This is a genomic window from Oryzifoliimicrobium ureilyticum, from assembly GCF_037199735.1.
GTDB classification, from domain to species: Bacteria; Pseudomonadota; Alphaproteobacteria; order Rhizobiales; family Rhizobiaceae; genus Rhizobium; species Rhizobium ureilyticus.
In genome coordinates, this window is record NZ_JBBBVQ010000002.1 from 346030 (window position 1) to 461372 (window position 115343).

At 55.7% G+C, this 115343-nt stretch carries 99 protein-coding genes, 1 tRNA gene, 2 other RNA genes and 3 pseudogenes (2 of these 105 only partly in view); 40 read left to right on the top strand and 65 right to left on the bottom strand.

The window, feature by feature from the left end; translation table 11 throughout:
• The 3 genes from VQ830_RS04700 to VQ830_RS04710 form a co-directional block, all read right to left on the bottom strand.
• A protein-coding gene (locus tag VQ830_RS04700) for a replication-associated recombination protein A (protein ID WP_337266912.1) crosses the window boundary here: on the bottom strand, positions 1-510 show its beginning. Its footprint begins 807 nt before the window's first position; 510 of the gene's 1317 nt are visible here — the first part of the coding sequence; the start codon lies at positions 508-510; the stop codon falls past the left edge of the window.
• Positions 507-1907 carry a DegQ family serine endoprotease gene (locus VQ830_RS04705; RefSeq protein WP_337266913.1) on the bottom strand — a complete coding sequence of 467 codons (1401 nt, stop codon included), beginning with the start codon at positions 1905-1907 and terminating at the stop codon, positions 507-509. The genes VQ830_RS04700 and VQ830_RS04705 overlap by 4 nt, the downstream gene beginning before the upstream one ends.
• A gap of 278 nt (positions 1908-2185) precedes the next feature.
• Positions 2186-3415, bottom strand: a complete 1230-nt coding sequence (locus VQ830_RS04710) for an extensin-like domain-containing protein (RefSeq protein WP_337266914.1) — start codon at positions 3413-3415, stop codon at positions 2186-2188.
• A 227-nt stretch (positions 3416-3642) separates the two neighbouring features.
• Here VQ830_RS04710 and VQ830_RS04715 point away from each other — a divergent pair, with 227 nt between their 5' ends.
• From VQ830_RS04715 to VQ830_RS04745, 7 genes are all read left to right on the top strand, one after another.
• The gene (locus VQ830_RS04715) at positions 3643-4032 is read left to right on the top strand and encodes an acyl-CoA thioesterase (protein WP_337266915.1); all 390 of its coding nucleotides are present in this window, start codon (positions 3643-3645) and stop codon (positions 4030-4032) included.
• 559 nt (positions 4033-4591) lie between these two features.
• On the top strand, positions 4592-7516 hold the full coding sequence (uvrB, locus tag VQ830_RS04720; RefSeq protein WP_337266916.1) for an excinuclease ABC subunit UvrB: 2925 nt from the start codon (positions 4592-4594) through the stop codon (positions 7514-7516).
• Positions 7517-8001: 485 nt separating this feature from the next.
• Positions 8002-8214 (top strand): cold-shock protein, encoded by a 213-nt coding sequence (locus tag VQ830_RS04725; RefSeq protein ID WP_337266917.1) that lies wholly within the window; start codon positions 8002-8004, stop codon positions 8212-8214.
• A gap of 606 nt (positions 8215-8820) precedes the next feature.
• Positions 8821-9069, top strand: a complete 249-nt coding sequence (locus VQ830_RS04730) for a hypothetical protein (protein WP_337266918.1) — start codon at positions 8821-8823, stop codon at positions 9067-9069.
• A 160-nt stretch (positions 9070-9229) separates the two neighbouring features.
• Positions 9230-10228 (top strand): tRNA dihydrouridine(20/20a) synthase DusA, encoded by a 999-nt coding sequence (dusA, locus tag VQ830_RS04735; protein ID WP_337266919.1) that lies wholly within the window; start codon positions 9230-9232, stop codon positions 10226-10228.
• 120 nt (positions 10229-10348) lie between these two features.
• Positions 10349-11044 (top strand): fumarylacetoacetate hydrolase family protein, encoded by a 696-nt coding sequence (locus tag VQ830_RS04740; RefSeq protein WP_337266920.1) that lies wholly within the window; start codon positions 10349-10351, stop codon positions 11042-11044.
• Positions 11045-11064: 20 nt separating this feature from the next.
• Complete coding sequence (locus VQ830_RS04745; RefSeq protein ID WP_337266921.1) at positions 11065-11598, top strand: gamma carbonic anhydrase family protein; 534 nt, start codon at positions 11065-11067, stop codon at positions 11596-11598.
• A gap of 48 nt (positions 11599-11646) precedes the next feature.
• Here the strand turns inward: VQ830_RS04745 and VQ830_RS04750 are convergent, their stop codons facing one another.
• Genes VQ830_RS04750 through VQ830_RS04760 form a run of 3 tightly spaced genes read right to left on the bottom strand, consistent with a single transcriptional unit; the run spans position 11647 to position 13731 of the window.
• Positions 11647-12045, bottom strand: a complete 399-nt coding sequence (locus VQ830_RS04750) for a Fur family transcriptional regulator (RefSeq protein ID WP_337266922.1) — start codon at positions 12043-12045, stop codon at positions 11647-11649.
• Complete coding sequence (znuB, locus tag VQ830_RS04755) at positions 12042-12863, bottom strand: zinc ABC transporter permease subunit ZnuB (protein WP_337266923.1); 822 nt, start codon at positions 12861-12863, stop codon at positions 12042-12044. The genes VQ830_RS04750 and znuB overlap by 4 nt, the downstream gene beginning before the upstream one ends.
• A complete protein-coding gene (locus VQ830_RS04760; RefSeq protein ID WP_438617253.1) occupies positions 12856-13731 on the bottom strand; it encodes an ATP-binding cassette domain-containing protein in 876 nt (291 codons plus the stop codon). Before VQ830_RS04760 ends, znuB begins: the two co-directional genes overlap by 8 nt.
• Before the next feature lie 98 nt (positions 13732-13829).
• On the opposite strand from VQ830_RS04760, the gene VQ830_RS04765 reads away from it, so the two are divergent.
• Positions 13830-14777, top strand: coding sequence for a zinc ABC transporter substrate-binding protein (locus tag VQ830_RS04765; RefSeq protein ID WP_337266924.1), 948 nt, complete (start codon positions 13830-13832; stop codon positions 14775-14777).
• Positions 14778-14971: 194 nt separating this feature from the next.
• Here VQ830_RS04765 and VQ830_RS04770 read toward each other — a convergent pair whose 3' ends face one another.
• The 6 genes from VQ830_RS04770 to VQ830_RS04795 form a co-directional block, all read right to left on the bottom strand.
• Complete coding sequence (locus VQ830_RS04770) at positions 14972-15286, bottom strand: RcnB family protein (RefSeq protein WP_337266925.1); 315 nt, start codon at positions 15284-15286, stop codon at positions 14972-14974.
• Between the two features lie 146 nt (positions 15287-15432).
• Positions 15433-16464, bottom strand: a complete 1032-nt coding sequence (gene mgrA / locus VQ830_RS04775; RefSeq protein ID WP_337266926.1) for an L-glyceraldehyde 3-phosphate reductase — start codon at positions 16462-16464, stop codon at positions 15433-15435.
• Positions 16465-16907: 443 nt separating this feature from the next.
• On the bottom strand, positions 16908-18383 hold the full coding sequence (tig, locus tag VQ830_RS04780) for a trigger factor (protein WP_337266927.1): 1476 nt from the start codon (positions 18381-18383) through the stop codon (positions 16908-16910).
• Positions 18384-18561: 178 nt separating this feature from the next.
• Positions 18562-18646, bottom strand: a tRNA-Leu gene (locus VQ830_RS04785).
• A 138-nt stretch (positions 18647-18784) separates the two neighbouring features.
• Positions 18785-19363, bottom strand: coding sequence for a GDYXXLXY domain-containing protein (locus VQ830_RS04790; protein WP_337266928.1), 579 nt, complete (start codon positions 19361-19363; stop codon positions 18785-18787).
• A complete protein-coding gene (locus VQ830_RS04795; RefSeq protein WP_337266929.1) occupies positions 19360-20463 on the bottom strand; it encodes a DUF2157 domain-containing protein in 1104 nt (367 codons plus the stop codon). Before VQ830_RS04795 ends, VQ830_RS04790 begins: the two co-directional genes overlap by 4 nt.
• 836 nt (positions 20464-21299) lie before the next feature.
• On the opposite strand from VQ830_RS04795, the gene VQ830_RS04800 reads away from it, so the two are divergent.
• Entirely contained in the window at positions 21300-21446 is a 147-nt protein-coding gene (locus VQ830_RS04800; RefSeq protein WP_337266930.1) for a DUF1127 domain-containing protein, read from the top strand.
• A 463-nt stretch (positions 21447-21909) separates the two neighbouring features.
• Here VQ830_RS04800 and ilvC read toward each other — a convergent pair whose 3' ends face one another.
• From ilvC to VQ830_RS04815, 3 genes are all read right to left on the bottom strand, one after another.
• Positions 21910-22929, bottom strand: coding sequence for a ketol-acid reductoisomerase (gene ilvC / locus VQ830_RS04805; protein ID WP_337266931.1), 1020 nt, complete (start codon positions 22927-22929; stop codon positions 21910-21912).
• A gap of 42 nt (positions 22930-22971) precedes the next feature.
• The gene (locus tag VQ830_RS04810; protein ID WP_337266932.1) at positions 22972-23622 is read right to left on the bottom strand and encodes a TetR/AcrR family transcriptional regulator; all 651 of its coding nucleotides are present in this window, start codon (positions 23620-23622) and stop codon (positions 22972-22974) included.
• A 129-nt stretch (positions 23623-23751) separates the two neighbouring features.
• Positions 23752-24660 carry an AraC family transcriptional regulator gene (locus VQ830_RS04815; protein WP_337266933.1) on the bottom strand — a complete coding sequence of 303 codons (909 nt, stop codon included), beginning with the start codon at positions 24658-24660 and terminating at the stop codon, positions 23752-23754.
• Positions 24661-24857: 197 nt separating this feature from the next.
• Between VQ830_RS04815 and VQ830_RS04820 the strand changes: the two genes are divergently transcribed.
• Positions 24858-25901 (top strand): NAD(P)-dependent alcohol dehydrogenase, encoded by a 1044-nt coding sequence (locus VQ830_RS04820; RefSeq protein ID WP_337266934.1) that lies wholly within the window; start codon positions 24858-24860, stop codon positions 25899-25901.
• A gap of 81 nt (positions 25902-25982) precedes the next feature.
• On the opposite strand, the pseudogene VQ830_RS04825 reads toward VQ830_RS04820, so the two are convergent.
• Both VQ830_RS04825 and VQ830_RS04830 read right to left on the bottom strand, forming a co-directional pair.
• Positions 25983-27230, bottom strand: a pseudogene (locus tag VQ830_RS04825) (NAD(P)/FAD-dependent oxidoreductase); the annotation flags it as partial.
• A gap of 153 nt (positions 27231-27383) precedes the next feature.
• Positions 27384-27848: an Lrp/AsnC family transcriptional regulator gene (locus tag VQ830_RS04830; protein ID WP_337266935.1), complete on the bottom strand. Its 465-nt coding sequence runs from the start codon at positions 27846-27848 to the stop codon at positions 27384-27386.
• Between the two features lie 153 nt (positions 27849-28001).
• Here VQ830_RS04830 and VQ830_RS04835 point away from each other — a divergent pair, with 153 nt between their 5' ends.
• On the top strand, positions 28002-28718 hold the full coding sequence (locus VQ830_RS04835; protein WP_337266936.1) for an aspartate/glutamate racemase family protein: 717 nt from the start codon (positions 28002-28004) through the stop codon (positions 28716-28718).
• A gap of 118 nt (positions 28719-28836) precedes the next feature.
• Here the strand turns inward: VQ830_RS04835 and VQ830_RS04840 are convergent, their stop codons facing one another.
• Positions 28837-29265: a DUF1801 domain-containing protein gene (locus tag VQ830_RS04840; RefSeq protein WP_337266937.1), complete on the bottom strand. Its 429-nt coding sequence runs from the start codon at positions 29263-29265 to the stop codon at positions 28837-28839.
• 167 nt (positions 29266-29432) lie between these two features.
• Here VQ830_RS04840 and VQ830_RS04845 point away from each other — a divergent pair, with 167 nt between their 5' ends.
• Together VQ830_RS04845 and VQ830_RS04850 are read left to right on the top strand one after the other, a co-directional pair.
• Positions 29433-30047 carry a TetR/AcrR family transcriptional regulator gene (locus tag VQ830_RS04845; RefSeq protein ID WP_337266938.1) on the top strand — a complete coding sequence of 205 codons (615 nt, stop codon included), beginning with the start codon at positions 29433-29435 and terminating at the stop codon, positions 30045-30047.
• A 53-nt stretch (positions 30048-30100) separates the two neighbouring features.
• Complete coding sequence (locus tag VQ830_RS04850; protein WP_337266939.1) at positions 30101-31303, top strand: MFS transporter; 1203 nt, start codon at positions 30101-30103, stop codon at positions 31301-31303.
• A 27-nt stretch (positions 31304-31330) separates the two neighbouring features.
• Here the strand turns inward: VQ830_RS04850 and VQ830_RS04855 are convergent, their stop codons facing one another.
• Positions 31331-31747 carry a winged helix-turn-helix transcriptional regulator gene (locus VQ830_RS04855; RefSeq protein WP_337266940.1) on the bottom strand — a complete coding sequence of 139 codons (417 nt, stop codon included), beginning with the start codon at positions 31745-31747 and terminating at the stop codon, positions 31331-31333.
• Positions 31748-31871: 124 nt separating this feature from the next.
• Between VQ830_RS04855 and VQ830_RS04860 the strand changes: the two genes are divergently transcribed.
• Positions 31872-32762, top strand: coding sequence for an SDR family oxidoreductase (locus VQ830_RS04860; protein ID WP_337266941.1), 891 nt, complete (start codon positions 31872-31874; stop codon positions 32760-32762).
• Positions 32763-32863: 101 nt separating this feature from the next.
• Here the strand turns inward: VQ830_RS04860 and VQ830_RS04865 are convergent, their stop codons facing one another.
• Both VQ830_RS04865 and VQ830_RS04870 read right to left on the bottom strand, forming a co-directional pair.
• Positions 32864-33616, bottom strand: a complete 753-nt coding sequence (locus tag VQ830_RS04865) for a pyridoxine 5'-phosphate synthase (protein WP_337266942.1) — start codon at positions 33614-33616, stop codon at positions 32864-32866.
• 140 nt (positions 33617-33756) lie between these two features.
• On the bottom strand, positions 33757-34884 hold the full coding sequence (locus VQ830_RS04870; protein WP_337266943.1) for an ATP-dependent DNA helicase: 1128 nt from the start codon (positions 34882-34884) through the stop codon (positions 33757-33759).
• Between the two features lie 138 nt (positions 34885-35022).
• Here VQ830_RS04870 and VQ830_RS04875 point away from each other — a divergent pair, with 138 nt between their 5' ends.
• Positions 35023-35619 carry a DUF922 domain-containing Zn-dependent protease gene (locus VQ830_RS04875; RefSeq protein ID WP_337266944.1) on the top strand — a complete coding sequence of 199 codons (597 nt, stop codon included), beginning with the start codon at positions 35023-35025 and terminating at the stop codon, positions 35617-35619.
• A 9-nt stretch (positions 35620-35628) separates the two neighbouring features.
• Here VQ830_RS04875 and VQ830_RS04880 read toward each other — a convergent pair.
• Positions 35629-36221, bottom strand: a pseudogene (locus tag VQ830_RS04880) (LysE family translocator).
• A gap of 185 nt (positions 36222-36406) precedes the next feature.
• Here VQ830_RS04880 and VQ830_RS04885 point away from each other — a divergent pair.
• Positions 36407-37255 carry an aldo/keto reductase gene (locus VQ830_RS04885; RefSeq protein ID WP_337266945.1) on the top strand — a complete coding sequence of 283 codons (849 nt, stop codon included), beginning with the start codon at positions 36407-36409 and terminating at the stop codon, positions 37253-37255.
• Between the two features lie 32 nt (positions 37256-37287).
• Here the strand turns inward: VQ830_RS04885 and ilvN are convergent, their stop codons facing one another.
• On the bottom strand, positions 37288-37860 hold the full coding sequence (gene ilvN / locus VQ830_RS04890) for an acetolactate synthase small subunit (RefSeq protein WP_337267131.1): 573 nt from the start codon (positions 37858-37860) through the stop codon (positions 37288-37290).
• A gap of 78 nt (positions 37861-37938) precedes the next feature.
• Complete coding sequence (locus VQ830_RS04895; protein ID WP_337266946.1) at positions 37939-39735, bottom strand: acetolactate synthase 3 large subunit; 1797 nt, start codon at positions 39733-39735, stop codon at positions 37939-37941.
• A gap of 340 nt (positions 39736-40075) precedes the next feature.
• Between VQ830_RS04895 and VQ830_RS04900 the strand changes: the two genes are divergently transcribed.
• Positions 40076-42049, top strand: coding sequence for an ATP-binding protein (locus VQ830_RS04900; RefSeq protein WP_337266947.1), 1974 nt, complete (start codon positions 40076-40078; stop codon positions 42047-42049).
• A gap of 1 nt (position 42050) precedes the next feature.
• Here the strand turns inward: VQ830_RS04900 and miaA are convergent, their stop codons facing one another.
• Positions 42051-42959, bottom strand: a complete 909-nt coding sequence (gene miaA, locus VQ830_RS04905; RefSeq protein WP_337266948.1) for a tRNA (adenosine(37)-N6)-dimethylallyltransferase MiaA — start codon at positions 42957-42959, stop codon at positions 42051-42053.
• Here miaA and serB point away from each other — a divergent pair.
• Positions 42958-43848 (top strand): phosphoserine phosphatase SerB, encoded by an 891-nt coding sequence (gene serB, locus VQ830_RS04910; RefSeq protein ID WP_337266949.1) that lies wholly within the window; start codon positions 42958-42960, stop codon positions 43846-43848. The two genes, miaA and serB, sit on opposite strands and share 2 nt — an antisense overlap.
• Positions 43845-44426, top strand: coding sequence for a GNAT family N-acetyltransferase (locus tag VQ830_RS04915; protein WP_337266950.1), 582 nt, complete (start codon positions 43845-43847; stop codon positions 44424-44426). The genes serB and VQ830_RS04915 overlap by 4 nt, the downstream gene beginning before the upstream one ends.
• A gap of 149 nt (positions 44427-44575) precedes the next feature.
• Here the strand turns inward: VQ830_RS04915 and VQ830_RS04920 are convergent, their stop codons facing one another.
• From VQ830_RS04920 to pepT, 6 genes are all read right to left on the bottom strand, one after another.
• Entirely contained in the window at positions 44576-46225 is a 1650-nt protein-coding gene (locus VQ830_RS04920; RefSeq protein WP_337266951.1) for a DegQ family serine endoprotease, read from the bottom strand.
• A gap of 238 nt (positions 46226-46463) precedes the next feature.
• Positions 46464-47423: a protease modulator HflC gene (hflC, locus tag VQ830_RS04925; protein ID WP_337266952.1), complete on the bottom strand. Its 960-nt coding sequence runs from the start codon at positions 47421-47423 to the stop codon at positions 46464-46466.
• Between the two features lie 2 nt (positions 47424-47425).
• Positions 47426-48520: an FtsH protease activity modulator HflK gene (gene hflK / locus VQ830_RS04930; protein WP_337266953.1), complete on the bottom strand. Its 1095-nt coding sequence runs from the start codon at positions 48518-48520 to the stop codon at positions 47426-47428.
• A 232-nt stretch (positions 48521-48752) separates the two neighbouring features.
• Positions 48753-49265 carry a dihydrofolate reductase gene (locus VQ830_RS04935; protein ID WP_337266954.1) on the bottom strand — a complete coding sequence of 171 codons (513 nt, stop codon included), beginning with the start codon at positions 49263-49265 and terminating at the stop codon, positions 48753-48755.
• 61 nt (positions 49266-49326) lie between these two features.
• On the bottom strand, positions 49327-50256 hold the full coding sequence (gene thyA / locus VQ830_RS04940) for a thymidylate synthase (protein ID WP_337266955.1): 930 nt from the start codon (positions 50254-50256) through the stop codon (positions 49327-49329).
• Between the two features lie 92 nt (positions 50257-50348).
• On the bottom strand, positions 50349-51581 hold the full coding sequence (gene pepT, locus VQ830_RS04945) for a peptidase T (RefSeq protein ID WP_337266956.1): 1233 nt from the start codon (positions 51579-51581) through the stop codon (positions 50349-50351).
• A gap of 130 nt (positions 51582-51711) precedes the next feature.
• On the opposite strand from pepT, the gene ssrA reads away from it, so the two are divergent.
• The 4 genes from ssrA (at position 51712) to VQ830_RS04965 (ending at position 53338) form a co-directional block, all read left to right on the top strand.
• Positions 51712-52070: a transfer-messenger RNA gene (gene ssrA / locus VQ830_RS04950) on the top strand.
• 131 nt (positions 52071-52201) lie between these two features.
• Positions 52202-52711: an SspB family protein gene (locus tag VQ830_RS04955; RefSeq protein WP_337266957.1), complete on the top strand. Its 510-nt coding sequence runs from the start codon at positions 52202-52204 to the stop codon at positions 52709-52711.
• A 62-nt stretch (positions 52712-52773) separates the two neighbouring features.
• Entirely contained in the window at positions 52774-52968 is a 195-nt protein-coding gene (locus VQ830_RS04960) for a DUF4169 family protein (protein ID WP_337266958.1), read from the top strand.
• Positions 52969-53113: 145 nt separating this feature from the next.
• Positions 53114-53338 carry a ribbon-helix-helix domain-containing protein gene (locus VQ830_RS04965; protein WP_337266959.1) on the top strand — a complete coding sequence of 75 codons (225 nt, stop codon included), beginning with the start codon at positions 53114-53116 and terminating at the stop codon, positions 53336-53338.
• 96 nt (positions 53339-53434) lie between these two features.
• On the opposite strand, the gene VQ830_RS04970 is transcribed toward VQ830_RS04965, so the two are convergent.
• Together VQ830_RS04970 and VQ830_RS04975 are read right to left on the bottom strand one after the other, a co-directional pair.
• The gene (locus tag VQ830_RS04970; RefSeq protein WP_337266960.1) at positions 53435-57139 is read right to left on the bottom strand and encodes an AsmA family protein; all 3705 of its coding nucleotides are present in this window, start codon (positions 57137-57139) and stop codon (positions 53435-53437) included.
• Positions 57140-57308: 169 nt separating this feature from the next.
• A complete protein-coding gene (locus VQ830_RS04975; protein ID WP_337266961.1) occupies positions 57309-58718 on the bottom strand; it encodes an FAD-binding oxidoreductase in 1410 nt (469 codons plus the stop codon).
• A gap of 288 nt (positions 58719-59006) precedes the next feature.
• Here VQ830_RS04975 and VQ830_RS04980 point away from each other — a divergent pair, with 288 nt between their 5' ends.
• Positions 59007-60104 (top strand): AbrB family transcriptional regulator, encoded by a 1098-nt coding sequence (locus VQ830_RS04980; protein WP_438617320.1) that lies wholly within the window; start codon positions 59007-59009, stop codon positions 60102-60104.
• Positions 60105-60151: 47 nt separating this feature from the next.
• On the opposite strand, the gene VQ830_RS04985 is transcribed toward VQ830_RS04980, so the two are convergent.
• On the bottom strand, positions 60152-60817 hold the full coding sequence (locus tag VQ830_RS04985; RefSeq protein WP_337266963.1) for a YiaD family glycine zipper/OmpA-like lipoprotein: 666 nt from the start codon (positions 60815-60817) through the stop codon (positions 60152-60154).
• 160 nt (positions 60818-60977) lie between these two features.
• Entirely contained in the window at positions 60978-61973 is a 996-nt protein-coding gene (locus VQ830_RS04990; protein ID WP_337266964.1) for a flagellin N-terminal helical domain-containing protein, read from the bottom strand.
• A gap of 316 nt (positions 61974-62289) precedes the next feature.
• Here VQ830_RS04990 and VQ830_RS04995 point away from each other — a divergent pair, with 316 nt between their 5' ends.
• The 5 genes from VQ830_RS04995 to VQ830_RS05015 all read left to right on the top strand — a co-directional run bounded on the left by VQ830_RS04995 (position 62290) and on the right by VQ830_RS05015 (position 68340).
• On the top strand, positions 62290-64746 hold the full coding sequence (locus VQ830_RS04995) for an ATP-dependent helicase (protein WP_337266965.1): 2457 nt from the start codon (positions 62290-62292) through the stop codon (positions 64744-64746).
• A gap of 336 nt (positions 64747-65082) precedes the next feature.
• Entirely contained in the window at positions 65083-66357 is a 1275-nt protein-coding gene (locus tag VQ830_RS05000) for a sugar MFS transporter (protein ID WP_337267132.1), read from the top strand.
• A gap of 105 nt (positions 66358-66462) precedes the next feature.
• A complete protein-coding gene (gene pncA, locus VQ830_RS05005) occupies positions 66463-67089 on the top strand; it encodes a bifunctional nicotinamidase/pyrazinamidase (protein WP_337266966.1) in 627 nt (208 codons plus the stop codon).
• Positions 67090-67324: 235 nt separating this feature from the next.
• Positions 67325-68029 (top strand): AzlC family ABC transporter permease, encoded by a 705-nt coding sequence (locus VQ830_RS05010; protein WP_337266967.1) that lies wholly within the window; start codon positions 67325-67327, stop codon positions 68027-68029.
• A 2-nt stretch (positions 68030-68031) separates the two neighbouring features.
• The gene (locus VQ830_RS05015) at positions 68032-68340 is read left to right on the top strand and encodes an AzlD family protein (protein WP_337266968.1); all 309 of its coding nucleotides are present in this window, start codon (positions 68032-68034) and stop codon (positions 68338-68340) included.
• Between the two features lie 104 nt (positions 68341-68444).
• Here the strand turns inward: VQ830_RS05015 and VQ830_RS05020 are convergent, their stop codons facing one another.
• A complete protein-coding gene (locus VQ830_RS05020) occupies positions 68445-70274 on the bottom strand; it encodes an aminopeptidase P family protein (protein WP_337266969.1) in 1830 nt (609 codons plus the stop codon).
• Between the two features lie 369 nt (positions 70275-70643).
• On the opposite strand from VQ830_RS05020, the gene VQ830_RS05025 reads away from it, so the two are divergent.
• Positions 70644-70790, top strand: coding sequence for a hypothetical protein (locus VQ830_RS05025; RefSeq protein ID WP_337266970.1), 147 nt, complete (start codon positions 70644-70646; stop codon positions 70788-70790).
• A 258-nt stretch (positions 70791-71048) separates the two neighbouring features.
• On the opposite strand, the gene VQ830_RS05030 is transcribed toward VQ830_RS05025, so the two are convergent.
• Positions 71049-71927 carry a 50S ribosomal protein L11 methyltransferase gene (locus VQ830_RS05030; RefSeq protein ID WP_337266971.1) on the bottom strand — a complete coding sequence of 293 codons (879 nt, stop codon included), beginning with the start codon at positions 71925-71927 and terminating at the stop codon, positions 71049-71051.
• A gap of 37 nt (positions 71928-71964) precedes the next feature.
• Positions 71965-72567, bottom strand: a complete 603-nt coding sequence (locus tag VQ830_RS05035) for an SCO family protein (protein ID WP_337266972.1) — start codon at positions 72565-72567, stop codon at positions 71965-71967.
• A 331-nt stretch (positions 72568-72898) separates the two neighbouring features.
• On the opposite strand from VQ830_RS05035, the gene VQ830_RS05040 reads away from it, so the two are divergent.
• The gene (locus VQ830_RS05040; protein ID WP_337266973.1) at positions 72899-73360 is read left to right on the top strand and encodes a chemotaxis protein CheW; all 462 of its coding nucleotides are present in this window, start codon (positions 72899-72901) and stop codon (positions 73358-73360) included.
• Between the two features lie 72 nt (positions 73361-73432).
• On the opposite strand, the gene VQ830_RS05045 is transcribed toward VQ830_RS05040, so the two are convergent.
• The gene (locus VQ830_RS05045) at positions 73433-73912 is read right to left on the bottom strand and encodes a CreA family protein (protein ID WP_337267133.1); all 480 of its coding nucleotides are present in this window, start codon (positions 73910-73912) and stop codon (positions 73433-73435) included.
• 353 nt (positions 73913-74265) lie between these two features.
• Here VQ830_RS05045 and VQ830_RS05050 point away from each other — a divergent pair.
• Positions 74266-74806 (top strand): annotated as a pseudogene (locus VQ830_RS05050) (GNAT family N-acetyltransferase).
• 143 nt (positions 74807-74949) lie between these two features.
• On the opposite strand, the gene ligA reads toward VQ830_RS05050, so the two are convergent.
• The 9 genes from ligA to VQ830_RS05095 all read right to left on the bottom strand — a co-directional run bounded on the left by ligA (position 74950) and on the right by VQ830_RS05095 (position 86918).
• The gene (gene ligA / locus VQ830_RS05055; RefSeq protein ID WP_337266974.1) at positions 74950-77106 is read right to left on the bottom strand and encodes an NAD-dependent DNA ligase LigA; all 2157 of its coding nucleotides are present in this window, start codon (positions 77104-77106) and stop codon (positions 74950-74952) included.
• Positions 77107-77210: 104 nt separating this feature from the next.
• Complete coding sequence (locus tag VQ830_RS05060) at positions 77211-77768, bottom strand: DUF6886 family protein (protein ID WP_337266975.1); 558 nt, start codon at positions 77766-77768, stop codon at positions 77211-77213.
• A gap of 86 nt (positions 77769-77854) precedes the next feature.
• Positions 77855-79525 (bottom strand): DNA repair protein RecN, encoded by a 1671-nt coding sequence (recN, locus tag VQ830_RS05065; protein ID WP_337266976.1) that lies wholly within the window; start codon positions 79523-79525, stop codon positions 77855-77857.
• Between the two features lie 5 nt (positions 79526-79530).
• The gene (locus VQ830_RS05070; protein WP_337266977.1) at positions 79531-80400 is read right to left on the bottom strand and encodes an outer membrane protein assembly factor BamD; all 870 of its coding nucleotides are present in this window, start codon (positions 80398-80400) and stop codon (positions 79531-79533) included.
• Between the two features lie 277 nt (positions 80401-80677).
• The gene (gene lpxC / locus VQ830_RS05075) at positions 80678-81634 is read right to left on the bottom strand and encodes a UDP-3-O-acyl-N-acetylglucosamine deacetylase (RefSeq protein ID WP_337266978.1); all 957 of its coding nucleotides are present in this window, start codon (positions 81632-81634) and stop codon (positions 80678-80680) included.
• Positions 81635-81913: 279 nt separating this feature from the next.
• Positions 81914-83689 carry a cell division protein FtsZ gene (ftsZ, locus tag VQ830_RS05080; protein ID WP_337266979.1) on the bottom strand — a complete coding sequence of 592 codons (1776 nt, stop codon included), beginning with the start codon at positions 83687-83689 and terminating at the stop codon, positions 81914-81916.
• A gap of 54 nt (positions 83690-83743) precedes the next feature.
• Positions 83744-85075: a cell division protein FtsA gene (gene ftsA / locus VQ830_RS05085; protein WP_337266980.1), complete on the bottom strand. Its 1332-nt coding sequence runs from the start codon at positions 85073-85075 to the stop codon at positions 83744-83746.
• Positions 85072-86004 carry a cell division protein FtsQ/DivIB gene (locus tag VQ830_RS05090; RefSeq protein WP_337266981.1) on the bottom strand — a complete coding sequence of 311 codons (933 nt, stop codon included), beginning with the start codon at positions 86002-86004 and terminating at the stop codon, positions 85072-85074. Before VQ830_RS05090 ends, ftsA begins: the two co-directional genes overlap by 4 nt.
• Positions 85992-86918 (bottom strand): D-alanine--D-alanine ligase, encoded by a 927-nt coding sequence (locus tag VQ830_RS05095; RefSeq protein WP_337266982.1) that lies wholly within the window; start codon positions 86916-86918, stop codon positions 85992-85994. The genes VQ830_RS05090 and VQ830_RS05095 overlap by 13 nt, the downstream gene beginning before the upstream one ends.
• A gap of 447 nt (positions 86919-87365) precedes the next feature.
• On the opposite strand from VQ830_RS05095, the gene VQ830_RS05100 reads away from it, so the two are divergent.
• A complete protein-coding gene (locus VQ830_RS05100; RefSeq protein WP_337266983.1) occupies positions 87366-88670 on the top strand; it encodes an MFS transporter in 1305 nt (434 codons plus the stop codon).
• A 123-nt stretch (positions 88671-88793) separates the two neighbouring features.
• Here VQ830_RS05100 and murB read toward each other — a convergent pair whose 3' ends face one another.
• The 16 genes from murB to VQ830_RS05180 form a co-directional block, all read right to left on the bottom strand.
• Entirely contained in the window at positions 88794-89768 is a 975-nt protein-coding gene (murB, locus tag VQ830_RS05105) for a UDP-N-acetylmuramate dehydrogenase (protein WP_337266984.1), read from the bottom strand.
• Positions 89765-91180, bottom strand: coding sequence for a UDP-N-acetylmuramate--L-alanine ligase (gene murC / locus VQ830_RS05110; RefSeq protein ID WP_337266985.1), 1416 nt, complete (start codon positions 91178-91180; stop codon positions 89765-89767). Before murC ends, murB begins: the two co-directional genes overlap by 4 nt.
• Positions 91177-92301 carry an undecaprenyldiphospho-muramoylpentapeptide beta-N-acetylglucosaminyltransferase gene (gene murG, locus VQ830_RS05115; protein WP_337266986.1) on the bottom strand — a complete coding sequence of 375 codons (1125 nt, stop codon included), beginning with the start codon at positions 92299-92301 and terminating at the stop codon, positions 91177-91179. Before murG ends, murC begins: the two co-directional genes overlap by 4 nt.
• Positions 92302-92305: 4 nt before the next feature.
• A complete protein-coding gene (gene ftsW, locus VQ830_RS05120; protein WP_337266987.1) occupies positions 92306-93460 on the bottom strand; it encodes a putative lipid II flippase FtsW in 1155 nt (384 codons plus the stop codon).
• 4 nt (positions 93461-93464) lie between these two features.
• Positions 93465-94874, bottom strand: coding sequence for a UDP-N-acetylmuramoyl-L-alanine--D-glutamate ligase (gene murD, locus VQ830_RS05125; protein ID WP_337266988.1), 1410 nt, complete (start codon positions 94872-94874; stop codon positions 93465-93467).
• A gap of 6 nt (positions 94875-94880) precedes the next feature.
• Positions 94881-95981, bottom strand: a complete 1101-nt coding sequence (gene mraY / locus VQ830_RS05130; RefSeq protein WP_337266989.1) for a phospho-N-acetylmuramoyl-pentapeptide-transferase — start codon at positions 95979-95981, stop codon at positions 94881-94883.
• Positions 95982-96003: 22 nt separating this feature from the next.
• The gene (locus tag VQ830_RS05135) at positions 96004-97437 is read right to left on the bottom strand and encodes a UDP-N-acetylmuramoylalanyl-D-glutamyl-2,6-diaminopimelate--D-alanyl-D-alanine ligase (RefSeq protein WP_337266990.1); all 1434 of its coding nucleotides are present in this window, start codon (positions 97435-97437) and stop codon (positions 96004-96006) included.
• Positions 97434-98894 carry a UDP-N-acetylmuramoyl-L-alanyl-D-glutamate--2,6-diaminopimelate ligase gene (locus tag VQ830_RS05140; RefSeq protein WP_337266991.1) on the bottom strand — a complete coding sequence of 487 codons (1461 nt, stop codon included), beginning with the start codon at positions 98892-98894 and terminating at the stop codon, positions 97434-97436. The genes VQ830_RS05135 and VQ830_RS05140 overlap by 4 nt, the downstream gene beginning before the upstream one ends.
• Positions 98895-98955: 61 nt before the next feature.
• Complete coding sequence (locus VQ830_RS05145) at positions 98956-100707, bottom strand: peptidoglycan D,D-transpeptidase FtsI family protein (protein WP_337266992.1); 1752 nt, start codon at positions 100705-100707, stop codon at positions 98956-98958.
• Position 100708: 1 nt separating this feature from the next.
• Positions 100709-101104, bottom strand: a complete 396-nt coding sequence (gene ftsL / locus VQ830_RS05150) for a cell division protein FtsL (protein ID WP_337266993.1) — start codon at positions 101102-101104, stop codon at positions 100709-100711.
• A gap of 3 nt (positions 101105-101107) precedes the next feature.
• The gene (gene rsmH, locus VQ830_RS05155) at positions 101108-102133 is read right to left on the bottom strand and encodes a 16S rRNA (cytosine(1402)-N(4))-methyltransferase RsmH (protein WP_337266994.1); all 1026 of its coding nucleotides are present in this window, start codon (positions 102131-102133) and stop codon (positions 101108-101110) included.
• A gap of 14 nt (positions 102134-102147) precedes the next feature.
• On the bottom strand, positions 102148-102588 hold the full coding sequence (mraZ, locus tag VQ830_RS05160; RefSeq protein ID WP_337266995.1) for a division/cell wall cluster transcriptional repressor MraZ: 441 nt from the start codon (positions 102586-102588) through the stop codon (positions 102148-102150).
• 709 nt (positions 102589-103297) lie between these two features.
• Positions 103298-103688, bottom strand: an RNA gene (gene rnpB, locus VQ830_RS05165) — RNase P RNA component class A.
• Between the two features lie 51 nt (positions 103689-103739).
• On the bottom strand, positions 103740-104912 hold the full coding sequence (locus VQ830_RS05170) for an NAD(P)/FAD-dependent oxidoreductase (protein WP_337266996.1): 1173 nt from the start codon (positions 104910-104912) through the stop codon (positions 103740-103742).
• Between the two features lie 105 nt (positions 104913-105017).
• The gene (locus VQ830_RS05175; protein ID WP_337266997.1) at positions 105018-105791 is read right to left on the bottom strand and encodes an N-acetylmuramoyl-L-alanine amidase; all 774 of its coding nucleotides are present in this window, start codon (positions 105789-105791) and stop codon (positions 105018-105020) included.
• The gene (locus tag VQ830_RS05180; RefSeq protein ID WP_337266998.1) at positions 105788-106495 is read right to left on the bottom strand and encodes a TerB family tellurite resistance protein; all 708 of its coding nucleotides are present in this window, start codon (positions 106493-106495) and stop codon (positions 105788-105790) included. The genes VQ830_RS05175 and VQ830_RS05180 overlap by 4 nt, the downstream gene beginning before the upstream one ends.
• A gap of 339 nt (positions 106496-106834) precedes the next feature.
• Here VQ830_RS05180 and VQ830_RS05185 point away from each other — a divergent pair, with 339 nt between their 5' ends.
• The 3 genes from VQ830_RS05185 to VQ830_RS05195 all read left to right on the top strand — a co-directional run bounded on the left by VQ830_RS05185 (position 106835) and on the right by VQ830_RS05195 (position 109829).
• On the top strand, positions 106835-108046 hold the full coding sequence (locus VQ830_RS05185; protein ID WP_337266999.1) for a pyrophosphate--fructose-6-phosphate 1-phosphotransferase: 1212 nt from the start codon (positions 106835-106837) through the stop codon (positions 108044-108046).
• A 58-nt stretch (positions 108047-108104) separates the two neighbouring features.
• Complete coding sequence (locus VQ830_RS05190; protein ID WP_337267000.1) at positions 108105-108740, top strand: LysE family translocator; 636 nt, start codon at positions 108105-108107, stop codon at positions 108738-108740.
• A gap of 189 nt (positions 108741-108929) precedes the next feature.
• Positions 108930-109829 (top strand): transglycosylase SLT domain-containing protein, encoded by a 900-nt coding sequence (locus VQ830_RS05195; protein WP_337267001.1) that lies wholly within the window; start codon positions 108930-108932, stop codon positions 109827-109829.
• A gap of 180 nt (positions 109830-110009) precedes the next feature.
• On the opposite strand, the gene VQ830_RS05200 is transcribed toward VQ830_RS05195, so the two are convergent.
• A complete protein-coding gene (locus VQ830_RS05200) occupies positions 110010-111380 on the bottom strand; it encodes a serine hydrolase domain-containing protein (RefSeq protein WP_337267002.1) in 1371 nt (456 codons plus the stop codon).
• Between the two features lie 175 nt (positions 111381-111555).
• Between VQ830_RS05200 and VQ830_RS05205 the strand changes: the two genes are divergently transcribed.
• The 4 genes from VQ830_RS05205 to VQ830_RS05220 all read left to right on the top strand — a co-directional run.
• Positions 111556-112800 (top strand): BtaA family protein, encoded by a 1245-nt coding sequence (locus VQ830_RS05205; protein ID WP_337267003.1) that lies wholly within the window; start codon positions 111556-111558, stop codon positions 112798-112800.
• A complete protein-coding gene (locus VQ830_RS05210) occupies positions 112797-113462 on the top strand; it encodes a class I SAM-dependent methyltransferase (RefSeq protein ID WP_337267004.1) in 666 nt (221 codons plus the stop codon). Before VQ830_RS05205 ends, VQ830_RS05210 begins: the two co-directional genes overlap by 4 nt.
• A 171-nt stretch (positions 113463-113633) precedes the next feature.
• Positions 113634-114428 (top strand): glycoside hydrolase family 25 protein, encoded by a 795-nt coding sequence (locus VQ830_RS05215; protein WP_337267005.1) that lies wholly within the window; start codon positions 113634-113636, stop codon positions 114426-114428.
• Between the two features lie 79 nt (positions 114429-114507).
• A protein-coding gene (locus tag VQ830_RS05220; protein ID WP_337267006.1) for a lytic murein transglycosylase crosses the window boundary here: on the top strand, positions 114508-115343 show its 5' portion. The gene runs 415 nt beyond the window's last position; the window shows 836 of its 1251 coding nt (coding positions 1-836); it begins with the start codon at positions 114508-114510; its stop codon lies off the right edge, out of view.

Consider the following 115343-nt stretch of genomic DNA (forward strand, 5'->3'; position numbering starts at 1 on the left):
GTCGTGAGGCTTGAACGTCAGAACGCGGGCGCGCGAAAGCAAAGCGGCATTGAGCTCGAAGCTTGGATTTTCGGTGGTCGCGCCGACCAGAATGACCGTCCCGTCCTCCATCACGGGCAGAAAGCCGTCCTGCTGGGCACGGTTGAACCGGTGAATTTCATCCACGAAGAGAAGAGTCTGCCGTCCGTCGATACGTCGCAAGCGCGCAGCCTCAAAAACCTTCTTGAGGTCGGCGACGCCGGAAAAAATCGCAGAGATCTGTTCGAAGGCGAGGCCGGCCTCGCCCGACAGAAGACGCGCCACCGTCGTCTTGCCGGTGCCTGGAGGTCCCCAGAATATCATGGAGCCCAGAGAACCGGAGGCAATCATCCGGCGAAGGACGCCGTCTTCACCGGTTAGATGCGCTTGTCCTGTGACCTCACCTAAAGTTTTCGGACGAAGCCGATCGGCAAGGGGTCGCCGGTTGGCGACCTCTTCGGGAATGCGAGGTGCGAAAAGATCATCGCTCATCGGAAGAACTGACGAAGACGCTGACCATCGCGATCGACCTCGACACGCCACAGACCCGCGCCCTGCCCCGCAAGCGTTTCAAGCTGCCGCGTATCTTTGATTTCGCTGCCATTGACGGAAATAATGATGTCACGCGGTTGGAAACCGAGCCGAGCCGCCGGTGAGCCATCTGCCAGATCAGCAACGACAACACCTGTTGAATCGCTCGACATCCGCAACTCATCAGCAACACGTGGCGAAAGGTTCTCTACAACGGCGCCGGTGAAGGGCGATGCGCCGCCGATGGTGCGCCGATCGCGAGGCTGCGTTTCGGGAGCGCGGTCCAGCTGCATCGGCACCTCGCGGGGCTTGCCGCCCTCAAGCACATTAAGCTTGACCGTCTTGCCAAGGCCCGCCGTCGTCAATCGGTAGAGCAGCGCATCGGGATGTTCAACCTCCACACCATCGACCGCCGTAATGACCTGCCCGGCCTTCAATCCGGCTTTCGCTGCCGGGCTGTCTGGCGTGACCTTGACGATCAAGGCGCCACGAACTTTGTTAAGTCCCAGCGCCTCCGCCACATCGGACGTCACAGCATCGAAGGTGGCACCAACATAGGGACGTTCAAAGCTTTTTGCGCCTGAATCGGCCGAGGCCAGGAAGACTTTGACGAGATTCGCCGGAATGGCGAAGCCAATCCCGTTGGAACCGCCGCCACGCGAAAAGATCGCCGTATTGATGCCGATCAGTTCGCCCTTCATGTTCATGAGGGCGCCCCCAGAATTGCCGGGATTGATCGAAGCATCGGTCTGAATGAAGAAGCCAAACTCGTTCTTGACGACCTGATTGCGTGCAAGGGCTGAGACGATACCGCTCGTGACCGTTTGGCCAACACCGAATGGATTACCGATTGCAAGAACGAGATCACCGACCTCGACATTGTCTGAATTTCCGATCGGCAGTGTCGGGAAATCGCCCTTGCCATTGATTTTCAGCACGGCGAGATCGAGCCGATCGTCTTTGAGCACGACCTTACAGGGAAATTCGCGGCCGTCGGCCAGCGCGATCTTGATGTCGTCGGCACCTTCGATCACGTGATTATTGGTGACGACCGTGCCATTGGCTTCGATGATAACGCCTGATCCCAGCGAGGATTGCTTCTCCGTGCGGTTCGGCATTTGCTGACCGAAGAATTGCTCGAAGAATGGATCACCCGCAAAGGGAGATTGGCGGCGAATTGTCTTTTCCGCATAGACATTGACCACCGCACCTGCAGTGCGTTTGACGAGAGGTGCGAAGGAAAGCTGCATCTCCGTCTGGCTTTGAGGCACGCTCTTTTCCTGTGCGGATGCGGCAAGAGGCGTCAGCGGAACTGACAGGGCCAATAGCAGTGCGGTGTGCTTCAGAAATGCATGCATGAGAAAACCTTCTAAATTCGCATATGCCTTCGTTTTAGCGCCGGATTTTGGAAAGGAAAGAGGCGAAACAATGGGCAACGGTGAACCAAAAGGCTGGAAGGGAGATCCTAGCCCGCGATGATGCTGTGGGAAAACTAAACACGCGCCGATCGGTACGATGCCTTCACCCGTTGATGTGAAGGTCGCCGTAACGCATCGTTCTGATATCTATGCACTGAAATGGAACGGAGAGCGACCGGCAGCACTCTTACTGCCAGTCAATGCCCCTAGGCAGCGTGTCAGTCGCAGTAAATCTTGCCACTGGCGCGATCGCGCAGATCAAAGTGGAAATGGTTCCAGTGTTCCGGGTTGCTGCCTGGGCCAAGCACTGTGTTGAAGTATTGGCAACTATCGCTACGAACGGCTTTCAGCAGCCCGCGCTCGCGAAACGCGAAAAAGCCCTTCTTGCGAATATCAATCTCATGGCCGTTCTTCAAAACAATCGCACCGACATCGATTGCGTTGCCCTTCGCGTGTTCTGACATCGGGTTATAGCGCTGGCGACTATTGTTCATCCGTCTGCATGAATAGCCGCCCATTGGCTCGATCCGGCCAATGCCCGACCAGTAACGGGTGCGGGCGGCCGGGGCGAGATCATTCTTGACCCATTTCGCGAAAGCTAGCGTGACTTGGCAGTTCAGTGTGACCGAGGGCTTCACGTCGATATTGCCGGAAAGCCCGCGCAGTGAAATTGGATAGGGGACCTGGCAGGCCGGGCCTTGGCTGATTGGCGGCTTATCAACAAAATCGACCCCCAGCCGCTTGAGCTCGCGGCGGCAGGCGATTTCAGAAGACGGCATGGCCTGAGGAATCAGAGGTGTCTGGGGAGCATCGATCAGTGGATTGGAAGGGCGCAACATCGCGACTTCCCGACTCGTGCCTTGCGGCGGCATACTGCTGATCTCGTCACCAGCTTGCGGCTCAGGCAGCCTTGATCGCTTCACAGCCACAGGTGTTTGGCTACCGATGCCGTCAACGACAGGCTCTTCCGTCCCGCTTTCGGCAATTTGCTGCTGCTCTTCCTCGGCAAGGCCCTTTACAGGCGCGACGCCCAGCTCGGCGTCCATATTGACGCCGCCAGAAGGAGCCGCCAGAGGTTGCGCCCCTCCCCATGTTGTCGATTGCCGGGCAAGACCCGTCGCCGCTCCCTGCGCACCAGCCATTGCTTCGTCGCTATCGATCTTTGGCAGACTGCGAGACGGCTGTTGGGAAGCGGTTGGATCAGTTCCCGCCAGATTGGGTGTATTCAGATAATCGTCGCTGGTCGTGACCACCGGCGTTGCAGGCGCAGCATAGCCGCGCTGCGTTTGCGTCTCAACCGCACGAGCGCGCGCTCTGGGAATGGAACTGACTTTTACACCATTGTCGATCCGCTCAGGCGGAACAAAACCGTCATAAGAACATGCGGTCAAAGCAAGCGAGAATAGAGCTGCCGACAAGCTCTTTCGCGTGAAGGATATAAACGCCATACTTTCATCGCTTCCGCTAAACGAGCCCCGTGACCGGAAAAACGCAGCTTCAAATTAATTAGAAAGGGTGAATGAAAGCTTACCGCCCCACGCATCCAGCATGAATTGTCACCTGTAAGGGACAAAACTGGCAATAGATGAGGTATGAAGCTGGTGATCGCGCTTTGTTCGCCTTGCTCGTCAGCAAAGAGCGAATTACCCAGAAGAGACGAAACTGGGGAACCACAATGAGCGAAGACAACATAAAACCGAATGGCGAATTGACGCTGCGCACGCTCGCGATGCCTGCAGATGCAAATCCAGCGGGAGACATCTTCGGTGGCTGGGTAATGGCGCAGATGGATTTGGCAGCAGGTATCCGCGCCGCCGAAAGAGCCCATGCCAGGGTCGTAACAGCTGCTGTGAAGGAAATGGCGTTCGAATTGCCAGTTAAAATCGGAGATACGCTGTCGATTTATACGGAGATTACGCGCGTCGGCCGTACGTCAATCACGCTGTCCGTCGATGTGTGGGCACATCGGTCGCGATATGCAAAGCTGGAAAAGGTGACGGCTGGCACGTTCATTATGGTTGCACTGGATGAAGACGGCAAACCTAAGCCAATCGACAATCACTGACATCGGCACCGGGTGCGCGCATCAGCGATAGGACGTGAAAACTCGGCCTGAACATGAAAGCAGCGGGACGCAATACCTGACCCGCGCAGGGCTTACTTAACGGTAGAGTGATTAACAAAAAGCTATCGCGAGACTTTTTCTGGAGGCAGCAAGAAAAATAAAAGGACGCGCCAAGCGTGCATCATCTTGATGACCTAAAACGGAGTCCGTTCCCGCGTCGAGTATGTCGCAGTTTGGAAACAATGCGAACGTCGCCAGATGAAACCGATCGCTGTTTCGTAAAATGACAGTATCGACGCGATGACTGGAGCAGGGGTTGGCAATTGCGGCAGGTGAAGAGAAATGAACCAACGTCGCTGCCGACCCGTTCAGAGCCTCTGATGGCGTAAGATCATAATGGGAAGCGGGCTGCTTGTCACCCTAGGCCACCTGACCGGCAACATGGGCATGCAGAGACTCTTCTTGAGGAGCGAGATCGCGAAGATAAGAACGCGATTTGTTTCCGCTTTGTACTCCCATGCCTCTTTCCTTCGTCCACAAGAATGCCCATATTGACGGCATGGCAAAATCTCCCAAGAAATCCGCCCCCTCGACCGGTTTCGAGGAAGCCCCGCAATCGAGTTTTGAAGGCGCGCCTCTACATGGCAGCGTCGCCGACTGGGTAAAGCAGCTTGAAGCGGAGGCAGAAGCTTCCTCCATTGAGAGCCAGCGGGATATAGCGTCGAAAGCGGGCAAGCATCGGCGCAAGGTCGAGAATGAAGCGCGGCGGCAGGCAGAGCAACCGGCCGCTAAGGGCGATAGCCGCACCGCAAAGAACACCACGGCATCCAAGACATCTAGAGGCGTTTCGATCGGCGGATCGTCAGATCCGAAGACGCGTGCCGCCGCTGGGCTCAACCCCGTCTCTGGCCTCGATGTCTCCCTGGAGGATGCGGGCACTCTAGCAGCAGGCAGCGTGACCGCAACGGTCGAAGCCCTGGGCAAGCTGATTGAGAGCGGCAACCCGCTGCATAAGAACGGCAAGATCTGGACACCGCACCGCCCTGCCCGTCCCGCGAAGTCGGAAGGCGGCATCCGCATTGAGATGGTAACCGATTACAGCCCCTCAGGCGACCAGCCAACTGCCATTCGGGATTTGGCCGAGGGATTGGAAAGCGGCGAACGCAGCCAGGTCCTGCTCGGCGTCACTGGTTCGGGTAAGACCTTTACCATGGCCAAGGTCATCGAGGAGACTCAGCGCCCTGCCCTCATCTTGGCACCCAACAAGACGCTCGCGGCCCAACTCTATTCGGAGTTTAAAAACTTTTTCCCGAACAACGCAGTCGAATATTTTGTGTCCTACTACGATTACTATCAGCCGGAGGCTTATGTCCCGCGCTCGGACACCTACATCGAGAAGGAATCGTCGATCAACGAGCAGATCGACCGTATGCGGCACTCCGCGACCCGATCCTTGCTCGAACGAGACGACTGCATCATTGTCGCATCCGTATCCTGCATTTACGGTATCGGCTCCGTCGAAACCTATACGGCGATGACCTTCCAAATGCAGGTCGGCGACCGGCTCGACCAACGTCAGCTTCTCGCCGATCTTGTGGCGCAGCAGTACAAGCGGCAGGACATCAATTTTGTGCGTGGCTCATTCCGCGTTCGCGGTGATACGATTGAGATCTTTCCCGCCCACTTGGAAGACGCGGCTTGGCGGATTTCAATGTTTGGCGACGAGATCGACGCAATCACCGAGTTTGACCCTCTGACGGGTCAAAAGACGGGCGACCTGAAATCCGTTAAGATCTATGCGAACTCGCACTATGTAACGCCCCGACCAACATTGAACGGCGCGATCAAGGCGATCAAGGAAGAGCTGAAACATCGGCTGGTCGAACTGGAGAAGGCGGGCCGGCTTCTTGAAGCGCAGCGTCTGGAACAGCGCACGCGGTATGACATCGAGATGCTGGAGGCAACCGGCTCATGCGCGGGGATTGAAAACTATTCCCGCTATTTGACCGGTCGCGCGCCAGGCGAACCGCCACCGACACTTTTCGAATATGTGCCCGACAATGCCATCATTTTTATAGACGAAAGTCACGTCACCATTCCGCAAATTGGTGCCATGTACCGCGGCGACTTCCGTCGCAAGGCAACGCTAGCCGAATATGGATTCAGACTGCCCTCCTGCATGGATAACCGTCCGCTTCGATTTGAGGAATGGGATGCGATGCGGCCTCTCACAGTCGCCGTTTCGGCAACGCCTGGCGGATGGGAGTTGGACCAGTCCGGCGGTGTCTTTGCCGAACAGGTCATTCGTCCCACCGGCCTGATCGATCCCCCGGTCGAAGTGAGACCGGCGAAGAGCCAGGTCGACGACGTTTTGGGAGAAATTCGCGAGACCGCTGCCAAGGGCTATCGTACGCTCTGCACCGTCCTCACGAAGCGCATGGCGGAGGATCTGACCGAATATCTGCATGAACAGGGCGTGCGCGTGCGCTATATGCACTCGGATATCGACACGCTCGAACGCATTGAGATCATTCGCGACTTACGACTCGGCGCCTTTGACGTGCTCGTCGGCATCAACCTGCTGCGCGAGGGTCTCGACATTCCTGAATGTGGCTTCGTCGCTATTCTGGATGCTGATAAGGAAGGCTTCCTCCGCTCAGAAACATCGCTTATCCAGACCATCGGACGCGCTGCGCGTAACGTCGATGGGAAGGTCATTCTTTATGCAGACACCATCACTGGATCGATGCAAAGAGCAATGGACGAGACCAGCCGTCGCCGCGAAAAGCAGATGGCATACAACGCCGAACACGGAATTACACCGGAATCCGTGAAGGCGCGTATCTCGGATATTCTCGACTCCGTGTACGAGCGCGATCACGTCCGTGCCGACATCTCCGGCGCATCCGGAAAGGGCTTCGCCGAAGGCGGACATCTCGTCGGCAACAATCTGCAGTCTCACCTCAACGCGCTCGAAAAACAGATGCGCGATGCTGCCGCGGATCTCGATTTCGAGAAGGCAGCGCGCTTGCGAGACGAGATCAAGCGACTGAAGGCGGCAGAGCTTGCAACAATGGACGACCCGATCGCCAAGGAAGAAGCTCGAAGCGTCGAAGGAAAAGGCGCATCTTCAAAGGCTCCAAAATTCGTTGAAACGGCGCAGGCAAGTTATTTTGCGAAACCTGGCCTCGACGACATGGGGTCTGGCACTGATACGGCAACTCCGCTGTTTCGCAAGAATTCGCTTGACGAAATGACGGTCGGACGGACGGAGAAGCCGGTAACTGGGAAAATGCCAGATAGGCCGGATGAATCACGATCGAGCAAGAAGCGTTTTTCTCCGTTGTTGGAGGGCATGCCGGAACAGGGTAAGGACGTGCGGCCGCTCGTACGCGGCAAGACAGGCGTAGGTTCCTATGAGGATCCAGGCGAAAGCCGCCGTAAAGGTCGAACAAAGGGAAAAACGGGACGACCTGGACGTTGAGGTAACCTCAACGTCAAGCCCTGTGTTGGAAAGCAAAAGTCTGGCGCCCCCAGACTGTGCGATTGTTGGCAAAAAATATGAGCCTGAAGACAATCGCCGGCGTCGCTTTTTACGGCAAATTGACGGCCAGGAAATAAGTCAATCGGTAGCCCATCAACGTATGCAGCGCAGAGGCCTCATTCGGACCTAACACCCCTTACCTGAAGAGCTTTTTCATTCCGCGCCACAGAATGACGCTTGCCTTTTTCGTTGTTTACTGGCACCACTCACGTCGCTCGGGCATTTACATGCCGGTGACTGGACTGATGTGGTAGTGCCTCCTTCGGGTTTCCAAAAGAGGCGGTTGGTGCTTGCGCCTTCCTAGACGTTCTTTCTCCGACCGTGCTTAACGACTGAGCTCGTCGTGCCAATGCACGAAAGCAAAGCCGTCCGTTCCCTTGGAGGGGCGCGGATAACACTTGAACAAGGGAAAAGGACTTCTCCCCATGGCCATGAAGGGCACCGTAAAATTCTTCAACCAGGATAAGGGCTTCGGCTTTATCACGCCAGATGGCGGCGCGAAGGACGTTTTCGTTCACGTTTCCGCGTTGCAGGCTTCCGGGCTTCAGTCTCTGCGTGAAGGTCAGCAAGTTACTTTTGACACCGAGCCGGATCGCATGGGCAAGGGTCCGAAGGCTGTCAACATTTCGGAAGCTTAAGTCGTCGCTTTGCAGCGCGCTTCGCGATCTGTAGAGCCTGACGAACAGCTACTGGCGAGTTGCGCCGCATAAAGGCGCTTATGCCAAAGATTGCTGGACTGATCTTTCCTACAGCCTGCAATATCAGGCTTAAAGAAGATCATCAAAGACGGTGTATCGCGCAATCGACCGCGCTACGCCACAGGAGCAACGGATGACGAACCCGTTGCTTCGATGATTGGCTTCTCAGACCACGCTGAACTGGTCGTGAGCTTAGTGACATGGCGAGGTTTGAACATCATGCCTCGAAAAATACAGTAGTATGTATTTTAGCGATTTCAATCAGTCGATATTTTCAGCTGCGCAATGGTGGCTCTCGAGGCTGAGCGCCAGCTTCCTCTGCATGACGTGGAGAGACGCTAATCCATGACAAGATGGTTGCCATGTCCGGTCAGATTCCCGCGCCGCTTTGCATTATAGAGGAAGCCGCGATGAAAATGAGAGAGTTCAGATCGGTCCTGAAAAACGTTGCAAAAATCATCATCGACGACCGAGAGTTTTTCGGCAAGAGCGTAACAAATCTCAAATAGCAAAGTCACGATAGATGGCGTCGAGCAGTCGGACAGCTTGACGGGACCGGTGAGTGTGAGCGTCTATGGCGATGTGGATCGTATTGATGGTACCGTCGCCGAAATCAACGTAAGCGGTTCATGCGGCAGCGTTATAACAATGAGCGGGGACGTCCATTGCAGGGATGTCCTTGGTGACGTGGGAACGATGTCCGGCGACGTGACGTGCGAGAAGATTGGCGGCTCCGTCACAAGCGTGTCTGGCGACATCCAAGTCGGGGAGACAGCAAGGCGGGATCGCTCTTAACAAGCTAGGTGACCACTTCCCGCTGCTTTCCTGGACACCTCTTCTATGTTTTGCTATACGATCGCCCAAATCTCGCCACTCCGCTCACGATGAGAATTTGCGGCATAGCTGCCGTCAACTGGCGTCGGCGCAACTATCATCAATATGAAATGGCGCTTGAGTGACCAATTCTGCAAAAGTTTTCGCCGTAGCGCCCATGATCGACTGGACCGATCGGCACTGTCGCTATTTTCACCGTCGCCTGAGCCGGAATGCGCTGCTCTACACGGAAATGGTGGTCGCCGACGCTATCATCCATGGCCCACGGGAGCGCCTCCTATCCTTTGACAGCAGCGAGCATCCGGTCGCGCTTCAACTCGGTGGGTCAGATCCCGCCAAACTGGCAAAGGCTATCGCCTTCGCCGAACCCTATGGCTACGACGAAATCAACCTCAATGTGGGATGCCCATCCGATAGGGTTCAATCCGGCACGTTCGGTGCATGCCTGATGCTGACGCCTGATGTGGTCGCTCTTTGCGTGGAGGCTATGAAGAAGGTAGCCACCGTCCCTGTCACCGTTAAATGTCGTATTGGTGTCGATGAGCAGGATCCCGAGCGCGCCCTGCCTGCCTTGATCAATCAAGTCGTCGACGCAGGAGCAGATGCGATCTGGATCCATGCCCGCAAGGCTTGGCTCAAGGGTCTGTCACCAAAAGAAAATCGCGAGATCCCGCCGCTCGATTACGACATCGTTTACCGTATGAAAGCCCAGCGTCCCGATCTCTTCATTGGCATTAATGGCGGTGTCGCCACACTCGATGAAGCGGAACATCATCTCAAACATGTCGATGGGGTCATGCTTGGCCGGGCTGCCTATCAGACACCAGCACTCCTGTCTGACGTCGATCACCGCTTTTATGGCGCTTCACCTTTTCAAGGCGATTGGATGGTCCTGCGTGACGCGATGATGGACTATGCACGGCGCCATATTGAAAGCGGGGGGCGTTTGCAGCATGTGGCCCGCCATATGGTCGGCTTGTTTTCGGGCCTTCCTGGGGCGCGGCGCTATCGGCAAATTCTATCAACGGATGCCGCTCGCGACGGGGCCGGCCCAGAGGTCTTGGCAGCCGCGTTCGCCGCTGTGGACCTGACCGAAGCCGAGAGAGCGGAGATCGCCTGAGGTTCTGAGCTCGAAACAGCAAGAACAGAAAAAGACGGTAGGGTGCTCATTGAGGCTTCATCCGACCCGACTTTGCCCTTAAGTTTGCTTAGCTAACACCAATCATGGAAGTGCAGTCGCATGTCGAACTCTCCCGAGACAGTCATCCCTCTTCCCCAGCCTGTGCTTTTGCCCGTTGACGGCAATGCCGCATTGTTTCCCGTCCGGCGGGTCTACTGTGTCGGACGCAACTATGCGGATCACGCGATTGAAATGGGGCATGATCCAAATCGCGAACCACCATTCTTTTTTCAAAAGAACCCACAGAACCTTCTTGTTAACGAGGACTTTCCATATCCGCCGCATTCCAACGACGTGCATTTTGAGGTCGAATGTATTGTCGCACTGAAAGGCGGGGGCAAGGACATCTCTCTCGATGCCGCGCAAGCACTCATCTATGGCTATGGAGTCGGAATTGACTTCACCCGTCGTGATCTCCAGGCACAATTGAAGAAACAGGGCCGCTCATGGGAGGCAGCCAAGGCCTTCGAACATTCCGCGCCTGTGTCTGCCATCGTTCCTGCGGAGCGGATTGGTCATCCATCCAGTGGGCGGATCTATCTCGACCGCAACGGCACGCGCGCGCAGGATGGGGACCTTTCTCAGATGATCTGGAACGTCCCGGAAATCATCGCAGAATTATCAAAGCTTTTCGAACTTGCCGCCGGTGACATCATCATGACGGGAACGCCTGCAGGGGTCGGCGCCGTTGTATCTGGCGATCGGATCGATTGCGGTATTGAAGGGATCGCCACTCTTTCGTTAAAAGTCGCATAAGGCATGGCAAGGAGGATCGCATGGCGATCTATGCGCTTGATGGCGTCATGCCAATGCTCCCCTCACCCGAGCGCTTCTGGATCGCGCCGGACGCTCATGTCATTGGCAGCGTAATCGTTGCGGAAGATGTTGGTATCTGGTTCGGCGCGGTCGCACGCGGTGACAATGAGGCGATCGCGATCGGAGCGGGAACAAATATTCAGGAAGGTGTGATGCTTCACACCGACCCCGGATTTCCTCTCACGATTGGAGCCGGCTGCACCGTCGGCCACCACGCCATTCTTCACGGCTGCACGATCGGTGAAGGCTCTTTGATCGGCATGGGCGCGACGGTTTTGAATGGAGCCCGAATCGGCCGAAGCTGCTTGGTCGGCGCGAATGCCCTGATCACCGAAGGCAAGGAGTACCCCGATCGGAGCCTCATCGTCGGTGCGCCTGCGAGGGCGATCCGGCAGTTGGACGACAACGCAATTGCCTTATTAAAGCTCTCAGCAGAAAAATACGTCGCAAACTGGAAGCGTTTTTCCAAAAACCTTGAGCGGCTGGACGGATAGCATATCTCCGCAGAAAACGCGGTCACCAGACATGTTCTGGCGCTAACGTCACGATTGGCAGTTCTCACAAAGACCGCGAATTTCGATAGTCGTTTTTTCGGCCTTGAAGCCGCGCGACTTTGCCCAGTCAGCCAGCTTGTGGTCTACATCGTGATTATGAAATTCGATCACGTTCCCGCAGCTTTCGCATATAGCGAAGGCAACGGTACCGTGTCCGTGGCAATTCTCCTGGGGATGAGCGCAGGCAACGAACGAATTGATGCTCTCAAGCCTATGGACCACTCCATATTCGATCAGCTTATCCAGCGCTCGGTACACCTGCAGAGGCGCGCGGAAGCCCTGATCTCGAAGCCGATCTAGGATCGTGTAAGCGCTGAGGGGGCCTTCCGCTTTTTCGAGAACGTCAAAGACCATTGACTGGTTGCGGGTCAAGGATTGCAAGCTCATGATCGATTTCCTCCGATCACACCGCCACGTCGGCTATGCGGCTTCGGCAAAAGACTGATGATAAAAAAGACGAGAGACGCAACAACGATCGAAGGTCCCGAAGGGGTATCGTAGGTCAGCGATCCAAAAAGACCTGCGATGACGGCGACCGCTCCAATAAGAGAAGCCACCACCGCCATCGTCTCGGGTGTCGAGGCAAATCGACGGGCCGTCGCAGCCGGAATGATCAAGAGCGACGTAATTAGCATGATGCCGACGACCTTCATGGCGATCGCGATCACCAGCGCCATCAACAGCATGAAGAAGAAGCGCGCACGCTCTGGAGCCAGTCCCTCAGCCTCGGCAATCTCCGAGCTCACCGTACCGGCAAGAAGTGGCCGCCATAGCCAAGCTATACAGCCCACGACGACAACTCCGCCCCCCCAGATAAGCGCTATATCCGCTTTTGATACGGCAAGGATGTCGCCGAAGAGGAAACCGATCAAATCGACACGAACCCAGGTCATGAAGGCAACCATGACGAGGCCAATGGCGAGTGTCGAATGCGACAGGATGCCGAGAAGCGCATCGGCGGACAGACCTTGCCGACGCTGAAGCAAAAGCAGCAGAACCGATACAATGGCGGCAACGACGAAGACCGTGACCGTCAGGTTCAGCTCAAAGAGCAGTGAAAGCGCAACGCCCAACAAAGCCGAGTGGGAAATCGTATCGCCAAAATAAGCCATCCTTCGCCAGACGATGAAACATCCCAGCGGGCCGGTCGTCAAAGCAACACCAACCCCCGCGATGATGGCACGCAAGAAAAAGTCGTCAAACATGGCGTGACCTTTCGCCAGGCTCTACGTTCTCTTCATGGCCATGTCCATGATGATGATGATCATGGTGATTGCCGTCGGATGGATGGCAATTTGCTGTCAACGAGCCATCCGCATGCCGCACGCGCCCATCCGGCAGATGCGTATGATCATGCTCGTGACTGTAAACGGCAAGCGCACCGGCAGCGCGGCTGCCGAACAGCCGCACATATTCCTCACTGCGGCTGACAACTTGCGGCGTACCGCGGCAGCAAACATGGCCATTAAGGCAGATCACCGTATCCGTCTCCGCCATCACCACATGGAGATCGTGGGAAATCAACAGGATACCGCAGCCACTTTCATTGCGAATCTTACGGATGAGCTCGTAAAGCGCGATCTCTCCTGAAAAATCGACGCCTTGAGCAGGCTCGTCGAGGACAAGCAGATCCGGTTTTTGTGCTATCGCACGGGCCATCAAGACCCGCTGAAACTCCCCGCCTGACAGATGCCGCACCTCAGCCTCGATCATGTGCGCCACACCGACAGCTTCAAGCGCCGCCTCGATTTGAGCAGTCTTAAGCGGGCGTGTTAGCGTCATCAAGCGACGGACGGAAAGCGGTAATGTCCAATCGATGGCCAGCTTTTGTGGAACGTAACTCACAACGGATCGCTCAGCTCGCGAAACCCTGCCTTCGTCGGGGCGCAAGATACCCAACGCAACTTTTGCGCTTGTTGACTTCCCCGATCCGTTCGGACCGATCAAGGTAACGATCTCGCCGCGGGACACGCTAATGTCAACATGGCGGATCAGCCAGCGACCATCCCTCCACACGCCAACCCCGGAAAGGTTGACCAACAGATCCGCTTTCGATTGCCTAGGAGAATTCATTATTTATCCGAAGGTGATGTTGCTCACCGCTATCGCACACGTTATAGCATAACTCAATCTATGTAATAACATAACGCTATACTTTAAAGGACTTCCAGATGAAATCGGTCTTAATCCCGATGGCTTTCTCGGCATCCATGCTTGCCGGACATGCAACGGCCGCTGACACACCGGTTGTCGTGACGTCGATAAAGCCATTACATTCCTTGGTTGCATCCGTTATGCAGGGTGTCGGGACACCTGAACTCATCGTCGATGGCTCTGCCTCGCCACACACCTATGCCATGAAGCCTTCGAATGCGCGCGCGTTGCAAAACGCCAAAGTCGTCTTCTGGATGGGGCCTGGTCTCGAAACCTTCCTGACGAAGCCGCTTTCAGATCTTGGACCGGAGACAATTGTCGCTGAGCTTGATGAGGCGCCGAACCTTGTAAAGCTAAAATATCGCGCGGGTGGCCCCTTCGAAGCCGATAGTGATGAGGACCATGACAGCCATGGTTCCGAAGATCAGGATCACGCCCACGACCAGTTTGATACCCACCTTTGGCTTGATCCCATGAATGCAAAGGCGATGGTCGCTGAAATCACCACAGCCCTCTCAGCTGCAGATCCCAGGAACGCACTTGCATATCAAAACAATGCTGCCGCCTTGTCAGATCGCATCGACACGCTGGATCAGCAAATCAAGACGACCGTAGCTCCCGTGGCCAATAAACCCTTCATTGTTTTCCACGATGCCTATCAATATTTTGAGCATCGCTATGGCGTGAAGGTGGCAGGCTCAATCACCGTGAGCCCCGAAACCCTGCCAGGCGCTGAACGTCTTTCACAGATCCATACAAAAATCACCTCACTCGGCGCAACCTGCGTTTTCGCCGAACCGCAGTTCCAATCGCGGCTTATCGATACCGCCCTCGAAGGGACAGATGCAAAGGCAGGCGTTCTTGACCCAGAGGGGACATCTTTGCCCGCAGGCCCAGATCTTTACTTCACACTGATGCAAAATATAGCGCAGAACTTGAAAAGCTGCCTTTCGCAAGAGGGCTGAACGCCTGGACGCTCACAGGGTCGTGTGGTTACTCGAAGCGATCCTCCACAAATTGGGATTGGATCCCTTATCCAAAGCGATGAGAGGACGGCCGCCAATCTGACCGTCCTCTCTATACCTTTAACTCATTTCATCGATATCTCACCCGGAAAGACCCGATGCGCTCTTTGAAAATGGGATCTCAGATGTGCCCCTCAACGGGCGATAATGACCTGACTGATAAGACCGGACGTAATGCCGACAAGCAGGAAGCGGTTGTCGACGCGCACCCAGTGGTAGCCACGTGGCGGCGCCGCGAGACGATAACGACGATAGTCGTTCACGCTGCGGAAATACCGGCGTTCTTCGCGTGTCACGCGGTGACCGCGCTTCCACGAGTGCTTCTTGATGATAACCTTCTTTTCAACGACAGGGCCGCGCCGATGATCATAGGCTGCAGCTTGTCCGGCTGAAAGCAGCGGAGCCGCTAGGACGGTAGCCGAAAGAAGAAGAGCTGCGATTTTTTTCATGGATGTAACCTCCTGTTGATACGGTTAGCACCCTAACTTTCAGAACATGAATGAAAACTGAAATAAAAATTACTTTACTGTAACAATGGCATAGCCTTGAGACCTTAGCGGAGGCAGGCATGCCCTGCCCCTGTTAAGGTAAAGCGCTATTCCAACTCGGCCGACTTCGCCCATAGATTGACGTCAGCTTCGCGGGCGTAGCGATCAATCTCGGCCAATTCTTCGGAGGTGAAATTTGGAGCCTTGAGCGCATTGACGCAGTCGATGATCTGCTCGGCACGGCTGGCGCCAATCAACGCGGAGGTTACTCTGCCACCTCTCAAGACCCAAGCAATCGCCATCTGGGCCAAAGTCTGACCGCGACGCTCTGCGATGGCGTTAAGCTCGCGAATGTTATCGATGATTGAAGGACGGATGAAATCCTTCTTGAGAAAATGATCTTTTGCTGCGCGACTATCGTCTGGAATGCCGCCAAGATACTTGGTCGTCAGCATGCCTTGCGCGAGCGGGGAAAACACGATCGATCCCATGCCGACCTCATCAAGCGTATCGAGCAATCCATCCGTCTCGACCCAGCGGTTCAGCATCGAATAGCTTGGCTGATGAATGAGGCATGGGGTCCCAAGAGACTTCAGGATCGCGGCGGCTTCGCGTGTGCGCTGGGAATTGTAGGAAGAGATCCCGACATAAAGCGCCCTGCCCGATCGAACGATGTAATCGAGCGCTCCACATGTCTCTTCAAGCGGTGTGTCTGGATCGAATCGATGCGAATAAAAGATATCGACATAGTCCAGGCCCATCCGCTTCAGGCTCTGATCGCATGATGCAACGAGATACTTGCGACTGCCCCATTCGCCATAGGGGCCTTGCCACATGTTGTATCCAGCCTTCGACGAAATAATCAGTTCATCGCGCAAACCGGAGAATTCGGTCTTCAATATCTCGCCAAAAGCAATTTCGGCGGTACCAGGAGGCGGGCCATAATTGTTGGCGAGATCGAAATGTGTAATCCCGAGATCAAAGGCGGTGCGACACATCTCCACCTTGCGCATATGCGGCGTGTCGTCCCCGAAGTTATGCCATAAACCAAACGAAACGGCAGGCAATTTGAGGCCAGATCGGCCGACGCGGTTATAGGTCATCGTGTCGTAACGATTTTCAGCAGGTTTCCAAGACATATCGGGGTCTCCTCCGGAAAGCAGTTCGGCATCATTCGGAATCGCGACGATTCGTAAGAATGACAAAATGGAAAGCGTTGAAGAGGCGGGCCATATCAGTGAGATTGGCGCAAGGCTCTTTGGGGCTGGTCAGCGCATTCGAGAATAAGGATTTGCTCGGATACTGCAAGGCGCAAGAGACCCGGTCGGCGCAGCATCGGGACCAATTCTCGGAAGATCTTTCGATAAACGCAGCGACTTACGTATCCGGCCGCGCAATTTCTCTAACGCATGAAGCACAGGAGGCGTTCTGTTTTGATGCATGCCGGACTGCCTAACATTGCCGCTGAAGCACGGCATCCATTATTCAAATCATACTATAGCCTTACCAAGCTCCAGCTAAATGCAAAAAGGGCTCCGCAAGCGGAGCCCTTCGAAAGCAATTTCCGTCAGAAACGGAGAAATTATTCGGCGCTCTCGTCAGCAGCCTTCTTCTTGGACGCAGCCTTCTTTTTTGGAGCGTCAGATGCCTCGCCCTCGGAATTTTCTGCCTTTGCAGCTTTCTTCTTGGGAGCAGACTTCTTGGTTTCTTCGGAGCCGGCTTCTTCGTCTTCTGCCATCAGCTCTTCCTTCGAAACCTTCTTGTCGGTTACGTCGATCTGGCTAAGCAGATGATCGATGACCTTTTCCTCAAAGATCGGTGCGCGGATCGAAGCAGCTGCGCCCGGCTGGCTGCGGAAGAACTCGAGAATCTGCTTTTCCTGGCCAGGATAACGACGGAGCTGGTCGTAGATGGCGCGCTGCATTTCCTCTTCGCTGACTTCGACGCCTGCCTTTTCACCGATCTCAGAGAGAACGAGACCAAGACGAACGCGGCGCTCTGCAAGCTTCTTATACTCTTCCTGCGCCTTTTCTTCCGTGGTGTCTTCGTCTTCGAAGCTGCGGCCGGACTGAGCAAGATCGTTGTTCACCTGCGACCAGATGCCGTTATATTCGGCGTCAACCAGCGAAGCAGGCGTTTCAAACTTGTACATCTCATCGAGCTGGTCGAGGATCTGTCGCTTGATCTTCTGGCGCGTCACCGAACCGTACTGCGACTCGATCTGGCCGCGGACGATCTCGCGCAGGCGTTCAGCCGACTCGATGCCGAGCTTGGAAGCGAGTTCATCATTGATCTCGAGGTCGCCAGCAGATGCCACTTCCTTGACGGTGATGTCGAAAGTCGCTTCCTTGCCGGCAAGGTTCTTTGCGGGATAATCAGAAGGGAACGTGACAGTGATCGTCTTCTGGTCGCCGGCCTTCACGCCTACAAGCTGTTCTTCGAAGCCCGGGATGAAGCGGTTTGAGCCAATAACAAGCTCAGCGCCGTTGTCAGTGCCACCTTCGAAGGCTTCGCCGTCGACTTTCCCGACGTAATCCATCGTAACGCGATCGTCGTTCGCGGCGGCGCCGTCCTTGGTTTCGTATGTGCGGGCGCTTTCAGCGATTTTTTTGACCTGCTCGTCAACTTCCTCGTCGGTAACGTCAACGACTTCGCGGGTTACCTTAAGACCTTCGAACGATTTCAGCTCGATCGGCGGCAGCACTTCGTAGGAGAGCGTGAATTCAAGATCCTGCTCAGCAGCGAGGATCTTTTCGGCTTCATCCTTGTCTTCCGTCATCGAAACTTCAGGTTGTGTCGCAGACTTTTCGCCACGCTCGGAAAGAATAGCAGTCGGCTGCTCGCGAACGATCTCATTGACGAGATCAGCCATGATCGACTTGCCATAGAGCTTCTTGATGTGCGCAACCGGAACCTTGCCAGGACGGAAGCCGTTGATGCGAACCTTGTCCTTCACGTCGGCAAGACGCTCGTTCATCTTGCTTTCCATGTCCTTGGCCGGAATTACGACCTTGATTTCGCGCTTCAGCCCTTCAGCGAGCGTTTCGGTAACCTGCATGTCTTCCTACCTTTATTCATGGCGGCCGTGCCCAGACGCCGTTCGTTTCAATGAGCACGACGCCGGAAATTGCCGGGCGTGGCTTTTATAACCTTCATCGTTCCACCCGAAGGGAACTGCGCTACCGCAGCGTCATCGCGAAGAGCTGATCACAAAACTTGCGTCTGCGATCCAAGCTTGGTGCGGGTAGAGAGACTTGAACTCCCACGCCTTGCGGCACCAGAACCTAAATCTGGCGTGTCTACCAATTTCACCATACCCGCTTCTGCGACAACCGCATGCATTTGCCTGCGCTTGGGCCCTCATGAGCGGCGTCTCTATATCACCCGTTTCAGATGAGGCAAAGGAAAAATGAAGCTCACGTGACGGAGTTATGCCTTCCCCACAAACCTTTGCATATTTTAGTACAGCGGCTCCTGGTAAACCGGCTTGCCATCGACACGAAGATCGCGGATTTGCGCTTCGCCAGAATTGGAAACGCGCGCAACGATCGACACCGCCCCAGCCTGGCGTGCCTCTTCGAGCAAATGCCCTTCTCCTTCGGGAACGAAGTAGCGCTCGATACCGTAGGTTACATGAAACGCACCATCGGGTGACAGCATTATGGCCTTGAAGGGCTGGCTTCGCATAACTACGCTTCCCGCCATCTCAGGAAGTTCTGAGAACGACGATTCTGCTACGGCCCAATACCCATCGGCCTCAGGTTTTAGACGAACCCAAAGACGAGCGTCATTCTTGTAGCCTGGCTGCTGCCCCACAAGTGAGGCAACCGGAACAGTGGAAATATCGTAACTTAAGACGACGTAGTCACCGCGCAGCAAATCGCGCGGGTCGACGGGTGCAGCCTTGAGAACGACCTCGGCTCCGTTGCGTAGAATGGCAGCGCGGCTTTGCACCATGTAGCCGATCACGCCAGTCTGCAGCGCAGCAACGATCACAGCGGCCCACAGCGGTCGAACGATGCAACGATTGGAGATCATGACGACACCCTCCGTTTTCCCGCCAGAAGTTTTTCCGCTCGAACGACGGCATAGGCAAGCGCGGCAACGAAGAGACCCATCGCAAGAAACAGCCCCGATGTTCCTAACATGCTCCCGACGGTCCTTTCTGCGAGATAAAGTGTTTCGCCGGCGAAGGCGGCGTAAGCAAGCCACCTGACCGCACCGTTATCTCGCCCCTGGAGGACGATGGCCAAAATGGCTGCAGCGAGAACGAGAACCGCCAGGACCACACTGGATATCGTACCGCTCGAGAAGCTGTCATGCAGGAACAGGAAACCCAGCAGAGCGAACAGAAAAGCATAAAAGGCGGGAGCAATTCCGGCCGGCCTGAGCAAAGATGAATGCCGTATGGGCGTCAGGCTGATCGCCACCAGCATGGCAATGCCAACCACACAGTAAACGATAGCGACGGTTTCGCTGTCGAAAACCGTATACAGCCATGCAAACCAAGCGACGAAAAGAAGATAGGCCAGATGCCGCACCGGTCCGGCGTCGCTCCAGCGGATCAGGACAATCAACGCTGTGGCCAAAGCGGGCGTCGCCCAGGAATCCAACCCGGACCATTCTGCGCCGATCAAATCGAGATAAGTCGCGAAAGAGCCCCAGGCAACAACTGCGGCAACACCCGTCACCGCAGCCGAGCGGAACAGGACGGCCGAGATGGCGCAAAGCGAGAACCAGACATACATCACGGTCTGCTGATCGCCGGACAAGTGATACATTTGCCCCACAAGCGAGATCGCACCCCCGAAGCTGATGGCTCCGAACACCAGCATTGCATTGCCGGTGATTGCCGCACCGCGCGCTAAAAATAGAGCCGCACCAAGGTGAGCAGCCCACAAAACGGCAACGATACCGATGAGGCGCATTGGCCGGGGAATAGCTTCCCAATTTGCGGCAATCAGAATGATCACCGCAACGCCGATCAAAACCGCAGCCAGGATCGCGAGAACCTTGCCGAGACTGAAACTCGATTGGCGCGCATCGTACTCCGAAAGGAGAGCTTTGGCAGTTGCGTCAGGCAACAGCCCTTGTTCGACCCAGAGCGACAAATCTTTCTGCAAGCGACTGCGATACATGGAGCTCCTGCTTCAACGACAAATGTGCGACGCGAAACGCATCAGGGAAGAAAAAGTGCAATAATGTCTATATTTTTTCTTTGACGCGACTTTTGGTTGTTATAAATCCAGGTATCGTTGACGCTATAACTTTGTCATAAGAATTCCGAGGCTTACATCTATCCTTTTAACTCGAATTTAACATAGGCGCGACATAATCACCGTTCGGCCGTTCGGAAATGCAAGAGACGCATAGCTTTCATTCGGGCAAAGCACTGCTTGATACCCGAAAAATGGGCATCGTTCACAGCCTCCAAGCAAAATGTCGTGATTCGCAGCAAGCCATGCGGTCCACAGTCGTTGCCGTGCGCCCGATTTTCAAAACTAATCATTTCGCACCTCGGCTTATCGTTCCTTCTAACAACTAGTGTTAAATTGATTAGCTGCATGTGAAACAAATTTAGCAAAATAAATTCAGTTATTTAGCCACCATGGCGCGCCGAACGGATGCTGGGGATGGCGCGGTGAATTGATAGGTTGGAGGGGCAAAGGCTTACGCCACACATGGAAGACGAACCGCGCAAGATCACCGCCCGCCGACAAACAAGAACATTTCATGACCCAGCCATAGTTCGATATATCGATGAGCACGCGCGCCGAAATATGTTTGCTCAATCCTTAATCAGATTACTTGCCGTGAAATCGGTTCAATCGGTTAGATTTGCATTATATGCATAGGTGACTTGTATTCTTGTTTCTGTTCGTGGGAGCCCGCAATCACTATATTCAAACCATCAGATGAGGGACCGGTCAGGATGTTAAAGAGCCGGTCAAAACGCTAGAAAAGGGCAAAGACCATGAACATCACCCGTTCTTTCGCAAATTGGCGCAAGTATCGTCAGACCGTTAGCGAACTCGGCCGCATGAGCAACCGCGAACTTCACGACCTTGGCATCGACCGTGGCGATATTCAGCGCGTCGCTCGCCAGGCTGTTGGCCGCTAATACACGAAAATCACCTAAGCGAACGCTTCCTCCCAAGACGATCGCTCAAAACGCCTGCTGCTCGCGCAGCGGGCGTTTTCTATTATATCCGCTGCCCATCTTAAGTCATTTTGTATAGCTGACACAGTTGGCGCTTCTATAGGCTTCTTGGAGCAAAATGATTGCCAATCACATCAACGGTCAGCCGCCAGTTTGAGCCATTAATGGAATGCTTGGGCCTAGTGCCCGGCAAGTTTATCGGGAGCGACAAAACCTCGCGCTTCCCTAATCAATCCGCCTGATTTTCGGAGATGACTTCCTTATCGATGTTGCAGTACAAGAAGCGGTCTTGAATCGTTGCTCGCTTTTATCTCCGCTTCTTTCGACAACGAAAATGAGCCGGCACGAAGCTCGCACCGGCTCTCTGCAATCATGTTACATCTTTAGTTGACGCGCTCAAACAATCGTTCAAACGGGGCATGCATTAGTTGACTGACTTGTCGACTAGCTTGTTCTTGCCAATCCAAGGCATCATGCCGCGCAACTTGGCACCGACTTCCTCGATCTGGTGAGCGTCGTTGACGCGGCGGATACCCTTGAAGCGCGCAGCACCCGAGCGGTATTCCTGCATCCATTCAGACGTGAAGCGACCCGTCTGAATGTCGGTCAGGACGCGCTTCATTTCAGCTTTCGTTTCGGCCGTGATGATACGCGGTCCGGTGACATATTCGCCCCACTCGGCAGTGTTGGAGATCGAATAGTTCATGTTGGCGATGCCGCCTTCATAAATAAGGTCGACGATCAACTTCACTTCATGCAAGCACTCGAAATAAGCCATTTCCGGCGCATATCCGGCTTCGACAAGCGTTTCAAAGCCTGCACGGATCAGCTCCACCAGGCCGCCGCAAAGAACAACCTGTTCGCCGAACAAGTCGGTTTCGCACTCTTCCTTGAAGCTGGTTTCGATGATGCCCGAACGACCACCGCCAACGCCGCAAGCGTATGACAGCGCAAGCTCCAGCGCATTTCCCGAAGCGTTCTGATGAACAGCAACGAGGCAGGGGACGCCGCCGCCCTTCTGATATTCACCGCGAACTGTGTGACCCGGACCCTTCGGCGCGATCATGACAACGTCGACTGAAGCCTTTGGCTCGATCAGGCCGAAATGCACGTTGAGGCCGTGGGCAAAAGCGATGGCCGCGCCATCGCGAATGTTAGGAGCAATGTCGGCCTTATAGATATCGGCCTGCAATTCGTCTGGCGTCGCCATCATCATCAGGTCTGCCCAGGCAGCGGCTTCGGCAACCGTCATGACCTTAAAGCCATCCGCTTCAGCCTTCTTGACGGTCGGAGAACCCGCCTTCAATGCGATGGCGACATTTTGCGCACCGCTGTCCTTGAGGTTCAGCGCATGTGCACGCCCTTGGCTTCCATAACCAATCACGGCGACCTTCTTGGACTTGATCAGATTGATATCTGCATCACGATCGTAATAGACGCGCATGGACATTTTCCCTTTAAGTTTAGTGAGTGAAAGATTGATGGATCAGGTCAGAGCCGGAATATCCGCTTTTGCCTTTTCCGTACCGTAAAGCTGCAGAAAAGCATCAACCGCCCTTTCCGCCTTTTTGCCGCTGTCCTTGATGGAAGGCTCGCCGAGAAGCATGCGCACATGCAAATCCGAGACAATGAGCCCGTACAACGTATGATAGGCTTCGTCGCCGTCGTTAAATCGCAGGACACCGCCACGCTTTCCGGCATCGATCAGAGCCATGGCGCGACGATCGATCTGACGCCGCCCCCGCTCGATCAAAAGACGCCCAAGCTTGGAACCCGAACGATGCGATTGCCCGATCGCAAGCCTGTTGAGTGCTAGTGAGACATCGCCCGCAAGGACCTCGAGAAGATCTTTTGCGAAGACTGTCAAATGCTCGCGCAAGGCAGCAGGCGTCATCCGCTCCCCATGCAATTCGACAGTGCGAACCTTGCTCGCCTGGTAGGCGATCATCGCCGAGAGCAAGCCGTCGCGATCGCCAAACCACTTGTAAAGGCTTTCCTTGGAACAACTGGCGGCGCGCGCAAGACCTGACGTCGTCAACGCCTTCTCCCCACCTTCGACAAGCAGCTGCAGCGCTTGCTCGAGAACGGCGTTTTGGCGGGACGAAAACTCGCTGGGCTCCAGATTTTCGGCGGACACGACATATTCCTCAAAAGTACCGTACGGTACGGTTCGCATGCTTTCTATGACGAAGTTGGAATCGCGTCAAGCAACTTTCGTCGCTGCACCGCACTAAAAATACTGCTGTCTTGAGGATATTCGGTTTGGCTAGACAGCAGCCTGCGCCGAGCGCCACGCATCAATATCGCGTGCCGGCGGCAGTCCATGAAGCCGGCTATAGTCGCGGCTGAACTGAGATTGACTTTGGTAACCGACGCGATGGCCTGCATTGCCTGCGTCGAGCCCTTCGGTGATCATCAAGCGCCGCGCTTCATGGAGACGTAGTTGCTTTTGATATTGCACAGGCGTCATCGCCGTCACCGCTTTGAAATGGTGATGAAATGAGGAAACGCTCATTCCAACATGTTCGGCCAGCATTTCGACGCGTAAAGGTCGCGTGTGATTTTCGCGAAGCCAGGCAACGGCTCTGGCGATCTTGTTGCTCTGGCTATCGGCCATCGCAATCGCGAGAAGACGCGTACCGTCCGGCCCCGAAAGAATCCGGTAGAGAAGCTCCTGCTCGATGAGTGGAGCGAGAACCGGAATGTCCTGCGGGCGGTCCAGCAAGCGAACGAGACGCAAAGCCGCATCGAGAATATCTGGCACCGCAGGCTTGATGACCAGACCGCGCTGGCCTTCGATGGATGACGCTGACGGAGGCGCGCCAATGCGGGTCAAAAGATCGCTGACAACAGCGGGGTCGATGAATAAGGAAAAGCAAAGATAGGGAGTTTCGGCACTCGCCTCGGCAACTCTCCAGGTGACCGGGAGATCCAGAGAATTCAGCAAATAGTGACCTGTCGGAAAGTGTAGATCCTCCGAACCGAAAGAAATTGCCTTCTTGCCTTGCGCCATGAAGCCAAAGCACGGCCGGTAGCTCGTGCAGCATGGCTCGGTGGAGGAACCTCTTCTGCTCAAAATCAGGTTTTCAATCGGCGTCTTATGCTCGCCGTCATGCGGGGCATGGCGAAGAAGAGTGGAGGCAATCTCCTGAAATGGGCTGAACGAAACCGTCATAAATATCCGCTTTTTCTTAAGAACGCCGAGTAGCGCAACGAAAATGTGCGCCCAATATAGATCTTTTCGCGCGGCCTTCCATGACAAATGAAATTTGGAGGATCAGGCAAAAAACTTGCAGAATTGCCGTAACGCCTCAGACAAGTTTTAAGGCATCAATGAGCGTCGCTCTCACAATGAACAGAAGGACATTCTAGATGCCCATTGCAAAAGGCTATGCAGCGACCGATGCGTCGCAACCCCTAGCTCCCTTTACTTTCGAGCGTCGCGATCCCAATGACGACGACGTTGTGATCTCAATCAAATATTGCGGAATCTGCCACTCGGATATCCATCAGGCCCGTAACGAATGGGGCAATTCGCGCTTCCCGATGGTTCCCGGCCATGAGGTTGCCGGCGTTGTCACCGCGGTTGGCAGCAAGGTTACAAAGTTCAAAGTTGGCGATCATGTCGGCGTCGGCTGCTTTGTCGATTCCTGTACGACTTGCGCTTCGCGTGACCTCGATGTCGAACAATACATGCCTGGCCTCGTTCAGACCTATAACGATGTCGAAGCCGATGGAAAGACGCCAACCTTTGGCGGGTATTCTGACTCGATCGTTGTGAAGGAAGGCTATGTTCTGTCCTTCCCGGAGAACATTCCCTTAGATGCCGGCGCTCCCCTGCTCTGCGCAGGCATTACGCTCTACTCGCCGCTGGCTCATTGGAAGGCCGGCCCGGGTAAGAAGGTCGCGATTGTCGGCATGGGTGGTCTCGGCCATATGGGCGTTCAGATCGGCGCAGCCATGGGCGCGGAAGTTACCGTCCTGTCGCAAACTCTTTCGAAGCAGGAAGACGGTCTGAAGTTCGGCGCGAAGCACTATTATGCGACGAGCGATCAATCGACGTTCGAAAAGCTTGCCGGCACCTTCGATCTGATTATCTGCACCGTAGCGACGGCGATCGATTGGAACGCCTATCTCAGCCTGTTGAAAGTCGATGGCACGATGGTCCTGGTCGGCGCACCGGAACATCCGGTTCCCGTCCACGCCTTCTCGCTCATTCCCGGACGTCGCACACTCGCAGGCTCCATGATCGGCTCGATCAAGGAAACCCAGGAGATGCTCGACTTCTGCGGCAAGCACAATATCGTTGCGCAGGTTGAAACCATTCCTGTCTCGCAGATCAACGAAGCCTATGAACGCGTGCTGAAGAGCGACGTGCGCTACCGCTTCGTCATCGACATGGCTTCACTCGCTTGATGTCGCGTCCGGTGGGGGCGAGGAAGCTCCCACCGGGCCGTTTATAGGTTTGGAGGCTTTCTCCGCGACATTCCGCTGATGCGATTCCCGCTGCGTGATAAGGCGAGAGCTATGGAGGCCGCTGAGATATATCCACAGCCAACTCCAGGCGACCGCAAAGCGCGAACGCGCTCCAATCAAAAAGTAGATATGGGCCAGTCCCCAAATCCACCATGCCAGCGGTCCCTTCAACTTGACACTTCCGAAGTCGCAAATAGCGGAGCGATGGCCAATCGTCGCCAAGCTTCCCTGGTGGCGATAGCGAAATGCAGGCGGCGGCGTTTTGCCGGCCAGCCGGGCGCTGATCACCCGCGCGACATAACTACCCTGCTGCTTGGCAGCCGGCGCAATGCCGGGGACAGGCTTATCCTCCTCCCACCGTACCGAAGCGGTATCGCCGATGACGAAAACATCTGGAAAGCCAGGAACGGTGAGGTCAGGCTCAACAATCACGCGACCGGCGCGGTCACTTGGCGCGTCCAGCCATTTCGCCGCAGGCGAAGCTTGCACGCCCGCTGCCCACACGATCGTCTGGCAAGGCACATGCTCATCGCCGATGGTCACGCCATCAGCGTCGCAACGCGTAACGGCTTTCCCCAGCCGAACCTCGACGCCAAGCCGCTCCAGTGCATGGCGCGCATAGTCTGAAAGTTCTTCGACAAAGCTTGCCAGAACACGTGGTCCAGCCTCAACCAGTAGGATCCGCGCCTGCCGTGTATCGATATTGCGAAACTCCTGCGGCAGAGATTTCCTCGCCAATTCTGCAATGATGCCGGCAAGTTCGACGCCAGTCGGTCCTGCCCCGATAACCGTGAAGGTCAAAAGGGCTTGACGCCTGGCCGGATCGGTTTCTAGCTCGGCTCTTTCAAAGGCAAGAAGAATACGTCGACGAATGGTCGTTGCATCTTCGAGTGTCTTTAGCCCGGGCGCAAACGGTTCCCATTCGTCATGACCGAAATAGGCGTGGGTCGCGCCGGTTGCCAGAACGAGCGTGTCGTATATGACGGCCTTGCCGTCATTCAGTAAAACCTGTTTTAGGGCAGGGTCTACACCGATAACCTCGCTGAGGAGCGTCGTGACCTCTTTACGATCAGCATAAAGATGGCGGATGGGCCAAGCGATCTCAGATGTCGCCAAAATGGTAGTCGCTACCTGATAAAGAAGCGGCTGAAAGAGATGATGATTTTTGCGGTCGATTAAGGTGATGCTGGTGTTCTTGCCCCGCAAGTCGTTGACGAGCTGTATTCCTCCGAACCCCCCGCCCACGACAACAATGTGATGTTCGGTCATCGGTGTCCTTTCCATTATCCATATGGGAAATGGTGCAATACACTTCTGCAGCAAGGCAAAAGCCGAGTTCGGATAATAACGAACGCTCGGTTAGAGCACGCTATCAATCAGTATTCCGGCTTAAACTTTTTCATGGACAGTTCAAAAAAACGGCTAACGCGCATAACCGAGCGGTATGGACGTCCCGCCCTTCATCAATTCCATGGAAATGGCGGCCGACATGTCAAAGAGCTCGACCTTACGAACGATCTGTTTGTAGATGACATCGTAATGCTCGACGCGTGGAAGCACGATTTTCAGGATATAATCATAATGTCCCGTGAGCCGATGCGCCTCAACAATTTCAGGCAAATCGCCGATCGCCTTGCGAAACTGGTCCAGCCATTCGTCGGAGTGGTGCGCCGTTTTAACGAGCGCATACACGGTAGTAGGCACGCCCATCTTTTCGCGATCAAGTACAGCGACATGCCGCGAGATATAACCAGCCTCCTCCAATTTCTGAATGCGCCGCGAACAGGCTGAGATCGACAGGGAGACGCGGTTAGCCAGCTCGCTGACCGAGATTCGCGCATCAATTTGCATAAGCTCAAGAATTTTTCGGTCTCGATCGTCGATCATCATGCATATCACGCTGTTTTTTTGCAGGTCATAGTCAAGATACGCAGATTTTGCAGCGTCGTCTTGGAAAATTCGCAAAAAATTCGCGGTTTATTTTCGTCTTTTTGACGCGATGATAGCGGCAATCGACACGCATCTTGGGAGCACATCGACATGCAGGCTATCGGGTTGATCGGCGGAATGAGCTTTGAAAGTTCAGCGGTCTATTATCGCCGGATCAACGAAATGGTCCGATCGAAACTGGGAGGGCTCGCTTCGGCAGAGCTTTTAATGCATTCGGTCAACTTCGCTGAGATCGTTGCTTTGCAAAAGGCAGGTGATTGGAATGGTGCTGCACATCGGCTAGCCAAAGCGGCAAAAGGGTTGGAGGCAGCCGGTGCAAGCTGTATCTTAATATGCACAAACACCATGCATCTTGTCGCCGATGCGGTCGCTCGCGAAATTTCTATTCCTCTTGTTCATATAGTCGATGAAACAGCGACTGCCTTGAAAGCGGCCGGTCGGCGCCGTCCATTACTGCTTGCAACGCGTTATACGATGGAACACGGCTTTTATGCCGAGCGGATGAAGCAGCAAGGGCTTGACGTGATGGTTCCCGACGAAGGCGACCGGACGATCGTCCATAACGTGATCTTTGACGAACTCTGCGCCGGCAAAGTGCTGGACCACTCGCGTGCTGCCCTCATGTCGATGATCGAAAAGGAAAAGACGAAAGGGGCTGATAGCGTGATCCTGGGATGCACGGAGATTTGCTTGATCCTCGATCCCAAAAAGCTTCCTTTGCCAGGCTTCGACTCGACAGAAATCCACGCAGAGGCTGCCGTTTCCTTCTCCTTGCGCAAAGTGGCCCCCGCTTCACGCGCAGCGTAAAGTCTGCTGCTTCGCACTGCGAACCTTACCTTAAAGCGCGGTGATACGGGCCTTGAGCGTAAACCTGCCCAACCTCATCGTGCGCTCGATGCCTGTGCGTTCAACGCAATGTCAATCATTATGCCTTGGTGTTGCGCGTGATCGCAGAGCGGATCAACGCTTTAAATGCGGTCGCGTCAATCGCCTCGTCTTCCCGAAGATCAATAGCTCTGCGCATTTTACCATCGAGGCTGGAATTGAAAAGGCGCGCCGGATCCTCTAGCAGCGCGCCATAGGCAAAGGTAAGTTTGACTTTGTCCCGATAGAACTCACCGGTGCATATAATCCCATCATGCGACCAAACGGGAACGCCCGCCGGGTTGGATGGCTTGCGCCATTTGATCTCCTCGACAACATCGGGATCGGCCTCATGAATCAGCCTGCGCAACTGCGCCAGGATTGCTCCCCGCCAGTCGCCTGCGGAGGAAATGATCAGATCGACTTCATGGCTTACGGCCGAGGCATCGGAGACCTCACTCGCGCCGACATCTTGATCGCTGTTTTCCATAAGGCCTCCCTGGAATAAACCTCACTCTATCATCCGATCTGCGAAAAGCATCAGCTTTACGAGCTCGTAATTTAATCGATGCTGCTGCCCGTCCAACACATAACTCCCCTGCGGAAATGGAGATTGATTAGGAAACGATCATTTCCTAATCATGCGAGATGTTGAACTTGCATCCCGAAAAACGAATCGCGGAACGGCCGCCGGGCCGGCCGCGCGAATTTGAAGCCGATCAGGCGCTCGACAGCGCATTGGTTGTTTTCTCTGAGCGAGGCTACCAGGCCGCTTCGATACACGAGTTGGGCCTTGCAATGAAATTAACGTCTGGAAGCCTTTATAAAGCCTTTGGCGATAAGCGCGGGGTCTACCTTGCAGCCATTGATCGCTATCTTTCAGTCAGAAGGCGGCAACGGTCGGATGAAATTGCAAAGGGTGCGACGGGACGTGATAAGTTAGAGCGCCTGCTCGCCTTTTTCGCGTCATCCGCTTGGGGCGAAACCGGTCGCCTCGGATGCATCGTGGTCGGCGCGGCAACTGAAATCGCGCTCTTCGATCAAGATCTTGCAGACAGGATCCGCTCTTCTTTTGAGCGAGATGAGGCGGAACTGGAAGAACTTATTCGGATTGGGCAAAGTGACGGTTCGATTGCGCCTGACTCGGAGCCGGAAGCGCTCGCTTGTTCCCTTTTGTGCCTGACCAAAGGGATGCGCGTTGTGGGAAAAACCGGGCGCACACACACTGAGATGAACGCTGTCGTCACGATGGCAATGAAACTGTTGAGTTGAGCGATCTGACTGGCAAATCAGATGTGCTCTCGCTTTCTATGATCGGAGTTCCGATGTCCCTTCCCATAACGGCAGATAGTGCTGAGAAGGCAATCTCGCCTGCGATGACGTTTCTTTTTGCGGCGGCTTGTGGCCTTGTGGTTGCGAACATCTATTACGGTCAGCCGCTGGCGGGTCCGATCGCGCGTAGCCTTGGCTTTCCGTCCGCCATGACCGGATTGATCGTCACATCTACACAGATCGGCTACGGGTTGGGCCTCTTCTTCATCGTGCCACTCGGAGACTTGATCGAGAATCGCCGGCTCGTGTTGGGGTTGGTGATCTTGGCAGCATTGGCATTGTTAGCGGCTGGCTTTTCCGCCACGCCAGCCCTCTTCCTGCTGGCCTCCCTTCTCATTGGCGGAGCCTCAGTTGCCGTGCAGGTGCTCGTTCCATTCGCTGCGCATATGGCCTCTCACGAAACTCGGGGACGCGTTGTGGGTAACGTGATGAGCGGTCTGTTGACAGGCATCATGTTGGCGCGTCCTGCCGCGAGCTTTCTTGCCGAAGCAACCTCGTGGCATGTCGTCTACTTCACGTCCGCGGCTCTCATGCTGACGCTTTCGATCGTCTTGCGTCTTACGCTGCCAGACAGAACGCCTCATACACGGCTTGGATATGGAGCACTGCTCGCCTCGATGGTAAAACTTGCTCTCACTGAGCCTGTCCTGCAGCGTCGAGCGCTTTACCAGTGCGGCATGTTCGGCGCTTTCAGTCTGTTCTGGACGACCACGCCGCTTCTCCTGGCAGGCCAGCCTTTCGGACTAACGCAAAATGGAATTGCTCTGTTTGCTCTTGCCGGAGCAGCAGGTGCCGTCGCGTCGCCGATCGTCGGGCGTCTTGCGGACAAGGGACTTTCGAAAGCAGCCACGGCAATGGGAATGCTGTTTGCCATTCTCGCTTTTCTGATGGCACATTTTCTGCCGGATGGTTCAGCCTTCAGCCTTGCGATCCTAACGCTCGCTGCCATCCTGCTGGACTTCGGCGTTACCTCGACGATGGTAAGCGGGCAACGCGCAGTCTACGCGATAAGCGCCGAACATCGAAGCCGCCTGAATGGTCTTTACATGACGGCCTTTTTCATCTTCGGAGCTCTTGGCTCGGCCGTCGGAGGATGGGCCTTTGCAACGGGCGGATGGTGGTTGACCAGCCTTGTCGGCCTCGCGCTGCCAAGCTGCGCGTTTCTCTTCTTCCTCACGGAGCGCAAAAGCAGCTAACAAAGAAGACTGCGAGAGGTCAGGACCTTACGCCTGCGCGTCAAAGCGATAACGCGCAGCACGCACGGCGCTCTGATTGGCTTCCGCCCAGTTCAAAAGAAGCGCCAAAGTCGCGTAAAGCGAACGGCCAAGTTCGGTCAGCCGATACTCGACACTCGGTGGATTGGTGGGAAATACCTGCCTGTCGATATAGCCTTCGCGCTGGAGATCTCGCAGGGTCTGCGTCAGCATACGCTGTGAGATATCTGGAATCGCACGACGCAACTCGCCGAAACGGTAGGGCTTTTGCGCCAGCGCATCGAGCATCAAAGGAGCCCACTTTCCACCGATCTGCTGGAGGACGTCACGCACAGGGCAATTTGCGGGATCGAGTGTCGAGAGATCTACGACGCGCGGCAGATTATTATCCTCAATCTTCTTCAGGCTGATGACGGCGCTGCTCATCCCGGTTCCCTTTCGGTAACTATGGTTCAAAAACCTGCCTTCTTTACAGCAGGTTCAACAATCCTATCGTAGTGCTAGTCTCTTTTTGAGACCTCAGAATTACGGGCACAATGGAGTTTTGACAATGGCCGAAAATATTCTGGTTACCGGCGCAGCCGGCCAGCTCGGGCAAGCTGTGATCCATCATCTTTTGGAGAGCAACGGCGTAGAGCCGTCGCGGCTTATTGCCGTTTCTCGAGATCCGGCCAAGCTTGCGCATCTCGCGGCAAAAGGAATTCAGACGAAGAAAGGCGACTTTGATGATGCGGCGAGCCTCATCGAGGCATTTAAAGGCGCAGACCGCGTCCTGATTATCAGCACCGACGCCTTGGCAGTTCCTGGCCAGCGCTTGCAGCAACACAAGACTGCCGTCGAAGCTGCCGTCGCTGCTGGCATCGGTCACATCGCTTACACATCCATGCCAAAGCCAGACAAGTCCGTGGTGACTTTTGCACCGGATCATCTCGGAACAGAACACCTCATCCAAAAAAGCGGTCTGCCTTACACGATTATCCGCAACGCTTGGTACCACGACAACTATCTGATGAGCATGCCGCATAATCTGCAGGCAGGCAAATGGTACACAAGCTCAGGCGAAGGTCGTGTTGCGACCATTGCTCGCGATGATTGTGCAAGAGCCATTGCTGCTGCACTTGCATCCGGAAGAACGGAAAGCACAACGTTTACACTGACCGGAAGCCAGGCACTCACAGCGCCACAGATTGCAGCGACAATCAGCGAATCTGCCGGAAAACCTTTGGAAGCGATAAATGTCAGCGACGACCAACTCGCTGCGGGCATCGCATCGGCCGGCCTGCCGGACTTCGTGGTGAAAATGCTGGTGTCGGCCGACGCCAATATCCGCGCTGGAAACTTTGATTTCGTCACCAACGACTTCGAAATCCTGACCGGCCAGCAGCCACAATCGCTGAAGGACTTCATGATTAGCCGCCGCGCGGCTCTCAGGGGCGAGTGAATCTCAAGGGGCCACAGCGCGCCAATGCCTGGGGCCTTTGTTTTCCTATTCCAACTCAGACGAAAAGCACGGCATTTCGGTTATCGTGCTGGACGACAGCTTCAAGCCTTCTGGCCGCAGGCCCGCAGGAAGCGCTTCACCGTTTCCGCCATCCCATGTTCAAGGGCATCGGCTGTTAATGCGTGACCGATGGAAACTTCGGCGAGCGCCGGAATGCGGCGTATCAAAGCTGGCAGATTGGCAACGGTAAGATCATGGCCGGCGTTGACCTGAAGGCCGTGTTCCATGGCTGCATCGGCGGTTCTGCCAAGCATCTCAACAATCTCAGCCGCTTTCTCAGGCTGATCGAAACAACCGCCATAAGGTCCCGTGTAAAGCTCGATGCGGTCCGCCCCAACCTGTCTAGCGATAGCCACCGCTTCGGCATCGCCGTCGCCATCGGCAAAAAGCGAAACGCGCATCCCTTTCTTCTTTAGACGCTCCACCACCTTTTCCAGAAGGGCCCTGTCACGCCTGAAGTTCCAGCCGTGGTCGGACGTCGCTTGGGAAGGATCGTCCGGAACGAGCGTCACCTGCTCCGGCTCGGTCTTTTCGCACAGGACGAGAAAGTCCTCCGAAGGATAACCTTCGATATTGAATTCGGCTTGTGGGAATTCGTCATCGATCAAAGCCCGCAATATGGGAAGATCGGTGAAACGAACATGCCTTTGATCAGGCCGCGGATGCACGGTCAGCCCATGTGCGCCTGCCTCTAAGGCGATGCGCCCAAAATGCTCAACATTCGGCCACGGCAAGTCACGGCGATTTCGAAGACCGGCAATTGCATTGACGTTGACAGACAGCGTTGTGGGCATCGCGTGCTCCTTCCAGATTGACCAATGCTCCTACAGCATCATTCCAAAATTCAAAATCGATTTCGGAAAGCTTGATGCCCCAAAACCAGAGGACCAAAAAATGAGTAAAGATTCTCTTCAATCTTGAAAGAGCAAGCTCTTCAACGAACGATGGTCAAAGTCTCGGCGGCGCGTGTGATCGCCGTGTAAAGCCACCGTTCACGTGTATCGCGAAAGGCAAAGCTTTCGTCGAACAAGACCACGTCATTCCACTGAGAACCCTGCGCCTTATGAACCGTCAGCGCATATCCGTAATCGAACTCGTCATAGCGTTTTCGCGTCGCCCACGGGATGTCGCCTTCGACGTCTTCAAACGCCTGTTTTAGCAATTTGATCTTTGCCGCACCGCGATTCATGTCATCATCTTCGGGCCGGATAAGAAGATTGATACCGGGCTTTGTCGTCTCTTTCGACGATGTCATCACCTGCCAGAGAGAACCGTTGAGCAGACCCTTGGCTGGATCATTACGCAGACAAACGAGCTTGTCGCCTGTTTGGGGATAGTCTGTCTTAAACCCCTTCAACTCGCGAAGCCGCTGATTGTAGCGACGCCGCGTTCGATTGGTTCCAACGAGAACCTGGTCGGCCTGCATAACGAGGTCCTGGTTCACCTCTGATCGCGGAATGACCTTAGCGGTCCCGTAATCTCCATAAATGATCTCCTTGCCTTCGCGAACTTGCATGGCGACCTGAATGATCGGATTATCGCGTGCCTGGCGATGAATCTCCGTTAAAAGGTAATCGGGCTCCTGATTGGTGAAAAAGCCACCGCCCGATACCGGCGGCAGCTGCCCTGGATCGCCCAGCACCAGGATGGGCGTCCCAAAGCTCATGAGATCACGCCCAAGCTGCTCATCCACCATTGAACATTCGTCTATGACGATCAGAGCAGCCTTTGCGACGGGGCTTTGACGATTGATCGAAAACATCGGAGACATGGAAGTCTTACCGGTCTCCTCGTCTTCGACCTGCTCTTCGCCGCGGGGACGGTAAATCAGCGAATGTATTGTCTTGGCATTGCTTGCACCGCGCGAGCGCAGGACCTGGGCTGCCTTACCGGTAAAGGCGGCAAACAAAACCTCTCCGTCAACATGTTCGGCGAAATAGCGCGCAAGCGTGGTTTTTCCTGTCCCGGCATAGCCGAACAGGCGAAAAACCGGCGAGCGTCCCTCCTTCAACCATGCCGACACGGCCTTGAGGGCTTCATCCTGCTGCGGAGCAAATTGCATGTCTAGGCAATGGCAGGATTCGTGCGGTGCTGACAAGGCAAATTTCAATGACGAAACCCTTTGCGGTAGCTAGGGTCTATTCACGCGACCATCGTGATCTGCCAAGAGCATGGCCGAGGTAAAGCAGCGGAGTATTTTATGAATTTGGTTTGGAAAGGTTTCTGGACAGCGATCTTTGGCATCTGCCTTGTTAAGGTCGCTTACGCTGAATGGCAGCCGATAGAGGAAGTTCGCTCCTATGCTGTTTCGGGCCGCAGCGGTGCTCAGCTTTATGAATCGATAGGGCAGAGAGGGCCTATGACCGGCCAAACCAGAGCGATTGCCCACACGACCTTCAAGCTCACCTGGACCCGCAAATACGAGCCTCGCGGAAATACATGTGTTCTGTCGGTTCAAAAGCCCAAACTTATCATCACTTACACGCTGCCAAAGGCTGAAGACCCGCTGCCCGCATCGGTGCGTAGCAGCTGGCAAAGCTTTATCGAGGGCATCCGTACCCACGAGAAAAGTCATGGGCAAAGCATTATCCGAATGGTCCGCGCGATCGAAACGCAAACACTGGGCCTCACAGAACAGGACGACCCGACATGCCGGAAGCTGCGTGTGACACTGCAGGCACGTCTCAAGGCACTATCAGATCGGCAGCGCGAAGAAGGCCGCGCTTTCGATCAGGCGGAAATGAGCGAAGGAGGCAATGTTCAGCAACTTGTGCTGAAACTGGTCAACGGCCCATGACTATTCGCATTATTTCAGCATTGGCCAAAGGCTGACTACAAGCAAAATGGCCATGGTGATATTGAACCATTTGAGCCTGATAGGATCGGAGAGCCAATCGCGAAGAACCGAACCAAAGCCGACCCATGTGAAGATCGCCGGGAAGTTCACAAGCGCAAATGCGGAGCAGACGATAATGACGCTAACGGCGTAGAGCGTCTCACTCGTATACGTGGCAATAGCCGTGATGGTCATGACCCAAGCTTTTGGGTTGACCCACTGAAAGGCTGCGGCAGACAAAAACGTCATTGGCTGCGCGCCGCTTTGGCCTTCCGAGAGACCACGAGAAGTACCGATTTTCCAGGCGATCCAGATGATATACGCGCCGCCCGCAAGTTTCAGAACGAGATACAAAAATGGCGCTGCGTGGAGAATAGCGCCGAGCCCGAAGCCGACGGCCAAAAGTAGCGCGAAGAATCCCGCGGTAATGCCAAGCATATGGGGCACGGTCCGCCAAAGCCGAAATTCACGCCAGACGCAAATAGCATCATATTGTTGGGGCCAGGTGTAATGGACGTGGTGAACGCAAAAAGTATAAGCGCCAGAAAAGTATCGAGGGACATAGGTTGCTTCCTGCGGAGATGGCGCGCTCGAAGTCGTGAGCATCGCCAGCGACCAAATGAATAGCTGACAAAATGCGCGTCCTGTATTCCTTTCTTGTCACGGTGACAGGAATGGTTGACAGTCGAGCGTTCAAGCCAATTTTAGGGTCCACGCAACCCAACGTGCTAATACCGGAGCCAAAACAGTGGACGAAGACAACATACCGACCGTTACTTTTCCCAATGGCACTGCGGTCCCTGCTCTCGGTCAAGGAACCTGGAATATGGGCGAGGATGCCTCACGATCGTCCCAGGAAATCGAGAGTCTCCAACGCGGTCTGGAGATTGGCTTGACCTTGATCGATACTGCCGAGATGTATGCCGAAGGCGGCGCGGAGCGCATCACCGCCAAGGCGATCAAAGGCCGGCGTCACGACGTGTTTCTCGTCAGCAAAGTCTATCCCTGGAATGCAAGCCTTAAAGGCACAATGGAAGCCTGCGAACGAAGCCTGGAACGCCTGCAGGTCGACCAACTCGATCTTTATCTTCTGCACTGGCGGGGAAACCACCCGCTGTCGGAAACAATAGAAGCCTTCGAGCAATTGAGAGCGGATGGAAAAATAGGCGCTTGGGGCGTTTCGAATTTCGACATCGACGACATGGAAGAATTGCTGAGACTTCCTGGCGGCGAGAACGTTGCCGCCAATCAAGTCCTCTACAACCTGTCGCGTCGCGGCATCGAATTCGATCTCCTACCCTTCTGCCAAGCAAAGAAGATCCCGGTGATGGCTTACTCCCCGATTGAGCAAGGCCGCATTCTTCATCACCCGGAGCTCATTCGTATTGCCAAAGCCTATCAGGCGACGCCTGCACAGATCGCCTTGGCATTCGTGCTGGAGCGAGATGGCGTCATCGCAATCCCGAAAACCGCGAACCGGCATCGGGTCGAAGAAAACCGCGAAGCGGTTTCGCTCGAAATCACCGATGAGGACTGGGCGGCGCTCGACGCCGCCTTTCCGCCGCCCGAAAGGAAGGTTTCACTTCAGATGTTATAAAGCCGAAACGGATTAAACGCGCCGGCTTGCCTTCACATTCCCTGAGCGCCGCGGTTCATGGCAGCAATACCGGTTCGGCAGATTTCAATGATGCCGAGCGGCTTCAAGATCGCGACAAACTGGTCGATCTTGGAAGACTTTCCCGTGAGCTCGAAGATGAAGTGTTCGGTGGTGGCGTCAACGACCTTTGCCTGGAAAGCATCGGCAAGTCGCAGCATCTCGGCGCGCGTTTCACCCTCGCCGCCAACCTTGATCAGCGCCACCTCACGCTCGATAGGTCGCTCTTGACCAAGCTGACGGGCGCGCACGGTCAGGTCAACGACACGATGCACGGGCACGATCCGATCGAGCTGAGCCTTGATCTGCTCAAGAACCTGGGGCGTTCCGCGCGTCACAATCGTTATGCGTGATAGATGCGCAAGATGCTCCGTCTCCGAGACGGTTAGGCTTTCGATGTTATACCCACGACCGGAAAAAAGTCCGATCACGCGGGCAAGAACGCCCGGTTCGTTATCGACCAAAACAGAGAGCGTATGGCTTTCGGGCGGTGTCGTTTCCGGAGAAATGAAATAGGCCGATCCGGTGGCATGCTGGTGTGCGTTCATCGATTTGTGTGTCCCTAGCGCGTAAATGATGGCGAAGCGTCGGTTTGTCGGAAAGACGGGGGTATTCACCCCCTCTCCTCAAACCAGCTGGCGGCCCTTGGCATCAATGGCATTAGCAACTGCTTCATCGGTTGCTTCGTCTGGCAAAAGCATCTCGTTATGAGCCTTGCCCGATGGGATCATAGGGAAGCAGTTGGCAAGATTGGCGACACGGCAGTCGAAGATGACGGGCTTCTTGACCTCGATCATCTCCTGGATAGCTCCGTCGAGATCGCCAGGTTTTTCACAACGCAGGCCGACCGCGCCATAAGCTTCGGCAAGCTTGACGAAATCGGGCATTGCTTCGGTATAGGAGTTCGACAGGCGGTTGCCATGCAACAACTGCTGCCATTGACGAACCATGCCCATGTACTGGTTATTTAGAATGAAGATCTTGATCGGCGCGCTGTACTGAATTGCAGCCGACATTTCCTGAATGCACATCTGGATCGATGCATCACCGGCAATGTCGATGACAAGTGCATCCGGATGGGCGATCTGAACGCCAAGCGCCGCTGGCAAGCCGTATCCCATGGTGCCGAGACCACCTGATGTCATCCAGCGATTGGGCTGTTCAAAACCGTAGAACTGGGCAGCCCACATCTGGTGTTGGCCAACTTCCGTCGTAATATAGGTGTCGCGATCCTTGGTGTGCTCGTAGAGGCGCTCCAGAGCATATTGCGGCATGATGACGTCATTGGATTTTGTGTAGGCGAAGGAATTACGCGCGCGCCAGCGATTGATATCGGCCCACCAATCGGCGAGTTGCGCCTTCTCCGGCTTCTTGGGCAGAGCCCGCCATAACCGAACCATATCTTCCAGAACATGCCCAACATCACCGCGGATGCCGATGTCGACATGCACGTTCTTGTTGATCGAGGAAGGATCGATATCGATATGGATCTTTTTTGAATTCGGCGAAAAGGCGTTCAACCGCCCGGTGATGCGGTCGTCGAAACGCGCACCGATGCAGACCATGACATCGCAATCATGCATCGCCATATTGGCCTCGTAAGAACCATGCATACCCAGCATCTTCAGCCAGTTTTTGCCGGAGGCAGGATAAGCACCAAGCCCCATCAGCGTCGAGGTGATCGGAAAATCAGTCAGCGAAACAAGCTCACGCAAGAGACGCGAAGCTTCCGGACCAGAATTGACGACACCGCCGCCTGAATAGATCACGGGACGGCGCGCCGAGGCCATCAATTCGATGGCAGCCTGGATCTGACGAATATCGCCTCCAACCGGTGGCTGGTAGCTTTTTTGAATGCGGTGAGCATCTGGTGGGACATATGTGCCGGTCGCGAACTGAATGTCCTTCGGAATATCGACGACAACAGGCCCTGGCCTGCCGGATTGGGCGATCCGGAAGGCTTCATGGATCGTTTCTGCCAGCTTGTTGACGTCTTTGACCAGCCAATTGTGCTTGGTGCAGGGCCGGGTAATACCAACCGTGTCGCATTCCTGGAAAGCATCAGAACCGATCAATGTGGTCGGAACCTGGCCAGACAGGCAAACGAGGGGAATGGAATCCATCAGCGCGTCTTGCAAAGGCGTAACTGCATTGGTTGCGCCGGGTCCTGAGGTAACCAGCATAACGCCGACCTTGCCTGTCGAACGCGCATAACCTTCTGCTGCGTGACCAGCGCCCTGTTCATGTCGCACCAGGATATGCTGGACATCGTCCTGCTGGAAGATCTCGTCGTAGATCGGAAGCACTGCGCCGCCTGGATAACCGAAAATATGCTCAACGCCGTTATCCTTGAGCGCGCGCAGAACGATTTCGGCGCCGGTCATCAAATTATCTTGGGCTTCTTGCGTTTGCGTGCCTGTCATATCTCTAATCCGTTTCGACTGCTGTTCCGTGCTGGCTGAAGAAGGGCCTGGTCACTTGGTAAGGGCTGAGTTGCGGGCATAAAAAAAGGCTCCCGGGGAGCCTGTTATCTCGCGCATGGGTGGCTAACGCCGGATGGTTACACCATCCTGCCCATGCGCGTTCCCACCACAATAAGAATTGCTGCGATCTTCATGGGAAGCACTGATAGACATAAAATTTCTTCAGGTCAACGCATCGGGCAAGAAAAAACCCTGCGAGCGCTTTTGATGCCTGAATATCACCGCTTGAGAATAGTTTTTTAAGGGCTGGCATCCTAATTTCGCGACAATGGAGGCCCGTGTGTCCAATCCCGATAATGACCTATCAAGTGATTTCAAAGATCGTGATCGTAGAGACGGATCGGTTGTCGGCAATCGATCTCTCGGCAGGGTAGTTGCATGCGACGGTGCGCGTGCAATTATTTCGGCAACGGCTGAAGCGGGGACCACGACTCTGACGGAGCTTTGGGCGGTCGGCCGGCTGATCTCGATCAGCACCGGACAAAGCCGTGTCGTTGCCCTCGTCAATTCCATGAAGACCGAGCAAGAGACCTGGCGCGAAGCCAGCGACAATACCATCCGCATCGAGGTGGAACTGCTCGGCGAGGTGCGGCGAGGTCCGAGTGGCCATGACGAATTCACCACTGGTATTGCTCGCTACCCTCACCTTGGCGCTGTGGCCCACCACATCCGTACCGCCGATCTGCGATGCATCTATAATACACAGCACACAGCGACAGCCATCATAGGAACGCTCAGCCAGGACGAAAGTATCGAAGCGACCATCGACATTCCTTCGATGCTCTCGAAGCATTTCGCCGTACTTGGATCAACTGGCGTCGGCAAATCGACCGCCGTCACATTGTTGCTTCGCAAAGCTATCGAAGCCGATCCAAAACTTCGCATTCTGATCTTGGACCCCCATAACGAATTTGCGGCAGCCTTCCCTTCGCATGGCGCCGTCATCAATGTCGATAATCTCGACCTGCCCTTCTGGTTGATGCGGCTGGAGGAGTTTGCCGAAGTCGTGTTCAGGGGGCGCCCTCCGATCCCGGATGAACTGGATGTTCTGCGCGATCTTATTCCCGAAGCAAAGCGGATCTTTCGCACAAGCAGTGATGCCCTGCGCAGACCTGGCGACAAAAATGGAACGGTGACCGTAGACTCACCCGTTCCCTACCGGATGGCTGACCTTCTAGCGTTGCTCGATGAAAGGATTGGCCGTCTGGAGGGCCGGTCGGAAAAGCCGATGCTTCGTTCTCTGAAAATGCGGCTTCTATCCGTCATGAACGATCCGCAACATCGCTTCATGTTCTCGAGCAACACGATCAACGATACGATCATGGAAACCCTCGCGACCATTTTCCGTATTCCGGGCGATGGGCGACCAATTTCGGTGTTTCAACTTGCCGGCATCCCTTCCGACATCGTCAACTCTGTGGCGTCCGTTCTATGCAGAATGGCGTTCGAGATTGCGCTTTGGAGCAATGGCGGCATCCACCTTCTGGTGCTTTGCGAGGAAGCACATCGCTATATTCCTTCGAATCCTCACCTGGGCTTTCTCCCAACACGCCATGCCATCGCCCGAATTGCGAAAGAGGGCCGCAAATATGGCGTTTCGCTCGGTATCGTGACGCAGAGGCCAGAAGAACTCGACCAGACGATCCTGTCGCAATGCTCGACACTGTTTGCAATGCGCCTCGCCAATGTGAGGGACCAGGACATTATCCGCTCTGCAATTCCGCAAGCATCCAGTTCCACGATGAACTTCATTTCCTCGATGGACAATGGCGAAGCAATCGCATTCGGCGAAGCCCTTCGCGTCCCGATGAGAATGCGCTTTCAGCATGTGTCAACACAACTTCTCCCAAGGACCCAAGCGGGCGCTCCCGAAATACAGGAGACGGCCGACACCGTCGATCTCAGCCGCGTTGTCACAAGAATGCGATCTGTAGGGAACTCGGACCTCGCGCAGAACCGGCTTAGTCAACAGGTTGCACAAACCTACGAGAGCCGCGAAAACATGTTCCACGAGCCCAAATACGCCGACGAGGCCATGGAACCATACCGAGCTGAAATGCTGCCGAATAGCGACGGGGAAAGACTGGAAGGCCCAGTCCTTCGCCCGGACATGTCGGTCCAGGAAAAGCTCGATGCGCTTCGCCGTGAAATGCAGCGTATGGACCCCAGCCGGCCGTTGGATGCCACTTCATCCACGAACTCTCCACGCAATACAAGCTTTGCGTTTCGCAGCCGCTTTTCCCGAGACGGATGAGTTAGGTGCCGCTAGACGGGTCCAAGCGCTCCCATCTTTCATCCATCTGATTTCGAAACCACGTCATCTGACGCTTCGCATATTGGCGGGTGGCAGCCGATGCTTTTTCAATGACCTCGCGTTCAGTCAACGAACCATCCAGCAGAGCCGTAATCTCGCTTACGCCGATCGCCTTCATCACCGGCATGTCGGAAGTCAAGTTCAAGGCAAGGAGCTGTTGAACCTCTTCAATCGCGCCTATAGCCATCATCTCGGCAAAACGATTGTTGATCCGCCTTTTCAACGCGTCCCGATCGGGCAGAACAATGATCTTGCGGGACCCATCCGGATCAACGAGGGGCGTTCCCTTGCGGGACTGCAACATTCGGATCGATAGCCCGGTCGCCTTCAATACTTCGAGCGCACGCGCTATCCTTTGGCCATCCTGCGCATCAAGTTCAGTGGCGCTTTGAGGATCGAGGTCTAAAAGCTCGCGGTGCAGAGCGACCGGACCCTCCTGTCGCAGGCGCTCACGAATTTCCTCGCGAAGCTCTGTCGGTATCTGTGGCATCTCTGACAGGCCACCCAGAAGTGCCTTGAAGTAAAGCCCGGTACCGCCGACAAAGATCGGCAATCGCGCCTCGGCCTTCAAAGTAGCCAGAAGGTCGGCAACATCTCGCAACCATGACCCGGTCGAGTAAGGCGCACTGGCAGGCACATGCCCGTAAAGAAAATGCGCAACGCCATCCATATCCGCGCGCGAAGGCCTTGCCGTAAGGATGCGCAGCGTATCGTAAACCTGCATGCTGTCGGCATTGATCACCACACCTTCGTGACGGCGGGCCAGGTCGAGCGCAAGGGCGGACTTGCCGCTGGCTGTCGGCCCGGTTATCAGGATTGCGTTCATCGCAGTTGGAAGGTTTTTCGTCATGGCTCTCGTTGCCACGCTTATCGCTAATCCGTCAAACCCTGTTCTCACTCAAGTTCTGGCGGAAAAGGCGGCGGCGGCAGCCGATGCGGCCGGTCTTTATTGGCTCGCTGACGGTATCGCCTGCGATATGGTCTTTCGTGACGGCACCGAGGCGGATACGGCAAAGGCGAAGATAGAGGCTGTAATTGCCGACGCACCGATCGATCTCGTGGTGCAGGATGCTGAGACGCGGCGCAAAAGAGTGCTGATCGCAGATATGGATTCGACCATGATCGGCCAGGAATGTATCGACGAGCTGGCAGCCGAGGTCGGACTGAAAGAAAAGGTCGCCAGCATAACCGCCCGCGCTATGAATGGCGAGATCGCCTTCGAGCCGGCCCTGCGCGAGCGCGTCGCGCTATTGAAGGGTCTACCGCTCTCCGCCGTCGATGACGTCATTGCAAAACGCATCACGTTGACGCCAGGCGGCCATGAACTGGTTTCGACGATGAAAGCAAAGGGAGGATATGCCGCCTTGGTCTCGGGCGGATTTACTGTCTTCACCAACCGTATCGCTAACGTGCTGGGTTTCAACGAAAACCGAGCCAATCTTTTGCTGGAAGAAGGTGGCAAGCTCACCGGCGTCGTGGCCGAGCCGATCTTGGGCCGTGAGGCGAAAGTAGAAGCCTTGCGCCAGATTTGTGCCGCGCTCGAGATCACGCCCGACGATGCCATCGCCGTTGGCGACGGGGCGAACGATCTTGGCATGCTGAACCTGGCTGGTTCAGGCGTCGCATTGCATGCAAAGCCTGCAGTCGCGGCCGAGGCAAAAATGCGGATCGACCATGGAGATCTCACAGCACTTCTTTACATCCAGGGTTATCGAAAAACGGACTTTGTAAGCCCATGACAGCGATCGTGATGACAGAACGGCTGGTGCTGAGAAACTGGCGCGATGCCGATCGCGATCTCTTTCATGAGATCAATTGGGATCCGGAGGTGATGGAATTTTTCCCAAAGCGCCGCAGCAGGGTCGAAGCCGATACGCTGCTGGACGAGGTCATCCTCGGGATCGAGAAAACTGGCTTGGGTTTTTATGCGCTCGCACTTGGTGACACCGACGAAACGCTCGGTTTTTGTGGTCTGGCACGAACCAATCTCGAACCATATCTGCCCGATGGAACCGTCGAGATCGGTTGGCGCTTAGCGCGTCGCCATTGGGGCAAGGGTTACGTGACCGAATCCGCCCGCGCTTTGCTGTGCTATGGCTTTGAAACGCTCGACCTCCCGGAAATCGTTTCCTTCGCGGTCGTCACCAATCATCGATCGACCGCGGTCATGAAACGGATTGGAATGCACCATGACCCGGCGCGTGACTTCAAGCACCCACGGGTTCCCAATAGCTTGCCGCATCTACAGCCCTGCGTTCTCTACGCGCTAGATAGATTAGGGTGGCGCGCAACGTGCGAACAGGCGACAACCACCTAAAATTTCCCACACCTCACTGAAACCGCTCGATCAATAACGACTGGCGAAGCCCTTTAAACTGGTTGAGCAATGAACTGCTTAGCCCTGACGCGTCATGCACTTAAATCGAAGCAATGACGCGTCAGGGCTGAAAGAGCACAATTCTCAGACTACTCCATCGGCACGGCAATGAAGCGAAGATCGCCATTCGGTGATGCGATCATCATCTGCGCGTTACGACGGCCCTGCTGCTTCAGCGACTTCACCTTGGCAACGATCGTCGCGGGAGACTTCATGTATTCCTGCGCAACCTCTACAATCACGTCACCGGGCTTCAGACCTTTTTCCGCACCGGCAGAATCAGGCGCGACCTTGGTCACCACAACACCATCGACGCTGTCGGCAATCTTGAAGCTTTTGCGTGTTTCGGCATCCAGCATGGATAGCGAAAGACCGAGAATGTCTTTTGGAGCGGTATCGTCCGGATTGGCCTGCTCGGTATCGGGCGAGACTGCCGGCGGATTGGCTTGGGGCGTTGCATCGTCGGGGTTGTCCATATCCTCGTTTTCCTGAGGATCCGGATTGATGACGCCGCCATCTTTCTCGCCGCTGGTGTTTTGCGCAGTCTGTTCATTATCCTCAAGGCGTCCGAGCGTGACTTTAACGGTCTGCTCTTTTCCATCGCGCAAGACCACGACATCGACAGCTTTGCCGACAGGGCTTTCTGCAACAACGCGTGTCAAATCGCGCATTTCGTTGACGACCTTGCCATCGAACTTCAGAATTATATCGCCAGCCTTGATCTCTCCGTGATCAACCGGTCCGCCTTTAATGACCCCAGCAACGAGAGCGCCTTTAGCGCTGTCTAATCCAAGACTTTGTGCAACATCATCTGTAACGGGTTGAATACGCACGCCGAGCCAACCGCGCCGCGTCTCACCGTATTGGCGCAATTGATCAACAACGCCGATTGCAATTTCTGACGGCACGGAAAAACCAATGCCGATCGAGCCTCCTGAGGGAGAGATGATGGCAGTATTGATCCCGATGACCTCGCCTTCCATGTTGAACAGCGGGCCGCCTGAATTTCCTTTGTTGATCGCAGCATCGGTCTGAATGAAGTTATCATACGGGCCGGCATTGATGTTGCGTCCCCTGCCGGAAATGATGCCCAGCGTCACGGACCCGCCGAAACCGAACGGATTTCCGATGGCCATAACCCAGTCGCCAATTCGCATCTTGCTGGAGTCGCCGAATTTAACGGCCTTCAAAGGCGTCTTTGATTCGACCTTAAGGACGGAAAGGTCGGTTTTCGTATCGGTCCCGATGAGCTTTGCCTTCAGCTTGGTGCCATTGGCGAAGTTTACCTCAATGTCGTCAGCACCTTCGATAACGTGGTTGTTGGTGACAATATAGCCGGCAGGATCGATGACAAACCCCGAGCCCAACGAACTGACGCTGTGATTGCCGCCACGGCCGCCTTTGTTTTTATTGAAAAAGTCGTTGAAAAATTCCTGGAAGGGGGAGCCATCAGGTGCTCTAGGCGCGGGCCCTGCTCCCTCGTCGTCCTTTACATTCTGGGACGTAGAAATATTGACGACGGCATCGAGCAGACCTTCCGCGAGATCGGCAACAGATGCCGGTCCATAGGGCGCACGTGCGCCTGGCGCTATCTGGATTTGCGGTGCCTGCGCCTTCATCTCCGCCGGAGGCTGCGAAACCTGCGCTTGCGCAACCGATAAACCTGCTCCGACAGCGATAGCAGCTCCCGCAAGCAGAGTAACCGTTCGTCTCAAAGGCGGGCGGTTTACGAAAGCCATCAATTTTCCTCTTCTATGCGTATGTGCATCCGCTCAAACATAAGAGCGAATATTTGCAGGCGAAATCACCTTTTCGCGAATACGACTGCGTTCATGGCTAACCATATGTCATGCCATGTAGAGCCGACAAGGTGGCTGCGGCCTCCGATTTTCCGCGGTACGGTGCTACACAATAAATGTCTTTAAAAATAAAGAGGGCCGGCTTCGAAAAGCCGGCCCACCAATTTCCACCTGCCAATTATTGAGCAGGAACGGGTGCCGCCGGAACAGCACCAGCTGCCGGAGGAGCAGGAGGCACAGAAGGCGGAGCGCCTAACTTGCCGTCCGCATTGTCGAAGAAGCGGAAGAACTCCGAGCGTGGCGACAGCACGAACGTCGAGCTATCAGATGCGAGCGAGGTCGTGTAGGCATTCATCGAGCGATAGAACTCGAAGAATGCAGGGTCACGCTTGTAGGCATCAGCGAAAATGCGGTTGCGTTCCGCGTCGCCCTGGCCGCGAAGAACCTCAGCGTCGCGCTGCGCATCGGCAGTCAGCTCAACGACCTGACGATCCGCGACAGCGCGCCGGCGCTGCGCATCCTCAGTACCCTCAGCGCGGATGAACTCTGCTTCCGCAAGACGTTCTGCACGCATCCGGCGATAGGTGTTCTGCGCAACATCGGGCGAAAGATCCGTCCGGCGAATACGCACGTCGTCGATCTTGATGCCTAGGTCTTTTGCATCCTTCTCCAGATCGTTACGGACTTCAAGCATCATCGCAACGCGCTCGTCGGAAAGGGCTGCGTTGAAATTTCGAAGGCCGTAAACGCGGCGAAGCGATGAATCGAGCTGTGCACGAAGACGTGCTTCGGCAGCGGACCGGTCGCCGGATACAGCCTCACGGAAGCGTCTCAGGTCCGAGATCTGGTAAACAAGGAATGCGTCGACATCGAAGGTCGCGCCGCCCTGCACCTGAACACGGATATTATCGAGATCGAAGCGGAGTGCCTGCTTCTCAACAATTTGCACGCGGTCTGCGTCCATGAAGGTAAACGGCAGCTTGAAGTAGAGCCCAGGCTCTGTCTTCACAGACTGGATCTGCCCGAAGCGAACGACGATTGCCTGCTCGCGTGCATTGACCACGAAGATCGACGAGTAGAGGACGATCAAGACGAGCGCAAAGACGACAAGGAATATTGGAAGTCTGTTCGATATCATGATCAGCCTTCCTGTCCCTGACGTGGCGCCGGCTTGCCGATCTCGTTCAGCGGCAGGTATGGCACGGCCCCCGACTTATCATCCAAGATGACCTTCTTCGCGTTCTTCAGGACTTGCTCCATCGTTTCTAGGAATAGACGCTTACGAGTGACATCGGGCGCTTTTGCATATTCGTCAGCAATTGACGTGAAGCGCTGCGCCTCGCCCTCTGCTTCTTTCACGACGCGATCCTTGTAAGCGGCAGCCGCTTCTCTGATCTGCGCAGCGTCACCGCGTGCCTGACCAAGCTTCTGGTTGGCATATTGATTGGCTTCTTCGACAAGGCTGTCCTTGTCTTGGCCGGCGCGCTGCACCTCTTCGAATGCATCGGCCACTTCACGAGGCGGCGCCACGTTCTGGATGGTCACGCCGGTGACGGTGATGCCCGCGCCGTAACGGTTCATCGTGTCCTGCACGATTGCCATGACCTCTGTCTCAATCGGCTGGCGATTATTGCGGAAAGCATCCTGCGCAGGTCTGCGTCCCACCACCTCGCGCATCGCGCTATCTGCGACCTGCTGCAATGTCTCAGAAGGATTTTCCAGCTTGAAGAGATATGACTTCGGATCGCTGATCGTGAAGAACAGCGCGAACTGAACGTTGACGATGTTCTGGTCGCCCGACAGCATAAAGCCGTTTTGCGAGGAAGCGGACGTCGCGCCAATATTCTGCTGCTGGACCGTGACCTTCACGATTTCGACCGTCTCGATCGGCCAGAAATGGAAGTGCAGGCCGGGTGTCGAAATCTCGTCCTTTGGCGTGCCGAGCCGCAACTCGACGCCTCTTTCGTCGGGCTGAACCACGTAAATACATTGGAAAAGCCAGAACGCCAGAATTATGACGCCCAGGAGGGCGGTGACGCCTCCGTTGAAACCACCGGGGACGATATTGCGCAGCTGATCCTGGCCGCGTTTAATCATCTCCTCCAGGTCGGGCGGTCCGCCCTTTCCACCACCACCGCCGCGCGGGCGGTTTGGCCCCTGCCCCCATGGTCCCTGATTATTACCGCCGCCGCCGCCCCATGGGCCGCCGCCGCCATTCTGATTGCTCCAGGGCATCAAAACCTCTTGTTCGTTGGTCTTATGATGAAAAGGCGCCGTGGGGGCAACGGCTCCTCGCATCTTGACCCGTTATAGGTATCGGCTGCCCTGCTTTCAACGCGCGAGCGGCCACCAGATTTCACTTTAAGTCGAATATAGTTAGCGTAGTGCAGGAAAAATTCACATTAGGAAACCGAAACGCCCTCTACCGGGGCTGCAAAGGGAGGAAAACATTCGTAGCCCGCGGCGATTAGGCGCGGTCATAAATGACAAACTGAGTGGGATAATCATCCTTCTCGCCAGCGGGAACCGTAGTTTGCTCGACAACTTTCCAGACACTCGGATCGAGTTCCGGGAAAAAGGCATCGCCTTCCAGCTCTGCATCGACATGGGTAACGTAGAGCCTATCGGCGACACCGAGAGACTGCCGGTAGATTTCTCCGCCTCCAAGGATGAAAATCTCATTCTCGTTTAACGTCTTTGCCAGCTCTTCAGCCTTCACGAAAGCATCATCAAGCACTCGAACGGTCGAGACCTGGGGATGGTCGATGACTGCCTGTCTTGAAACCACGACATGTGGGCGACCCGGAAGAGGCTTGGGGAAGGATTCGAAAGTCTTGCGTCCGACAATGATCGGCTTGCCGATCGTAAGTGCCTTCAAGCGTTTGAGATCTGTTGAAAGTCGCCAAGGCATGACGCCGTTCCGGCCGATCGTCCCATTTTGGGCATGCGCGACCAGGATTGATTTTCGAATGGCTGACACGTTTCCCCTCCTTCCAATCTAGAAGCATCCTGCGCCTTGCGCCGCTGAAGCTTGGCCGCGCTTACACTGCAACCGGCGCTTCGATAGGTGGGTGAGGATCATAACCCGTCACATCAAAATCTTCGATCCTGTAGCCGTCGATGCTGCCCGGTCGGCGCTTCAACGCTAGCTTGGGAAAGGGCCGCGGCGCACGGGACAAAAGCGTTTGCGCCATCTCGACATGGTTGAGATAAAGATGAACATCCCCACCCGCCCAAATCAACTCGTTGGGGATCATATCGACCTGCTGCGCCACCATCGCAAGCAGAGCGGCCTGCTGGCACACGTTGAATGGATTACCAAGACCAATATCGTTTGATCTTTGGCCAACCATCAAGGAGAGCTTTCCTTTCGGCTCGCCGATAGCGGCATACGGCTTGCTGTCGCTGACAAAGAACTGATAGGTCATATGGCACGGATGCAACGCCATCTTGTCCAGCTCGGCCACATTCCAGGCGTGAAAGAGCATGCGCCGACTGGTCGGATTGCTCTTGAGCGTCGCAATCACGTCAGCCAGCTGATCGTGTTCACGCCCATCGGGACCAAGCCAGCGTCGCCACTGTTTGCCATAGACGGGCCCAAGGTCGCCCCATTGCAAGGCGAATTGCTCGTCGGCAAGAATGCGTGCTTCGAAGTCGTCCTGGGAGATGTCCTCGCCCGTCGTCTTTCTGTACTTTGCCAGCGGCCAGTCGCTCCAGATGCGGACATTATCTTGCAAGAGCGAGCGAATATTCGTCTGCCCCGTCAAGAACCAGAGCATCTCCTTGATCGCCGTCTTCCAATAGACGCGCTTTGTTGTGTAGACTGGGAAATCGCCATTCGACATATCGAAACGCAGCATCACACCGAACATTGCCAAGGTGCCCACGCCAGTGCGATCGATGCGGCGATCCCCTTTCGTCAGGAGATGCTCCACCACATCAAGATATTGGTATTCGGGATGCCGGGCCATTCACGTCCTTCCTGTAACGCGGCGGATACTGACGAGCTTGTCAGCGAAGAGCAAGCCGATCGCATTCCAAAGCAAGATGATTCACAAGAACGTCAGGCACGCTCCTCCCAAAGCTTTGCAAGCTCGACCAATGTCGTGACCGCTTTCTCCATATCCTGGCGGCTGACCCATTCCAAAGGCGAGTGGAAGGCGTGACCGCCAGCAAACAAATTAGCTGTGGGGAGTCCCATGAAAGATAGACGCGAGCCGTCCGTCCCGCCGCGAATACTGCCCTTCACCGGTTGCATTCCAGCACGACGGATGGCCTCAACTGCATTGTCGACGATCTGCGGGTGCTGATCGAGAACCTGCTTCATATTGCGATACTGCACCTTGACGGTGGTCTTGGCCGTCGAACCCGGGTACCCCATCATCACCTTTTTGACGAGCGTCTCGACTAAGGCTTCTTTTTCTGCCAACCCCTGCTCTTCAAAATCGCGCACGATCAGCTTTATGGAGGCGCTTTCCATCGAACCGGTTACAGCCACGGGATGAATGAAGCCTTCACGGCCTTCCGTCGTCTCTGGAGAAAGATTTTTCGGAAGCCGGGCAACGATATCGCCGGCGATCTTGATGGCGTTCTCCATCCTGCCCTTTGCGAAGCCAGGGTGAATAGCAACACCGCTGATGGCGATTTCCATTCCATCCGCAGAGAAAGTCTCATCTTCGATATGGCCCGCCGTTTCTCCGTCAACCGTGTAAGCAAAGTCGGCGCCGAGCTTTACAAGGTCGACCTTATCCACGCCGCGACCGATTTCCTCATCCGTCGTGAAAAGAATGCGAATCGCTCCATGCTTGATTTGCGGATTGTCGATGAGGAATTTCGCAGCCGTCATGATTTCGGCAATGCCCGCCTTGTCGTCTGCACCAAGCAGGGTAGTTCCGTCACTTGTCACGATATCGTTGCCGATCTGATCGGCGAGCGCGGGATGTTCAGCGAACCTGATGACGCGTTCGCGATCCATCGGCAGCACGATATCGCCACCTTGGTAATTCTCGATCACCTGCGGCTTCACGTTGGTGCCCGTGAAATCGGGAGCGGTGTCCATATGCGAGCAATAGCAGATGACCGGAACGTTTTTACTGCTCGTCCCAGGAATCGTTGCATAGATGTAGCCATTCTCGTCGAGCTCGGCGTCGACAACCCCGATTCCCTTCAACTCGGAAACGAGAACTCGTCCCAGGTTCTTCTGTTTTTCGGTCGAAGGCTGGCTTGCAGAGGCCGGATCGGACTGTGTATCGATCGTCACATAACGGAGAAATCGGGAAAGAACGGTGTCGGTCATCACGGGTTTCCAATCCTAAACTGATCATCGCGCTATAGCGCGGAATGCCTATGCGGTGAACGGCCTTCATGCTGAATGCATATGCGAACGAAGATTCGCGCCAGGAGATTTTCGGTCGGCGCTCCTCAGGCATATTGCAATAAATCACGATCCCCCCTACATAAATCCCGCTCCTTCGGGAGACTATGGCGCTAAACCTTTTGTGCAATAGATGTACAGGACGCGGCTTCGAAGCCGCCGCCTCCACCAAGAACCGTCGGCCGCGACGGCTGTTGATGGGGGCGAAATGGGATCGACTGGCATTGAAAGACAAAAGCTGTGCTCGGTATGATACCACCGTTATCGGGTCACAAGTGTAGTTGCAAACGACAACAACGCTAAGGAATATGCTCTCGCTGCCTAATGGCGGTGTGAGAATTCCGACCTAAGTCCTTAGGGTTAGCCCCTTAAGGCGGGGTCCGGAGGCACCTGGCAACAGAAGCCTCCACCTTCTTTCGATCAATGATTTGATATATGTTCAGTCGCACATGAATGCTGCAGCGCACTTCCCACCTGCCTCGCATCATGTCATATAACAGCAATTCAAAAGACGTCTTAAAACGAGCGAAAGACAGGAAAGCATGGGGCAGGATCATATCCGTTACGACATTCTGGCACAGGACGCATTGCGTGGCGTGATCCGTAAGGTCTTGTCTGAAGTTGCAACGACGGGCCGTTTGCCTGGCGACCACCATTTCTTCATCACCTTCCTGACAGGCGCGCCGGGCGTTCGTATTTCACAAGCACTGAAGTCGAAATATCCCGAGCAAATGACGATCGTGATCCAGCACCAGTTTTGGGACATGAAGGTGACGGAAGGTGGCTTTGAAATTGGCCTGTCCTTTTCGGATGTGCCTGAAAAGCTGGTCATCCCTTTCAACGCGATCAGAGGATTCTACGATCCTTCGGTGAATTTCGAGCTCGAATTCGACATGCCTGCTGCGCAGGCCGAAGGACAGACCGACGCCGAAATTACCGCTTATCCCTTGCAGGAGGACGAGCCTTCCGAAAAGGCTCCAAACCCAACTGAGGGTGAGGAAAAGAAAGAAGGATCCGTTGTATCTCTGGATGCATTCCGTAAGAAGCAGTGATTGCAAGGGGGCTGAGGCCCCCTTTTCTTCACCGCGTGATGCGAACGCAAGGACTACTGGACATGTGCGCCGACATCGTCAATTTACGCCAGTTCAAGAAGAAGCAGGCACGTAGCGAGAAAGAAAAGCAGGCCGAACAAAACCGAATTACCTTCGGTCGCACTAAGGCGCAAAAAAGCCTGTCAAAAGCTTTGAACGAAAAAGCTACGAAAAATCACGAAGCGGGACGTCTCCAACAAAATGACGACGAGAACTGAGACTCAAGTACGGCCTTTGCCTCTCGCAATCTGATCTCGTCCGAAATTCACTGTTTAGCCTTGCAGAGAAAATATTCCAGATCAAATCTTTCCGCATATTTCCTGACTCATTTTGAGAATTGCTTTGCATGACGAAAAGCGTCTCATGATCCGCAAACACTCCATCAGCCTTCACGGTCATAGGACGAGTCTTACTCTGGAAGATGCGTTCTGGAACGAGCTGAAAGCAATTGCATCCGACCGAGCCATTCCCCTAGCCGCTCTCATTGCTGAGATCGACGACCGCAGACAGGAGGATCATAATCTGTCTTCGGCGTTGAGGCTTCATGTACTGGAAACGATCAAACGGCAGACGAAGACGCAAGTCTAAATCGGCACCTGTCTGCAGCGCAGCACAGATGTCGGGATCAAAAAGCGCGCCAGTTTACGCCTTGGTGAGAACGCGCTGCGCTGGTTCCTTCGTTGCTCACTGCGGCATCTCGACGCCCGGCATGCCGGGTGCACGGTCAAAACGTAGATTTAACGGCGGGGTAGCAGGAGGTGAAGCCGGCGCTTGCTGCTGGGCACGGCGCACCTCATCGGCAGCTGCCTTTGCCTTCGCGGCAGCATCGGCATCAGCCTTCTGTTTGGCGGCCTCTTCGGCGAGCGCCCTCAACCTTTCCTCTTCCGCCTTTCGTAAAGCCTCGATCTCGGCAGCCTTTTTCTGGCGCTCGGCATCATTGAACCGATAAAGCGCGACCTCTCGTCTCAGTCGCTGCTTCTCCTGAAGGTTGGATTGCAGCCGCTCAACACGACGGCGCTCGCGCTCAAAGGCGCGAAGCGAGAGATAGCCAGTAAGATCCGTGACATCTATCGTCCGTCCCGGCGAGGCAAGGAGACCAGAGAAATTGAGCTTGATGGCGGGTTGAGCGCCAGGCAATGCATCATTGCTAGCCTTCAGCACGATCCCAATCGTCGCATTCAAGCGCTTCTTGACAAGATCGATCTGCGCCTCGCCATTAACAGTCGCAAGATCGTTCTCAGCGGCAACGTTCTGAACTCGCATGATGCCCCCCGACAGGTTGAATGGAATGGTCGCAGGAGGCAGCTCGGCTTCGCCGTTGTTCAGCAGCGTTTCGACGATCGGATGAATTCGACCTGCATTGATTTGATCTTGCATCGGATCGGTCGCGGCAATCAATGGCGGCAAGATTGATAGGTTCATGCCGCGAATATTGGTCTTTCCGAGGTCGAACTGCCCAGTCCCGCTTAGCGCCGCTGCCATTTCGGTTGCCGATTTGCCAGATGTTTCGGACGCCAGCGACAGGCCGAACTTTCCTGTGGCCAATGGCGAGCCGTCCCGTGTCCAGACCATGCCACCGAGATCGGCATCTGCCAGAGAAAGTTTTGTTTGCAAGATTCCCGTGCCGTCCGCATTGCTGAACAGCACATTCCCGCTGAGACGTCCGCCGTCCCACTCGCCGCCAATGTTTCTTAGCTGAAGTTCATCGCCCCGATAAACCAGATCCGCACCAAAGCCTGTGATTGGCTGGGGCCAGCCTGCCCAGAACTGACCGACGGACAACTTCAGGGCCACATCGAGATCGCGGAATGTTGGCTTAGCCAAGGGATTGGCGGACAACGTCCCGTTCGATGGATCTGTGAGCGGCCCATAAACGGCTTCGGCGAGCCAAGCAGCATCCGTCTTGGCAAGCGCCAAATTTCCGGTAATGCTTGCACGATCCGATTTTCTGTTCACCCCAAGCACACCGGAAAATCCATTGTCGGCGGCCTGTCCTTTGAGATCCTCAAGGGCAATCTTATCGGCGAAGACCGACGCCTTCGTTTGCAGTTTGAAGGGTGTCCCTGCGCCGGTTTGCGGAACCGCAATCCCATTCATCAGCAAATAAGGACCGATGTCGCCACTCTCCAACGCCAGATTCAACTCGCCGTTCAGGAAGCTTTCCGGGCGAACGTCGACCTTGCCCGTTGCTGTGAAGGACGTCTTATCCGTCGCAAAAGTAAGTGCCGCGTCGGCCGGATTGCTGCCGTCAGCCTGCACTTTCAACGTCAGGCGGCCATTGGAGTCTGCATTGATTGGCAGCGGATCGAGGCCGGCCTGGCCGAACAAGATAGATGTTGTTGCATTTTCCAGCGTCGCTTCCAGCGTCGTCGTCCCCTTACCGTCGAACGCAAGAAGATCGGACATCCGATAGTCGAGATTGACACGGCTTCCATTGGCAACGCCTGCAAGGGTGACGGTCAGCCCATCGCCATCATTTGCGCCAAGGGTCAGCGCACCCCGCAGGGCCGTATTCGCATACCACGCGGAGTTTCGCTCCAGTCGGTCCATAACGGGGTGATGCGGCAAATGCTGTTGCAGCATAGCCAGGAACGGTCCCGGGTCGGCAGACTTGAATGTAAATTCGCCAGAGCCGCGATAATCCAGAAGCGAGCCCTCTGCGCGGCCCGTTCCGGTAATTTCAGCGCCGGCAAAATTCTTGACTGAAAGGCGCTCGATCGACAGGGCACCGTCGGCGATGGTGAAGCTCGTTTCTACGTCTCCCGCTTCGACACCTGCAACGCTGAGTTTACCGGCTTTGAATTGCGCGTGGATCTTATGATCCAGCACATTGTCGCCTGCGTCTTGCCCCGTGAAGAGGCCCGTCAGCGCCTTTAGCGCATCAAGATCAAGAGCATCCCCTGACAGGGCGACGTCGAGCGTTGGCGTTTGATTGGCGGGAACATTGCGTTCCAAAGATCCCTTCAGACTCGCAGGCCCAATAGCAATTTCGAGATTGTCAAAACGCTGGCGTTCATGCGTCAAACTCACATCGGCCGTAAAGCCCGCTTGTCTCAATGGACGTATCGCAGGATCGACGGAGCCGGAAAGCCAATTTGCCAAAGCGGTTGGTTGATTGGATGCAACGGTGATCTGCCCATTGAAAGAGGGCGCACCGCGCAGCATCAGGAGCCCTTTGCCTTCCACCTCGGTCCGGCCAGGAAGCATGCCAACGGCATTGTCGATTTTCCAGCCGTTCCCTGCAGGCGCAAGATCGAGCCGAACGTCTCTGATCGTTGTGTCGCCGGCTACGATCGCCGGCAGACGCACTGTCGCCGTCCCAGGGACCTGAGGAATGGGAATTTGCGACACGATCTGTACCAAAGAATTAAGCCGCTGACGCGCTGAAAGCGTTGGATCTCGTGAGGTCTTGCCGCTTGCCCCTTGATTGCCAATTCGATTGACGTCGATCTGCTGACCGTTCGCTGTCAGCAAGAACTGCGAATTGGTCCCGGTATCGAGCGTCGCCTCGCCCGTCACAACATAGGGATCGTCGAGCTTGTCGACTTCAAGCCGGTATTCCGGTAGCCGTATACTCTCGTTTGTCAGTTCAAACCGCCCCTTCGCCCGAGGGAGCTGCTCGTTCTTGTCAGCAGATTTTGCCTCTCCGCGATTGTCCATCGTCGCAGCAAAGGTGCCCTGATAGTTCGGACGACTCGAAACGAGCTTCAACTCGCCATCAAGATCGAGAGTGACAGGGTTTTGATCGGGTTGCAGCCGGGTCCTCAGCCGCAAGACACCGCTGTCGTCCGGCTGGCTGCTCGACAACAGAAAGTTGCCGTGATGGCCGTCAAGCGAAGCGTCTCCCTCGATGCGCCACGGCCCGGCCAGCGATTTTGCCGACATGTCCGCGTTCAAACCTGAAATGTGCCTATTACGTCCGGATTGGTTGTCGATGAAGGCAATGTCACCGCCGGTAACCTTGACATGCTCCAGCACGACGGTCTTGGCCGGTATTTCAGGCTGGCTGCCACGCATCCAGTCAAGCGTGCCATCCTTCAAAAGGCGTAAGGTCATTTTCGGATTGACGATCCGCATGTCGAAGATGAGCGCTTCGCCTGACAAAAATGGCGCAAGCTCGGCATCCATGGAAAACTGCTCGACAGTAACGACAGGTTGCCCGTCCTCCTGCGTGCCCACGCGCACGTCGTGCATGGTTACCGATGGGAAGGGCAAAAGTCTTGCGTCGACCGCTCCGTGAACGGTTACCTTCTTGCCGATGATACGGCTTGCCTGATCTTCAAAATCTTTCCGAAAGCCGGTCCAGTCGATAAAGACTGGTGCAAGCAGCGCTGCAAAAAGCGCAACGACAATAACGGCCCCCACAAAGATCAGAATGCGGCCTACCACGTCAGAGATTCTCCATTCGAATGGGCGCGACACTAGAACATCAAGGCCGAAAGTGTAAGCGCTTTTCCGGCGACTTCATGTCTAACATCTTGACGAAGGCTAGGTTTCTGATCCGCGCCTCTTCGCGGAACAAGAACCGCATGTGTCAGACAAATGATGTCGCCGCTCGTCAGAGATGAAATATCTTGCCCGGATTGAAAATGTTCATGGGATCTAGCGCACGCTTGACCTGCCGCATCAGGTCGACAGTGCCCCCAAGCTCCTGCGCCATGAATGCCATTTTTCCCTGACCTATGCCATGTTCGCCGGTGCAGGTTCCATCCATGCCCAAGGCTCGATTGTTCAGTCTCTCGACGAAAGCCTCGGCCTGCTGAATGGCTTCAGTGCTCTTGTCGTCAAAGAGCAGCAACACGTGAAAATTGCCATCCCCTGCGTGGCCGACGATCATGGCGAGAAGGCCGTGCTCAGCAATATCCTCCTGCGTTTGCGTGATGCAGTCAGACAGCTGAGAGATCGGCACGCATACATCCGTGGATAGCGCAGCAAGCTGCGGCGCAAGCGCGCGGGACGCCCAATAGGCGTCGTGCCGCGCCTTCCAGAGCTTCGTCCGCTCCTCGGCATTGACCGTCCAGTGAAATGTGCCGCCGCCACACTCTGCGGCAATTTCGGAAAATTGCGCGGACTGCAGAGCCACCGTTTCTTCAGAGCCGTGGAACTCTAGGAAAAGCGTCGGCGTCTCCTCGTAGCTGAGACCCGAATAGGCATTGCAACATTTCATTTGCAGAGCATCGAGCAGTTCGATGCGAGCGACGGGGATGCCGAGCTGGATTGTCATGATGACGGCATCGCAAGCTTGTCGGATCGTTGGGAACGAGCAGACGCCGCCGCCGATCATCTGTGGAATGCCGTGCAGCCGTAAGGTGATGGATGTCAGCACGCCCAGCGTGCCCTCTGCGCCGACGAACAATCTCGTCATATCGTATCCGGCCGAAGATTTCCGGGCCCGCCGAGCAGTTCGAACCTCTTCTCCATTGGCCGTTACGGCAGTCACGGCGAGAACATTATCCTTCATCGTGCCGTAACGGACAGCGTTCGTGCCGGAAGCGCGCGTCGATGTCATTCCGCCAATCGATGCGTTTGCGCCGGGGTCGATCGGAAAAAACAAGCCAGTGTCACGAAGATAGACATTGAGCTCCTCTCTCGTGATTCCCGGCTCCACCGTGCAGTCGAGATCCTCAGAATTGACTTCAAGAACGCGCCTCATCTTCTGGAAATCGATGGATATACCCCCATAAGGTGCATTAACCTGCCCCTCCAGCGAAGACCCCGTTCCGAACGGGATGAGCGGAACACGATGCTGTGCACACAAGCTCACAACGGCTTTCACCTCATCGGACTTTTCAGGGAAAAAGACACCGTCCGGCACCTGGGAGGGTATATAGGTCGTTGTGTGGGCGTGTTGGGCGCGGAAAGCCTCGCCGGTCTGAAAACGCTCGCCATAGCTCTGTTTCAAAGAGCCGATGACGGTGGCAATGCCCGCCTCGTTCCGTGTTCCAACTTGAGCATCTTTCAGCGCCATGGCCGTATTCTCCTTGGTTCGTCTCTAAAAGATGGAACAGAAAAACGAAAATTCCGCAACATCACTTCCCCGCCCTTCGGTTCGTCTAACCGGATTGTGGCAAGCTCGCCCGATATCAGCCGCTCATTGTACGAAGCATCAAGCCGTGCGCATGGACCAGCAGAGAATTGACCTCGTCGTAGAACCCGCCATATAGGCGAGCTACTGCAACTTCAGATCTTTGCGGCCACGGCACATGAAGCTGCCGCCCCACATTTCCAATCTTGTAGCCAACAAGCTGCCCGGGAACTGCTCTTGAAGGATGAATTTCGACTGCCAGACAACGTCTTGCTGCCGCGATGGGCACTACTGCTAACCTTATCCACGCTGTTTTGCGTCGGGCTGGAATTGGCTGGTCTTCCTGCCTCGCTTCTTATCGGTCCGATGGTCGCAGCCATTCTTTTGGTGTTGGGCATCGGACGCGGAAATATGAAGGTGCCACGTGCGCCGCTCGTCTTCTGCCAGACGATCGTCGGCCTATTGATGGCGCACGCTATATCGCCGGACATACTAAGGACAATGATATCGAGCGCACCCTTGTTTTTGGGAATGATCCTCGCGGTTATCATTGCAGCCGCCCTGCTCGCCTGGACACTCACACGCTGGCAGGTCCTGCCCGGCACGACCGCCGTGTGGGGTTCCTCGCCGGGCGCAGCCTCGGCAATGGTCATCATGTCGGAAGCCTATGGTGCCGATGCGCGACTTGTTGCCTTCATGCAGTATCTTCGCGTGGTTTTTGTTGCGATCGCCGCCTCTGTTGTCGCACGCTTATGGTCGGCAGGCAATTCGGACGCCATGCCTGCCATCGACTTCTTTCCGTCAGTGAATTGGCTGAACCTCTGTGTAACTCTCGCCCTAGCCTGTCTCTGTGCTTGGATTGCCCTACGCTTTCGCATATCAGGCGGCGCCATCCTTGTTCCGCTCGTTCTTGCAACGCCTTTGCAAGCTTTGGGTTACCTGAACCTAGAACTGCCGATTTGGCTTCTCGCGATCAGCTATGCCATGGTGGGTTGGAGCACCGGCCTTCGCTTCAGTCGGGTGATTATCAGGCATGCGGCACATGCCTTACCGCAGGTGGCAGGCTCGATCCTTCTTCTGATGTCGCTCTGCAGCTTGATGGCAGCGGCACTTCATTACCTCACCGGCGTCGATCCCCTTACCGCGTATCTTGCAACAAGTCCTGGAGGAGCCGATTCGGTCGCGATCATTGCCGCATCCAGCAATGTTGATTTACCCTTCGTCATGGCAATGCAGACCGGGCGCTTTCTGATTATCTTGTTCACCGGGCCACTCTTGGCACGCACGATCGCAAAATATGCGGGCGTTCCGGATGTAACGAAGCAATGAAAAGGCGGCCCGCCATCCGGTCCGCCTTCAAGCAAAACAATACCTGATCAGCCTTCCTTGATCGGCGCAATCTGAATTTCGACGCGGCGGTTCTGAGCACGCCCCGCTTCTGTCGCGTTGGATGCAACCGGCTGGGACGGGCCAAAGCCCATTGCCGAAATACGGCGCTGATCGACTCCCTGATCGCCGAGATAATTCGCGACGGACGCCGCGCGACGCTGCGACAGCTCCTGGTTATGCTCAAGGCTGCCGGTCGAATCGGTATGACCGTTAACGTCGATTAGCGTGCGGTTGAACTTTCTCAAAACAATTGCCACGGAATTCAAGGTTTCATAGAAACCAGGTTTCACCGCATCCTGGTCCACGTCAAACGTGATGTTGGACGGCATGTTCAAGATGATGCTGTCGCCGCGGCGGGTGACCGAAATGCCCGTTCCTTGCAGTTGCGCCCTCAGCTCGGACTCCTGCTGATCCATGTAATTGCCGATCGCACCGCCAGCGAGCGCGCCAATACCAGCACCAATCAGTGCTGCGTTACGCCGACCATGTGCCGAACCGCCGACCGCCAGTCCCGCAAGCGCACCTACGCCAGCGCCCAGCAATGCTCCGCCCGACGTGTTCGACATCTTTTGTTCCCCGGTATAGGGATCGGTTGTGGTGCACGCGCTCAGGTAACTGACTGCAACAGTGGCAAGGATAAGTTTCTTCATCATGAAAAGGCGCCCTCAATTTAATATGAAGCGAGGAGTTATCGAGGAATGAGGCAAGAAGATGGACCAGTCCATGCTCCATCACATTATCCCTCGCTCCCTGCCTTTATCGATGCAAGCTGCAACGAATATGAACGCGAACAGCAAAATGGCGGCCTACAGCTCAGATGTTCTGGAAGAGTTGGCGAACCGTATCGTAGGCGGCGTTTGCAATGGACAACGACTGAAGCGCCAATTGCTGTTGCGTCTGTAGCGCTTTCAGGCGGCTGCCCTCTTCTTCCATATTCGCATCGATCATTCTGCTGATGCTCGTGGAATAGTTGTCGTTGATTGATTTCGAGAAATCGCTTTGCAAGGAAATTCGTTTTTCCAAGGCGCCGAATGCAGATCCAACTGTTGTCATCTGGTTGAGCATCGCATCGACGACGCGTACCATTTCCTTTACCTGGTCCTGGCTGGTGTTCTCCGTGAGCGCGATTTCGACCTGGCCCGTTGAATCTCCAGCGGTTTTAACAAGGACGTAGTTTTGAGAGGCGCCAGTTTCCGTCGCGAAATGCACAGAGGTGAAAACACCGTTCTGCCCGCTCTGATCGGGCCGATCATCCACAAGGTAACGCGCGTCTTTCGACGTCGTCGTTCCGCTCGGTGAAATATCGACCTGATAGCTCAGCTTGTCGACTCGCACCGTGCCATCCGCCATTCGGATAAACGAGGCCGGAATTTCCCGTGGTTTGGCGGGGTTATCCCCATCTTTGAGCTGGACCCAGTTGTCTCCATTGAATGTCGCCGAGCTGACGACCGATCGCAGCTGATCCTTGAGCTGAGTAAGCTCATCATTGATTTTCGTCTTGTCGACGCCTGTTTCCGTGGCGGCGACAAGTTTGGCCTTGATTTCGGAAACAAGGTCCGTGCTTTCGGCCACCGCGGAATAGGCCGTGTCCATAGTGGCACCCGCCAAGCCCAAGGCGTCCTGGATGGCGGACTGTGCTTTCTGATCGGTCTTAAGTTTTGTACTGATCGCCCAATAAGCACCATTGTCTGAAGCGCGCTCGACGCGCAGACCCGTCGCGACTTGTCTTTGGGTTGTCAGAAGGTTGCGGTTAACGTCACGCAGCACATAGAGCGCAGCGTCAACCGCCTCACGCCGATAAATACTCAAGATACTGAACTCCGGATAAGCACACGAACTAGATACACATCATCTGCAGCAACCGATCTCCCAATCGGTACCCGAAGCCCCCGTAGTTTCAACACACACAAAACCCCGGCGGCTGAGCTGAATGATTACCGTTCATGTTTAAAAATCCGCTAATTTAGACAAAGAATTCACCTTGCCTCGCAAATCTTCATAAACCATAAGGCACGGACGAGAGCGCCAGGCAGAGCATCAGGCCTCGTTCGAATTGGACGGTAACGCGGAATGAAAGCAGAACGAATTTCTGGTCTTTCCTGTCCGAATCACTACATTACGGGCTATGACAAACGGTTTCGACGACATACCATTCTTCGACGAAGAACCCAGCGAAACGCCGCGTAAACCAGCCGCGCCTAGCGGCTTGGCGGCACGGGCGATGGCAGCGCGCGGCGGCGAACGGCCCGCCGACTATTTGACCGGCCTGAACCCTGAGCAGCGCGATGCCGTTGAAACCCTGGAAGGGCCAGTGCTCGTCCTGGCGGGCGCAGGCACAGGCAAGACGCGCGTCCTGACGACCCGAATCGCTCATATTCTGGCGAGCGGGCGTGCCTATCCATCGCAGATCTTGGCGGTGACGTTTACCAACAAGGCCGCGCGCGAGATGAAAGAACGAATTGCGCTTCTGGTCGGCGGCGCTGTCGAAGGTATGCCCTGGCTTGGTACCTTCCACTCAATCGGGGTAAAGCTCCTTCGTCGGCACAGCGAATTGGCCGGGTTGCAATCGAACTTCACCATTCTCGATACCGATGACGTCATCAGGCTTTTGAAGCAGATTATCCAGGCAGAAGGTCTGGACGATAAACGCTGGCCCGCAAAACAATTGGCGGGCATGATCGACGGATGGAAAAACAAGGGAATGACGCCTGCCGACATTCCCGAGGGCGACGCACGCGCTTTTGCCAATGGCCGTGGAAGAGAGCTGTACGCCGCCTATCAATCCAGGCTTGCGACGTTGAATGCCTGCGACTTCGGCGATCTTCTGATGCACCCGATCGCCATCTTCAGGAAGAACCCCGATCTGCTGAAGGAGTACCACCAGCGTTTTCGTTACATTCTGGTCGATGAGTATCAGGACACGAACTCGGCGCAGTATCTCTGGCTGCGACTTCTTGCGCAGCGAGCCCCGATCGAAGGTCGTGCATCGGTGAATCTCTGCTGCGTCGGCGATGACGACCAGTCAATCTATGGCTGGCGCGGCGCTGAGGTCGACAACATTCTTCGTTTTGAGAAGGATTTCCCCGGCGCAAAAGTCATCAGGCTGGAGCGGAATTACCGCTCAACCGCGCACATCCTTGGAGCAGCCGCTCATCTCATCGCCCACAATGAAGGCAGGCTTGGCAAAACTCTCTTTACCGAGCGGGCAGATCCGGAAGACGTGAAGGTCCAGGTGCATGCGTCATGGGATTCAGAAGAAGAAGCCCGTGCGATTGGCGAAGAAATCGAGCAACTCCAGTGCAAGACGCATAAGCTGAACGATATTGCAATTCTGGTTCGTGCCTCCTTCCAGATGCGTGAGTTCGAAGATCGATTTGTGACCCTTGGCCTCAATTACCGCGTTGTCGGCGGCCCACGCTTTTATGAGCGTCTCGAAATCCGTGACGCGATGGCTTATTTCCGGCTCGTCTCACAGCCTGCCGACGACCTTGCCTTCGAGCGTATCGTCAACACGCCAAAGCGAGGGCTGGGCGATACGACTATTCGCGCGCTTCACGACTACGCCCGAGTTCGCAACATCCCGATGTTGGCCGCGGCCGCGCAGATCATCGATACCGATGAGTTGAAGCCAAAGGCGCGCAAGGCGCTTTTCGATGTCGTGCAGTATTTCAGGCGATGGCAGGAGCTTCTCGAAACAACGCCGCATACGGAACTTGCGGAGCAGATTCTGGAAGAATCGGGCTACACCGATATGTGGAAGGCGGACAAGTCTGCCGAAGCGCCAGGACGGCTTGAAAACTTGAAGGAATTGATACGCTCTATGGAGAGCTTCGAGTCGCTCCGCGGCTTCCTGGAACATGTTTCCTTGGTCATGGACGCCGAGCAGAACGAAGACATGGACGCGGTGTCGATCATGACCCTGCATTCTGCCAAGGGTCTCGAGTTTGACACCGTTTTCCTCCCTGGATGGGAGGAAGGTCTTTTTCCGCATCAGCGTTCGCTCGACGAAAGCGGTCGAGCCGGCCTCGAAGAAGAACGACGCCTCGCTTATGTCGGCATCACGCGCGCCAAGCGTAGATGCCATATCTGGTTCGTGTCCAATCGGCGTATCCACGGCCTCTGGCAGTCGACGATCCCGTCACGTTTCCTTGACGAACTACCGGTGACACATGTTGAAGTTGCCGAGGTTGAGCAAAGCTATGGAGGCTACGGCCGCGGCAACTACGGTGCATCGCGCTTCGATAAAGCTGAGCCGTTTGCGGGGTCCTATGCAACGCCGGGATGGAAACGCGCGCAAGCCAACCAGACGGACGCGACGCGCGACAACTGGGGCACGCGGTCCGGCCATTCTGTCGAACGAATAGGATACGGGGAAAGTGGACCAAAGGTCAGAACAATCGAAGGCGAACTGGTGGCAAAATCCACCAGCAACGAACCGTCGCGTTTCAAGACGGGCGATCGAGTTTTTCATATCAAGTTCGGCAATGGCAACATTACCGCGATAGAAGGCAACAAACTCACCATAGACTTTGATCGCGCTGGCCAAAAACGCGTTTTAGACGGCTTTGTAGAAGCCGTTTGACGGATGTTGCGCAGTCAAAGCCGAATGTTGGCTCGAGCTCCTGTCATGATGTTATTGAGCTGATCCACGTTTCACTCAAGGGCTGCTCTGAGCGGAACGAGTTGGCACAAGCTCAGACACGTTTGCATATCTTTATCCGGTCACTCAAGGGCGCTAAGGCTGTGGAACGTCAAATTCCCGGCCCAACAAATCGTTTGCACCCTATCGATTTCTTGATCGATTACCCTATAACGCAGAAGTAATCATTTTTCCCGTCGCTGACGCTGAAGCTCGTTGGGAGGCGTCTTATGCCGCAGCGATGGGTTACAATAGTATGAGGTAATCAAATTGGCAGGAATCACCACAGGATCCACCACGAAGCCCGCTTCGTCTTCTGCAACCTCCCGCGAAAATAGTTACACCTTCGCCCTGAGCGCTCTGACAGCTCTTTTCTTCATGTGGGGCTTTATCACGTGCTTGAACGATATCCTCGTTCCGCATTTGAAAAACGTGTTCCAGCTCAACTACACCCAGTCGATGCTGATCCAGTTCTGCTTCTTCGGCGCGTATTTCATTGCCTCTTTGCCCGCGGGCGCGCTGGTCAAGAAAATCAGCTACAAATGGGGTATTGTCGGCGGCCTTTTGATCTGCGCCATCGGTTGCGCACTTTTCATTCCAGCGGCCACCTATCGTCTTTACGTCCTGTTCTTAGGTGCGCTCTTCGTGCTCGCCTCCGGCATCACGCTTCTCCAGGTTGCGGCCAATCCCTATGTGACGGTCCTGGGACCGCCTGATACGGCTGCAAGTCGCTTGACGCTCACCCAGGCGTTCAATTCGCTCGGCACCACGCTGGCTCCATATTTCGGCGCGCTCCTGATCTTGTCGGCTACCGCTACTGTCATGGCGGGAGCAACGCCAGAACAGGTTGAAGCCGCGCGTGTTGCGGAGGCCAATGCTGTCAAGCTGCCTTACATGATCCTTGCCGTCGCGTTCTTTATCCTTGCTGCAACTTTTGCCGCCTTGAAACTTCCCCGTGTCGACGCGGCCGAAGATCTGGAACCACGCGCAAGCAGTGGTTCTGCCTGGCAGTACCGCCATCTCGTTCGAGGCGCAGTTGCGATCTTTCTGTATGTCGGCGCCGAAGTCAGCGTCGGCAGCTTCCTCGTGAACTTTCTTGGCCAGCCAGACATCGCGGGTCTGCCGGAAGCAGCTGCAGCAAAATATGTCACCTACTTCTGGGGTGGCGCAATGATTGGACGCTTCATCGGCGCAGTGGCGATGCGCTATGTCGGAGACGGCAAGGCCCTCGCCTTCAACTCCGTCATCGCGATTCTCTTGCTGCTGATGACGGTCTTTTCCGGCGGTCATGTTGCCATGTGGTCGATTTTGGCGATCGGACTTTTCAACTCGATCATGTTTCCGACCATCTTCAGCCTCGCGCTGCATGGCCTTGGCAGACATACCAGCCAAGGCTCGGGCATCTTATGCCTCGCGATCGTTGGCGGCGCGATTCTACCGTTGATGATGGGCGGCTTTGCAGACACGATCGGCATTCACCTCGCATTCCTTCTCCCGATCATCTGCTACATCTACATCGCCTACTATGGACTAATGGGTCACAAGCCAAATTAAGGCTGAACAGGTAAGACGCGCTACGCAAAGCGGCGCGTCTTACCGCTTGCGGATCATCTCTCGACTTGGCATCGTAGGGGTGATGGATGATGGGGAAATTAAAAAATGAAGGCCTTGTTGCTGGTTGATATCCAGAAAGGTTTCTGCCCAGGGGGCAACCTTCCAGTCCCTCATGGTGACGAAGTCGTTCCTGTCGCAAACCGGCTCATCGACAGCGGCTATTACGATTTGATCGTGGCCTCGCAAGATTGGCATCCTCCAGGTCACGGCAGTTTTGCCTCGTCTCATCCGGGCAAGCAGCCGTTCGAAATGGGCGAACTGGCCGGAAAGCCACAAATGCTTTGGCCCGATCACTGCGTCAAAGCAACGGACGACGCGCAGCTCCATCCCGGACTGAACACGGCCGAAATTGATCTCATCCAACAAAAAGGGGAAAACCCCCTCGTCGACAGCTATTCCGCATTCCGCGACAACGACCAAACCGCCGTTACAGGCCTCGCCGACTATCTCGCACAACAGGGCGTCACCGCGCTTGATGTATGTGGGCTTGCGACCGACTATTGCGTTCAATATTCTGCCATAGACGCCGTCGAGATGATGCCTGGGGTCAAGGTACGCTTCATTGAGGATGCTAGCCGCGGCATCTCCGCAGAAGGCGTCGCGAACGCGATCCTCGAAATGCGCCGTCGCGGCATAGACATCGTGACAAGTCGGTCTATCCTCAATTCCTAGCGCGCCTGCATCCGGATCCGGCCGGTTTCTCTGTTGGTTGTCACGCTTCAGGCTTCCCCCAGACTTTGCTTGATGCAGCGGCCCGCCCTCGGGCGATTGGCAATTGCGTTCTTTCGCCGTTGCGCCGGTTCGAGCCGGCTTTGTTCAGGAAAAGCAATCGATAGATCAGCGAAATTCGATTGTGCCTTGAATCCGGTCATTCTAAAGGGTGTCATCTTCATAAGGAAAGCAGAATATGAGACCCGACTTCTTTGAGGGTGTTCGGGGCGGGCTGCCCGTTGCAATCGCTGTCGCTCCCTTTGGCGCTCTGTTCGGCGCGCTGGCCGTTGACAAAGGCATGTCGCTCGCCGAAGCAACGCTGATGAGCGCCACCGTTTATGCCGGTGCAAGCCAGCTCGTCGGTATCGAATTGTTTGGCCACGAGGTTGCCGCCTGGATCATCGTCCTTTCGATCCTGGCAGTCAACTTCCGGCATGTGCTCTACTCGGCTGCAATAGCGCCTTACATCCAGTCGTTCACGGGCGCTGAGAAAGCCGCGGCATTTTTCCTGCTGGTGGACCCGCAATTCGCGGAAGCGGCCAAACGCGGGGAAAGCGGCGAACGCGTAACGTTTCCATGGTACATGGGCTTTGGGCTCGGTGTTTATATACCTTGGATCGCTTTCACAATTGTCGGCGCGCTTCTCGGCGGGTTGATTACTGATCAAAAGGCTATGGGTCTTGACGCGCTCTTGCCCGCCTATTTTCTCGGGACGCTGATCGATTTTCGTAGCCGCCCGAATTTCCTGCCAGTCGCTATGACAAGTGCAGTCTTCTCTGCCCTCGCCTACCACTATGTCGGTTCTCCCTGGCATGTCAGCCTCGGCGCCTTGGCTGGCATTACTTTAGCTGCGATTTTGCCGCCGCCATCGGCCAAACCCGCCGGGCCGGAAGGAGCCTGATAATGCAACTCGATCCTCACATGGTGTTTCTGATCGCTGCAGCGGCTCTCGTTACCTATGCAACACGTTTTAGCGGCTACTTGATGGTGAAGACCTTGCGGCACATCCCACCGCGGATGGAAGCGGCGCTCAACGCAGTGCCTGCTGCTGTGCTGACCACACTGGTAGCGCCGGCCTTCTTCACGGGCCCTTGGGAAACTAAGCTTGCGCTCGTCGTTGCGCTGCTGGTCGGGCTCCGATTTGCCCATATCTGGATGGTCGTCGCTGCATGGTTGGTGGTCATCGTGATGCGACACGGCTTCGGTCTTTAGCAATAGGACCAGCAAAGCGCTTACTGCGCATCTTCATGTCTCTCATAAGGTGCGACCATTTCAGCCGCACCATGTCTGATGCATGTATAGCGCGCTCAGGCAGTCTATAGGGGCTGCGTTGCCCCTTCGAGCCAACGCTTGACATTCTCATCCTGCAACAACGGCATGAGCTTTTCGCGGGTCAGTTGGTGATAGGCGTTAAGCCATGCCAACTCGTCGCTCGTTAGCAGGTTGGTCTGCACAAGGTTACGATCAATGGGGCAGAATGTCAGCGTTTCAAATCCGAGCATCGGGATATCGCCGCCATCCACCGCTTCGGCCTCTTTAACGTAAATGAGGTTTTCAATCCGAATGCCGAAACTTCCTGGACGATAATAGCCTGGCTCATTCGACAGGATCATGCCCGGCAGAAGCTCTTGTGTCGAAAGCCGCGCGATCCGCTGAGGACCTTCATGAACGGAAAGATAAGAGCCGACACCGTGGCCTGTGCCATGAGCAAAATCAACGCCGGCCTTCCACAATGAAATACGTGCGAGTGGATCGAGGTCGCAACCACGCGTTCCCTTGGGAAATCTCGCCGTACTGATCGCGATCATGCCTTTCAGGACCAGCGTAAAGAAGCGCCTCTTCTCTTCATCGACCGCACCGATGCCGACGGTCCGCGTGATGTCCGTCGTTCCGTTGATATATTGCGCGCCTGAATCGATCAGGAACAGCTCGCCTGTCTTCAAATGCCGATCACTCGCTGTGGTCACGCGATAATGCATGATAGCGGCATGCTCGCCGGCACCGGCAATCGTATCGAACGAAATATCTTTGAGAGGGTTTTGAAAGCTCTGGCCGACCTTGGCGCGCGTTGCCTCGAGTTTTTCTGCAACATGAATTTCCGTAACTTGCTCGTCCTTTACCGAAGCCAACCAACACAGAAACTCGGTGACCGCAGCGCCGTCTTGCAAATGAGCTTTCGCTGAGCCTTCGAGTTCCACCTTGTTTTTCACGGCACGCGGTAATTTTGCCGGATCGGAACTTTCGACAAGCTTGCCGCCAGCCTGTTCGATGAGAGCGCCTAGCGCATAAGATGCAATATCGGGATCGACAGCAATCTTGGCACCATTGGCAGCGACAGCTTGCAATCGCTCGACGAGCATATCCGGCGCATGCTGATCACAAAGCCCAGCTAGATAGCCTTTCACCTCAGCATTGGTCTTATCCTTATCGAGAAACAGCTCGGCCTTCCCGTCGCAATGAACGATGGCGCGGGCCAGTGGATGCGGCGTATGAGGCACATCGCTACCGCGGATGTTGAAAATCCAAGCAACAGAAGAGGGATCCGCAATGAGAACCGCCTGATGATCGCGCGTTGCCAGATCCTCGGCAATCCGTCTGATCTTCTCCTCCGCCGCCAAACCTGCGTGATCGATGCGCTGAATGACAACGGCACCTTTGGGCTCGGCGGGACGATTGGCCCAAATCCGGTCGAGCGGGTTATGGGGCAAAATGACCAAGGCGCCGCCGATTTCGGCGAGCGATGCGGCAAGGCGTCGAACTTCCGTGCCGGCGTGAAGCCACGGATCTATCCCGAGGCGCAAGCCGCGCGAGCCGTGACGGGAGAGCCAAACGGCTGGGGGTTCGCCAACCAGATCGCCGCCGATGAACACGCTTCCATCCACCTGCTCGGCAAGCTGAGTTACATATCGTCCATCAACAAAAACAATGGCCTGGTTACGGGTAATCAACGCTACACCCGCAGAGCCGGTGAAACCGGTCAGCCAGGCAAGCCTCTCAGCCGAAGGCGGTACGTATTCGCCGTTATACTCATCGGCTCTCGGCACGAGAAATGCATCAATACCGAGCTCGTCGAAGCTGGCACGCAAAGCGTCGACACGCTCACGACCGAACTGAGGCGTGGAAGTAACTTCGAAGGACTGAAACATCGCTGAACCTGCACTGAGTCAAAGAAGGATATAACGAATACCTAGCTGAGTTTTTTGCGAAAAGGGACATAGAAAGAGCAATACAGCTTGAAAACCTCACGTGCGGAATGCGCTAAGAAGCATTTGCACTACCTTGATGAGGTTTGAACATTGCAGAAAAGCTCCAGCAATGCTGGACCAAGGTTAAGACCGCGGCGTGCCATCCGCCCAAAATTCCGGCATAAATGGGGCAAAGCCTCATCGATTTTCGCACTTCATGCAAGCCGTGCATAGCTCCCATGAGACAGCCCCTCTCACACGTCGCGTCGAAAGTTGATACATAGCGGTCATCGATGAGGGCAAACGAGCCTGCAACCAAAGGAATTTGAAATGACTGCCTCCCTTCCGCGTTTCGCACATGGTAGCCTGATCCGGGCTGGCGAGCGCCGGACCGTTCGTCACACGGTAGGTTCGCGCCACTCTGCCGGTGCAGAGGTTATGCGCCCGGCAATGGTCGCCAACAAGATCGCTTTGTAATCAAGAGCTACGCGTTTCGACCAGTGCCTGCCTGTACTCCTCCTCCCAAACGGGTAAGCATGCGAAACAAGTAGAAAGTCCGCTTGAGCGTTCTCCTCCCAGGCTCGCGGACTTTGCCGGGAAACCGGTCCAGGGGACGCTGTAAAGCGTCGCCTTTTTTATTCCCTCGCTGCTCCGGTCTTTGTGAATTTACGGCGTGTGCACAGATCGATAGGAGATGCGCCACAGCCTGACGGTCAGGCGCTTGTCTGAGGCCAGTTAGAGCCGATCAAGATGTATGGTGACCCATCCATTGCGCCAGATGGTTCGCACATGGCGAAGATGCTGCCCATTGTAGGCGGAAAGAACCTTCCATCGTTGCGCGGCCAAAATGCCGGACAGAATGACGGAACCACCGGGGGCAAGATGACTGACAAGCTGCGGAGCCATCCGGATCAGGGGACGAGCCAGAATATTGGCAATGATCAAATCGAAGGGACCATATTCCGAGAAGGATGTGGAATGAAACCCAGGAGCCGTGCGTGTCACAATTCCACTTGCGATGCCGTTTCGGCGGACATTTTCGGCGGCAACCCGAGTAGCAATCGGATCGATATCCGTCGCTAGGACCGGTATCGGCTTGAGCTTGCGCACGGCAATCGCCAGGACACCGCTTCCCGTTCCCAGATCAAGCGCATTTTTAACTTTGCGAGAGCGTAGAACATGGTCGATCGTTTCCAGACAACCTGCCGTCGTACCGTGATGACCCGTGCCGAATGCCTGACCGGCGTCGATCTCAATTGCGATATCGCTTAAATTGACTTTATCGCGATCATGCGATCCGTGGACGAGAAAGCGCCCTGCCCTGACCGGCTTCAGCCCCTCAAGAGATTTTGCGACCCAGTCGACCTCGGGAATGACTTCCCGCTGTAATTCAAGCCCCGGGAACTGCTCGGCAAGTGCGCCCGATACACGGTGCCTGACCTCGTCCTCCTGATCTAGATCAAGATAGACGGAGGCTTCCCATACATCCCGCTTCTCGTCGATCTCCGTAGTCGCGATCGCGAAATCCTCTTCGCCGAACACGTCGGAAAGAATATCGAGAACGTGAGCCGCCCCCGCTTCGGTCGTCGTCACATAAAGGCGCAGTTCGCTCACGATCCGTCTCTTTCAATTGTCCTAGAAGAAGACGGTCCTAACCCTTGGAGATAAGATTTTCCAGCTTCTTTATTGCGGTGTCCGGGTTCTCACCATAGGCGATCGTTCCGGCAAAACGGCCTGCCGAATCGAGTAGGAATACTGAAGCAGTATGATCCATCGTATAATCGCCATCGGGTTTTGCCGGGTCGAGAGGCACCTTCTTGGCATAGACACGATAGCCCTTGATCACATCTGCAATCTTTTCCGGTGGACCTGAGATTCCAACGATCCGGTCGGAAACATTCGACACATATTGCTTCATGACGTCAGGCGTATCTCTCTCCGGATCGACCGTCACGAAATAGGCTTGAAGCTTTGATCGCTCCGGATCCACCTTCTTCAACCAGCCATCCATCTCGAACAATGTCGTTGGGCAAACTTCAGGGCAATGCGTGAAACCGAAGAAAAGCACGGATGGTTTTCCCCGCAGAGCCTGCTCCGTGATCGGCTTGCCATCTTGGGAAACCAACGAGAAAGGCACACCAAACGCTGCTTCATTGCCAGCAGCCCCCGGTTGCGGGGGATTGAGGGTCAGATATCCGAGGACAGCTGCGACCAGGAGGACGCCGATCCATGCGGCAATACGAATCGACTTCATTGGTACTCTCCGGACGAACACATTTCATCTGCGCCGATCACACCTTCGAAACGGCCGCCAGACAATCGAGCCGTAAAGGGGGCTCGCGTGCTGTTCTGATAATGCGTGACAAGATCGAAGGCAATTCAAGACGACGTGCGATCCCTGCTGCTTATTGCCGCGTTAGTTTTGGGCGTGATGGAGCGTAGTAGCCTCAAGACAATACTGTTTTGCTGGAAGAACGAAGCGATTAAAGGAAAAATAAGAGATTTGCGCGAAAGTAGAACGAGCTAGGCAATGTTCAGTCTGTTTGAACAACGCACGAAAACCGGCTTCAGGGAAGACTTGCGACATGTCGACAATCACGCAAAACGGCGCAACACTCGAAATCGTCTCGTTTCATCTCGGCGAGCAGGAATTCTGCATCGATATCATGGCAATCCGCGAAATCCGCGGATGGGCGCCGGTTACGCCGATGCCGCACACGCCGCCCTATGTGCTTGGGCTTATCAACCTGCGCGGCGCCGTCATCCCCGTCATCGACATGGCGTGCCGCCTGGGCATGCGGATGACCGAGCCGTCTGAACGCGCCGCCATCATCGTCACCGACATCAGAGGCAAACTCGTCGGCCTTCTGGTCGAACAGGTCTCCGACATGATGACCATCACCAACGAAGACCTGCAGCCGCCACCGGATATCATTCCGGAGGCGCAGCGCTCTTTCTGCCGCGGTATTGTTGCTCGCGAGAAGGCAATGGTTTGCTTCCTCAATCTCGATACCATCATTGCGGACGAACTGGCCGAAGCCGCCTGATCTGTCACGCAACTATAGTTTCAAAGGCGGGGACAACAGTCTCCGCCTTTTTTGCATGCAATCTGAAAGAGCTTACTTCGGCTTGCCATTTTTCCAGCTAACGTTCTGCCCATAAAGCGGTATCGTTGAAATCGCCATCTTGGCGGAGCCGTCAGTCACTTGGCGTGAATGTACCAGGTAGATGAGCGTATCATTGTCTTTGTCGTAGATCCGGTTGACCACAAGCTTCTTCCAGATCAACGACATGCCGGTCTTGAAAACCTCCTCGCCACCCTTCGAGAGATCGATGTCATCAATCTCAATTGGTCCCGTCTGACGGCAGGCGATGGAGTTATTCGAGGGATCTTCAAACCATTTGCCATTCTTGACGCGGTCGATCACGCTGCGGTCAAAATAGGTAACGTGGCAGGTCACGCCTTTGACATTCGGATCTGGAATTGCATCGACGATAATATCGTTTCCGATCCAGTCGACGCCAACCTTTCCGACCACCTCCGCATTTGCGACCGATGGCGCAAAAGAAAGCGAGGCGGAAAAAAGCATCAGTGCCATCGATGCAAATCGGCGAGCAGACAAAGAGCGAACCATCACACAAACTCCATTTGGAATGACTGGCGCGAAGATAGGAACGAACATTCCTTGTGCAAGCACCTGTGCCGCACCCGTTTCTGAAAACAGCGCCGGAATTCTAACAGTAGCCAATCGGCTCTCGCATTGACGGATATCAAGAGGCCTGCCAATAATAACGCATGGCCTCGATCAAGATGTTTCTTTGCAAGACGCTTCATTCACTTCCCGCAGGGGACGTGGGTAGCCTTTTGCGTTAATGGCCCGCACAAACCCTGCCCCCAACTGAGGCAGGGTTAAAGGATACGCTCTGCTTCGCAAAGATGAAGGAAGAGCTCATGGTAGATCCTGATAGTCACGTTTCACAAAACAAACAGAATATCGAAGGTCTGCAGATACGCGCTCGCTTACCGCAAGACGCAGGCGCTATTGCGGATTTGCACAATCTTCCCGGCTACCGCTTTGGAACACTGCGCACCCCCTTATCATACTGCCGAGGAAATTCGCAAAGCGATCGAGACGCAGACACCAAACACGGTATCTCTGGTTGCCATTTCAGATGGGAAGTTGGTCGGCGATATCGGAATGACCCGCTATCAGAATAGGCGGTCACATTGCGCCAGCCTCGGAATGGGTGTTCACGACGACTATGTAGGACGCGGGATAGGACGAGCCCTCATGCACGAAATTGCGACCATTGCGGACCAGTGGCTTAACGTGCTGCGTCTCGAACTGACTGTTTACACCGACAACGAGCCAGCCCTGAAACTCTACCGCTCTTTCGGTTTTGAGATCGAAGGGACACTGCGTGCCTTTGCCTTTCGCGATGGCAAATTCGTGGATGCCTACACTATGGCGAGGCTGCGGAACCACATTTGATTCATGCCTCGCGGTCATGACGAACGGGAACGGATGCGTGAGGGCTGAAGCGCTACGGCGTCTGCTCCACGCGCTAAAGATGCTTTAGCGCGTCAAGCTGCCACGTACCTTTCACCGCGTAGATGCCTGCGAAGTGAACTCTATCATCCACCAATCAAGGCCAACCATTCGTCTTCGTCCATGGTCGTGATGCCAAGCTCGCGGGCTTTATCGAGCTTTGAGCCCGCGCCTGGGCCGGCGACGACGAAATCCGTCTTTTTGGACACCGAACCCGCGACCTTGGCGCCCAGCGATTCAGCTCGCGCCTTTGCTTCGTCACGCGTGAATTTCTCAAGCGAGCCCGTAAAGACCACGGTTTTCCCGGCAACCGGGCTGTTGCCAGTCTGCGGCTGTTCGGCGGCAAGCGGCGTGACCTCTTCCAACAACCGCCCGATCACTTCGACATTACGCGGCTCTTTGTAAAATTCGACAATGGCCCGCGCTACGACCTCGCCAATGCCTTCAATGTTGTTCAACTCGTTCCACGAGTCTCCCGAGAAAGACGCCGCCTCCTGCATGGCCCCTTCGAAAGCTTCATAGGTCCCGAAAGCGCGGGACAAGAGCTTTGCCGTGGTCTCTCCAACATGACGGATCCCAAGGGCGTAGATGAAGCGATGGAGCGCGATTTCGCGCCGACCGTCGATTGCATCGAACAGTTTGCGGACGCTGACTTTTCCAAACCCTTCGATATTTTCGAGCTTGGAAAGCGATGCCTCCTGTCTGCGCTTCAGGGTAAAGATATCAGGAGCAGTTCTGATCTGTAATGCAGGATCTTCGGCCTCAAAGAAGAAATCGATCTGTTTGGAGCCTAGTCCCTCGATATCGAAGGCGTTACGCGACACGAAATGCTTGAGATGTTCGACTGCTTGCGCGCGGCAAACGAAACCGCCGGTGCAACGCGTGACGGAATCCAGCTTCCCGGTCTTCTCATTGCGTTCACGCAAGGCATGGCTGCCGCATACAGGACATCTTTTCGGAAGCGCGTATGGCTGTGCTTCGGCCGGTCGCCGCTCCAGAACAACGTCCAGAACCTGCGGAATGACATCGCCGGCTCGCTGGACAATCACCGTATCCCCAATGCGGATATCGTGATCCTCGGGACGGATACGTTCGCCTGAATTGCCGATGCCTTTGATGTAATCTTCGTTATGCAACGTTGCATTGGTCACAACGACGCCGCCAACCGTAATCGGCTCCAGACGCGCAACGGGCGTGAGTGCACCGGTGCGACCGACTTGGATTTCGATGTTGGTGACCGTGGTAAAGGCTTGCTCCGCCGGGAACTTATGCGCTGTTGCCCAACGTGGCGAACGGGAGCGAAAACCGAGCCTCTGCTGGAGATCAAGCCTGTCGACCTTATAGACCACACCGTCGATGTCGTAATCGAGATCGGCGCGCATTTTGCCGATCTCGTCATAATGCTTCAGGATATCTTCAACCGAATTCAGTCGCTTCATCAGCGGATTGACCGGAAAGCCCCATTTTTCGAAGAATTCAACCATACCGAATTGCGTATCGGCCGGCATTTCTGACATCTCGCCCCACGCATAGGCAAAGAAGCGAAGCTTGCGATTTGCGGTAACCTTGGGATCAAGCTGCCGCAACGAACCGGAGGCGGTATTGCGCGGATTGACATAGGTCTGCTTACCCTGCGCCTCCATCTGCGCGTTCAGCGCCAGAAAGTCAGACTTCGCCATATAGATTTCGCCACGCACCTCAACCACCGACGGCGCACCGGCAGGAAGGCGATCGGGCACATCTTTTACGGTGCGGATATTGGCGGTGACATTTTCCCCGGTGGTTCCGTCACCACGCGTCGCCGCTGTCACCAACCGACCATTTTCGTAGCGGATCGACATGGAAAGCCCGTCAATCTTGGGCTCCGCAGTGAAGGCAATCGAACAGTCGGGAAGCTGTCCGAGAAAGCGATAAACGGATGCAACGAAGTCGCGCACGTCCTCTTGCGAAAACGTGTTGTCCAGCGACAGCATCGGCCGCGCATGAACCACCTGAGCAAAGGCGGAGGATGGCGTGGCGCCAACGCGACGCGACGGACTGTCGTCCCTTATCAGCTCCGGGAAGCGCGCCTCAATCGCGTCATTGCGACGTTTCAGGGCGTCGTAGTCGGCATCTGAAATCGCCGGCGCGTCTTCACCATGATAAAGCTCGTCATTGTGGGCAATCTCAGCGGAAAGGCGCGCAAGCTCTGCTGCAGCTTCTTCAAGTGTGAGGTCTTCCACAGCAACGGATTCGGTCGACATAACGCTCTCTTCCAATTGAATCGTCGAATGGGTTTTAGAGCAAAATATGATGAAGGAAAGGCCTGAGAACGTTGCCCGAAACGCACAAACAACTTCGCAAGCTTTTAGGGGTCCGTCCGTCCATCCGGATCGACCTCGTCCCAACCTTTCGCCTTGCTCAGCCTGATGCCGCTGACATGTAGGCCAGTGTCCCAGAGCGCTCGCAGGAACGTCAGCCGATCCACAGGACGCAGTTCGACATGCATAGCCTCTAAAGCTGCTTCCAAATTAGAAACGGGCTCGCAAGATCGAGGAATGATAGTGGATTCTGCCACCCACATGCCCGCGTCCTGAAGATCAGTGAACCCGTCAATTGGCAGGTGATAGCGGTAAATGGTCGTTGTCCTCATGGCCGCCATCCAGTCATGCTCGACATAGGCTGCCGCCTTTCGATCGCCGAGCCATTTCTGACGTTCAAGCTCCTTTGTCTGAGGCTCAGCCCAAATGACGATTCGCGGGCAATTTCGCGGAAAGAAGTAGAGGAATTGAAAGCGCTCCTCTATCGCCCAAACAAGTGGCCCGTTCAGCCACTCCCGTCCTGGTGGACGCGGTTTTGGATTTGCAAGCTCTCTTGGCGCGAAAACCTCAATTGCCGGATTTTCACTGAAATGGAAGAGCCGCATGCGCCACTTTCCTGTTATCGTCGCTCGGCGTTAATGTTCGCGCGAGGTGTAAACTTCGCTTGGCGAACGCCAGCTCGGAGGGCATCCTACCCAGCAGTCAGGAGCCTTCGGGCCGCAGCGCGCGCTTCCTCGGTCACGGAGGCCCCGGCCAACATGCGGGCGATCTCCTCGGTGCGATCTTTTTCTGCCATGGCCGCTACGCGGGTCGCAATGCGCTCGGACCCTTCCGTCACAGGGCCCTTCGAAATCAGAAGATGAGTCGCAGCCCGGGCGGCGACCTGCGGGGCGTGCGTCACCGAGAGAACCTGAACCTTCGCCGACAGCCGCTTCAGCCTCTGCCCGATGGCGTCTGCAACAGCCCCGCCAACGCCGGTATCGATTTCGTCGAAGACCAATGTAGGCGCCGAACCGCGATCGGCCAGCGCCACCTTTAGAGCCAGAAGAAAGCGGGAGAGTTCACCGCCCGAGGCAACTTTCATGATAGGGCCAGGCCGTGTTCCAGGGTTTGTCTGAACATGAAACTCAACCAAATCGATCCCCTCAGGGCCAGCGCTCTCCTCACTGGATTTGATCTCGACGCTAAAGCGCGCACGCTCGAGCTTGAGCGCCGGCAGTTCGGCCATCACGGCTTCAGCCAAGGCTGTAGCGGCATGCAACCGCTTTTCCGAAAGCGAGCGGGCTGCGACCCAATAATGAGCGGCAGCGGCGTCGACATCGGCTTGCAGACGGGTCAGCTTTTCCTCACCGGCATCAAGATCTGCAAGATCGGCAATCATGCGCTCGGCCAACGCCGGCAGCTCTGTTACGGGAACCGAGTATTTTCGCGACGCGGCCCGCAGGGCAAAAAGTCTCTCTTCCACCCGCTCCAACTCACGCGGGTCGTATTCCGTCCGGCGCAAGGCTGCTTCAACTTCCATCTGGGCATTGGACAGTTGGTCTAGAGCCGCATCGAGAAGGCTCACCGTCTCTTCCAGAAGGCCAGGAGCTTCTTGGCTCTTGCGCTCAAGACGACGAACCAGCGAAGCGATATGGGGAACAGGCGAAGCATTGCCATTCAGGAATTCAGCAGCCTCGGCAATGTCGCCTGCTATCCGCTCCGCCTTAATCATTTTCTGGCGATGCTCAGCCAGTTCATCTTCTTCGCCATCGAGCGGCGACAGCTTCTCCAGTTCCTCGACGGAAGATCGAAGATAGTCGGCTTCACGCGCTGCGCTCTCGACGCGTTCGCGATGTGCCTTCAGAGCTCTCTCACCGTCTCGCCAGCTCTTATAGAGCCTGCCGACCTCGGCAGTATCCTCACTGAGCCCGGCGAAGGCATCGATGAGCGCGCGATGCGCTCCTGTATCGACCAGAGCACGGTCGTCATGTTGCCCGTGAATCTCGACCAGCAACTGCCCAGCCTGCCGCATCAGTTGAACGCCAACCGGCTGATCGTTGATATAGGCTTTCGTTCTGCCATCGGGCGATTGAATGCGACGAAAAATGAGATCGCCGTCGTCGTCGATACCGTTATCGCGCAGAAAGCGTCGAGCGGCATGATTTGCGCCAACGTCGAAAACGGCAGTCACCTGCCCTTTATCTTCACCATGTCGTACAAGGGAACCATCCCCGCGCCCGCCAAGCGACAGGGAAAGGCTGTCAAGCAGGATCGATTTGCCCGCGCCTGTCTCCCCGGTCAGTACCGAAAGACCAGCATCGAAGGCAAGATCCAGACGGTCGATCAAAACGATATCGCGGATCGAAAGCTGGATGAGCATTGTGCTTAGGAACCGAGCAGCAGTTTTCTACCGGCAGCAGCAATCCAGGATCCCTTGTTTTCGCGGGGTTCAGCACCCCCACTTTTCAAGAGCTTATACGAGTCGGCATACCACTGGCTGTCAGGATAGTTATGGCCAAGAACGGCAGCCGCCGTCTGTGCCTCGTCCACGATGCCCATCGCATAATAAGCTTCGACGAGACGAGCAAGCGCCTCTTCGATCTGGTTGGTGTTCGGATATTTCTCGACGACGATCCGGAAACGAGAAACGGCTGCCAGATATTCCTTGCGCTCGAGATAGTAGCGACCGACCTGCATTTCCTTGCCGGCTAGCTGGTCACGTGCAAAGCGAATCTTTGACTGCGCATCGTCGACATATTCGGAATTGGGATAGTTATCGATCACTGCCTGCATGGCCTCGATGGTCTTTGCCGCAGCGCGTTGATCCTCAGTCACGTCGACGATCTGCTTGGAGTAGCAAAGGCCGACAAGATACTGCACATAGGCAGCGTCCTTCGATTTCGGGTATTGAGAAAGATACCGATTGCCGGTGGCAATGCCCTCATCCAAGCGATTCGATCGATACTTGACGAAGGTGCTCATCACGAGCGCTTTACGCGCCCATTCCGAGAATGGATTCTGCTGGTCGATTGCATCGAACTTACGTGCAGCTTCGGCCATGTTGCCAGCCTTGATATTGGCAAGACCCTGGTCGTAAAGCTGCTCCGGGGGATCGTTCTGAAGCCCCAGCTTTGTAATATCGATATCAGGATCCGATTGGCATCCGGAAATGGCGGCGCCCGCGCCCAGCACCAGGAACGATGCGAGCAGAATGCGCGCTGTCTTCATCATACCCTCAGATCCTGCATAATTCATTCAACACTTCCCCACTGCCGTCCCAAACTCCACGGCAGCCACGCCTCGCTGGCGTTTCTAGCCTCAAATCCATTACGAGAGCAACGCAATGATGATGCATTAACGCATTTTTGTGGCGGTGGCCGATTATTACCAGCTGTTTTTCTACCGTATCTCATCTCCCGATCAACCGCATAGATGCATTTGATGAGAAGGCCATGAACGCGATAACGAAAATAAGTGATAAAAAAACCGCCTCTCGAAAGAGGCGGCCCTGGCCTTAGTCAAAATATGGAGGTCAAGCCGACCAGGGGGCAAATTCCGGAGCCGCTACGGCTATGAAATCACGTGGAGCAACGCGCTGGCGAGGTGTGGATGTTTCCACCACTTCGTACGCGGTAGGATCGCTCAACAAGGCCTTCAAAGCATTTGCATTCATACGATGGCCGCCACGGTAAGAACGGTAGCATCCAATGAAAGGTGCCCCGGCCAGCGATAGATCGCCAACAGCATCCAACGTCTTGTGCCGTACGAATTCATCCTTCTGATAACGCAGACCTTCAACATTGATAACAGTATTATCGTCAGCGATCACGACCGAATTTTCCAAAGAAGAACCCAGCGCATGGCCCGAAGCCCACAAACGCTCGACATCCCGCATGAAACCGAAGGTGCGGGCGCGCGACAGTTCTTTCTTGAATGTTTGGGCGGTCAAATCACCTTCCCACTTCTGACGGCCGATCAACGGGCAATCAAAATCGATCTCAACCTCGAAGCGGGTTCCATCATAGGGACGAAACTCGCTCCAGGATCCGCCTTGCTCAATACGAACAGGCTTCAGGACTCGGATGTAACGGCGCTTCACGCCAAGCGAAACCAAACCGACCTGCTCGATCGCATCGATGAATGGCGCAGAGCTGCCATCCATGATCGGCATTTCAGCACCGGTCACTTCGATGATGACATTGTCGAGGCCCATAGCGTAAACTGCGGCCATGACATGCTCGACGGTAGCGACGGAGCGAGCCGGATTAAAACCGAGAACGGTGCACAGATCGGTATTCCCGACCTGCGACGATACGGCGCGAAGTTCGGTAACCTCGCCACTGGCATGCATGCGATGGAAAACGACACCGGTATCAGGCTCCGCCGGATTGAACACGATCGAAACAGGCAGGCCCGAATGGACGCCTACTCCCGAAAGTTCAACCGGACGAGCCACCGTCGTCTGAAAACCGAGCATGCCTATTACCATGAAACTTGCCTTTACTATCTCCCTTCCGCGCCAGACATAAAGTCACATCGACAGGAAGGTCATTCATTCCGAACCGCGATCGTCTTCGACAGACTCACATGCGGCCTTGTCATCACATACATACGTTCGCACCCGCCACAATCCAAATCACTGTTTCTTTCGGTTTGTTACGAAAGCAAGCATTTGATACTTTTCATGAATTAGGAAATTAACATACTGTTAAAAAGAAAGATGCCCAGGCGTCGCTCCTGGGCATCTTGATGGCATTTCCGTGGCGGATCAGTTGGACTGACGGCGCAGGAATGCCGGTATTTCAAGCTGATCGTCTTCCTGAAGCATGCGCGCCTGCGGTGCAGGACGACCGTGGTCGTCAAGGTTTCCGCGACGCGGCGCATAGACGCTCGCTTCCGGGGAAAGAGGACGACGCTGCTGGGACGAAGCAGAAGGAGCCGACGTCATCTCAGACGGCGTTTCCTCATCACGACGACCGAGGGAGCCGGCGATCTTGCGGATCAGGCCCATAGGTCCACGATCTTCCTGCGGCTGAGGTGCAGGCTGAGAACGATGGTTCATCTCAGCTTGGACGACCGGCGGGAAATCCTCGACCTTTGGCATACGGACCTGGGCTGGTTGTGTCATGACAGGCGCAGGCTGGTGAACCGGCGCAGCCGGCTGGCTCATGACCGGTGCAGGCTGAGGCGCCACGGGTTGTTGCATAACCGGCTGCTGCATCATCGGCTGCTGTGCAACCGGCTGAGGCTGAGCTGCTGGACGGATAGCAGGAGCAGGCTCCGTGGCACCGGCAAACAGGCTGCTGCGGGGACGGAAGGCGTCCTGAGCGGCAGCTTGCTGGACAGGCTGCGAAATCCGCGGCGCTGCAACTTCAAGCTCCTGCTGCAGTTCAGCTTCGGCCATACGAATGGTTTGAGCAATCGGATCGACCGACTTCTGCAAAGGCTGCGCAACAGGAGCCTGCTGCATGACTGGAGCGGCTGGCTGCGGCGCGGATGGAGCCGGTGCAATAGCGGCCGACGGACGGCTTACTGGCTTGGAAGCCGATTGAAAGGACTTCTGGCTTTCCTGGGCCATTGCACGGTCGATACCGGTAGCAACGACAGAAACGCGGATGATGCCTTCCAGCGATTCGTCGAAGGTCGCGCCGAGGATAATATTAGCGTCTGGATCGACTTCTTCGCGGATGCGCGTTGCAGCCTCGTCCACCTCGAAGAGCGTGAGATCGCGTCCGCCGGTGATCGAGATCAGGAGGCCTTGTGCGCCCTTCATCGACGTTTCGTCGAGCAGCGGGTTTGCAATGGCTGCTTCTGCAGCCTGCATTGCGCGCCCCTGACCGGATGCTTCGCCCGTGCCCATCATGGCGCGACCCATCTCACGCATCACGGAGCGAACGTCAGCAAAGTCGAGGTTGATCAGACCTTCCTTGACCATGAGGTCGGTGATGCACGCAACGCCGGAGTAAAGAACCTGGTCAGCCATCGCGAAGGCGTCGGCGAACGTGGTCTTGTCGTTGGCGATGCGGAAGAGATTCTGATTCGGAATGACGATCAGAGTATCGACCGACTTCTGAAGTTCCTGGATACCGGCTTCCGCAAGCCGCATACGACGACCACCTTCGAAATGGAAAGGCTTGGTCACCACGCCAACCGTCAAGATGCCCTTGTTGCGGGCAGCCTGCGCCACGACCGGAGCTGCGCCGGTGCCGGTGCCACCGCCCATGCCAGCAGTCACGAAGCACATGTGTGTGCCGTTCAGATGGTCAACGATCTCGTCGATGCATTCTTCTGCAGCGGCGCGGCCGACTTCCGGCTGCGAACCCGCGCCAAGGCCTTCCGTCACATTGGCGCCGAGCTGAATGATGCGCTCCGCCTTCGTCATCGTCAAAGCTTGCGCATCAGTGTTGGCGACCACGAAATCGACACCCTGTAGGCCAGCCGAAATCATGTTGTTGACGGCGTTACCGCCGCCGCCGCCCACTCCGAACACGGTGATGCGCGGCTTCAGCTCAGTGATGTCAGGCTTCTGCAGCTTGATGGTCATGGTGTTGTTCCTTCTCCTTCTGGCCGCCACGCGACGCCGGCCAATTCCTTAATTTCAAAAGCTTTCCTTGAGCCACTGTCCCATCCGGGCGATGCGGCTGTTATTGCCGGCAAGCGAAGTCAGGATGCCGCTTTGGGAGGCGTGCGTTTCCATATCCGCGACCTGCGGGTAGATCATCAAACCGACAGCAGTCGAAAATGCCGGACCCTTTGCAGCGGTCGGCAATCCCGAGACACCCATGGGTCGACCGATCCGGACGTTGCGGGCCAGGATCCGCCGCGCAACATCGGCGAGCCCCGTAAGCTGGCTTGCGCCGCCGGTGAGCACAACTCTCTTGCCAACGATCGGGCTGAAGCCGGACCGCTGAATGCGATCACGAATCAGTTCCATCGTTTCCTCGATACGCGCCGAGACGATCCGCGATACGAGCGAACGCGGAACCTGGGTCGGAACGTCGCGATCGTCTTCGCCAATGGGAGGGATCGACAGCAATTCACGATCATCGGACGAATTCGGCATGGCGGAAGCGTGAACGACCTTCAATCGCTCTGCATCTTCAATGCGCGTGGACAGGCCGCGCGCAAGATCGGTCGTCACATGATGACCGCCGAGAAGGACAGCATCGGTGTGGACAAGCCTGCCCTCGGCGAAGACCGATATCGAGGTCGTACCGCCGCCCATATCGATTGCTGCACAACCAAGCTCAACCTCGTCATCGACCAGCGCAGCCAGACCCGAAGCGTATGGCGTCGCCACAATAGCCTCGACAGAGAGATGCGCCCGGTTCACGCTGAGCTCAAGATTGCGCAATGCGGCGCGCTCGGCCGTTACAACATGCATATCGACGCCGAGGATATCACCGAACATCGCAAGCGGATCGCGAATGCCGCGCTCTCCGTCGAGAGAAAAACCGGTCGCCAATGAATGCAGAACAGCCCGATCGTCCCGAAGGGACTGCTGGCAAGCCGCTGCCAGAACCTTTTTCAGATCGTTGACCTCGACTTCCTGGCCGCCAAGATCAATCGTGGCGGTGTAGACATCGCTAGTCAAACGACCAGCCGTGACATTGACGATCAAACTTTCGACCGTGAGTCCAGCCATCCGCTCGGCAGCATCCACGGCAAGCCGTACCACACTCTCCAGTGCATCGAGATCGGCAATGACGCCGGCCTTGATCCCGCGGGAACGCTGATGGCCGATGCCGATCACTTCAATATTGTGCGTACGCCCCGGCAGGATCTGGCTTTCTTCGCGTGGCGTTAGCCGCCCGATCATGCAAACGACTTTGGTCGAGCCGATATCCAGAACCGAAACGATGTGTGACCGCTTTGACGAAAGCGGCTTCAGGCGCGGCAGGCCAAAGTGGGATGAACCAAACAAGCTCATATATTCTGCTCCGCCTTCTTCAAATCCTTAGCCCGCTGCTCAACCAGCTCTTGGCGACGTTCGACCGCATCTGGCGCCAGCTGCACAGTCGTCCGATCCTCAAGCCTTAAATCAACGGCCGCAATGTCACGCTCAAGAAGCGACTGCTCCTTCTGGAGCTTCGCAAGGCGCGCCAGAGCCTGATCGACATCCTCTTCCGGCAGCTTCACGACAATCCCATTGTCCATATGAAGGTCCCACCGGCGACCAGAAACCCAGACGAACGCCTTCACGCGACCACGAATGTCCGGCCAGTTGGCGAAATCGCGCTCGATCGATTCAGCAGCCTTTTCCGCATCGCGACCAACGACGAGCGGTAACGTCGAAAATTTGTTGTCTCGCAGAGGAGCAATCACAGCGCCGTTGCGCTCAATCAAGGACAGTTCCTGGCCATGCTGCCAAATCGCATAGGCCTGACGCTCCTTGAGTTTAACTTCAATCGTCTTCGGATAGACCTTCCGGACCTCAACGCTCTCCACCCAGGGCAGCGCCGCAATCTTCTGGCGCGCCGCATCGACATCAAGAGCGACGAGGGAGGTTGTCCCATCAAGCCCCAGAAGCTGGAGAATTTCGATTTCAGAGGTCGCGGCGTTTCCGGACACCTTGACGTCTTCGATGGCAAATCCAGCCGCCGTTGTCGTTGCCTGAGCAACAGTCTCGGTGTGCCCGCCGAGCGACATGCCGTACAAACCCGTCAAGCCGAGAAAAACGAGAGCCGATACAGTGCCGGTATGTGCAGGAATATAGATCCGCCCGCTCGCCAGACTGACCAGAAAGCGCACGATACGACGCAGCGGACGCGGCAGGATCAGCCGGTCGTCCCCCTCAGGGAAAGCGCTGTCCAAGTCACTGCGAGGACGCGCCATTCTTTTGACGGTCAACGAGAGCAAGAAGCGTCCTCCACCATCCAAGTTAAGAATTCACCAAACGAGTAGCCAGCATGCGCCGCCATTTCGGGCACCAAAGAGGTTGGCGTCATACCTGGCTGCGTGTTGATTTCGAGCCAGATTAATTCGCCATCCCCCGAACCTCGGTCGTCGAAACGGAAATCCGATCGACTCACGCCGCGACAGCCGAGTGCCTGATGGGCCTTGAGCGCCAATGATTGTATTTTTTGGTAAATATTCGGTGAAATTTCTGCAGGAATGACATGCTTTGAGCCACCAGCAGCATACTTCGAGTCGTAATCATAGAAGCTGCGCCCCTGAGGAACGATCTCCGTCACCCCTAGCGCGACATCACCCATGATACCGCAGGTCAATTCACGGCCGGGAATATAGCGCTCAACCAGCACATCATCGCCGTAGCGCCAGTCAGCCGAGCCGATGACCTGAGGCGGATGCGCCTGACCTTCTTTCACAATAGCGACGCCGAAACTTGAGCCTTCGCGCACCGGCTTAACGACGTAAGGAGGATCGATGGGATGGTGAGCACCGACATCAAACCGGCTCATCACACGCGATTGCGCGACCGGAATGCCCGCAGCTCCCGCAACTTCCTTTGCCTTGGCCTTATCCATTGCAAGTGCCGAAGCCAGAACGCCGGAATGCGTGTAGGGAAGATTAAGATATTCCAATATTCCCTGGATTGTACCGTCTTCACCGTAAGGTCCATGCAAAGCATTGAAAACCACATCGGGCTTCAATGCAGAAAGCTTTTCAGAAACGTCACGATCGACATCGATTTTAGTGACGCGGAATCCTTGCTGCTCGAGAGCCTCAGCGCATGCCTTTCCCGACGAAAGGCTTACCGGCCTTTCCGAAGAGAACCCGCCCATCAGGACGGCGACATGATTGCGACTCATAACCTAACCCTCGAAATAATTCGTACGATCTCTCACCAACCCTTGCGCCAACCTTGTTTCGACGTCCGCTCAATGACTTGGCGCGAGGAGCATTAAGACAGCATTATGGTTAACGAATCGTTTACTTTCCTTAATACCAGAGAGAAAAACTGAGGGCCAGAAGAGCCTGAAATATTAGAAAACATATATTTTTCAGCTATTTATATTTATTGCCTGAATCAAACTCGAAGTCAGAGCTGATACTTATTTTTAATAGAATGCCCAAACGCAGACGGCCCTGCCCGCGCGCACCCGGGCCATAAATCGGCGAGCCTCAGCATCTTGAAAATCCTCTGGATGCCCAGCGTTCTGGAGCTTTATTGCGCAAAGACAACTTGCGCCGACAGTAAATTGCGCTAAGACCGAAACATCTCTTTAAGATACAGCTAAAATCCGGGTGGGATCTCAATGACAGACGCGATATCAAAGGTATCGTCGACATCCGCTTCTTCAAAATCCGCGCAGGTCAATTCACCAGCACGCGTTTTGACGGCAAGCGTGGTCGGTACGACGATCGAATTCTTCGACTTTTATGTTTATGCCACTGCCGCGGTCCTTGTATTCCCGGCACTGTTTTTTCCGACCAGCGATCCGAATGCAGCTTTGCTTGCATCTTTCGCGACCTTCTCCATCGCTTTTTTTGCTCGTCCCCTTGGGGCAATCGTGTTCGGGCATTTTGGTGACCGTGTCGGCCGTAAGACGACGCTTGTTGCAGCGCTGTTAACCATGGGCATTTCAACGGTTGTGATCGGAATGGTTCCAACCTACTCTTCGATCGGCGTGCTCGCACCACTTCTGCTTGCGCTTTGCCGTTTTGGCCAAGGCTTCGGCCTCGGCGGCGAATGGGGCGGCGCGGTGTTGCTTGCAACCGAAAATGCGCCGGAAGGAAAGCGCAGCTGGTACGGGATGTTCCCGCAGCTCGGTGCGCCTCTCGGGCTCTTTCTGTCGTCAGGCACCTTTTGGATCATTCTGCACACGATGGACCAGGAACAGCTTCTAACCTGGGGCTGGCGCATTCCGTTCCTAGCTTCGATCATCCTCGTAGGTGTCGGGCTTTGGGTGCGTCTGTCGATTACGGAAACGCCGGAATTCAAGAAGGCGATTGAAAAGCACGAGCGTGTCGAAGTGCCGATCGCCGAGCTCTTCCGCAATTACAAGCGCAGCATCGTCCTCGGCACCTTTGTGGCGCTCGCGACATTCGTTCTCTTCTACATCGGAACGGCTTGGCTGCTCGCTTACAACACCAAAACGCTGAAACTGCCTCTTCTCGATGCATTGGCGATCCAGATTGCGGGATCGATTGCATTCGGCATCTTCATCCCCCTTATCGGCAAACTTGCCGAGCGGTTCGGCCGCAGGGAAATGCTGATCCTGACGACTGTCCTGATTGGACTCTTTTCCTTCTCGCTGCCAGTCCTTCTCGGCATGGGCGAAAGCGGCGTTCTGATCTTTATTCTCGTCGCCATGGCGCTGATGGGCATGACCTACGGTCTGATCGGAACCGCACTTGCTGCACCATTCCCGACGCAGGTCCGGTACACAGGTGCGTCGATTACATTCAATCTCGCCGGTATTTTTGGCGCTTCGCTGGCGCCCTATATCGCCACCAGCCTGCAAGCCTCCTATGGGCTGGCCTATGTCGGCTATTATCTGGGTGCAGCTGCGATCATTACGCTGATCTGCATCCTGGCCTCTGGTCGTAATGAAGTATAGCCGATCGAATAAGACCTCGCTGATCAAGCGAGCCTCATAAAAAAGGTCCCGAAGCCTCAGCTTCGGGACCTTTTTTCTTCTGGTGAGAAGAAACCGGTCACCCGACTTCATCTCGCTATTATCTCATTCTGCGGTCACACCCTGGAAGGGCCTCACCTCGCGTCCTGGCATGAAGAGACCGAGGCGCTTGATTTCCCATTCCAGCTTGATGCCGGAGTGTTCGAAAACCTCTCGACGCACCTGCTCGCCCAGATATTCAAGATCATAGCCTGTTGCCTGCCCCATGTTGATCATGAAGTTGCAGTGAAGCGACGACATCTGAGCACCGCCGATCACCAGCCCGCGGCAACCAGCTTCGTCAATCAGTTTCCAGGCCGAATGTCCATCGGGATTCTTAAAGGTTGAGCCGCCAGTTTTTTCGCGGACCGGCTGGACGGTTTCCCGGTGATTGCGCACGGCGTCCATGTCCGCGCGAATCTTTGCCTTGTCTTCCGCGTACCCTTCGAAGACGACCGATGTGAAAATCAGATCGCTCGATGCTGAAGAATGACGGTAGGAGTATCCCATATCTGCATTCGACAAGACATGCTTGTTTCCCTGCCGATCAACAGCATGAACCTCAACGACGCGCTCGCGGGTTTCAACTCCGTTCGCGCCTGCATTCATGCGCGCTGCACCACCAATACCGCCGGGAATGCCATAGTAGAAATGGAAGCCGCCAATTCCATTATCCATCGCCATGGCCGCGACATGCTTGTCCGGGCAGATGGCGCCAGCGTGGATACGGTTTTCGCCCGCCAGTTCCACAAAGCCGAACCCCTTCGCGGAAAGGCGTAGCACTACGCCCGGGATCCCGCCATCACGCACTAGAATATTCGATCCGACGCCGACTACCGTCAGCGGTACATCGTCTGGCAGAAGACGGAGGAAAGCGATGAGGTCATCAACATCATGCGGCTGAAACATGAGTTCGGCCAGACCACCAGCGCGGAACCAAGTCACGCGGTCCATAGGGGCATCGGGCGTCAAGCGCCCGCGTATATCTTTTACTCCGTCGCCCAAAGACGAAAGCAACCTTTCCCCGTTTACCTGTTTCATGCCGCTGATCCTGAAAATTCCCGAAGTTCGTTGGGCAGTGCCGCAGCCCAATAGGTAATGCTGCCTGCGCCCAAGCAAACCACAAAGTCGCCAGGTTTTGCAATCTCAGCCACCATTCCTGGCAAAGCTTCGGGCCCTGCCAAGAAACGTGCATTACGATGTCCAGCTGCCTTGATCCGCGACACGAGTGTCTCGGAGCTTACGCCGTCAATGGGCTCTTCGCCAGCAGCATAGACCGGAGCGATCGCGATGGCATCCGCGCCATTGAAGCAGTTCGCAAACTCGTCGAACAGGCCTGCCAAACGCGAGTAACGATGCGGCTGATGAATGGCGATGACCTTGCCGCTGCACGATTCGCGTGCGGCCCTCAGCACGGCGCGAATTTCCACCGGGTGGTGTCCGTAGTCGTCAAAAACCTGCACGCCGTTCCATTCGCCGGTAAAGGTGAACCGGCGCTTGACGCCGCCAAAGGATGCCAGTCCCTTGGCAATGGCTTCGTTTGAGATGCCAAGGCGGTTTGCAACGGCGATCGCAGCCGTTGCATTCGAAATATTGTGGCGGCCTGGCATCGGCATCACGAGGTTGTCGAGGCGGAAGATTTTACCGGTCCTGCGCCGGCGGATCTCAACGTCGAAGACGGAGCGGCTTCCCTCGATACGGACATTCATGAAGCGCACGTCAGCCTGCGGGTTTTCCCCGTAGGTGACGATCTTGCGGTCTTCGATCCTGCTGACGAGCGCCTGGACTTCAGGATGGTCGAGGCACATTACGCCGAAGCCGTAGAACGGGACATTCTCGACGAATTGACGGAAAGCGGCGCGCACCGCTTCGAAGTTGCCGTAATGATCGAGGTGCTCTGGATCGATGTTGGTGACAACGGCGACATCCGCGGGCAACTTCAGGAAAGTGCCGTCCGACTCGTCGGCCTCGACCACCATCCACTCGCCTTCGCCCATCCGCGCATTCGTGCCATACGCGTTGATGATCCCGCCATTGATAACCGTCGGGTCAAATCCGCCAGCTTCGAGCAGGGCAGCGACCAGCGACGTCGTCGTCGTTTTGCCATGCGTTCCACCAATCGCAATCGCGCTCCTGAAGCGCATCAATTCGGCAAGCATCTCTGCACGACGAACTACGGGCAAAAGCTTCTCGCGCGCCGCGATCAATTCCGGATTGCTCTTCTTGATCGCCGTTGAAACGACGACGACCTCGGCCTCTCCGAGGTTCTCGGCCTTATGGCCGACAAAAACATCAATGCTTTTATCTCGTAGCCTCTGGACGTTCGCGCTATCGGATTGATCGGAACCTTGAACTTTGTAGCCGAGATTATGAAGGACTTCGGCAATACCGCTCATGCCGATGCCACCGATCCCGATAAAATGGACGAGGCCGATTGCCTTTGGCAGTTTCATGAGCGCTTTTCCTTTATGTCATGCACGGTGCGTCCTGCCGCAATAGCTTCGACCATGTCTGCAAGCAAGTCCGCCGCGTTGGGACGCCCTGCGCTTTTTGCAGCGGCAGCCATTTCAGTAAGCCGAGCCGGATCGCTCATCGCTTTGTTTAAGATAGCCGCAATCTTCTCCGCTGACAGTTGCGCCTGAGGGATCACCTTTGCACCGCCGGTCGCAGCCAGTGCGGCCGCGTTCGCGGCTTGATCGTGATCAAGGGCATGAGGGTAAGGTACCAGGATCGCCGGCCGCCCAATAACGGCAATTTCCGAGACGGTGGATGCTCCCGAGCGGCAGATTACAAGATGTGCAGCCGCAAGACGTTCGGCCATATCGGTGAAAAAGGGAGCGGTGTCCGCGTTCAGAGAAAGCCTTGCCACGCAACCGGCCACCATTTCGGTGTCTTCGGCGCGAACCTGCTGCGTGATGCGCAGACGGCTCCTCAAAGACTCATCCAAGAGACTAACAGCCGTGGGGATCGTCTTGGAAAAATACTGCGCTCCCTGACTGCCGCCGAAGACCACCAGATGGAATGGGTCCTGCGGGCCGGAGGGTTGATAGGGAACTTGCGAAGCGGCAATCACGGCTGGCCGGACAGGGTTTCCGGTCGTCAGCGTCTTTGCGGCCAAGGGACCGCCTTGCTCCGGCAAGAAACCGCCAGCAATGGCCTTTACCCGCCCTGCCAGCATTTTATTGGCGCGACCCATCACGGCATTCTGCTCATGGATCATTGTCGGTACATTCAGCTGACTTGCGGCCAGTAGAGGCGGGACCGTCGGATAGCCACCGAAGCCCACGACGACCTTCGGCTTCAATCGGCGAATCAAAGCCTTTGCCTGACGCGTGCCTTTCCAAAGCGCCATCAGCGCCCGCGCAACCGCGATGGGATTTTTTGATCCGATGGTCGCGGAAGCCACGACATGAATCTCGTCGGCCGGAAAACGGCCTGCGTACCGCTCTGCCCGGCTGTCGGTTACCAGATGGACCTGATAGCCACGCTCTTTCAGCTTATGGGCCAGCGCCTCAGCCGGAAACAAATGCCCGCCCGTGCCGCCGGCAGCGAGGAAAACAATACCGCTCCCCATAGCCCTACTCCGCCGGAACGGCGCGTGAAACCCGGAACAGGCTGCGCTCCTGCGCTCGTTTTTCAGGCCGATGACGCGTCAAGGCAAGAATAAAGCCGGCCGTTACGCAGATCGCGATCATGGAAGAACCGCCGTAGGAAATCAAAGGCAGCGTCATACCCTTCGCAGGCAGAAGCTCCAGATTGACGCCGACATTGATGATCGATTGGATCCCGAGCTGCAAAACAAGGCCAGCCACTGCAAAACGGTTGAAGTCATTTTTCTCGCGGTATGCATGCGACAATCCACGCAGCACGAGAATCGAAAACAGTGCGACGAGGGCCATGCAGAAGACGATGCCGAATTCTTCGGCAGCCACCGAGAAAATAAAGTCGGTGTGGGCGTCCGGGATGATACGCTTGACAATGCCCTCCCCTGGACCCTGACCAAACCAATCACCGCGAATGATGGCTTCGCGCGCGGTGTCGATCTGGAACGTATCGCCTTCGCCAGTCAGGAATTTATCTATTCGCCCTGCCACGTGGGGAAAGACATAGTACGCCGTGACGATACCACCCGCACCGCCGAAGCCAAGAAGAATAATCCAAATCCAGGGCATACCGGCCATGAAGAACATGCTGCCCCAGACGGCCGTCGTCAGAATGGTTTGCCCAAGGTCGGGCTGCGCGACCAGGAGGGCCGCCACCATACCAAAGAGGATGATTGCGAAAAGATTGCCAGGTATCTCCGGCTGACGCGCATGCTCGGCGAAAAGCCAGGCACAGACGACGACGAATGCAGGCTTCATGAACTCGGAAGGCTGTACGCCGAAGCTGCCGATCGAGAACCAGCGGCGCGAACCCTTGATCTCGACGCCAAAGAACAAGGCGAGGATCATCATGCCGATGGAAACGATCAGCAAAATGATAGCGGCGCGGCGCACCTGCCTCGGGGTCAGAAACGACAACCCGATCATCACCATGAGCGATGGGAGCATGAACGCCGCGTGGCGCTTCACAAAGTGAAAGGGCTCAAGACCGATACGTTCGGCAACAGCCGGCGAGGCTGCAAAAGACAGCATGAAGCCGATGCCCATCAAGAGAAGAAAGAGCACCAGAAAGAACCGGTCTATCGTCCAGAACCAATCTGCAACTGCCCCGCGTTGTGCACGGCTTACCATCTCGTCAACCTCCTGTTGCCGTCGCGATCAACATGCTCACGCCATCAAGGGCGGCAACATGGGTCACGAAGGCATCGCCTCGGACTTCGAAGTTCTTATACTGATCGAAGCTTGCGCAAGCCGGGGATAACATCACGGCTGAGGGCCCCGTTTCATCTTTGGCAGCATCGGCGGCCGCGTGTTCGACCGCTTTCTCCAATGTTCCCGAAATCTCGTAGGGAACGGTATCGCCAAGCGTTGCAGCAAATTCGGCGGCCGCTTCGCCAATAAGGTAGGCTTTTACAATACGTGGGAAAAAAGCGGAAAGCGAGGTAATTCCTCCGGCCTTGGGCAAACCACCGGCTATCCAGTAGATACGATCGTAGCTGGAGAGAGCCGGCGCCGCAGCGTCCGCATTTGTCGCCTTCGAATCATTGACGAACACAACATGACCGCGACGGCCGACAGGCTGCATGCGATGCTTAAGCCCAGGGAAAGACGACAGTCCTTTCAGGATGTCAGTTTCCGCGACGCCGACCGCAAGGCTAGCCGCCACGGCAGCAGCTGCGTTCTGTGCATTATGGCTGCCGCGCAAAGTCGCAATCCCGTCGAGATCAGCCAAGATGCGCGCGACACCCTGTTCGGCACGTAGCAGCTTCGACCCCTCTGCATAAAGTCCATTGGTGAGCGACTGGCGACAAGAGATCTGAACGACCTTGCCGCCGGCCTGAGCGATTCGTTCAGCTATTCTTTGCGAGTAGCTATCATCGACCCCAACGAAAGCCACCTTACTGCCGGCAACCAGACGCTCTTTGACATCGGCGTAATGTTGCATCGTACCGTGTCTATCGAGATGGTCAGGCGTGAGGTTGAGCAGAATGCCAGCGCTCGGGTCTATCGTGGGTGCGAGATCAATTTGATAGGATGAGCATTCCACCACGTAAAAGCGATCAGCCTGTGGCGGATCGAGCGTGAGAACTGCTGTTCCGATGTTTCCACCAAGCTGCGTGTCGCGACCGCTCGTCTTCAGGATGTGTGCAATCAACGCGGTCGTTGTCGATTTCCCATTGGTGCCGGTAATAGCGATAAAGGGGCTTGTCGGTGCATGAGCCCGCCGCTCGCGCACGAAAAGCTCAACATCTCCGACGATTTCGACACCAGCTTGACGCGCAAGCTCAACCGTCCAATGCGGCTTTGGATGCGTCAAAGGCACACCCGGCGAGAGCACGAAGAGGGCAAGCTTCGACCAGTCGATATTACGTAAATCCGCGGTCGCAATGCCCTCGCCTGTTGCTTTGGCGACACTGTCAGGATTATCGTCCCAGGCGGTCACCAAGGCACCGCCGGCAACAAGGGCACGCGCCGTTGCCAAACCCGACCCGCCAAGCCCGAACAGAGCGACATTTTTGCCAGATAGCGTGGTGACAGGAATCATCGCCGCCTACCGAAGTTTCAGCGTCGAAAGGCCAAGCATCGCAAGGCCGACAGCGATGATCCAAAAGCGGATGACGACTTGGCTCTCAGTCCATCCCTTCTTCTCGAAATGGTGGTGGATCGGAGCCATCAGGAATACGCGCCTGCCGGTCAGCTTGAAAAATCCGACCTGGATAATCACCGATAGCGTTTCCATCACGAAAAGGCCGCCGATGATTGCCATGACAATTTCATGCTTGGTGGCAACGGCGACGGTACCGATCGTTCCGCCAAGTGCCAAGGAACCTGTATCGCCCATAAAAATTGCGGCCGGCGGTGCATTGAACCACAGGAAGCCGAGGCCTGCCCCGATCACCGCACCCAAGACGACGGAAAGCTCTCCTGTGCCAGGAACGAAATTGATCTGCAGGTAGTTTGCAAAGACCGCGTTACCGGCAAGATAAGCAATCACACCAAAAGATGCAGCCGCGATCATGACCGGAACGATAGCGAGGCCGTCAAGGCCGTCCGTCAGATTGACCGCGTTACCCGCCGCGACGATAACGAAGCCGCCGAAGCAGACAAAGAAGATGCCAAGGTTCAAAAGCGCATCTTTGAAGAAGGGAAAGGCAACGGACGAGCCGAAGGTAGAACCGGCCGGACCCGAGGCAAGCGCAGCGCGCATCATGAAATAGACCGCAATTCCCGCGATGATGAATTCTATGCCGAGACGTGCTTTGCCTGAGAATCCTTTGTGGCTCTGTTTCGTCACTTTGAGGTAGTCGTCATAGAAGCCGATGGCGCCAAAGCCGAGTGTCACCAGCAGCGTTGCCACCACATAGATGTTTGAAAGATCGGCCCAAAGCAGGCTCGATCCGACAATCCCGGCCAGGATCATCAGGCCACCCATCGTCGGCGTGCCGGCTTTTTTAAAGTGAGTTTGCGGCCCATCGGCTCGGATCGGCTGACCTTTTCCCTGCCGGATCCGCAGAGAGTTGATGATTGCCGGGCCGAACAGAAAAACGATGAGCGCTGAAGTGAAAAGCGCAGCCCCGGTGCGGAACGTGATATACCTGAACAGGTTGAAAAATTTCACGTGTTCCGACAGTTCGACAAGCCAAATTAGCATTCAGGGCCCCTTGTTTACCCACTCAAAGTCGGGGTTGCGTGTCGGAGAATGCCGGGAACTTGTCAAGGAGGGCAGCAACAATCCTTCCAAAACCTGTACCGAGCGACGACTTGACCATCACAACATCGCCGACTTCAACGGCGTTCAAAACATAAGCGACTAGATCGTCGGTCGCTTCTCGATAAATAACATCGACGCTATCGGGCAGTTCGTCGCGCAGGGCGGCCATGTGAGGCCCGGCAAGCCACACATGCTCGATACCGGCCGCAAGGACGGCGCCGGCTAGATCTGCATGAACGGCATACGCATGATCGCCCATCTCCAGCATATCGCCGAGCACCGCTACACGACGGCCTGACCCTGACGGAACGGCCAGTGCAAGAAGCGCGATCGCTGCGCGCATCGAAGCCGGATTGGCGTTATAGCTCTCGTCAATCAGGGTAAAGCTTCCATGCCCGATCTGGAGCCGATGCCGCTGTCCCCGGCCCTTCTCGGGCTGCAAAGCAGCAAGCGCCGCAATCCCCGCGGAAAGATCTGCACCGAGGAGTTTTACGGTGCCAAGCGCTGCCAATGCATTTTCCGCGATATGACGCCCAGGCGCACCCAATGCGACCTCGATCGTTTCGGCCCCAATCGTCAACCAGAGCGTTGAACTTTCCTGCGAGCCGTTGAACTCGGCAAGACGGAAGTCCGCTTTGGCATGCTGACCAAAAGACAGGATATTCTGAATTCCCACGCTCTGCGCAGCTTCTTCAAGATAGTCGTAATATTCGTTGTCTCGATTGAGAATTGCATGGCCGCCGGGAACCACGCCTTCAAAAATTTCGGCCTTCGCCGCGGCAATTTCCTCCACATTGGCAAAATTGCCGAGATGTGCCGGCGCAATGGTTGTGATGATCGCCACATGCGGACGAATCAATTGTACCAGAGGACGAATCTCGTTCGGGTGGTTCATACCCACTTCAAATATTCCAAAGAGGGTATCGACCGGCATGCGCGCCAATGTCAGCGGAACGCCCCAGTGATTATTGAAGGATGCGACCGAAGCGTGAACCTTGCCCGACGGTGCAAGCACCTTGCGCAGCATTTCCTTGGTGGTCGTCTTGCCCACAGAGCCGGTTACGGCGACGACCTTTGCGCTGCTGCGCTTGCGCGATGCAACGGCAAGACGGCAGAGCGCCGCGAGAACGTCATCCACAACGATCATGGGAACAGTCAACCGGCCAAGCGCTGGCAGTCTGCCCTCGCTGATCACCAGCAGCGCTGCGCCATTTGCCATCGCCATGGACGCATAGTCATGACCATCGACCCGGTCGCCCTTAATCGCGAAGAAAGCTTCGCCGGAGGCGATCGAACGGCTGTCGATCGAAATTCCTGTAATACCCTCCGGCAACTGGCCGATCGGTCGGCCGTTCATGGCCGCAACCATGTCCTTTGTGGTCCAGAGCCAGTTCATCGGTTCAACTCCTCCAGAGCCTTTCGCACCTCTTGGTGATCCGAAAATGGATAAGTGGTCGTTCCGACGGTCTGACCCTCTTCATGGCCTTTGCCGGCGACGATCAAAGTGTCGCCGGTTTTCAACATCGATACGGCGGTGCGGATCGCAGTCGCCCGATCACCTATCTCGCTGGCGCACGAAGCGCCGGTCATGACTTCGGCACGAATGGCGGCGGCCTCCTCGGTACGAGGATTGTCATCGGTCACTACAACGACATCGGCCAGCCTGCACGCGATCTCGCCCATAATCGGCCGCTTGCCACGATCACGATCGCCGCCACAACCAAAAACAACGATCACGCGGCCACTGGTAAAGGGTCTGACCGATGCCAGAACATTTTGCAGCGCATCCGGCTTGTGTGCATAGTCGACATAGGCCAAGGCGCCGTCTTTCGTGCCGCCGACCAGTTCGAGACGTCCAGAGGCACCCCTTAGTTGCTCCAAGGCAGCCATTGTGGTGCTGGCGGAAACACCGGTCGACATGGCAAGACCGGCTGCTACCAGCGCATTGGCAATCTGAAAGTCGCCGGCCAACGGAAGCTCAACTTCAAAAATCGTGCCTTCGCTATGAATTTCTGCAACTTGCTTGTGACGAAAATGCTCGACCCGCTTGAGGCTTAGATAGTCACCCCTACGTCCGACGGTCCGAACCGAATGGCCAGCCTTTTGTGCAACGGTAATCGCCTGCGCAGACCAAACGTCGTCAGCAAAAATAACCGCGGGCGCGCCGGCTGGCAGCAAAGTTTCGAACAGCCGCATCTTGGCGGCCATATAGCTTTCAACCGTCGCATGGTAATCCATGTGGTCGCGGCCAAGATTGGTAAATCCCGCAGCGGAAAGCTTCACCCCGTCGAGGCGATGCTGATCGAGACCATGGCTGGAAGCTTCCATTGAAGCATGCGTTACGCCTTCATCGGCAAGCTCCGCAAGCAGCTTGTGAAGCGAGACGGGATCGGGTGTGGTGAGAGAGCCATAATCGTTACGCGTCGGCGATACGACGCCGGTGGTGCCGATCATCGCGGAAGCATGCCCCGCATAGGACCAGATCTGGCGTGTGAAGGAAGCAACGGACGTCTTTCCCGCCGTCCCGGTCACGGCTGCCATGACGGCTGGTTGCCGTCCATAAAAGCGTGAGGACGCAAGCGACAGAAAGCGGCGTGGTTCATTGACGACAAACACGGGAATATCGGCTTCGACGGGTGCTGCGGCAAAAGCGACGACAGCACCGCGAGATGCCGCATCGGCAACAAACGCTTTACCGTCCGCCTTTACACCCGGCACGGCGATGAAAACCGAACCCGTCACCACTGCGCGGCTATCGGATGTCAGACCCGAAATGTCCACATCGCCAAGTTGCGGCGACAATTGGCTTATCAATTCCGGGAATTCATCTCCAACGATATCCCTCAATTTCATTGCAGCGCACTTTTCTCAATCATGAATAGCCCCCTCGCGAATCGCCGGGCTATTCTTCACGTCAATAAGACACCAGCAAGGCCGGATTTCCCTCGCCGAATTTCGGTTCGACGCCCAAGATCGGAGCAGAGCGGGCGATGATGTTCTTTACCATCGGCGCTGCCGTATAAGCGGCAATATTCTGTCCCTTCTCGCCATTATGCGGTTCGTCGCAGAATGTCAGCACGACATATTTGGGATCTTCGATCGGAAAGGCGGCAAGGAAGGCGTTGAAGTTGAGATTATGCGCGTAACGGCCATTGACGACCTTATCGGCAGTACCGGTCTTTCCGCCAACATGGAAGCCCGGAACGTCTGCATTACGCCCCGAACCTTTGACGCCGTTGACCTTGAAAAGATAACGAACATCGTCGCTTGTCGATTTCTTGACGACCTGCTGCGCTACCTCATCCGCTTCAGGACGGGTGCGTGGCAGGAAGGTCGGTTCGATCAGCTTGCCGCCGTTGACGAGAGCAGCCCCGGCGACTGCGGTCTGCAACGGCGTTGTCGACACGCCGTGACCAAACGAGATGGTAATCGAGTTGATCTTTTTCCAAACCCGCGGCTGCGTGGGCATTTTGACCTCCGGCAGTTCTGTCTTCATCTTCGTCAGAAGACCAAGCTTCGTCAGATAGTCCTTCTGCGCTTCCATCCCGACGATATCGATGATGCGCGCCGTTCCGACGTTGGAAGAGTATTGAAAGATTTCGGGAACGGTTAGCCAGCGGCGCTGACCGTGGAAGTCATGGATGGTAAAGCCGCCGATATGGATGGGCTGCGTCGCATCAAAGCTGTCATTCAACCTGACTTTGCCGGTGTCGAGCGCCATGGCGAGCGAGAAGGTCTTGAAGGTAGATCCCATCTCGAAGGTGCCGTTCGACATACGGTTTAGCCAGCCCTCCTTGGCGCCTTCCATTGGATTATTCGGATCAAAATCCGGCGCGGAGGCCATGGCAATGACTTCGCCAGTATGAATATCGAGAACGACCGCACCGGCGCCCTTGGCTTCGTAGTTCTTGACCGCGTTGACCACGACATCACGCACCACATTCTGCACGCGGATATCGATTGAAAGTTTCACGGGCTCCAGCGGTTGATCGCTGGTCATGCCGACGGAAGCAAGATCGGCAAGACCCTGATCGTCGATGAACTTTTCCATCCCCGAGACGCCGCGATTGTCGATGTTGACATAGCCGAGGATGTGGGCGGCTGTAGGCCCACCAGGGTAGAAACGACGTTTTTCAGGGCGAAAGCCGATACCTGGAATACCCAGCGCCAGAATCTGGCTCTGCTGCTTCGGCGTCAATTGCCTACGTAGCCAGGCAAAATGCGAAGTACGCGTTGCCAATTTCTTATAGGTGCCTCGCGCGTCGAGATCGGGAAGGACGGTGGCTAGCTTTTCAACAGCTTCATCGACGTCCACGATCTTGTTGGGCTCGGCAAAAAGCGAAACCGTGCGAATATCCGTAGCAAGAACCTGACCGTTGCGGTCCAGGATGTCCGGCCTTGAGGCCATCAGGCGATCCGGAGGCAGAATGCTCGAAACGGACTCCGGGTCGCGCATGGCATACTCGACCAGACGACCGCCGATAACGCAATAAACGACGGCAAAGCTAAAGATCAGCAAGCCGACCCGGTTCTTTGCCTGGGCCGCCTTGCGCTTGCGCGTGCCCTCGATGCGTGCGCCCTTCGACGGATCGACAGGCCGCGTGTTCGGGCCGGCGGAAAAATGCGCCTGACTTTTCAAGTCCATGATGCGGGAAAGAAAAGACATTTTATTCGATCGCCCCCGTCGCCATATCGTCATCGTCCTTGGCCGGCTTGGCCGGAGCCTTTGCCTTCTTCGCAGCCTTCGCCTCGACGACCTCCGGTGGCGGCACTTGCGACTTCAGCATTGGCAGCTCGGTGGGGCGCACGAGTGAAGTCGAAGGCGTCGGCTGCAGCTGCAATTCACCATTATAGGTGTTAACCAGACTTTCGAGGCGATTGGGTTGGGACAAAAGCGCCCAGTCAGCCTTCAGCAAATCGATGGTGTCCTTCTCAAGCTTAATTTCTGCTTCAAGCTTGTGGACATCCTCAAGCTTCAGTTCGGCCCTGTGCTTGATCGTGTAAGTCGCCGCCGCAGCGGCCGTCATGACACCAATCAGGATGACGTCGAAGGTTCTCAGCATCGTTTAACCTCCGAGCTTTGTAAGGCTGGCAAGGCTTGGCAGGCCGAAGATAGCGGCATCCTGACGTCCAGCCGGCGCTTGCGTTCGCAGACCTGCGCGAAGCTTCGCGGAACGCGCCCGCGGGTTTACGGCAGCCTCCGCCTCGCTTGCGGCAACCATAGATTTTCCAATTGTTTCGAAGATTGCGGGCGGCACGTCGACCACGGGCAGGTGGCGCGACACCGCAGCGCGACCAGACCGATCCGCAAAGAACGTCTTGACGATACGATCCTCGAGGGAATGGAAGGTAACGACAACCAGTCGCCCGCCTGGCTTCAACGCCCTTTCTGCGGCAAACAGAGCCTGCGCCAGCTCGCCTAGTTCATCATTGACAAAAATGCGCAGCGCTTGAAAAACGCGTGTGGCCGGATGGATCTTGTCTTTGGCCTTGCGCGGCGTAACGCGCTCGATCAGCCCTGCAAGATCCCGCGTTGTTGCAAAGAGCGCCTCTTCGCGCCGCTTCTCGATCGCATGCGCGATTCGGGTGGCCTGCTTTTCCTCGCCAAGGAAATGAAAGATCCGAATAAGGTCTGAAAGCTTCGCACGATTGACAACATCAGCCGCCGAAACGCCTGCACCCGACATACGCATGTCGAGCGGGCCATCCTTCTGAAACGAAAAACCACGCTCCGCTTCATCGATCTGCATCGACGAAACACCGATGTCGAGCACGATCCCGTCCAGCCCGCCGGACGGAGCGTAATCTGCCAGATGCGAAAACTGGGTTTGAACGAGCGTGAGCCGCCCTTTGTAAGCTTCAACGAGAGATTGACCGGCCGCAATGGCGGTTGGATCGCGATCAAGCGCGATCACGTCAGCGCCAGTGTCGAGAATTGCCGTTGTATAGCCACCTGCGCCGAAAGTACCGTCGAGGATGATATCACCGGGAGCGGCACGCAACGCCTGAAGGACTTCATTCAAAAGAACCGGGATGTGACGAACCGATCCGCCACTGGCATCGGCTGAACTTCCGCCAGGATTCGTCACCATTCCGTTCCCTCGTGTTACGTTGAGCGCTTGCCCGCCAGCTTGCGCTCCTCTCTCGCTTGCGTTTGCGCCGCCTGAAACGCCTGCGGCTGCCAAAGCTGAAAATGATCCGAACGACCGACAAAGGTCACCTCGTCGGATATTCCGGTGAAGTCGCGAATAAAATCCGTTACCATCAACCGCCCCTCGGCATCGAGCTTCATGAAGACCCCGCCCCCATGAATGAGGAGCGACATCGCGTTGGCATCGGGCGAAAAAGGGTCCGCCGCGGAAATCTGCCGTTCGAATCGCTCCAGAAGATCCACGCCGCCCACGCTGATGGCTGGAAACACAAAATCCTGAAAGCAATAGAGCTCCTGGATATTGTGCTGAGCCAGCGCAGAGCGAAAAGCCGCCGGCACGGAAACCCTGCCTTTGGAATCGATCCTGTTTGTCGCGTGCGACAGAAAACGGCTCATGACGCGATAAACCCTCACCCTGAACCTTCCGCAAAAACGCACGGAAAAGCCCTGAACAGAACACAGCTTCGCCAGCCGGAACGATGGAAACCGCCCCAGCGTCTTTCAGAGAAAGTAACGCCTTGCTTTGCGATTGATGGGCAGAACTTTGCCCCTGTGCACTGTGCATTTGGGATACCATGGGACCCTATGGGCGTCAATGGGATGTGACTGTTCAAGACACTGTCCTGAACCCCGATATTCATGACCTGTTAAGTTTAACAAAGGGTTAGGATCGCAATTTTTTTCGCGCATGCGAAGGCGAGAGTTGCAACCTGGGTTCACCCATCTCCCACTCTTGCGACAACGAAAAATTATTTAAGAATCATAATCTTAGCTTGATATTGTGAACATCCAACTATATTTCAGGTCGCAAGAGACGGCTTACGAATGCAGCAAAAAAGATGCGTTCGGCGCAAGTGGGGAAACTCAGCCGCGCCACTGTCGCTCGCGCCGGTGAAGGCTCCCCCAAGCTCGGAGCGAAGCGAGCTGCGTAGCTCAACAGTGCGTGTGAAGGTGGCCCGTGCAGCGTCGCCTCAGACGTGTCGATCATGCTAACCGCTCCCAGCGTCTATGCCAGCCTCGCGGCATTGGCGCAAATTAGGTTTCGGGGTTGCCGTCTGGGGGTCTTTGTACCGCCCACATAAAGATCCAAAGACATGGAAGTTGAAAAGCCAGTTGGCCTGTAAGCCGGGTTCTGTATGGCTCCGGCAAGCCGGAACGTGGCAGCCATTCATCTGGGACAGCGTTTACACGCTGCCTCTCGCAACCCACCCGAACGACTGGCCCAGAAACAGGCTGGCCGGAACCCGACCGCGTCGTCCCTATTCGGTTTTGCTCCCGGTGGGGTTTGCCTTGCCGTCTGCGTTGCCGCAGCCGCGGTGGGCTCTTACCCCACCCTTTCACCCTTACCGGCCATGGCCGGCGGTTTGCTTTCTGTGGCACTTTCCCTGAGGTCGCCCTCGCCGGACGTTATCCGGCACCGTGTTTCCGTGGAGCCCGGACTTTCCTCACCTCACCGCCTTTCGGCATTGGTAAAGCGCGGCTGCCCGGCCAACTGGCAGCGCTCCCATAGCGGAGTGCGCACATGATTGCTATGGCAAAATCAAACCTTACTTGAACGAAGGTGTGAAATCATTTCGGTAACCAGCCGTTATGATTCGTCCTTCCTCGATGAGCTCGGCCCCCAGTCGCCCAATCTCATCGGAACTTTTGGCGGACGCTCCGCCGCATCCGACAGTCACGCCGATACGGGAAGAAGCAAAGCCAATCATAGGATACTTGCTGGGCGTGTGAGATAGCGCGCAGGGCATCGATCGAATGGAAGCAGGCTTGAGGCGAGGCACGATCTGCTCGACGACGGACTGAAGATAATCACGCGCGCTTTGCCGGCCGTCGCCATGAAACCAACGGCGAAGATCGAGATCGCTCTGCATCTCAAGATCATTAGGATCACCGCCGATCTTCAAATAGAGCTTGCCATCAGGGTAGCGGATCGGCGGTAAAAGATAGATGTCGATGCCCGGGGCATCCAGGATGAGCGAAGGCATGCTAGCAAAGGCCTCAGCTTGAGCATCGCTGACCTCGAAGAGAACGACGGTTCTTCCATAGACCTTCATGTCGAGCTTACGCGGCAAGAGCTCCTTTGCGATTGAAAAGGCTCCTGCTGTCACAAGAACGCGGTCCGCCGAAAAGCGTTCGCCTCTTGAGGTAGTCACAAGAACTTTGTGGTTCTCCTCGCGAACCGAAACGGCGTAATCGCGGATGACGGTGGCTCCGCTTTGTTCCGCTAAAAACGACTGTGCCTTGACAAGACGGCGTGGACTGATGTGCCCTGCTTTCTTCATTTCGAAGACGCCAGAACAACCATCTGGAAATGCAAAGAAAGGAAACCTCGCTTCAAGACCATCGGCGACAAATTCTTCGGTCGCAACATCGAATTCGCGTGCTATGCGGGCCCAATCATGTGTCTGCCCGGTCGCCTCGGGTGCGACGGCGAGACAGCCGGCCTCCGTGAAGAAGGCAATGTCGCTTTCCTCGGCGATCCCAGCATAACGCGCGATAGAGCGGTTGGCGAGCATAGCCCAGTCGTGATCGCGGTCGATCGTTCTTGTAATTCGGCCTTCGTCATAGTGACTGCCGAAGACGCCTTGGTGCGAAACCCGGTCTTCAGGCTCGTCTGGGCCAATGACCGCAACGCCATCGCTCGATCGGGCTAGATATTTCGCCGCTGCCGCCCCCATCATTCCGCGTCCGACAACAATGGTTTTGAAATGGGAAAACATCACGGCGTACCTGAAGCGAGAATCGAGTTTACAATTTCGACGCTAAAAGGATTCCAGGTCAAGTCGTTAGACGCATCGGCTAAAGCATCGCCTTCGCTCAAGGCTTCAGGTCGCCTCGCTCCGATAAGCAGGCAGTGACGTCAATAGCCGATGCAGCGTATCGATAGTCGAAAAATCAGCGACACCATCGACACGCTGGGGCCGGAAATGGCGCTGAAAAGCGGCAACCTCACCGGCCATCTTGTCAGAAAAAACCCCATCAACATCAGTTGGGTAGCCGTAGAGTGCCAGCATAGACTGAAGCGCCTTTATGGGCTGCCCCTGATCGCCCCGCTGGAAAAAGCGGCCGCCCATGATTGGCGTCGGCTCCACCCAGTGGCCGACACCGGCAGCGTGCAGTTCACCCCAAGGAAACTTTTCGCCAGGATCGACTTTCCGTACGGGCGCAATGTCGGAATGGCCAAGCACGCGCTCGGTCGGAATGTTCCAGCGCCGGATGCAGTCAAGGCAAAGCGCGATGACAGCCTCTATCTGCACTTTCGGGTAATCGGGAAGACCTCCTGGATGACCGGCATTGGCGATCTCGATCCCGATGGATTGGGAATTGATATCGGCTCGGCCCCTCCATGAACCTGCTCCGGCATGCCAAGCGCGATCCTTTTCCTGAACCAGTTGGAGGATCGATCCATCCAAATGCACGAAATAATGGCTCGAAACCTGGCTCTCTTTGCTGCACAGCCAATCCAAAGCAGATTCCGGAGTCGACATACCGGTGTAATGAAGCAGCAGCATATCTGGCCCTTCCAAGCCGACACGCTCTCCGTAATTAGGGGAAGGCTGGACGACGGCGCCTGAAAAATCCGCCGGAAACGACATCATGCTGCGCGGCGTTCCTTCTCGATCGCCTCATAAGCAGCGTTCAGAGCTGCCATGCGCTCATTCGCAATCGCATGAAATTCCTCGGGCACACCGCGCGAAACCAACCGATCGGGATGGTTTTCACCAACCAGGACCAGATAACGGCGGCGAATGCTAGTGAAATCGTCTGATGGCGAGACCCCGAGGATGCGATACGGATCACGGCCGACGGCAACATGTCGGGCAACGATTCGATCGAAGTGTTCCTCACTCATCTCGAAGATGATGGCGATATGGCGCAGGAACTCCATCTCCTTTTCATGAATGATTCCATCGGCTTTCGCGATGTGGAACAGCCCATCAAGGACGTTTTCAAGGACAGGACAATCCGGCTCGCAACTTGAGCAGAGCGAGGCCAGTCGTGCGGCATAAACGTCATAGCCAGCAACATCCTGTCGCGCCAGATTGTAAAGGCGCGCCACGTTCTTTGCCTGGTCGGGCGGAAACTCGAAGATGTCGCGGAAAGCCTGCACTTCCTTTTCGCTGACGATCCCGTCGGCTTTTGCCATCTTGGCGGACAAAGCGATAATGGCCACGGAGAAGGCGACTTTTCGGCGCGTCTCGGGATCGCCCTCGAAAAGCGTACGAATGGCATCCACGATGGTCGAGAGCATGCTGCTCGCCGTCGTATTGATGGCATTCATAAGCTTTTCCCAGAAAGACATTTGGTCCTCACGCATCGCCCAATAAACCTACCTTCATCAAAGATTCTTGTCATTGGCAAGGCGCCCCTGTCTTACTTCTTTCAGAAAGTCACCTTGCTCCGCAGCTGTCGCTCGACCTGGACGAGTTTTAATACGCGCGGGACCGACGGCTGGATTATCCACAAAGCAGAGAGAACGGGTATCGCGCGCTTTAAACGATTATATCGCCCAATGCCCACCAAACAGGCTTGTTCCAGAGGCAAATGCTCGTTTTTCTTCAATTTTTCACTTTACAGCGCGTTTTGACTGCCGCAACCATGAGCAAAATTGAGCGTCAATTGATCATCAGGAGAAGCGACTATGGCCAGACAAAAAGTAGCGATGCTGACGGCAGGAGGTCTCGCCCCTTGTTTGTCGTCCGCTGTTGGTGGCTTGATAGAGCGCTACAGCGATATTGCGCCCGAAATTGATCTCATCGCCTATCGATCTGGCTATCAGGGTGTCTTGCTGGGCGACAGCGTCGAGATCACCCCTCAAATGCGTGAAAAGGCGCCACTTCTTCATCGCTATGGCGGATCGCCAATCGGCAACAGCCGGGTAAAGCTGACCAACGCGGCCGATTGCGTAAAACGCGGACTAGTAAAAGAAGGCGTCAACCCGCTGCGAGCCGCTGCAGACCGGCTTGCTGCCGATGGCGTGACCATTCTCCACACCATTGGCGGCGATGACACAAACACGACGGCGGCTGATCTTGCCGCTTATCTTTCAGCCAACGGATACGAACTTACTGTCGTCGGACTTCCGAAGACGGTCGACAATGATGTCGTTCCGATTCGTCAGTCGCTCGGCGCTTGGACGGCCGCGGAAGTCGGTGCTCACTTCTTCGATAATGTGGCCAATGAGCAGACGGCGGCGCCGCGCACCCTTATTATCCATGAGGTCATGGGCCGCCATTGCGGTTGGCTGACCGCCGCTACCGCGAAGGCCTATATCGAGCGGACAAGATCATATGCCTATGTCGACGGACTGATGATGAATGCCCATACGAAATCGATCGACGCGATCTATTTGCCGGAACTGGCGTTCGACCTTGAGGCTGAGGCGGCTCGCCTCAAGGCGCTGATGGATAAAAACGGTTCGGCGACCGTCTTCGTCTCGGAAGGCGCATGCCTGGACGCGATCGTTGCGGAGCGCGAAGCTGCAGGTGAAACGATCAAGCGCGATGCCTTCGGCCACGTAAAGATCGACACGATCAATGTGGGCGGCTGGTTTCAAAAGCAGTTTGCCAACTTGATCGACGCGGAGCGCTCTCTCGTCCAAAAGTCGGGCTACTTCGCGCGCTCGGCCCCGGCCAACGTCGACGACCTCCGCTTGATTCACAGCATGGTCGACCTTGCGGTCGAAAGCGCGCTCAATCAAGTTTCCGGGGTCACCGGTCACGATGAAGCCCAGGGCGGAAAATTGAGAACGATCGAGTTTCCACGGATCAAGGGCGGCAAGGCTTTTGATGTCGCCACGCCATGGTTCGGCGAAATCATGGGTTCGATTGGCCAAGATTACATCAAAGCGTAATTGACGTCTGGGCGAGATAATGTCTTCCTTCCTTGATTATACGTGAGGAGGAGATTCCATGTCGCTTGAAGCCTGGCTTGCTTTTGCCGCGGCGTCGGCTGTCATGCTGGCCATACCGGGACCAACAATCCTGCTGGTGGTATCGTATGCGCTCGGCCACGGCAGGAAAACCGCTCTTGCGACGGTCACTGGGGTCACGCTGGGCGATTTCACGGCAATGACTGCCTCGCTTCTTGGTCTCGGCGCGCTTCTTGCGAGTTCCGCCGAGATCTTCACTGCACTCCGGTGGATCGGCGGAATTTATCTCATCTGGCTGGGCATCAGGCTGTGGAGAGCGCCTTTACTGAACGCACGCGTTGCCGATAACGACAATCTCCCTCAGGAAAAATCTGTCAGAATATTTCTGCACGCCTATATCGTGACGGCGCTCAATCCCAAAAGCATCATATTTTTTGTGGCCTTCGTGCCTCAATTCCTCAGTCCAATCAATCCCTTAGCGCCGCAGATGGTTGTTATGGAAGCGACCTTCCTTCTATTGGCAGCCCTCAATGCTACTGTTTATGCGATCATGGCCAATCGCGCCCGTAAATTGATCAAACGGGCGAGCGTTCAACGCGCCGTCAACCGCACGGGCGGGACACTGTTAATTGCCGCAGGCGCTGTTACCGCGGGCTATCGCAGAATAGCTGCGTGAGCTCCAGCATACCGGGAATTTTGGACAAACATTAAACTTTTGTTATCAATTCTCACGCTGCATGCGAGTTTCGTAACCTTGCGTGATTGCCTAGAAGCTACGAATAGGTTAATTGGCGAGACGTGCGTAAGGTTCTTGGTAACTTTTACGTGACGCTTTGACGACGGCGCTTATCACGAAAGTGAGAGAATGGCAGAGATCAGGTTTTCAGCTTTCGGGCGCGGTATGTTGATGTCTTCGGCGATTTGCGCCTTCGCAGCCGGTTGCTCCAGTGTTCAATATACCTCTCAAGCCGAACTGAGCGCTGTGCAAACCGTCGTTCCGACGCCAAGGCCGACAGAAGACGAGAGATTTGCCGCCGTTCCGACTGCCAACCCTGCGCAGGCGACCGCATTCGCCGCGACAAATTCCGAAAATGCAGCGATAGCAGCGGCGACGATGCCGGCGGTCGTTTCTTCGAAAAACGGAACCTTGCAGCCTGCGGCTTACGCCGAAATTCCATTGACACCAGAGATGAGTGCGATCCAGTCAGTCGTTCCGACACCGAGGCCTAGCACACCTGCTTCTCCCTCCACTCAGCTCGCCTTCGCAGGCAGCCCCGCAGCATCATTCCCCGGTATGAATACCTCGTCGCGCTCAATGACGGATTTTGGCTTCGATACAACAGGGCCGATGGACCCGCCGGCTGCACCGCCGATGTTCAGCGATAGCGACGATGATGGCGCTCCCACGGTCGAGAAGAGCGCTATCGTCAAGATCATCGAGAAGTATTCAAGACTGTATGAGGTCCCGGCAACACTGTTGCATCGGGTTGTTCATCGCGAAAGCCGATATAACCCACGTGCCTATAACAAGCGCGGTTACTTCGGGTTGATGCAGATCAAGTATAATACGGCAAAGTCGATGGGTTACGACGGCAGCCCGTCGGGCCTTTTCGATCCGGAAACCAATATCAAATTTGCAGCCAAATATCTGCGCGGCGCGTGGTTGGTTTCCAACAGCAAGGAAGACGATGCCGTTCGCCTTTATGCGCGGGGCTACTACTACGAAGCCAAGCGCAAGGGCATGACGGACACCATCCAAAACTGATTGGAAGATTGGGGCGCGTAACTCAGGTATCCATGCGCGACACTTAAAGTCGGCCGCAAAGTTTTACGCTCAAGTAGCTCTGAAATCGAAGACTCTGCGACAACAAGCAGATTGAGTTTGTACACGCTGCCATAAGCACGGACGCGGCACTGCACGTTACCGTGTCGCACCTGTACCTTGTCAACGAATGGCGTCCAGGATTTTGCGCAAGAGAACTTGCGGCCCATAAGCGGTGCTGGAAGGCGTCAGGCCCATTCTAACCAAGATCAGTCTGGCTGAAGGAACGATGGCAATGCTTTGTCCATCATGACCTTGCAGCCATACGACATCCTCCGGAAGACCAGCCTGCTGGTTGTTCTGCATACCGGGCGGCGAAAGCCAGTTCTGGGTGCCGCCATAAAGGCCGGCGGATGGTTTAGTTGGCGTTCGCATCGCCTGCATAAACTCTTCCGGAAGCAAGCGTTCGCCCTTCCAGACGCCGTCCTGAACCAGCAATTGTCCAAAGCGTGCCCAATCACGAGGTGTGGCATAAAGATAGGAGCCACCCACATAGGTTCCCTGCGCATCGGCTTCCAAGACAGCGCTGGTCATGCCAAGCGGGCCGAACAGTCTATCATAAGGGAAGGAAAGCGCCTGTTCCGTATCGCCTATCCTGTTCATCCATAGCCGAGACAAAAGAACCGCCGAACCGGTCGAATAAACGAAAGAGGAACCCGGCGGAGCGGCCAGCGGTTTGGAAAGCGGCAAGCGCACCATGTCGCGATCGAGATAAAGCATGCGCGTTGCATCCGTCACAACGCCGTAACTTTCATCGAAAGCCAGGCCGCTTTGCATCGCAAGCAAGTCCGAAAGCTTGATCTTGGCTCGGTCGTCGGCACGCCACTCCGAAAATAACGTATTGTCGGCAAAGGACATTTTTCCGTCCTTCATCATCATACCAACGACAGCAGCGTTCACCGTCTTTGTCATAGACCAACCGAGCAGCGGCGTCTTTGCGTCAAATCCCGGGCCATAGCTTTCGCCTATGATTTGGCCGTCACGCACGACGAGAAGGGCACGTATCCCCGGCCCTGCAAGCTCACTATCGCCAAGCAACGCTTGAACGCTTGGATTGGTTTGACCAGCACCCTCGCCGTCCGGCCATGGTGATGGATTAGCTCCCCCCGCCTGCACAGGAGCATAGGCAAGCGCCTTTTCCGCCCCTTCAAGATCTCCGTCCGGAACGGTCGCGCAACCATAGCGTCCCCGGTAAAGCGCATAAGAGGGAGCGAACAAGCCGAAAATTCCAGCTTTGACGGTCCTGCGTTCCTTATCCACGCTGACACGAATAAATCTCAGGATCGGATTACCGGGCGCCTGGACATCATCTCCAAAAACCTCGCTTGCATCACGACCCGCGATGAAGACATTGGAACAAACAATTTTGGCTGCATAGCCGTCACCTACCCTCAACAACTCGGGTGGGCTCACGGAAAGCCAGGCAACCGCGCCACCAACAATAACGACACAAGAAACAGAAGCGGCAATAACAATAGATTTTAAGAAGCTCAAAAGACGTCCTCCTTAAGCGCGCGAACAAGAGCAGGAAAAGACAACGCGGAAAAGAGCTTTGAAAGACAATCCACTGCTGCAGCATCCTTTACCGGCGCTCTTAAGCGCCCTGCGTCATCAAACTGTAGCAGCGTCGGGTTACACGCCCTCAATCCAAAAGAGGGTGACGACTCAAATGACAGAATTCGCTCCGGATGCCGGCTTCCGCAAGAATGGCAAAATCAAAGCGGCGCTTCTGCGTCATCGGGCTTTGTCGAAAGAGGGAATTTCCGAACGGCTGTTCGGTCTTCTGTTTTCCGGTCTCGTCTATCCGCAGATTTGGGAAGACCCCGACCTTGATATGCAGGCCATGGAGCTCACTTCGTCGCACCGCATCGTCACGATCGGATCGGGCGGCTGCAACATGCTTGCCTACCTCTCTCAATCGCCCGCGTCTATCGACGTCGTGGATCTCAACGCCCATCATATCGCGCTCAACCACCTCAAGCTCGCCGCTTTCAAGAATTTTCCCAATCATGAGGATCTGGTTCGCTTTTTCGCCAGCCCTCATGAGCCCGGGAACAGCGCGCTCTTCGATCGCTACCTGTCACCCGCACTCGACGGGAACACAAAGCAATACTGGCACGGCCGCAGATTCGGGCGCCGCCGGATCACTGTCTTCAACCGAAACATCTACGAAACCGGTCTACTGGGGCGCTTCATCGGCGCGGCACATCTTCTCGCCCGGCTGCACGGCGTCGATCTGACGCGCATGGCGAGCATGCGGACCGTTCAGGAGCAGCGTCAGTTTTTCGACGCAGAGATCGCGCCTTTGTTCGACCGCCCGATCGTGCGTTGGATCACCAGCCGCAAAAGCTCGCTTTTCGGTCTCGGCATACCGCCCCAGCAATATGACGAGCTTGCGGGAATGAGCGAAAGCGGCTCGATTGCTCCGGTGCTTCGCCAGCGACTGGAAAAACTGGCGTGCCACTTTCCGCTCAGTGAAAATTACTTTGCCTGGCAGGCTTTTACGCGCCGTTATGCGCCAAAAGGCAAAGGACCTCTACCAACCTACCTGAAGCCGGAGCATTACTCGACGATCCGCGGCAATGTCGATCACGTCACCGTCAATCATGCGAGTTTCACGGAATTCTTGGCTCGTCAGCCAGCGGCATCGCGAGATCGCTACGTCCTGCTAGATGCGCAGGACTGGATGACGAATGATCAGTTGAACGCATTGTGGACCGAAATCACACGCACCGCACGTACGGGCGCGCGGGTGATCTTCCGCACCGCGGCAGAGCAGAGCATCTTGGAGGGAAGACTTGCTCCGGCGCTCCGCAGTCAATGGTCGTATTTTGAAGAACGCTCCAAGCAACTCACGATATCGGATCGCTCGGCCATCTACGGCGGCTTCCACGTCTACGGCAAAGCGTCATGACCCAAATCAGCGCATCACCGCCAGAACATGGAGCACATGCCGCCCTCATGGACGGGATGTACCGTTATCAAAGGCACATCTACGATCTCACGAGGAAATATTATTTGTTTGGCCGCGATACGACCATACGCGGCCTCGGTATCGAGAATGGCGGCAGCCTGCTTGAGGTCGCCTGCGGCACAGGTCGTAATCTTGCTTTGGCTCACCGGCACTTTCCGCAGGCAGAGCTTCATGGCTTTGACATTTCCGAGGAGATGTTGATCTCAGCGCGCGCAACACTTGCACGCAAAGGCATCAACGCACAGCTTCATGCCCTTGATGCCACGCGCTTTTCGCCTGCAAATTTCAACAGGACCGGCTTTGAGCGAATCATGATCTCATATGCCCTCTCCATGATTCCCGATTGGGAGGCAGCACTTGATTCGGCAATTGATGCACTTTGTGCGGGCGGACAGCTGCACATCGTCGACTTCGGTCAGCAGGAAGGTCTACCGCCGGCGGTGAAAAAACTGCTTCAGGCCTGGTTGGCGAAATTCCACGTCCATCCGAGAAAAATGCTGCGCGCGAACCTGGAAAGGCGTGCCGAAATGAACAAAGCCCAGTTTGATTTTCAGTCTATTGGCGCAGGCTATGCCTGGCGTCTTGTCTACACTGCCCGCTAAGCTCTGCCGCAATGGCCGCCCTTTTCTAGCCGTCGCATGACATTTCGCTTGCAACTAACGGATTATTTACGTTGATATGATGAAAACGAGGGGAAATCCCTCTGCTTTAACCGTCATGCGCGAAGGTCAGCTGTGGGGCGAAAGGGTCATTCGGATAAAGACGGGAATACCATGCGGCGGCTGTTGTATTGCGTTCTGCCTATCGCGCTCGCGTTAAGCGGCTGTTCGGCTGGCTATGATTACCTGCAAACAGCGTCTATACCGCCCCAGCCTCGGTTCAAGGATACCAAGCCGCAAGACTTCGGTGCGAAGCATCCGGAACTTCATCCCATCCATGGCATCGATGTCTCGAAGTGGCAGGGCGATATTGACTGGCAGACGGTAAAAGCTTCCGGCGTCGATTTTGCCTTCATCAAGGCGACCGAAGGCAAAGACGTCGTCGATCCGAAATTCAACGAATACTGGCAACGCGCTCGTGCCGTCGGCATCGCACACGCGCCTTACCATTTCTATTACTTCTGCTCGACACCAGACGAGCAAGCGGACTGGTTCATTGCCAATGTGCCGAAGGCAGCCATGCGTTTGCCACCTGTTCTCGATGTCGAATGGAACGGCGAATCAAAGACATGTCGAACACGCCCCGACCCGGCAACCGTACGCGCCCAGATCCAGCGTTTCATGGATCGCCTTGAGGCTTATTACGGCAAGCGGCCCATCATCTATACGTCTGTCGACTTTCACCGAGACAATCTGGTCGGCTATTTCAAAAACTATCACTTCTGGGTGCGTTCGGTCGCCAAGCATCCCGACGTAACTTATGCAGACCGTCGCTGGGCCTTCTGGCAATACACTTCCACCGGCGTGATACCCGGTATCAAGGGGCCGACGGACATCAACGTCTTCGCCGGCACGCGCAAAAACTGGAATAGCTGGATGCTCGCTTATTCCAAAGACAAGGATTCTTGAGCTAGCGGATAAAACAGCCTTGCTTCCGTCGCTTTGATCTGTGAAAGCAGACCATTATTGTCGACCAGGGACGCCGCTTATGTACTTATCGCTTGCGCGCAGCACTGCACTTAGTCTCGTTATCTCCGCTTCCTTAATGAGCCCCTCCTTCGCGCAGAGCGCGCCAACGGATGCCCCGGCAGGAACAGCACCAGCCAATGCGCCGGCCGCACCCTGTGGAGGCGATCTTCCGGCCTTCCTTGCGAAGGTAAAATCCGATGCTGTGGCAGCGGGTCTTTCGGCCGAGGCTGCAGATAAGGCGCTCACAGGTGCTGAGATCGACCCAAAGGTTATCGCACGCGATCGCGCTCAAGGCGTTTTCCGTCAGACCTTCCTGGAATTTTCGCAGCGCACCGTGAGCCAAGCCCGTCTTGATATCGGCCGGCAGAAAATGAAGCAGTTCGCCGATGTCTTCTCGCGCGCCGAGCAGGAATACGGTGTACCGCCAGGCGTGATCACGGCTTTCTGGGCGATGGAAACCGACTTCGGCGCCGTGCAGGGCGATTTCAACACTCGCAATGCACTTGTTACGCTTTCTCATGATTGCCGTCGCCCGGAACTGTTTCGCCCGCAACTCATCTCTCTCATCGAGATGGTGCAACACGGCGATCTCGATCCTGCCACCAATACAGGTGCTTGGGCAGGTGAAATTGGCCAGGTTCAAATGCTCCCGCGCGATATCGTTGCCTACGGCGTCGACGGCGACGGAGACGGCCATGTCCGCCTGAAACAGAGTGGGCCCGACGCGATTATGACGGCGGCCAAATTTATTCAGCATCTCGGGTTCGAGCGGGGCCAGCCTTGGCTTCAGGAAGTCACAGTGCCTGAAAACCTGCCTTGGGAGAAATCCGGTCTTGGCGGCAGCATGACGGCTGG

Excerpts from the sequence above, each read along its gene's own strand:
- VQ830_RS04705 (WP_337266913.1), bottom strand. The coding sequence starts at position 1,907 with ATGCATGCATTTCTGAAGCACACCGCACTGCTATTGGCCCTGTCAGTT.
- VQ830_RS04710 (WP_337266914.1), bottom strand. The coding sequence starts at position 3,415 with ATGGCGTTTATATCCTTCACGCGAAAGAGCTTGTCGGCAGCTCTATTC.
- VQ830_RS04715 (WP_337266915.1), top strand. The coding sequence starts at position 3,643 with ATGAGCGAAGACAACATAAAACCGAATGGCGAATTGACGCTGCGCACG.
- uvrB (WP_337266916.1), top strand. The coding sequence starts at position 4,592 with ATGGCAAAATCTCCCAAGAAATCCGCCCCCTCGACCGGTTTCGAGGAA.
- VQ830_RS04725 (WP_337266917.1), top strand. The coding sequence starts at position 8,002 with ATGGCCATGAAGGGCACCGTAAAATTCTTCAACCAGGATAAGGGCTTC.
- VQ830_RS04740 (WP_337266920.1), top strand. The coding sequence starts at position 10,349 with ATGTCGAACTCTCCCGAGACAGTCATCCCTCTTCCCCAGCCTGTGCTT.
- VQ830_RS04745 (WP_337266921.1), top strand. The coding sequence starts at position 11,065 with ATGGCGATCTATGCGCTTGATGGCGTCATGCCAATGCTCCCCTCACCC.
- VQ830_RS04750 (WP_337266922.1), bottom strand. The coding sequence starts at position 12,045 with ATGAGCTTGCAATCCTTGACCCGCAACCAGTCAATGGTCTTTGACGTT.
- znuB (WP_337266923.1), bottom strand. The coding sequence starts at position 12,863 with ATGTTTGACGACTTTTTCTTGCGTGCCATCATCGCGGGGGTTGGTGTT.
- VQ830_RS04760 (WP_438617253.1), bottom strand. The coding sequence starts at position 13,731 with ATGAATTCTCCTAGGCAATCGAAAGCGGATCTGTTGGTCAACCTTTCC.
- VQ830_RS04765 (WP_337266924.1), top strand. The coding sequence starts at position 13,830 with ATGAAATCGGTCTTAATCCCGATGGCTTTCTCGGCATCCATGCTTGCC.
- VQ830_RS04770 (WP_337266925.1), bottom strand. The coding sequence starts at position 15,286 with ATGAAAAAAATCGCAGCTCTTCTTCTTTCGGCTACCGTCCTAGCGGCT.
- mgrA (WP_337266926.1), bottom strand. The coding sequence starts at position 16,464 with ATGTCTTGGAAACCTGCTGAAAATCGTTACGACACGATGACCTATAAC.
- tig (WP_337266927.1), bottom strand. The coding sequence starts at position 18,383 with ATGCAGGTTACCGAAACGCTCGCTGAAGGGCTGAAGCGCGAAATCAAG.
- VQ830_RS04790 (WP_337266928.1), bottom strand. The coding sequence starts at position 19,363 with ATGATCTCCAATCGTTGCATCGTTCGACCGCTGTGGGCCGCTGTGATC.
- VQ830_RS04795 (WP_337266929.1), bottom strand. The coding sequence starts at position 20,463 with ATGTATCGCAGTCGCTTGCAGAAAGATTTGTCGCTCTGGGTCGAACAA.
- VQ830_RS04800 (WP_337266930.1), top strand. The coding sequence starts at position 21,300 with ATGAACATCACCCGTTCTTTCGCAAATTGGCGCAAGTATCGTCAGACC.
- ilvC (WP_337266931.1), bottom strand. The coding sequence starts at position 22,929 with ATGCGCGTCTATTACGATCGTGATGCAGATATCAATCTGATCAAGTCC.
- VQ830_RS04815 (WP_337266933.1), bottom strand. The coding sequence starts at position 24,660 with ATGACGGTTTCGTTCAGCCCATTTCAGGAGATTGCCTCCACTCTTCTT.
- VQ830_RS04820 (WP_337266934.1), top strand. The coding sequence starts at position 24,858 with ATGCCCATTGCAAAAGGCTATGCAGCGACCGATGCGTCGCAACCCCTA.
- VQ830_RS04830 (WP_337266935.1), bottom strand. The coding sequence starts at position 27,848 with ATGATCGACGATCGAGACCGAAAAATTCTTGAGCTTATGCAAATTGAT.
- VQ830_RS04835 (WP_337266936.1), top strand. The coding sequence starts at position 28,002 with ATGCAGGCTATCGGGTTGATCGGCGGAATGAGCTTTGAAAGTTCAGCG.
- VQ830_RS04840 (WP_337266937.1), bottom strand. The coding sequence starts at position 29,265 with ATGGAAAACAGCGATCAAGATGTCGGCGCGAGTGAGGTCTCCGATGCC.
- VQ830_RS04850 (WP_337266939.1), top strand. The coding sequence starts at position 30,101 with ATGTCCCTTCCCATAACGGCAGATAGTGCTGAGAAGGCAATCTCGCCT.
- VQ830_RS04855 (WP_337266940.1), bottom strand. The coding sequence starts at position 31,747 with ATGAGCAGCGCCGTCATCAGCCTGAAGAAGATTGAGGATAATAATCTG.
- VQ830_RS04860 (WP_337266941.1), top strand. The coding sequence starts at position 31,872 with ATGGCCGAAAATATTCTGGTTACCGGCGCAGCCGGCCAGCTCGGGCAA.
- VQ830_RS04865 (WP_337266942.1), bottom strand. The coding sequence starts at position 33,616 with ATGCCCACAACGCTGTCTGTCAACGTCAATGCAATTGCCGGTCTTCGA.
- VQ830_RS04870 (WP_337266943.1), bottom strand. The coding sequence starts at position 34,884 with ATGCAATTTGCTCCGCAGCAGGATGAAGCCCTCAAGGCCGTGTCGGCA.
- VQ830_RS04875 (WP_337266944.1), top strand. The coding sequence starts at position 35,023 with ATGAATTTGGTTTGGAAAGGTTTCTGGACAGCGATCTTTGGCATCTGC.
- ilvN (WP_337267131.1), bottom strand. The coding sequence starts at position 37,860 with ATGAACGCACACCAGCATGCCACCGGATCGGCCTATTTCATTTCTCCG.
- VQ830_RS04895 (WP_337266946.1), bottom strand. The coding sequence starts at position 39,735 with ATGACAGGCACGCAAACGCAAGAAGCCCAAGATAATTTGATGACCGGC.
- serB (WP_337266949.1), top strand. The coding sequence starts at position 42,958 with ATGGCTCTCGTTGCCACGCTTATCGCTAATCCGTCAAACCCTGTTCTC.
- miaA (WP_337266948.1), bottom strand. The coding sequence starts at position 42,959 with ATGACGAAAAACCTTCCAACTGCGATGAACGCAATCCTGATAACCGGG.
- VQ830_RS04915 (WP_337266950.1), top strand. The coding sequence starts at position 43,845 with ATGACAGCGATCGTGATGACAGAACGGCTGGTGCTGAGAAACTGGCGC.
- VQ830_RS04920 (WP_337266951.1), bottom strand. The coding sequence starts at position 46,225 with ATGGCTTTCGTAAACCGCCCGCCTTTGAGACGAACGGTTACTCTGCTT.
- hflC (WP_337266952.1), bottom strand. The coding sequence starts at position 47,423 with ATGATATCGAACAGACTTCCAATATTCCTTGTCGTCTTTGCGCTCGTC.
- hflK (WP_337266953.1), bottom strand. The coding sequence starts at position 48,520 with ATGCCCTGGAGCAATCAGAATGGCGGCGGCGGCCCATGGGGCGGCGGC.
- thyA (WP_337266955.1), bottom strand. The coding sequence starts at position 50,256 with ATGGCCCGGCATCCCGAATACCAATATCTTGATGTGGTGGAGCATCTC.
- pepT (WP_337266956.1), bottom strand. The coding sequence starts at position 51,581 with ATGACCGACACCGTTCTTTCCCGATTTCTCCGTTATGTGACGATCGAT.
- VQ830_RS04955 (WP_337266957.1), top strand. The coding sequence starts at position 52,202 with ATGGGGCAGGATCATATCCGTTACGACATTCTGGCACAGGACGCATTG.
- VQ830_RS04960 (WP_337266958.1), top strand. The coding sequence starts at position 52,774 with ATGTGCGCCGACATCGTCAATTTACGCCAGTTCAAGAAGAAGCAGGCA.
- VQ830_RS04965 (WP_337266959.1), top strand. The coding sequence starts at position 53,114 with ATGATCCGCAAACACTCCATCAGCCTTCACGGTCATAGGACGAGTCTT.
- VQ830_RS04975 (WP_337266961.1), bottom strand. The coding sequence starts at position 58,718 with ATGGCGCTGAAAGATGCTCAAGTTGGAACACGGAACGAGGCGGGCATT.
- VQ830_RS04985 (WP_337266963.1), bottom strand. The coding sequence starts at position 60,817 with ATGATGAAGAAACTTATCCTTGCCACTGTTGCAGTCAGTTACCTGAGC.
- VQ830_RS04995 (WP_337266965.1), top strand. The coding sequence starts at position 62,290 with ATGACAAACGGTTTCGACGACATACCATTCTTCGACGAAGAACCCAGC.
- pncA (WP_337266966.1), top strand. The coding sequence starts at position 66,463 with ATGAAGGCCTTGTTGCTGGTTGATATCCAGAAAGGTTTCTGCCCAGGG.
- VQ830_RS05010 (WP_337266967.1), top strand. The coding sequence starts at position 67,325 with ATGAGACCCGACTTCTTTGAGGGTGTTCGGGGCGGGCTGCCCGTTGCA.
- VQ830_RS05015 (WP_337266968.1), top strand. The coding sequence starts at position 68,032 with ATGCAACTCGATCCTCACATGGTGTTTCTGATCGCTGCAGCGGCTCTC.
- VQ830_RS05020 (WP_337266969.1), bottom strand. The coding sequence starts at position 70,274 with ATGTTTCAGTCCTTCGAAGTTACTTCCACGCCTCAGTTCGGTCGTGAG.
- VQ830_RS05025 (WP_337266970.1), top strand. The coding sequence starts at position 70,644 with ATGACTGCCTCCCTTCCGCGTTTCGCACATGGTAGCCTGATCCGGGCT.
- VQ830_RS05035 (WP_337266972.1), bottom strand. The coding sequence starts at position 72,567 with ATGAAGTCGATTCGTATTGCCGCATGGATCGGCGTCCTCCTGGTCGCA.
- VQ830_RS05040 (WP_337266973.1), top strand. The coding sequence starts at position 72,899 with ATGTCGACAATCACGCAAAACGGCGCAACACTCGAAATCGTCTCGTTT.
- VQ830_RS05045 (WP_337267133.1), bottom strand. The coding sequence starts at position 73,912 with ATGGCACTGATGCTTTTTTCCGCCTCGCTTTCTTTTGCGCCATCGGTC.
- ligA (WP_337266974.1), bottom strand. The coding sequence starts at position 77,106 with ATGTCGACCGAATCCGTTGCTGTGGAAGACCTCACACTTGAAGAAGCT.
- VQ830_RS05060 (WP_337266975.1), bottom strand. The coding sequence starts at position 77,768 with ATGCGGCTCTTCCATTTCAGTGAAAATCCGGCAATTGAGGTTTTCGCG.
- recN (WP_337266976.1), bottom strand. The coding sequence starts at position 79,525 with ATGCTCATCCAGCTTTCGATCCGCGATATCGTTTTGATCGACCGTCTG.
- VQ830_RS05070 (WP_337266977.1), bottom strand. The coding sequence starts at position 80,400 with ATGAATTATGCAGGATCTGAGGGTATGATGAAGACAGCGCGCATTCTG.
- lpxC (WP_337266978.1), bottom strand. The coding sequence starts at position 81,634 with ATGGTAATAGGCATGCTCGGTTTTCAGACGACGGTGGCTCGTCCGGTT.
- ftsZ (WP_337266979.1), bottom strand. The coding sequence starts at position 83,689 with ATGACCATCAAGCTGCAGAAGCCTGACATCACTGAGCTGAAGCCGCGC.
- ftsA (WP_337266980.1), bottom strand. The coding sequence starts at position 85,075 with ATGAGCTTGTTTGGTTCATCCCACTTTGGCCTGCCGCGCCTGAAGCCG.
- VQ830_RS05095 (WP_337266982.1), bottom strand. The coding sequence starts at position 86,918 with ATGAGTCGCAATCATGTCGCCGTCCTGATGGGCGGGTTCTCTTCGGAA.
- VQ830_RS05100 (WP_337266983.1), top strand. The coding sequence starts at position 87,366 with ATGACAGACGCGATATCAAAGGTATCGTCGACATCCGCTTCTTCAAAA.
- murB (WP_337266984.1), bottom strand. The coding sequence starts at position 89,768 with ATGAAACAGGTAAACGGGGAAAGGTTGCTTTCGTCTTTGGGCGACGGA.
- murC (WP_337266985.1), bottom strand. The coding sequence starts at position 91,180 with ATGAAACTGCCAAAGGCAATCGGCCTCGTCCATTTTATCGGGATCGGT.
- murG (WP_337266986.1), bottom strand. The coding sequence starts at position 92,301 with ATGGGGAGCGGTATTGTTTTCCTCGCTGCCGGCGGCACGGGCGGGCAT.
- ftsW (WP_337266987.1), bottom strand. The coding sequence starts at position 93,460 with ATGGTAAGCCGTGCACAACGCGGGGCAGTTGCAGATTGGTTCTGGACG.
- murD (WP_337266988.1), bottom strand. The coding sequence starts at position 94,874 with ATGATTCCTGTCACCACGCTATCTGGCAAAAATGTCGCTCTGTTCGGG.
- mraY (WP_337266989.1), bottom strand. The coding sequence starts at position 95,981 with ATGCTAATTTGGCTTGTCGAACTGTCGGAACACGTGAAATTTTTCAAC.
- VQ830_RS05135 (WP_337266990.1), bottom strand. The coding sequence starts at position 97,437 with ATGAACTGGCTCTGGACCACAAAGGACATGGTTGCGGCCATGAACGGC.
- VQ830_RS05140 (WP_337266991.1), bottom strand. The coding sequence starts at position 98,894 with ATGAAATTGAGGGATATCGTTGGAGATGAATTCCCGGAATTGATAAGC.
- VQ830_RS05145 (WP_337266992.1), bottom strand. The coding sequence starts at position 100,707 with ATGTCTTTTCTTTCCCGCATCATGGACTTGAAAAGTCAGGCGCATTTT.
- ftsL (WP_337266993.1), bottom strand. The coding sequence starts at position 101,104 with ATGCTGAGAACCTTCGACGTCATCCTGATTGGTGTCATGACGGCCGCT.
- rsmH (WP_337266994.1), bottom strand. The coding sequence starts at position 102,133 with ATGGTGACGAATCCTGGCGGAAGTTCAGCCGATGCCAGTGGCGGATCG.
- mraZ (WP_337266995.1), bottom strand. The coding sequence starts at position 102,588 with ATGAGCCGTTTTCTGTCGCACGCGACAAACAGGATCGATTCCAAAGGC.
- VQ830_RS05170 (WP_337266996.1), bottom strand. The coding sequence starts at position 104,912 with ATGTTTTCCCATTTCAAAACCATTGTTGTCGGACGCGGAATGATGGGG.
- VQ830_RS05175 (WP_337266997.1), bottom strand. The coding sequence starts at position 105,791 with ATGATGTCGTTTCCGGCGGATTTTTCAGGCGCCGTCGTCCAGCCTTCC.
- VQ830_RS05180 (WP_337266998.1), bottom strand. The coding sequence starts at position 106,495 with ATGTCTTTCTGGGAAAAGCTTATGAATGCCATCAATACGACGGCGAGC.
- VQ830_RS05185 (WP_337266999.1), top strand. The coding sequence starts at position 106,835 with ATGGCCAGACAAAAAGTAGCGATGCTGACGGCAGGAGGTCTCGCCCCT.
- VQ830_RS05190 (WP_337267000.1), top strand. The coding sequence starts at position 108,105 with ATGTCGCTTGAAGCCTGGCTTGCTTTTGCCGCGGCGTCGGCTGTCATG.
- VQ830_RS05195 (WP_337267001.1), top strand. The coding sequence starts at position 108,930 with ATGGCAGAGATCAGGTTTTCAGCTTTCGGGCGCGGTATGTTGATGTCT.
- VQ830_RS05205 (WP_337267003.1), top strand. The coding sequence starts at position 111,556 with ATGACAGAATTCGCTCCGGATGCCGGCTTCCGCAAGAATGGCAAAATC.
- VQ830_RS05210 (WP_337267004.1), top strand. The coding sequence starts at position 112,797 with ATGACCCAAATCAGCGCATCACCGCCAGAACATGGAGCACATGCCGCC.
- VQ830_RS05215 (WP_337267005.1), top strand. The coding sequence starts at position 113,634 with ATGCGGCGGCTGTTGTATTGCGTTCTGCCTATCGCGCTCGCGTTAAGC.